Source organism: Sphingobium limneticum (assembly GCF_008710165.1).
GTDB lineage: Bacteria > Pseudomonadota > Alphaproteobacteria > Sphingomonadales > Sphingomonadaceae > Sphingobium > Sphingobium limneticum.
In genome coordinates this window covers 346,028-461,370 of sequence record NZ_VYQA01000001.1, presented here as the reverse complement: position 1 = coordinate 461,370, position 115,343 = coordinate 346,028, and the positions used below count along the sequence as shown (strand labels likewise).

General features: G+C 62.9%; 97 protein-coding genes and 1 pseudogene (2 of these 98 running past the window's edge). 60 read left to right on the top strand and 38 right to left on the bottom strand.

The features are described 5' to 3' along the window. Positions 1-174, top strand: the 3' end of a protein-coding gene (locus tag F4U95_RS01745) for a PilZ domain-containing protein (RefSeq protein WP_120253268.1). It extends 195 nt beyond the left edge of the window; 174 of the gene's 369 nt are visible here — the last part of the coding sequence; its start codon lies beyond the left edge, outside the window; the stop codon is at positions 172-174. 166 nt (positions 175-340) lie between these two features. Here the strand turns inward: F4U95_RS01745 and F4U95_RS01740 are convergent, their stop codons facing one another. After that, entirely contained in the window at positions 341-499 is a 159-nt protein-coding gene (locus F4U95_RS01740) for a YdcH family protein (RefSeq protein WP_082679101.1), read from the bottom strand. A gap of 193 nt (positions 500-692) precedes the next feature. Here F4U95_RS01740 and F4U95_RS01735 point away from each other — a divergent pair, with 193 nt between their 5' ends. The 7 genes from F4U95_RS01735 (at position 693) to F4U95_RS01705 (ending at position 10,692) form a co-directional block, all read left to right on the top strand. Further along, positions 693-872 (top strand): YdcH family protein, encoded by a 180-nt coding sequence (locus F4U95_RS01735; RefSeq protein WP_120253267.1) that lies wholly within the window; start codon positions 693-695, stop codon positions 870-872. A gap of 110 nt (positions 873-982) precedes the next feature. Then, positions 983-1,462 carry a DUF1465 family protein gene (locus F4U95_RS01730; RefSeq protein WP_120253266.1) on the top strand — a complete coding sequence of 160 codons (480 nt, stop codon included), beginning with the start codon at positions 983-985 and terminating at the stop codon, positions 1,460-1,462. Positions 1,463-1,539: 77 nt separating this feature from the next. Next, positions 1,540-3,660 (top strand): BamA/TamA family outer membrane protein, encoded by a 2,121-nt coding sequence (locus F4U95_RS01725; RefSeq protein ID WP_120253265.1) that lies wholly within the window; start codon positions 1,540-1,542, stop codon positions 3,658-3,660. Beyond that, positions 3,660-7,856, top strand: coding sequence for a translocation/assembly module TamB domain-containing protein (locus F4U95_RS01720; RefSeq protein WP_211363286.1), 4,197 nt, complete (start codon positions 3,660-3,662; stop codon positions 7,854-7,856). The genes F4U95_RS01725 and F4U95_RS01720 overlap by 1 nt, the downstream gene beginning before the upstream one ends. A 1-nt stretch (position 7,857) precedes the next feature. Next, the gene (locus F4U95_RS01715; RefSeq protein ID WP_120253264.1) at positions 7,858-9,252 is read left to right on the top strand and encodes an L-serine ammonia-lyase; all 1,395 of its coding nucleotides are present in this window, start codon (positions 7,858-7,860) and stop codon (positions 9,250-9,252) included. Positions 9,253-9,435: 183 nt separating this feature from the next. Beyond that, positions 9,436-10,089, top strand: coding sequence for an outer membrane protein (locus F4U95_RS01710; RefSeq protein WP_120253263.1), 654 nt, complete (start codon positions 9,436-9,438; stop codon positions 10,087-10,089). Positions 10,090-10,275: 186 nt separating this feature from the next. After that, entirely contained in the window at positions 10,276-10,692 is a 417-nt protein-coding gene (locus tag F4U95_RS01705; protein WP_120253262.1) for an acyl-CoA thioesterase, read from the top strand. Between the two features lie 32 nt (positions 10,693-10,724). Here F4U95_RS01705 and F4U95_RS01700 read toward each other — a convergent pair whose 3' ends face one another. Next, complete coding sequence (locus F4U95_RS01700) at positions 10,725-11,411, bottom strand: LysR substrate-binding domain-containing protein (RefSeq protein ID WP_232016318.1); 687 nt, start codon at positions 11,409-11,411, stop codon at positions 10,725-10,727. A gap of 39 nt (positions 11,412-11,450) precedes the next feature. Then, positions 11,451-11,636 (bottom strand): annotated as a pseudogene (locus tag F4U95_RS25500) (LysR family transcriptional regulator); the annotation flags it as partial. Positions 11,637-11,754: 118 nt separating this feature from the next. Between F4U95_RS25500 and F4U95_RS01695 the strand changes: the two are divergent. Next, the gene (locus F4U95_RS01695) at positions 11,755-12,471 is read left to right on the top strand and encodes an SDR family oxidoreductase (protein WP_120253260.1); all 717 of its coding nucleotides are present in this window, start codon (positions 11,755-11,757) and stop codon (positions 12,469-12,471) included. A gap of 150 nt (positions 12,472-12,621) precedes the next feature. Here F4U95_RS01695 and F4U95_RS01690 read toward each other — a convergent pair whose 3' ends face one another. From F4U95_RS01690 to F4U95_RS01675, 4 genes are read right to left on the bottom strand one after another with little or no spacing between them, the layout of a single operon-like run. After that, a complete protein-coding gene (locus F4U95_RS01690) occupies positions 12,622-13,992 on the bottom strand; it encodes an LLM class flavin-dependent oxidoreductase (RefSeq protein WP_120253259.1) in 1,371 nt (456 codons plus the stop codon). A 14-nt stretch (positions 13,993-14,006) separates the two neighbouring features. Then, complete coding sequence (locus F4U95_RS01685) at positions 14,007-16,481, bottom strand: TonB-dependent receptor plug domain-containing protein (protein ID WP_211363927.1); 2,475 nt, start codon at positions 16,479-16,481, stop codon at positions 14,007-14,009. Positions 16,482-16,532: 51 nt separating this feature from the next. Continuing rightward, positions 16,533-17,501: an ABC transporter substrate-binding protein gene (locus tag F4U95_RS01680; protein ID WP_120253258.1), complete on the bottom strand. Its 969-nt coding sequence runs from the start codon at positions 17,499-17,501 to the stop codon at positions 16,533-16,535. Beyond that, positions 17,501-18,346, bottom strand: coding sequence for a class II aldolase/adducin family protein (locus F4U95_RS01675; protein WP_120253257.1), 846 nt, complete (start codon positions 18,344-18,346; stop codon positions 17,501-17,503). The genes F4U95_RS01680 and F4U95_RS01675 overlap by 1 nt, the downstream gene beginning before the upstream one ends. 491 nt (positions 18,347-18,837) lie before the next feature. Between F4U95_RS01675 and F4U95_RS01670 the strand changes: the two genes are divergently transcribed. The 3 genes from F4U95_RS01670 (at position 18,838) to F4U95_RS25025 (ending at position 21,223) form a co-directional block, all read left to right on the top strand. Next, entirely contained in the window at positions 18,838-20,178 is a 1,341-nt protein-coding gene (locus tag F4U95_RS01670) for an LLM class flavin-dependent oxidoreductase (RefSeq protein WP_120253256.1), read from the top strand. A gap of 131 nt (positions 20,179-20,309) precedes the next feature. Continuing rightward, positions 20,310-21,032, top strand: coding sequence for an ABC transporter substrate-binding protein (locus tag F4U95_RS01665; RefSeq protein WP_246171466.1), 723 nt, complete (start codon positions 20,310-20,312; stop codon positions 21,030-21,032). After that, positions 20,915-21,223, top strand: a complete 309-nt coding sequence (locus tag F4U95_RS25025) for a type 2 periplasmic-binding domain-containing protein (RefSeq protein WP_246171467.1) — start codon at positions 20,915-20,917, stop codon at positions 21,221-21,223. The genes F4U95_RS01665 and F4U95_RS25025 overlap by 118 nt, the downstream gene beginning before the upstream one ends. A 204-nt stretch (positions 21,224-21,427) precedes the next feature. Here F4U95_RS25025 and F4U95_RS01660 read toward each other — a convergent pair whose 3' ends face one another. The 4 genes from F4U95_RS01660 to F4U95_RS01645 all read right to left on the bottom strand — a co-directional run bounded on the left by F4U95_RS01660 (position 21,428) and on the right by F4U95_RS01645 (position 25,668). Continuing rightward, positions 21,428-22,819, bottom strand: a complete 1,392-nt coding sequence (locus tag F4U95_RS01660; protein WP_120253255.1) for a YeiH family protein — start codon at positions 22,817-22,819, stop codon at positions 21,428-21,430. Positions 22,820-22,867: 48 nt separating this feature from the next. Further along, positions 22,868-23,515, bottom strand: a complete 648-nt coding sequence (locus tag F4U95_RS01655) for an RBBP9/YdeN family alpha/beta hydrolase (protein WP_150424398.1) — start codon at positions 23,513-23,515, stop codon at positions 22,868-22,870. Between the two features lie 137 nt (positions 23,516-23,652). After that, positions 23,653-25,116, bottom strand: coding sequence for a PepSY-associated TM helix domain-containing protein (locus F4U95_RS01650; protein ID WP_120253253.1), 1,464 nt, complete (start codon positions 25,114-25,116; stop codon positions 23,653-23,655). A gap of 3 nt (positions 25,117-25,119) precedes the next feature. Then, entirely contained in the window at positions 25,120-25,668 is a 549-nt protein-coding gene (locus F4U95_RS01645; protein WP_145986309.1) for a hypothetical protein, read from the bottom strand. A 94-nt stretch (positions 25,669-25,762) separates the two neighbouring features. On the opposite strand from F4U95_RS01645, the gene F4U95_RS01640 reads away from it, so the two are divergent. Next, complete coding sequence (locus tag F4U95_RS01640) at positions 25,763-28,048, top strand: TonB-dependent receptor (RefSeq protein WP_120253251.1); 2,286 nt, start codon at positions 25,763-25,765, stop codon at positions 28,046-28,048. 59 nt (positions 28,049-28,107) lie between these two features. Here the strand turns inward: F4U95_RS01640 and F4U95_RS01635 are convergent, their stop codons facing one another. From F4U95_RS01635 to F4U95_RS01625, 3 genes are all read right to left on the bottom strand, one after another. Next, positions 28,108-29,547: a glucoamylase family protein gene (locus tag F4U95_RS01635; protein WP_246171463.1), complete on the bottom strand. Its 1,440-nt coding sequence runs from the start codon at positions 29,545-29,547 to the stop codon at positions 28,108-28,110. A 108-nt stretch (positions 29,548-29,655) separates the two neighbouring features. Beyond that, positions 29,656-32,631 (bottom strand): TonB-dependent receptor, encoded by a 2,976-nt coding sequence (locus F4U95_RS01630; RefSeq protein WP_120253249.1) that lies wholly within the window; start codon positions 32,629-32,631, stop codon positions 29,656-29,658. Next, on the bottom strand, positions 32,628-33,686 hold the full coding sequence (locus F4U95_RS01625; RefSeq protein WP_120253248.1) for a LacI family DNA-binding transcriptional regulator: 1,059 nt from the start codon (positions 33,684-33,686) through the stop codon (positions 32,628-32,630). Before F4U95_RS01625 ends, F4U95_RS01630 begins: the two co-directional genes overlap by 4 nt. A 146-nt stretch (positions 33,687-33,832) precedes the next feature. Here F4U95_RS01625 and F4U95_RS01620 point away from each other — a divergent pair, with 146 nt between their 5' ends. Next, complete coding sequence (locus F4U95_RS01620) at positions 33,833-36,130, top strand: glycoside hydrolase family 3 N-terminal domain-containing protein (protein WP_120253247.1); 2,298 nt, start codon at positions 33,833-33,835, stop codon at positions 36,128-36,130. Here F4U95_RS01620 and F4U95_RS01615 read toward each other — a convergent pair. The 5 genes from F4U95_RS01615 to F4U95_RS01595 form a co-directional block, all read right to left on the bottom strand. After that, complete coding sequence (locus F4U95_RS01615) at positions 36,091-37,416, bottom strand: MFS transporter (RefSeq protein ID WP_120253246.1); 1,326 nt, start codon at positions 37,414-37,416, stop codon at positions 36,091-36,093. The two genes, F4U95_RS01620 and F4U95_RS01615, sit on opposite strands and share 40 nt — an antisense overlap. A gap of 47 nt (positions 37,417-37,463) precedes the next feature. After that, the gene (locus F4U95_RS01610) at positions 37,464-39,005 is read right to left on the bottom strand and encodes a right-handed parallel beta-helix repeat-containing protein (RefSeq protein ID WP_120253245.1); all 1,542 of its coding nucleotides are present in this window, start codon (positions 39,003-39,005) and stop codon (positions 37,464-37,466) included. Positions 39,006-39,121: 116 nt separating this feature from the next. Next, positions 39,122-41,047: an amidohydrolase gene (locus F4U95_RS01605; protein ID WP_150411808.1), complete on the bottom strand. Its 1,926-nt coding sequence runs from the start codon at positions 41,045-41,047 to the stop codon at positions 39,122-39,124. Next, positions 41,044-41,244 (bottom strand): DUF1427 family protein, encoded by a 201-nt coding sequence (locus F4U95_RS01600; RefSeq protein ID WP_120253244.1) that lies wholly within the window; start codon positions 41,242-41,244, stop codon positions 41,044-41,046. The genes F4U95_RS01605 and F4U95_RS01600 overlap by 4 nt, the downstream gene beginning before the upstream one ends. Positions 41,245-41,307: 63 nt before the next feature. Next, complete coding sequence (locus F4U95_RS01595; RefSeq protein ID WP_120253243.1) at positions 41,308-41,967, bottom strand: hydrolase; 660 nt, start codon at positions 41,965-41,967, stop codon at positions 41,308-41,310. 424 nt (positions 41,968-42,391) lie between these two features. Here F4U95_RS01595 and F4U95_RS01590 point away from each other — a divergent pair, with 424 nt between their 5' ends. From F4U95_RS01590 to F4U95_RS01580, 3 genes are all read left to right on the top strand, one after another. Beyond that, positions 42,392-44,641 (top strand): putative bifunctional diguanylate cyclase/phosphodiesterase, encoded by a 2,250-nt coding sequence (locus tag F4U95_RS01590; protein WP_161600356.1) that lies wholly within the window; start codon positions 42,392-42,394, stop codon positions 44,639-44,641. 79 nt (positions 44,642-44,720) lie between these two features. Beyond that, entirely contained in the window at positions 44,721-46,352 is a 1,632-nt protein-coding gene (locus F4U95_RS01585) for a Na+/H+ antiporter (protein WP_120253240.1), read from the top strand. 161 nt (positions 46,353-46,513) lie between these two features. After that, positions 46,514-48,802 carry a TonB-dependent receptor gene (locus tag F4U95_RS01580; protein WP_120253239.1) on the top strand — a complete coding sequence of 763 codons (2,289 nt, stop codon included), beginning with the start codon at positions 46,514-46,516 and terminating at the stop codon, positions 48,800-48,802. A gap of 44 nt (positions 48,803-48,846) precedes the next feature. On the opposite strand, the gene F4U95_RS01575 is transcribed toward F4U95_RS01580, so the two are convergent. The 14 genes from F4U95_RS01575 to F4U95_RS01510 all read right to left on the bottom strand — a co-directional run bounded on the left by F4U95_RS01575 (position 48,847) and on the right by F4U95_RS01510 (position 61,733). Further along, positions 48,847-49,407 carry a hypothetical protein gene (locus F4U95_RS01575; RefSeq protein ID WP_120253238.1) on the bottom strand — a complete coding sequence of 187 codons (561 nt, stop codon included), beginning with the start codon at positions 49,405-49,407 and terminating at the stop codon, positions 48,847-48,849. Next, positions 49,397-51,088 carry a glycoside hydrolase family protein gene (locus tag F4U95_RS01570; protein ID WP_120253237.1) on the bottom strand — a complete coding sequence of 564 codons (1,692 nt, stop codon included), beginning with the start codon at positions 51,086-51,088 and terminating at the stop codon, positions 49,397-49,399. Before F4U95_RS01570 ends, F4U95_RS01575 begins: the two co-directional genes overlap by 11 nt. A gap of 112 nt (positions 51,089-51,200) precedes the next feature. Next, entirely contained in the window at positions 51,201-51,806 is a 606-nt protein-coding gene (locus F4U95_RS01565) for a hypothetical protein (protein ID WP_120253236.1), read from the bottom strand. Continuing rightward, complete coding sequence (locus F4U95_RS01560) at positions 51,803-52,261, bottom strand: hypothetical protein (RefSeq protein ID WP_120253235.1); 459 nt, start codon at positions 52,259-52,261, stop codon at positions 51,803-51,805. Before F4U95_RS01560 ends, F4U95_RS01565 begins: the two co-directional genes overlap by 4 nt. Then, positions 52,258-53,559, bottom strand: a complete 1,302-nt coding sequence (locus F4U95_RS01555) for a FliI/YscN family ATPase (RefSeq protein WP_120253234.1) — start codon at positions 53,557-53,559, stop codon at positions 52,258-52,260. Before F4U95_RS01555 ends, F4U95_RS01560 begins: the two co-directional genes overlap by 4 nt. After that, positions 53,549-54,154, bottom strand: coding sequence for a FliH/SctL family protein (locus tag F4U95_RS01550; RefSeq protein ID WP_120253233.1), 606 nt, complete (start codon positions 54,152-54,154; stop codon positions 53,549-53,551). Before F4U95_RS01550 ends, F4U95_RS01555 begins: the two co-directional genes overlap by 11 nt. Further along, positions 54,139-54,585: a hypothetical protein gene (locus F4U95_RS01545; protein WP_145986307.1), complete on the bottom strand. Its 447-nt coding sequence runs from the start codon at positions 54,583-54,585 to the stop codon at positions 54,139-54,141. The genes F4U95_RS01550 and F4U95_RS01545 overlap by 16 nt, the downstream gene beginning before the upstream one ends. Beyond that, entirely contained in the window at positions 54,582-55,322 is a 741-nt protein-coding gene (gene sctJ / locus F4U95_RS01540; RefSeq protein ID WP_120253231.1) for a type III secretion system inner membrane ring lipoprotein SctJ, read from the bottom strand. Before sctJ ends, F4U95_RS01545 begins: the two co-directional genes overlap by 4 nt. A 22-nt stretch (positions 55,323-55,344) precedes the next feature. Further along, positions 55,345-55,728 carry a hypothetical protein gene (locus F4U95_RS01535; protein ID WP_120253230.1) on the bottom strand — a complete coding sequence of 128 codons (384 nt, stop codon included), beginning with the start codon at positions 55,726-55,728 and terminating at the stop codon, positions 55,345-55,347. Further along, entirely contained in the window at positions 55,725-56,039 is a 315-nt protein-coding gene (locus F4U95_RS01530) for a hypothetical protein (protein WP_120253229.1), read from the bottom strand. Before F4U95_RS01530 ends, F4U95_RS01535 begins: the two co-directional genes overlap by 4 nt. Positions 56,040-56,062: 23 nt before the next feature. Then, complete coding sequence (locus tag F4U95_RS01525) at positions 56,063-57,217, bottom strand: hypothetical protein (protein WP_120253228.1); 1,155 nt, start codon at positions 57,215-57,217, stop codon at positions 56,063-56,065. Next, positions 57,214-59,043, bottom strand: a complete 1,830-nt coding sequence (gene sctC / locus F4U95_RS01520) for a type III secretion system outer membrane ring subunit SctC (protein WP_120253227.1) — start codon at positions 59,041-59,043, stop codon at positions 57,214-57,216. The genes F4U95_RS01525 and sctC overlap by 4 nt, the downstream gene beginning before the upstream one ends. After that, positions 59,040-61,004, bottom strand: a complete 1,965-nt coding sequence (locus tag F4U95_RS01515; protein ID WP_120253226.1) for a flagellar biosynthesis protein FlhA — start codon at positions 61,002-61,004, stop codon at positions 59,040-59,042. The genes sctC and F4U95_RS01515 overlap by 4 nt, the downstream gene beginning before the upstream one ends. Before the next feature lie 3 nt (positions 61,005-61,007). Continuing rightward, positions 61,008-61,733 (bottom strand): lytic transglycosylase domain-containing protein, encoded by a 726-nt coding sequence (locus F4U95_RS01510; protein ID WP_161600355.1) that lies wholly within the window; start codon positions 61,731-61,733, stop codon positions 61,008-61,010. Positions 61,734-62,290: 557 nt separating this feature from the next. Here F4U95_RS01510 and F4U95_RS01505 point away from each other — a divergent pair. From F4U95_RS01505 to F4U95_RS01470, 8 genes are read left to right on the top strand one after another with little or no spacing between them, the layout of a single operon-like run. Then, complete coding sequence (locus tag F4U95_RS01505) at positions 62,291-63,418, top strand: EscU/YscU/HrcU family type III secretion system export apparatus switch protein (RefSeq protein ID WP_120253224.1); 1,128 nt, start codon at positions 62,291-62,293, stop codon at positions 63,416-63,418. Beyond that, positions 63,415-63,735, top strand: a complete 321-nt coding sequence (fliO, locus tag F4U95_RS01500) for a flagellar biosynthetic protein FliO (protein WP_120253223.1) — start codon at positions 63,415-63,417, stop codon at positions 63,733-63,735. The genes F4U95_RS01505 and fliO overlap by 4 nt, the downstream gene beginning before the upstream one ends. Further along, complete coding sequence (locus tag F4U95_RS01495; RefSeq protein ID WP_120253222.1) at positions 63,732-64,466, top strand: hypothetical protein; 735 nt, start codon at positions 63,732-63,734, stop codon at positions 64,464-64,466. Before fliO ends, F4U95_RS01495 begins: the two co-directional genes overlap by 4 nt. 23 nt (positions 64,467-64,489) lie before the next feature. Beyond that, complete coding sequence (locus F4U95_RS01490; RefSeq protein ID WP_161600354.1) at positions 64,490-64,759, top strand: FliM/FliN family flagellar motor C-terminal domain-containing protein; 270 nt, start codon at positions 64,490-64,492, stop codon at positions 64,757-64,759. 5 nt (positions 64,760-64,764) lie between these two features. After that, on the top strand, positions 64,765-65,415 hold the full coding sequence (gene sctR, locus F4U95_RS01485) for a type III secretion system export apparatus subunit SctR (protein ID WP_120253220.1): 651 nt from the start codon (positions 64,765-64,767) through the stop codon (positions 65,413-65,415). Next, the gene (gene sctS / locus F4U95_RS01480) at positions 65,408-65,677 is read left to right on the top strand and encodes a type III secretion system export apparatus subunit SctS (protein WP_120253219.1); all 270 of its coding nucleotides are present in this window, start codon (positions 65,408-65,410) and stop codon (positions 65,675-65,677) included. The genes sctR and sctS overlap by 8 nt, the downstream gene beginning before the upstream one ends. Positions 65,678-65,687: 10 nt before the next feature. Beyond that, on the top strand, positions 65,688-66,476 hold the full coding sequence (gene sctT / locus F4U95_RS01475; protein WP_120253218.1) for a type III secretion system export apparatus subunit SctT: 789 nt from the start codon (positions 65,688-65,690) through the stop codon (positions 66,474-66,476). Next, entirely contained in the window at positions 66,473-66,820 is a 348-nt protein-coding gene (locus F4U95_RS01470; RefSeq protein WP_120253217.1) for a helix-turn-helix domain-containing protein, read from the top strand. Before sctT ends, F4U95_RS01470 begins: the two co-directional genes overlap by 4 nt. A gap of 106 nt (positions 66,821-66,926) precedes the next feature. On the opposite strand, the gene F4U95_RS01465 is transcribed toward F4U95_RS01470, so the two are convergent. Next, a complete protein-coding gene (locus tag F4U95_RS01465) occupies positions 66,927-67,226 on the bottom strand; it encodes a HigA family addiction module antitoxin (RefSeq protein ID WP_120253216.1) in 300 nt (99 codons plus the stop codon). After that, positions 67,226-67,507, bottom strand: a complete 282-nt coding sequence (locus tag F4U95_RS01460) for a type II toxin-antitoxin system RelE/ParE family toxin (protein ID WP_120253215.1) — start codon at positions 67,505-67,507, stop codon at positions 67,226-67,228. Before F4U95_RS01460 ends, F4U95_RS01465 begins: the two co-directional genes overlap by 1 nt. 230 nt (positions 67,508-67,737) lie before the next feature. On the opposite strand from F4U95_RS01460, the gene F4U95_RS01455 reads away from it, so the two are divergent. The 20 genes from F4U95_RS01455 (at position 67,738) to F4U95_RS01360 (ending at position 91,683) form a co-directional block, all read left to right on the top strand. Then, on the top strand, positions 67,738-68,346 hold the full coding sequence (locus F4U95_RS01455; RefSeq protein WP_120253214.1) for a hypothetical protein: 609 nt from the start codon (positions 67,738-67,740) through the stop codon (positions 68,344-68,346). Between the two features lie 115 nt (positions 68,347-68,461). Next, positions 68,462-68,755: a hypothetical protein gene (locus tag F4U95_RS01450; RefSeq protein WP_120253213.1), complete on the top strand. Its 294-nt coding sequence runs from the start codon at positions 68,462-68,464 to the stop codon at positions 68,753-68,755. A 7-nt stretch (positions 68,756-68,762) separates the two neighbouring features. Beyond that, positions 68,763-69,053, top strand: coding sequence for a hypothetical protein (locus tag F4U95_RS01445; RefSeq protein WP_120253212.1), 291 nt, complete (start codon positions 68,763-68,765; stop codon positions 69,051-69,053). A gap of 130 nt (positions 69,054-69,183) precedes the next feature. After that, on the top strand, positions 69,184-69,687 hold the full coding sequence (locus F4U95_RS01440; RefSeq protein ID WP_120253211.1) for a hypothetical protein: 504 nt from the start codon (positions 69,184-69,186) through the stop codon (positions 69,685-69,687). Between the two features lie 84 nt (positions 69,688-69,771). Beyond that, positions 69,772-70,206 carry a hypothetical protein gene (locus F4U95_RS01435; RefSeq protein ID WP_120253210.1) on the top strand — a complete coding sequence of 145 codons (435 nt, stop codon included), beginning with the start codon at positions 69,772-69,774 and terminating at the stop codon, positions 70,204-70,206. 30 nt (positions 70,207-70,236) lie between these two features. Continuing rightward, a complete protein-coding gene (locus tag F4U95_RS01430; protein WP_120253209.1) occupies positions 70,237-71,127 on the top strand; it encodes a DUF1521 domain-containing protein in 891 nt (296 codons plus the stop codon). A gap of 123 nt (positions 71,128-71,250) precedes the next feature. Further along, on the top strand, positions 71,251-72,405 hold the full coding sequence (locus tag F4U95_RS01425) for a DNA/RNA non-specific endonuclease (RefSeq protein WP_120253208.1): 1,155 nt from the start codon (positions 71,251-71,253) through the stop codon (positions 72,403-72,405). 13 nt (positions 72,406-72,418) lie between these two features. Further along, positions 72,419-72,805, top strand: a complete 387-nt coding sequence (locus F4U95_RS01420) for a hypothetical protein (RefSeq protein ID WP_120253207.1) — start codon at positions 72,419-72,421, stop codon at positions 72,803-72,805. 449 nt (positions 72,806-73,254) lie between these two features. Continuing rightward, on the top strand, positions 73,255-73,917 hold the full coding sequence (locus tag F4U95_RS01415; protein WP_120253206.1) for a hypothetical protein: 663 nt from the start codon (positions 73,255-73,257) through the stop codon (positions 73,915-73,917). Between the two features lie 538 nt (positions 73,918-74,455). Continuing rightward, positions 74,456-75,895 (top strand): hypothetical protein, encoded by a 1,440-nt coding sequence (locus F4U95_RS01410; protein ID WP_120253205.1) that lies wholly within the window; start codon positions 74,456-74,458, stop codon positions 75,893-75,895. 35 nt (positions 75,896-75,930) lie between these two features. Beyond that, positions 75,931-76,317 (top strand): hypothetical protein, encoded by a 387-nt coding sequence (locus tag F4U95_RS01405; protein WP_120253204.1) that lies wholly within the window; start codon positions 75,931-75,933, stop codon positions 76,315-76,317. 85 nt (positions 76,318-76,402) lie between these two features. After that, the gene (locus tag F4U95_RS01400; RefSeq protein ID WP_120253594.1) at positions 76,403-76,603 is read left to right on the top strand and encodes a hypothetical protein; all 201 of its coding nucleotides are present in this window, start codon (positions 76,403-76,405) and stop codon (positions 76,601-76,603) included. 185 nt (positions 76,604-76,788) lie between these two features. Further along, entirely contained in the window at positions 76,789-79,134 is a 2,346-nt protein-coding gene (locus F4U95_RS01395; protein ID WP_172598876.1) for a TonB-dependent receptor, read from the top strand. A 23-nt stretch (positions 79,135-79,157) separates the two neighbouring features. Then, positions 79,158-80,804 carry an alkaline phosphatase D family protein gene (locus F4U95_RS01390; protein ID WP_120253203.1) on the top strand — a complete coding sequence of 549 codons (1,647 nt, stop codon included), beginning with the start codon at positions 79,158-79,160 and terminating at the stop codon, positions 80,802-80,804. Positions 80,805-80,931: 127 nt separating this feature from the next. After that, entirely contained in the window at positions 80,932-82,665 is a 1,734-nt protein-coding gene (locus F4U95_RS01385) for an acyl-CoA dehydrogenase family protein (RefSeq protein WP_120253202.1), read from the top strand. Positions 82,666-83,034: 369 nt separating this feature from the next. Continuing rightward, positions 83,035-85,497, top strand: a complete 2,463-nt coding sequence (locus F4U95_RS01380; protein WP_120253201.1) for a TonB-dependent receptor plug domain-containing protein — start codon at positions 83,035-83,037, stop codon at positions 85,495-85,497. A gap of 25 nt (positions 85,498-85,522) precedes the next feature. Next, positions 85,523-86,746, top strand: coding sequence for an FAD-dependent oxidoreductase (locus F4U95_RS01375; RefSeq protein ID WP_232016308.1), 1,224 nt, complete (start codon positions 85,523-85,525; stop codon positions 86,744-86,746). A 55-nt stretch (positions 86,747-86,801) separates the two neighbouring features. Beyond that, positions 86,802-87,392 (top strand): TetR/AcrR family transcriptional regulator, encoded by a 591-nt coding sequence (locus F4U95_RS01370; RefSeq protein WP_120253200.1) that lies wholly within the window; start codon positions 86,802-86,804, stop codon positions 87,390-87,392. Positions 87,393-87,497: 105 nt separating this feature from the next. After that, positions 87,498-89,057, top strand: coding sequence for a long-chain-fatty-acid--CoA ligase (locus F4U95_RS01365; protein ID WP_232016305.1), 1,560 nt, complete (start codon positions 87,498-87,500; stop codon positions 89,055-89,057). Positions 89,058-89,226: 169 nt separating this feature from the next. Further along, positions 89,227-91,683, top strand: a complete 2,457-nt coding sequence (locus F4U95_RS01360) for a M20/M25/M40 family metallo-hydrolase (protein ID WP_161600353.1) — start codon at positions 89,227-89,229, stop codon at positions 91,681-91,683. A 7-nt stretch (positions 91,684-91,690) separates the two neighbouring features. Here the strand turns inward: F4U95_RS01360 and F4U95_RS01355 are convergent, their stop codons facing one another. Next, positions 91,691-92,743: a Leu/Phe/Val dehydrogenase gene (locus tag F4U95_RS01355; protein WP_150424397.1), complete on the bottom strand. Its 1,053-nt coding sequence runs from the start codon at positions 92,741-92,743 to the stop codon at positions 91,691-91,693. A gap of 125 nt (positions 92,744-92,868) precedes the next feature. On the opposite strand from F4U95_RS01355, the gene F4U95_RS01350 reads away from it, so the two are divergent. After that, complete coding sequence (locus F4U95_RS01350; RefSeq protein ID WP_120253198.1) at positions 92,869-93,330, top strand: Lrp/AsnC family transcriptional regulator; 462 nt, start codon at positions 92,869-92,871, stop codon at positions 93,328-93,330. 38 nt (positions 93,331-93,368) lie between these two features. On the opposite strand, the gene F4U95_RS01345 is transcribed toward F4U95_RS01350, so the two are convergent. Continuing rightward, complete coding sequence (locus F4U95_RS01345; RefSeq protein WP_120253197.1) at positions 93,369-94,514, bottom strand: dipeptidase; 1,146 nt, start codon at positions 94,512-94,514, stop codon at positions 93,369-93,371. Between the two features lie 174 nt (positions 94,515-94,688). Between F4U95_RS01345 and F4U95_RS01340 the strand changes: the two genes are divergently transcribed. The 8 genes from F4U95_RS01340 to F4U95_RS01305 all read left to right on the top strand — a co-directional run bounded on the left by F4U95_RS01340 (position 94,689) and on the right by F4U95_RS01305 (position 107,422). Then, complete coding sequence (locus tag F4U95_RS01340; RefSeq protein WP_161600352.1) at positions 94,689-96,125, top strand: serine hydrolase domain-containing protein; 1,437 nt, start codon at positions 94,689-94,691, stop codon at positions 96,123-96,125. 214 nt (positions 96,126-96,339) lie between these two features. Beyond that, positions 96,340-99,039 (top strand): TonB-dependent receptor plug domain-containing protein, encoded by a 2,700-nt coding sequence (locus tag F4U95_RS01335; RefSeq protein ID WP_161600351.1) that lies wholly within the window; start codon positions 96,340-96,342, stop codon positions 99,037-99,039. 181 nt (positions 99,040-99,220) lie between these two features. Continuing rightward, a complete protein-coding gene (locus F4U95_RS01330) occupies positions 99,221-101,194 on the top strand; it encodes a serine hydrolase domain-containing protein (protein ID WP_120253195.1) in 1,974 nt (657 codons plus the stop codon). Positions 101,195-101,314: 120 nt separating this feature from the next. Continuing rightward, the gene (locus F4U95_RS01325) at positions 101,315-102,328 is read left to right on the top strand and encodes a dipeptide epimerase (protein WP_150411810.1); all 1,014 of its coding nucleotides are present in this window, start codon (positions 101,315-101,317) and stop codon (positions 102,326-102,328) included. 31 nt (positions 102,329-102,359) lie between these two features. After that, positions 102,360-103,634, top strand: coding sequence for a peptide MFS transporter (locus tag F4U95_RS01320; protein WP_246171462.1), 1,275 nt, complete (start codon positions 102,360-102,362; stop codon positions 103,632-103,634). A gap of 58 nt (positions 103,635-103,692) precedes the next feature. Beyond that, positions 103,693-104,736 carry an N-acetyltransferase DgcN family protein gene (locus tag F4U95_RS01315; RefSeq protein WP_120253193.1) on the top strand — a complete coding sequence of 348 codons (1,044 nt, stop codon included), beginning with the start codon at positions 103,693-103,695 and terminating at the stop codon, positions 104,734-104,736. After that, positions 104,733-105,866 (top strand): YkvI family membrane protein, encoded by a 1,134-nt coding sequence (locus tag F4U95_RS01310; protein ID WP_120253192.1) that lies wholly within the window; start codon positions 104,733-104,735, stop codon positions 105,864-105,866. Before F4U95_RS01315 ends, F4U95_RS01310 begins: the two co-directional genes overlap by 4 nt. Further along, positions 105,863-107,422 (top strand): serine hydrolase, encoded by a 1,560-nt coding sequence (locus F4U95_RS01305; protein ID WP_120253191.1) that lies wholly within the window; start codon positions 105,863-105,865, stop codon positions 107,420-107,422. Before F4U95_RS01310 ends, F4U95_RS01305 begins: the two co-directional genes overlap by 4 nt. A gap of 123 nt (positions 107,423-107,545) precedes the next feature. Here F4U95_RS01305 and F4U95_RS01300 read toward each other — a convergent pair whose 3' ends face one another. After that, positions 107,546-108,208, bottom strand: coding sequence for a helix-turn-helix domain-containing protein (locus tag F4U95_RS01300; RefSeq protein WP_120253190.1), 663 nt, complete (start codon positions 108,206-108,208; stop codon positions 107,546-107,548). Positions 108,209-108,567: 359 nt separating this feature from the next. Between F4U95_RS01300 and F4U95_RS01295 the strand changes: the two genes are divergently transcribed. The 6 genes from F4U95_RS01295 to F4U95_RS01270 all read left to right on the top strand — a co-directional run. Further along, entirely contained in the window at positions 108,568-109,212 is a 645-nt protein-coding gene (locus F4U95_RS01295) for a helix-turn-helix domain-containing protein (protein WP_246171461.1), read from the top strand. Between the two features lie 179 nt (positions 109,213-109,391). After that, positions 109,392-111,344, top strand: coding sequence for a serine hydrolase domain-containing protein (locus F4U95_RS01290; RefSeq protein ID WP_232016301.1), 1,953 nt, complete (start codon positions 109,392-109,394; stop codon positions 111,342-111,344). Positions 111,345-111,474: 130 nt separating this feature from the next. Continuing rightward, the gene (locus tag F4U95_RS01285; protein ID WP_246171460.1) at positions 111,475-112,530 is read left to right on the top strand and encodes an N-acetyltransferase DgcN family protein; all 1,056 of its coding nucleotides are present in this window, start codon (positions 111,475-111,477) and stop codon (positions 112,528-112,530) included. Continuing rightward, complete coding sequence (locus F4U95_RS01280; protein WP_120253187.1) at positions 112,527-113,609, top strand: alpha/beta fold hydrolase; 1,083 nt, start codon at positions 112,527-112,529, stop codon at positions 113,607-113,609. The genes F4U95_RS01285 and F4U95_RS01280 overlap by 4 nt, the downstream gene beginning before the upstream one ends. Further along, positions 113,606-115,228, top strand: coding sequence for an N-acyl-D-amino-acid deacylase family protein (locus tag F4U95_RS01275; protein ID WP_211363288.1), 1,623 nt, complete (start codon positions 113,606-113,608; stop codon positions 115,226-115,228). Before F4U95_RS01280 ends, F4U95_RS01275 begins: the two co-directional genes overlap by 4 nt. Before the next feature lie 26 nt (positions 115,229-115,254). Continuing rightward, positions 115,255-115,343: the start of a metal-dependent hydrolase family protein gene (locus tag F4U95_RS01270; RefSeq protein WP_120253185.1), read on the top strand. Its footprint extends 1,207 nt past the window's final position; only the first 89 of its 1,296 coding nucleotides appear in the window; the start codon lies at positions 115,255-115,257; the stop codon falls past the right edge of the window.

The following is a 115,343-nucleotide window of genomic DNA, read 5'->3' as shown; positions in this document are numbered from 1 at the left end:
TTGCGGGGTGTCGGTCAGGTTACCGGTACGGTCGCCTGGTCACGCGAAGAAAAGATCGGTATCGCTTTTGACGAGCCGATCGACCCGCAACTGGCGCGCAAACCTGTTGGCACCGGCGCGCAGAAGATGCCCGATTATTTGCGTGTCCCTCAGCACGGTGCACCCCGCCGCTAACCGCGCGGTTAATCCATCCATGTAATGCGGTCCAGGCTTTGCAGCGTGTGCTTTGCGGCGGCGGAGTCTTTATCGACCTGCGGCCGCCTCACCCCATCAGTTTGAAGGGAGGGCCGACGATCTGCATCGCCCAGCCCTTACCTCCTTTATCGACTGTCGCTGCTTCTCAATGCTGCGCCGCCAACTCTTCCTTCAACCGCAATTTCTGCTTCTTGAGCGAGGCCACGAGGATGGCGTCGGGCATGGGCCGACTCGACTCCGCCTTGATTCGTGCTTCAAGGCCGGCATGCTTGGCTGAAAGGGCTGAGATGTGGCTATTTTCCATGACATTCTCCTTACGGGTGGCGATGGATGATCAAATAAATCATGATTCGCCCCGCTTGTCTCGCGGTGTTTCGTCCTTTGCGACGGGCCGCCCAAAAATTTGCGATGGCCCGCGCCGCCCGCTCGCGTTATCAGGCCTTGTTCGAGCCAAGTAAGAGAAGGGGCAGCAAGGCGTCGTGAGCCGGGAAGACATCATGCGCCGACTGGAACTGCTGCGCGTCGAGCATCGCGATCTCGACAGCGCGATCGCCGCCTTGGTCGATGCCGGCGGTGGCGACCAGATGCAGATCGCGCGCCTCAAGAAGCGCAAGCTCCGTCTGCGTGACGAAATTTCCACGCTGGAAGATGCGCTCGTACCCGACATCATCGCCTGAGCCAGGATTTTTCGGTTAACGCCGCACTAACCGATCATAAATGGGACAAAGGGCTGTTCAGGCCCGGCAATAGGCCTGACAAGGTTGCGAAAATATGGCAGCAACGGGCGATGCAAAACCCTGCTTTCCTTGATCCCGGCCTCCATCGCCGGCTGGTCGACGGACTATATTTGGAAGCCATGGTGATGGCGGATGAAGCGCGCGCCTATTTCGACGGCAGCGCCTCGCTGGACGATGGGGTGGAGGATCCGATGCGCCGGGTCGCCTTCGCGTGCGAATCGTTGAAGGTCACGACCCGGTTGATGCACATCATCGCCTGGTTGCTGAGCCAGCGCGCCTGGCAACGGGGTGAAATCGAGCAGGTCGATCTGACGGATGAGAAATATCGGCTGGGGCGCGCGTCGCATACGGACGTTGATCTTGCCGCCAGCTTTCCCTTTGCCGCCCGCGCGTTGATTGATGCCAGCCAGGAATTATATGAGCGCGTCGCCCGTCTTCAGGAGCGGCTGGATGCGATGAGCAACGCGGCGACGACTGCGCTTGCCAGCCCCGCTCGGGCGCTGCTGGACCGGTTGAACACCGCATTCTGACAATTACCCTATAAATGAAGGCGATTCCCACCTTCTGGGGCTGGCCTTCACGCCCGGTTCTGGTCTAGACCGACCCCATGACCGAAGGTTTGCGGACCCAACGCCGCTTTTCAGGCCGCCCGCATACCGCCCGGCTCCTGCTTGCGCCGCTTCTGCTGGCCGCGCCCGCATCGCTGCGCGCGCAGGAAACGCCGCCATCTGTCTCGACCGACCCCGCCCAGAGCGCCGATCCTGCGCCCAGCCAGGCGCTGGATGCCATGCCCGATATCGGCGTCGATTGGCCGGACATGGGCCAGCCGGACAGCATCACGCCGCTGCCCGATGATCCACTGGAATCACAGGCGACCGTTCCGCCATCTGCCGACCCGACCGCTCCGGCGCAGCCGGCCTCGCCTGTGCTCGCCTTTCCGACCGATGATGCCGATGCGACCGCCGAGCCGGTCGACGGCAATGCCAGCTTCGCCGACGCCAGCGAGGAACGGCGCTATACCGTGCAACTCACTGGCCTGGACGCCATAGCCGACGATCAATTCACCCTGCGCTTCGACGAACTTTCGGTGCTGCGCCAGGGGCAGGGCAAGCCCGCCAACCTGGCTCAGATCAATCGCCGCATGAAGGAAGATGGCGAACTGCTCGACCGCCTGTTGCGGGCGAAGGGCTATTATGCCGCCCGTATCCGCAGCGCGGTGGTCGCGCCGCCGCCCGGCAGCGATCGCCTGTCCGTCACCTTCGATATCGTGCCGGGCACCCAATATCTGCTGGAATCGGTCGATGTCACCGGCCTTGTCGAAACCGCCGGGCAAGAGGCGCGGCTGCGCGCCGCCTTCCCGCCCAAGGCCGGCGATCCGGTCGATGCGGACGCGATCCTGGCGGGTCGCGACGCGCTCAGCACCGCGCTGACCGAAAGCGGCTTCCCCTTCGCCCGGGTCGATGAACCGGAAGTGCGGATCGACCATGAAGAGCGTAAGGGCGATTTGGACATCATCGTCGCGCCGGGCGGATTTCGCCGCTTCGGCGCGATCCGGATGGACGATACGAAGCTGTTCGACGCCCATCATGCGCAGGAAATCGCCCGCTTCGATCCGGGCGATACCTATATGGCATCGGATGTCGAGGATCTGCGCCGCGCGATCGTCGCTACGGGCCTCGTCTCCTCGGTCAGCCTGAAGCCTGTTGATGCTGGCGATGGCGAGCATGTCGATCTGGACGTCGATATGCGCCCCGCGCCGTTACGCACCATTGCCGGCGAACTGGGTTATGGCACGGGCGAAGGTTATCGCGCCGAAGTCAGCTGGCAGCATCGCAACCTCTTCCCGCCCGAAGGCGCGGTGACGTTGCGCGGTGTGCTCGGTACGCAGGAGCAGACGGCGTCCTTCACCTACCGCCGCAACAATTTCCATCGACGCGACAATGTGCTGACCGGGCTTGTATCGATCAGCAATATCCGACGCGACGCCTATGATGCCCGCACCATTAATCTGTCCGGCGCGATAGAGCGGCAGAGCAATATATTGTTCCAGAAGAAATGGGTCTGGCGTTTCGGCGGTGAATTGATCGCATCGGATGAAGCCGACGCCTTCAGCGGCGGTGCTCGCCGTACCTTCCTGATCGCCGCCGTGCCGGTCAGCCTGACCTATGACGGCAGCGACGATCTGCTCAACCCGTCGAAGGGCTTCCGCCTAGGCGCGCGCGTCAGCCCCGAACTCTCCTTCCAGAACACGACCTTCGGCTATGCCCGCGTGCAAGTGGACGGCAGCGTCTATCAGCCGATGAGCGACCGTGTGGTCGTTGCCGCGCGCGCCCGCTTCGGCACCATCTTTGGATCGACGGTCGAACAGATCGCGCCGTCCCGCCGCTTCTATGCCGGCGGCGGCGCATCGGTGCGCGGCTATGGCTATCAGGCGATCGGCCCGCGCTATGGCGATGACAATGATCCGGTCGGCGGCAAGAGCCTCGCCGAATTTTCGCTCGAAAGCCGCATCCGCTTCGGCAATTTCGGCGTCGTGCCCTTTGTCGATGCCGGCAATATCTCCACCAGCTTCCTGCCGCGCTTCCGCGACCTGCGCATCGGTGCGGGCATGGGCCTGCGCTATTACAGCAATTTCGGCCCCATCCGCGTCGATGTGGGCACGCCGCTCAATCCGCAGTCGGGCGATCCCAAGATCGCGGTCTATGTTTCGCTGGGGCAGGCCTTCTGATGGCCGACGACGCAGCGCCTCCGGTCATGCCGCCAACGCCGGCACCTGTGCCGCGCCGCCGCGCCTGGGACGGTCGTTGGCAACGCTGGCTGGCCGGGCTGATCGTCACGATCCTGCTGATCGTCGCGGCGGCGGTGGCGTGGCTGGACACGAGCGGCGGCCATCGCTTCCTCGCCACCCGCATCGCCACCATCAAATCTTCCTCTGGCCTGCGCATTCATGTCGGTGCGATCGAGGGTAGCATCTATCGCAAGGCAGTTCTGCGCGACCTGATCCTGTCCGATCCCAAGGGGAAGTTTCTGGAGGCGCCCCGCGTCGAACTGGACTGGTGGCCCTTTGCCTGGCTCTCCAACCGGCTGGATATCGACCGGCTGGTGATCCCGCACGCGACCCTGCACAAATTGCCCAAGCTGAACCCGACCGAGCGGCGCGGACCGATCCTGCCCAGCTTCGACATCCGGCTGATGCAATTTTCGGTCGGCCAGCTCGATATCACCCCCGGCGTCACCGGCCGGGTGCAGCGCGCCACCATGTCCGGCGACGCGGACATTCGCGGCGGCCGTGCGATTATCGATCTGTCCGCCCGCACGCTGGACGGCAGCGACGCGCTGACCATCGCGCTCGACAGCCGGCCGGACAAGGATCGCTTCGCCCTCGACGTCACCGTCAATGCGCCCAAGACCGGCGTGCTGGCGGCGATGGCAGGCCTGAAGCAGGACGCCAACCTGCGCATCGGCGGCAAGGGCAGCTGGAGCCAATGGGATGGCCGCCTCGCAGCCACGCTCGATGCTGCGCCGGTCGCCGACTTCACTCTCGCCGCCCGCAGCGGCGCCTATTCGGCGCGCGGCACGGTGGAGGGGAACGCGATCGCCGGCAACGGCCTGCTCCGTCGCATCGCCGCGCCGCGCCTGACCGTGCGAGCCGACGGCACGATGGTCGAGCGGGTAATCGACGGCCGCCTCTCGCTCCGGTCCGCCGCTTTGGATATGACCGCCGATGGCGCCATAGACCTGCGCAACAATGCGCTCGACAATATGCGTGTGGACCTGAAGCTGGCCCGGCCCGAAGCGCTGATCAAGACCATGCGCGGCAAGGATATCGCGGCTAAGGTCCGGCTGGATGGAGCCTTCACCGCGCTCGGCTACGAATATCTGCTCACCGCGCGGCAGATCGCCATCGAAAAGGCGATCATCAACGACGTCCGGGCCGAGGGCAAGGGCCGCGCCACCGGCAAGGGGCCGGTGCTGATTCCATTGCGGTTGCGTGCGCGCAGTCTGGACGGGCAGGGCGATCTGGTCGGCGGGATCGTTCGCAATTTCCAGCTGGATGGTGTGCTCCAACTGGACGGCCAGACAATCGTCAGCAATCCCATGCAGTTGCGATCCGACAAGCTGCGCGGCAAGCTGACGGTGATCGCCGATCTGGCGACCGGCCGCTATGATGCGGGTCTGGACGGCGCGATCAACGGACTGTTCATTCGTGGCTTGGGCGTGGTCGATCTGACCTCCAAATTGCGCGCCGTGCCACGCAGCGATGGCGGCTTCGGCCTCAGCGGTAATGCGCTGGCGCGGGTACGGCGGCTGGACAATGATTTCCTGCGGACGCTGGGCGGTGGCCTGCCGACCTTGCGCAGTCGGCTTGAGCTTATGAAGGATGGCCAGTTCGCGCTGTCCGACATGCAACTGACGTCGCCCCTGCTCAATCTGACGGCGCGCGGCATACGCCATCGCGACGGGTCGCTCCATCTGGAAGGTAGCGGCCGGCACGGGCGTTACGGGCCGGTCACGCTGACGCTGGACGGCATGATAGAGCGGCCGACCGTCGACCTGCTGCTCGCCCGGCCGATGGATGCGCTGGGCCTGCGCGATGTGCGGGCGAAGCTGATCCCGGACGCCAATGGCTATAGCTACACCGCCAATGGCGGTTCGACGCTCGGCCCCTTCACCGCTCGGGGCGTGATCCTGCTGCCGCAGGGCGGGCAGGCGGTTGTGCGGGTCGCCAATCTGGCCGTGTCGGGCGTCACCGCCAGCGGCGATATTCGCCCGATCGCCGGCGGGCTCGACGGTCAGCTCAGCGTCATGGGGCCGGTCACCGGCTATATCAATTTCAAGCCGATCGACGCGAACCAGCAGGTCCAGCTGAAGCTGACGGCCAGCGATGCCGCGTTCGAAGGGCCGACGATCATAGAGGTTCGGCGCGGCACGCTGGACGGCACGATCCTGCTCGACCCAACGGGCACCACCGTTACCGCCACGGCGCAGGCGCGGGGCCTACGCGTCGGGGGTGTGCTGCTCGGCCGCTTCGCCGCCAATGCCGAACTGGTCGATGGCAAGGGCAAGATACGCGGCAGCCTGTCGGGCCAGCGCGGTCGCCTGTTCGACCTTCAGGGGGAGGCGCAGGTCGAACCCGACCGCATCCGCCTCACCGCCGCCGGCACGATCGACAAGCGCCCCATTCGCCTGACCCGCGCCGCGCTGCTGACGCGGGCGGAGGATGGCTGGCGTCTGTCGCCCGCCACGATCAGCTATGCCGGCGGATCCCTGCAACTGGCCGGCGAACTGGGTGGAGAATCGACCCATATCGAAGCGCGGATGCAGAAGCTGCCGCTGGCGCTGCTCGACATCGCCTATGATAATCTGGGTCTTGGTGGCATGGCGACCGGGTCGCTCAGCTATGTTCAGCCGCGCGGTGGGTTGCCCACCGGCAAGGCGGAGCTGCGTATCCGGGGCCTGTCCCGCTCCGGCCTCTCGCTCAGCAGTCGACCAGTCGATGTCGGCGTCAATGCCGTGTTGACCGGCGAACGGCTGGCGACCCGCATGGTCTTCGTCGCCGATGGCAAGACGATCGGCCAGGCGCAGGCGCTGCTCAACCCGCTGGGCACGGAAGGGGGACTCGTCACTCGCCTCAACAGCGCGCCCTTCTTCGGCCAGTTGCGCTTCAACGGTACGGCGGACACGCTCTGGCGCCTGACCGGGGTGGAGATCGTCGATATTGCCGGCATGGTCGGCGTGTCTGCGGATATGCGCGGCACGCTGGGCGCGCCGGTCATCACCGGTAATTTCACGACCGACAATGCCGCCATCAACAGCCCCGTCACGGGCATGCGGCTGAAGGGCGTCAAGGCGCGGGGCCGCTTCTCCGGTGCGCAACTGGTCATTTCCAGCTTCGCCGCGACCGCGCAAAATGGCGGCACCGTCAACGGCACCGGCCGCTTCACCTTCAACGGTATTGCCGGGGTCGGCATGGACCTCAGCCTGCAAGCCGACAATGCCGCACTATTGGAGCGGGACGATATCGCCGCAACCGTTACCGGCCCCATCACCCTCAAATCCGACGGTGTGGGCGGCACGATCGGCGGTGACCTGGTCCTCAACAAGAGCCGCTTCACCATGGGCCGCGCCGCCGCCGTGGCGCAGATCCCCGAACTCAAGGTGGTCGAGGTCAACCGGCGCGGCGACGAGATCGAACGTCCTCGCACCAACGTCCCCTGGGCGCTGGCGATCAAGGCGCGGGCGCGCAACCGTCTGACCGTCACCGGCCTCGGCCTTGACAGCGAATGGCGCGCGGACCTGGATATCGGCGGTACCGTCACCAACCCCGCCATTGCGGGCCGGGCGCAACTGGTGCGCGGCGGCTATGAATTTGCCGGCCGTCGCTTCGAGCTGCGCGAAGGCAATATCCAGTTCGACGGCAAGGTACCGGTCAACCCGACGCTGGACATCAGCGCCGAAGCCGATGTGAGTGACCTGAGCGCCACCATCCATGTCGGCGGCACGGGCCTGAAACCCGACATCACCTTCACCAGCGTCCCCGCGCTGCCGCAGGACGAACTGCTTTCGCGCATCCTGTTCGGCACCTCCATCACCAACCTGTCCGCGCCCGAAGCGCTGCAACTCGCCTCTGCCGTCGGATCGTTGCAGGGCAATGGCGGCCTTGATCCGATCAACGCGGTGCGCAAGGCAGCGGGCCTCGACCGGCTGCGCATCATCGCCGCCGACCCGACGCAGGGGCAGGGTACGTCGATCGCGGCTGGCAAATATCTTACCCGCAAAACCTATGTCGAACTGATCACCGACGGTCAGGGCTACAGCGCCACCCGCATGGAATATCAGGTCACGCGCTGGCTATCCCTGCTGGCGGCCATCTCCACCCTCGGGCGCGAAAGCGCCAACGTACGTATTTCCAAGGATTATTGATGTGACGAAGAGCGCGATCGACGCGGCCACCGCGATCAGCGTGATGGACCTGTTCACCATCGGCATCGGCCCGTCCAGTTCGCATACGGTGGGGCCGATGCGCGCCGCGCTGATGTTCATGGACACGCTGCCGCAGACGCCGGTTCGGGTGCAGTGCGAATTGTTCGGATCGCTGGCGCTGACCGGACGGGGCCATGCGACGGATAGCGCCATCCTGCTCGGCCTGTCGGGCTATCGTCCCGAAAGCGTCGATCCCGATGCGATCGGGTCCATCCTGGCGGCGATCCGCACCGATGGCCGCATTCGGGCGGGCAGCGCCGTGGATCACTGGCTGCCGTTCGAGGAAGCGCGTGATCTCCTCTTCCACATGGGTGATTTTCTGGAAGCGCACAGCAACGGCATGCGCTTCACCGCCTGGCTGGACGGGCGTGACGATCCGATCGTACGCGACTATTATTCCATCGGCGGCGGCGCGGTGCTGCCGGGTGTAGTGCCGGTCAGCGATGACGCGCCGCTCGGCCATAATGTCGTCCAGCCCTGGCCCTTCTCCTCCGGCGCGGAAATGCTGGCGCAGGGCGACGTCAGCGGCCTGTCGATCGCGACGCTGGTGCTGCGCAACGAAGGCGCCTGGCGGGTGCAGGCGGAAACCGAAGCCTTCCTGGACAATGTCATCGACGCCATGAGCGCGTCGATCGACCGGGGCCTGATGCAGGAGGGGCTGCTGCCCGGCGGCCTCAAGGTCCGCCGTCGCGCTCGCGCCATTCATCAGCGGCTGCGCTTGCAGCAGGACGCGCTCGGTCCCGCCCAGATTTTCGAATGGGTCAGCCTGTTCGCGCTCGCCGTGAATGAGGAGAATGCGGCCGGCGGTCGCGTCGTCACCGCCCCCACCAACGGCGCGGCGGGCGTCATCCCGGCGGTGCTGCATTATTATCGCCGCTTCGTGCCCGGCGCCGACCGGGACGGAGAGCGTCGCTTCCTGCTGACTGCCGCTGCGATCGGCTTCCTCTACAAGAAGCGCGCTTCCATCTCCGCTGCCGAAATGGGCTGTCAGGGCGAAGTCGGCGTGGCCTGCTCCATGGCCGCTGCCGGTCTTGCCGCCGTCCTGGGGGGCACCAACACGCAAGTCGAAAATGCCGCGGAAATCGGCATGGAACATAATCTCGGCCTCACCTGCGACCCGATCGGCGGCCTCGTGCAGATCCCCTGTATCGAGCGCAACACGATGGGCGCGGTAAAAGCGATCAACGCCGCCTATCTCGCGCTCCAGGGTGACGGGCGCCACATCGTCAGCCTGGACGCGGTGATCGAAACCATGCGCCAGACAGGTGAAGACATGGCCAGCCGCTACAAGGAGACATCGCTGGGCGGATTGGCCGTCAATGTCGTGGAATGTTGAAAATCGTTCCGTCGCTTCATCGTCCGTTCGGCACGGTCGCACGGCGAATGGAGCCAATTTCGTGACATTAATGGCACAGAATCAAGCGTTTATCTGAGGTTCATGAAACAAAGGCGGCCGCTCCCGGCTTGAGCGTCTCACCCCCTGAGAGAGGGGAGAGAATGTTTGAACGGAGTATCTGTTATGCGTAAGTTGATGGTCGCAACCCTCTTGGCCGGCGCCACCGTGGCCACTCCCGCTTTGGCGCAGGATGTCGGCCCGACCTTCACCGGCCCGCGTGTCGAAGCCATCCTTGGCTATGACCGCACGGGTGCTGGCAGCGACGTGGACAATGATAATGGCAATGACGATCAGAAGATCGACGGCCTGCTCTACGGCGTCGGCGCCGGCTATGACGTCAATCTCGGCAGCGCGGTCGTCGGCGTTGAAGGCGAATGGACTAACTCGACCTCCAAGAGCAGCCGCCGCGACTATACCGACCAATTCGGCTTCGGCCGCGTAAAGCAGGGTCGCGACCTCTATGTCGGTGCGCGTGCCGGTATCCTGGCCGATCCCGCCACGCTCGTCTATGTGAAGGGCGGCTATACCAACACGAAGCTGAACGTGTTGGCCGGCAACACCAATGAAAGCACCGACGAGGCCTTCAAGCTGAACGGCTGGCGGATCGGCGCGGGCGTGGAGCGCGCGATCAACGCCAACACCTTCGCCAAGGTCGAATATCGCTATTCCAAATATGAAGATGCCAAGCTGCGCTTCGCAGACGGGGCGACGACCAGCGAATTCGGCATCGACACCGACCGTCATCAGGTGGTCGGCAGCGTCGGCTGGCGCTTCTAAACCGCCAAGATCCGTTCGTTTCGAGCGCAGTCGAGAAACGGGAAGCGCTGTTTTGGCCGCTTCTTGACAGGCTCGCAACGAACGAAGCTGTTGGTAAAAGGGGTCGGTCTTCGGATCGGCCCCTTTTTCCGTTCATCCGCCTATCCCCTCTATCAGTACGCGTGCAGGCCTGTTATTGACATTCATGTGAGTAACGCGATTCCCCACCGCTTCCCGATCGGCATCGATCCGACCGACATCGACTTCATGGGTCATGTCAACAATGCCAGCTACCTGAAATGGGTGCAGGAGGCGGTGCTGGACCATTGGCGCGCGCTGGCCCCATCCGAAGCGGTCGCCCAGCATCTCTGGGTCGCGCTCAAGCATGAAATCACCTATCGCAAGCCTACCTTTCTGGACGACGATGTCATCGCCACCGTGCTGCTGGAAAAGGTCCAGGGCGCCCGCGCTTTCTACGAAACGGTCATCCGCCGTGGCGAGGAAGTACTGGCCGAAGTCAAATCCAGCTGGTGCTGCATCGACGCGAGCAGCCTGCGTCCCGCTCGTCTGACGCGAGAGGTGATCGACCGGTTCTTCGTCGGCGATGGCAACGCGAACGCCTGATGGGCGTCGGTTTTTAGACACGGCGAGGGTTACTAGAGGATCGACGGTGGTGAAAGCGCGCTGACAAGTGCGTCGACCGTCGCACGTACGCGCGGTGTCATGTCTCTCGTTTCCAGCCATATGACATGGATCGGCAATCTGGGCTGTTGCAAATGGGGGAAGATCGAGATGAGCTCTCCGGAGCGCAGCTGATCTGCAACCAGCCAGGCGGGCAGTTGGGCAATCCCCATTCCGGCAACCGTTGCAGAGGCGATGGCGTCGAAACTCGCAAATCGATGCGATCCTCTCACCACGGTCCGTTTGACCGCTCCGTCCCCATCCAGGAATAGCCAGGGATCTTCACGCCCCTCACGCAGATGCGTGATCGCGCGATGATTGCCAAGTTCGTCGGCCTCGGTCGGAATATCCCGGGCCGCACAATAAGATGCCGCAGCGCAGATAAGCAGGTCCTGCTCGCCCAATTTCCTGGCGATCAACCCGCTGCTGTCTGGCAAGTGGCCGATACGAACGGAGAGATCATATCCTTCTTCCGCCAGATCGACGATCCGATTGTCGAAACTGACGTCCAGGTTGAGCAACGGATATCGGTTCGCCAAATCCAGGAGGGCAGGTATCACCCTTTTGCGACCGAACAATTCGGGCAAGTTGATGCGCAGCGTGCCTGACGGCGATGCTTTTCGATCCGCAAGCGCGGCCTCGGCACTGGCCAGTTCGGCCAACGCGCGCAGGCAGCTTTGATAATAAGCACGGCCTTCATCCGTCAGGCTGAGATGCCGGGTGGTCCGGAAGAAAAGTTTTACGCCCAGCCTATATTCCAGCCGCGCGATCGCCTTGCTGACAGCCGATTGGGACAGTCCCAGCCGCTCGGACGCCTTGGCGAAACTGCCGGACTGTTCCGCCTGCACGAAGGCCCGAATACCATTTAGCCGTTCGCTGGAGATCATCGTATTCTCGAAATTATGTCCTGATGATCGGGAATTGATACCCGAAACCAGACGAAATTTCCATGCTATCTGAAGGTCCATATTCCGGGTCAAAACCCGCCTATTTGGAGCCTATGCCATGCCACTTGCAAACAAACGCGCGATCATTATCGGTGGTGGCAGCGGCATCGGCCTGGAGGTAGCGCGCCAGGCGATTGCTCAGGACGCCCATGTGGTGATCGGTGGCCGCAACGAGGCGCGCCTCGCTACAGCGCTCTCCGAACTGGGAAGCTGCGCTAGTGCGCACCCCGTCGATACGTCGGACAAGCCGTCCATCCGCGCCTTTTTCGATCGGGTGGGTGCGTTCGATCACCTCTTCATATCCGCAGCCAGCTACACGCTCGGGCCGATCGACCAGATCAGCGATGAAGACGCCGAAAGCCCGTTTCGCTCGAAATTCTGGGGCCAATATTGGACCGTGCGCGATGCGCTCCCCTATCTCGCGCCTGACGGGTCGATCACGTTGATGGCAGGTGCGGCAGGCGCGCGGCCGATCAAGGGCATTCCAGCCTATGTCGCCTGCAACAGCGCGATCGAGGGGCTGGCGCGCGCATTGGCGGTCGACCTGTCGCCCATCCGCGTGAACTGCATATCGCCAGGCACCATCGACGGCCATTTATGGAGGCAGCGCCCTGCCGAAATCCGTGAAGCAGCCTTTGACAGCTACCGGGACATGTCCGTTGTAGGACGCCCCGGAACCGAAAAGGAAGTGGCTTCAACCGTTCTATTTTTGATGCAGAACGGCTTCGTCACGGGCTCGACCCTGTATCCCGACGGTGGCTTCGTGTTGCGATGATGATCTGCCCGGACCATCTGCGCAGGTCCGGGCATGGCAGAGGCGATGAGAGCAGGGCTACCCTCGCGATCCAGCCGGCTTTGCGATCGGGCATCGATATCCGCCCCCAGCTGCCGGCGTCTGGGGGCCGAACTTGTATGCCCGCGGCTGTTAGCGCCTGATGGCGGGGCTATGGTCGATCCGCGCAGCGGAAAAGCGATTGCGCGGTCGCGCAAGGCCCAGATTGTCCCGCAATGTCGGCCCCTCATAATCGGTGCGAAACAGCCCGCGCCGCTGCAATTCGGGTATGACTTGCTCGACGAACCGGTCCACTGATCCGTGCAGGTCCGGGAACATGATATTGAACCCATCGGCCGCCCCGGCACGGAACCAATGTTCGAAATCGTCCGCAATATCCTGCGCGCTGCCAAAGAGGATACGATGGCCTCCTGCCACCATCTTGCGCAGCAATTGACGAACCGTCGGCTGCTCGCGTCGGATCAGATCTATTACTAATTGCTGTCGGCTTTTATGCGTGTTCGTCACCGGGATGACGGAGGGCAGGACGATCGGTTCGTCCAGATCCAGCGTCCACAGGTCGATGCCGATATTGACGAAATGCGAAATTCCCTTGAGCGTCGATATCGGGTCGAGTAAATCCTGTAATGCCTCATAACGGGCACGGGCGTCCGGCGCGCTGTCGCCGACATAGACGGATACGCCCGGCAATATTCGCACATCCGCGCGTTTGCGCCCATATCTGGCCAGCCGCGCGGTGACGTCTGCGTCGAAAGCCTCCGCCTCTTCGATCGTCTGCGCGGCGGTAAAGATCAGTTCCGCTGTACGCGCGGCCAGTTCGCGGCCGTCGTTGGAGGAGCCGGCTTGGGCGATTACCGGATAGCCTTGCACCGGCCGTGCGGAATTGAGTGGTCCCTGGACCGAAAAATGGGCGCCCTTGTGGTTCAGCAAGTGCATCTTGTCCGGGTTGGACCAGATGCCGTTCGCCTTGTCCTGAACGAACGCATCGTCTTCCCAACTATCCCACAGGCCGGTGATGACGTCGAAAAATTCCTCCGCTCGTTCATAGCGTTTGGCATGAAGCAAATGATCGTCCCGGTTGAAATTTTCGCCGCCGCCCAGCGACGTGACGAGGTTCCAACCGGCACGCCCTTCGCTGAGATGATCGAGCGAGGCGAGCCGCCGGGCGAGCGTATAGGGTTCGTTATAGGTGGTATTGGCGGTGCTGATGAGGCCGATCCGGCGCGTCACCACCGCCAAGGCGGGAAGAAGGGTCAACGGATCCCAGCGCATTCCCTGCGCGCTTCGTGCCAGCGATTTCGGGTCCAGTTCGGGCACGGCAACGCTGTCGTTGAGGAAAATCGCATCGAACAATCCTTCCTCCAATTTCTGCGCTACCCGCGCGTAAGGAGCAAAACTGCGGGATGCGTCTTCGTCCACCTCCGGCAGGCGCCAACTGGCATTGTGCGAGCCATGGCCCGACAGGAAAGCGCCGAGTTTGAGCGTGCCGGAGTGGTGGGCCATGCCTGTTTCTCCTTTTAAAAGCTGAACGACAGGCGGCCATAATAATAGCCGCCGTAAAAGCCGAAGGGGGACTGCGCCGGATAAGGCGGGAAGCCATTTGTATCGGGCAACGTATTTTTGTCCGGATAGGTGTCGAAGAAATTGTTCGCGCCGATTGCGACGTTCACATTCTTCGTCGCCTGGAAGGACAGGTCGATGTCCGCGATCCACTTGGCGCCGTAAAACTGGTCGCTCGCCGCCGCCGTGCCCAGGAAAGCGACCTTGCCATAGCGTGTCTCTCGCAGGTTCAGCTTCAGATTGCCAAGCGCCAGATCCTGCCCAAGGATCAGCTTGGTGCGCGGCAGGTTGCGGTCGATATAGCCCTGCGCTTGCCGATCGAAGAGAGTCAGATTGAGCGCGGCCAGTTCCGCGGGATTGGCGGCAACACTTGTGATCTTGGTCTTGTTGTAATTATAGCCTGCGGTCAGGCGCAACGACTTGTCCACGCCCAATGGCTGGAGATAGTTCAGCACGGCCTCCACGCCGCGCGTGCGGGTGTCGATCGCGTTTGCGAAATAGCGGACCGAATAGTTGGGATCGAACCCGTTGGCGACCAGGATCGCGCTGACCCCCGCACCGGTCAAATAGCCGGTCTGGGCGATGCGATCGTCCAGCTTGATCTGATAAGCATCGACCGACAAGTTGAGGCGCGATCCCAGCTTGTAGGTGAAGCCAGCCGACAGGTTGAAGGATTTCTCCGGCGTCAGTGCCTTTGCGCTCAGCGCGTCGCCGATCGGCGTGCCGGGCCGTACCGATTTGGCGGTGATGAAGGTCTGTACGCCGTTCACCGTGGTATATTGGTTGGATGTCTGCGCGAAGGCCGACTGTGCCAGCGCGGGCGCATGGAAGCCGTTGCTCACAGTGCCTCGGATCGCGAAATTATCGGTAAAGTCGAAACGGGTCGTGAATTTGCCGTTCAGCGTGTCACCCGCGCTGTCGTCATAATGTTCGGCCCGCCCTGCCACCGCGACGAACCATTGGGGGATCGGGTTGAAGCCGATGTCGACATAGGCGGCATAGCTGTTGCGGCTCAGTTTGGCGGCATCCTCGGGCGTCAGTACGATCGCACCCTGCGCGCCGATCGTGGCGTAGCGCCCCGCAAGCGGCGTCCCGGCGGGATAGCGATAGAGGCCATTGGCATAGGAGGCCGGATCCCCTGCAATAGTCTGGAACTGCTCATAGCGATGTTCCGCGCCGAAAGAGATTTTCAGTGGCTCGGCAAGACCGATGTCGACCCCCTTTGAGACATCCACATTGTTCGTCCACTGTTTGAATTTTGCGGTAAAGGTCCAGAACTTGGTGGGGCTTGCGCTGCCCAGCGAGGCGTTCAAACTGTTGGTCGAACCGTTTTTCGACCGGTTTTCGCCATAGGTGCTGGAAATGTCCCAGTTCCAGCCGCCACTTTCCCCTTTGACGCCGCCCAGTGCCTGAAAGTCGCGCTCATCTAGCGTGTAATTGGGCGCATAGCCGTCCGGGAAAATGGACAGCACGGCATTGGTCGAATTGGGCCGGCGGAAATTCTGGCCGATGACGGCCTCTCGGGTGGACCAGGTCGACGAAGAATAGACTGTAGCGCCGGGCGATAAGGGCAACTCGGCATTATACAGGATGGTCAGCGCGCGCAGATCGGGCAGGCCGCCGGTGAAGGCGGTCTTGTCGCGATTTTCGCGCGGGTCCGGTTGGCCGTTGGCGGGATAATAGAAGGCGCCGGTCGCCGGGATAGCGCGTCGGGCATGATTATTGTCCCTGGCATTGGCAGCGATGTTCAGGAAGCCGCCTTCGCCCAGCCTGAAGCCGATATTGCCGCCGGCCTCGATATTGCGACCGTCGCTATTGCCCAGATAGCTGTAGCGCTTGCCCGCGTTCAGGCTGAGCGTCCCGCCCTGCGCATCGTCTTTCAGCACGATGTTGATCACGCCGGCGATCGCGTCCGATCCATATTGCGCGGCCGCGCCGTCGCGCAGCACTTCGATTCGCTTGATCGCGGCGGCGGGGATCAGGTCGATATCGACCGAATTGGCGCCCTGATAGACGCTGCCGGTCGACAGGTTGAGCAATGAACTATTGTGTCGCCGCTTGCCATTCACCAGCACCAGTACATGCGATCCGCCAAGGCCGCGCAGACCCGCAGGTCGCGCCACGCTGTTCCAGGACGATGAACTGACCGTCAGCGAATTGAAGCTGGGCAACAACACGCCCAACGCATCGCGCAGCGAACTATTGGCGCCCAGCGTGGCCAACTGGCTCTCGTCGATCACGTCGATCGGCGCGGGGCTGTCGATAACAGTGGTGGCGCGGCTGCGATTGCCGATGACGACGATGGTTGAATCCGTCTCCGCTTCGGTTGCGGCCGGTGCCCCTTGAGCAATGGCCTGCGATGCTGTCCCCACACCGGCGCTCAGAGCCGACGAGAGCAAAGCGACGCGTAGCATTGTCTTGGTATCGAACATTGAAATTTCCCCCATTTTAACGTTATTCCGTCTTGAATGCCTGACCCGGAATCAGATCAGCCCGGCTTCCCACAATCCCGACATGTCGTATTCGCCGCGCACCAACCCGAATGCGAAAAGGTCGCTGGTCACTTGTTGAAGGCTGGCGATGGCATCGGCCGCCGGCGGCACGATCAGCGCGGGCCGGCTGGCTTCGCGCGCCAGCCGCTCGAACAGGGCCGGCGATTGATCACTCAACTGACCCGACAGCGCGGCCCAGCGCGCGGGGTTATGGCCGATCCATTGCCATGTGGTCTGTTCACGGCGCAGATAATCCCGGATCGCGGCGCGTTTGAGCGGATCGCCCAGCGCGTCGGGATGCGCGGAGATGCAGAAATTGCCCGAATATATGCCTTTGACGTTGGATATGATCCACCGCCCGCCCAGCAGCTTTTCCGTCAGCAGCGCCGATATGCCGCTCGCTACGGTCGCCTCCACATGGCCACGGGTAAAGGCGGCGTTGGCGTCGCTTACCGGCAGGCCCACTGCCTTGACGTCCTTCAACGTCATGCCGTGCGCTTCCAGCAATTTCAGCAGATAATAATAATTGTTGGTGTTGGGCGTGTAGGCGATGGTCCGCCCGCGTAAATCCTCGAACCGGCGCGCGGGTGAGGACTTGCCCACCAACACGCCACTATTGTTCACATCGCCCTGGTGCGTCGCGATCAATTTTATCGGCGTGCCTGACTGGATGGCGAAAGCCGGCGGAATTTCGCTCATATAACTATAATCGAGTTCGCCGGCCGCATAGGCATTGAGCACCAGCGACCCACCCGGCAGATCGACATAGCGAACCTTGTACGGCATGTCCGCCAGGCCTGCGGCGGCCATGAAATTGCCCGCAGTATTCTTGTATCGCCACACGCGCAGGGTAACGTCCGAAAGCCTCTGCGCCTTGGCGGATGGCCTGCACCCGGCAAGCGCCAAGGCACCGGCGCTGGACAGCAGACCGCGCCGCGAAAAGGATGAAGGAGCGGGCATCAATCGAGCAGATCTGGCTCGGCGCGGACGATCTCATCCCAATAGGGCAGGAAGCTGAGCCAGGCCCATGCTTCGCGCTGTTCGTGCGAAGGTGCGCGCTTCGGCGGATCGGTTAATGGTGTCCCCGCTGCGAGGGCAGCCAATTGGACTCGCGCGGCGCTTTCATAGGCGATGAAGCGCCAGGCAGCGGCTTCGACGCTGTCACCGACGGTCCAATGACCATGGTTGCGCCACAGCAGGATGTTGCGATCGCTCAGTTCGCGGGCAAACTGCCCCGCTATCTGTGCCCATGTCTCCGCCTGGCTTTTTCCCTCCGGGCGATCGGGTAAGAAAACGACCTGATCGTCATGGAAAATGGCAACGTCGGCTATGATCGGTTCGATCGGCTGGCCAAAGGCGGACCATGTCTTGGCGTGGAAACTATGCGCATGCACGATTCCCACGACACCGGGCCGCGCGCGCTGGACGGCATGATGATAGGGAATGCCGGACAGGTTTACGGGGCCATCGCCCTCCACCACGCGGCCGTCGCTGTCGATGCGCAGCAGGTCGGATACCCGGATGTGGGAAAAGGGCACACCCACCGGATTGACCCAGAAATGATCCGTATGTTCCGGGTCGCGGGCGCTCAAATGCCCTGCCAGTCCCGGCTCCACGCCATGATGGGCGAGCAGGCGCAGCGATGCGGCGAGTTGCTGCTGGCGATGCAGCCTTTCCTCGCTAAAGGATGCGCGGTTGGTAGGTGCCGCAACGCGCGGCCCATCTCCATCGCGCGCCACGCCATAGATGCGCGGCGCCAGCCTCGACGGCGCGGCACGGCGGATAGCAGGAGATAGATTCGTCATTTACGCCATCAATCCTCAAAACTTGTCGATGGCGATGCATAGGAAGCGGAAGGTGGCGCTGGGAAATGAGAAGCGCAGTTCCCAGCTTTGGAATTTCACATATTATTTGCATCGCTTCAGGATGCGAAAGATCCAATATTCGCTATAATGGCGTGTTTCCTTTTCGTTCAATCACATAGGTCGTCGCCATGATTGATGTTCGACTTCGGTTTCCTCATGTCATTGTCCAGCGTCTCTAAAATCCCGCTTCGGTGCGGGCAGCGGTGCTTGATCGACCAATCCGCTCCATCCCGTTCTTCCTACGAAGAAATGCCGAATATCAGAAGCGTTATAAGTTCTGCTAAATAATCTGGTCACGAACTCATTTGTTGGTGCAAGCGTTGGAGCATAGCGTTCCAATGATCAATCTGCGGCTCCGACGGATCGACAATCATCATGTCGTCACGACGGATATTCAGTGCTGCACCGGTCATTGGAATGGATGAATTTTTATGACAGCCAGTCGACAACTTCACCTCGGCGCTATCTTGAGCGGCGTCGGCACCACGCAAAATGGCTGGCTGCATCCGGATCTGCCTGGCGATGCCAGCGTCAACATTGACTGGTATATCGACAACGCCCGCAAGGCGGAGGCGGCCAAGTTCGACCTCGTCTTCATCGTCGATTCTCCTTACATCACGCCAGATACGGCGCCGCATTTCCTCAACCGCCTGGAACCGCTGACGCTGCTCTCAGCCGTCGCGACCGCAACCAGCAGGATCGGCCTCGCCGGCACCTTGACCACCTCCTATTGGGAACCCTTCAATGTCGCGCGCCAGTTCGCCTCGCTCGACCTGATCAGCCGGGGGCGCGCCGCCTGGAATGTCGTGACTACGGGCCTGGAAGGAGCCGCGCGCAACTATGGCCGTGAGGAGCATTTCGATCACAAGCTACGCTATGCCCGCGCCCGCGAATTTGTCGACGTCGTGCAAGGCTTGTGGGACAGTTATGAGGACGACGCTTTTCCGCGCGACAAGGCCAATGCGGTCTTTCTGGACAAGGGCAAGCAGCATCCGCTCAACCATCAGGGCGCCTTTTTTTCCGTGGCCGGTCCGCTCAACATCCAGCGTTCGCCGCAGGGGCAGCCGGTCATCTTCCAGGCTGGCGAATCCGAACAGGGCAGGGCGCTGGGCGCCGCGATCGCCGAAGGCATCTATGCCAATGCCGAAAGCTTCGATCAGGCGCAGGAATATTATGCGGATGTGAAGCGCCGTGCGACGGCGCTCGGCCGCAACCCCGATCATATTCTGATCCTGCCCGGGCTGATCCCGATCATCGCTGACACAGATGAGGAAGCGCGCGCGATCGAGGAGGAGCAGAATGGCAAGCTGGACCTGAACAAGGCGCTGGTGCAGCTGGGCCGGCCGTTCAACTATCATGATTTTACGCAATATGATCTGGACGCCCCCTTCCCGGACGTCAGCCATCTGTCGCTCAACAGCTATAAGGGCCGGGCCGAACGCATCATTCGCACGGCGCAGCGGGACAATCTGACGCTGCGCGAAACCGCCTGGCGTTTTGCCGCGCGCGCCAACCCCTTCGTGGGTTCGCCCAAAACCGTGGCGGACGAAATCGAGCGCTGGTTTCTGGATGGCGCATCGGACGGGTTCAACCTGCGCGTCACCAATCCGGCGGACTTCGCGATCTTCGTCGACCGCGTGGTGCCGTTGTTGCAGGCACGGGGGCTGTTCCGGACCGAATATGCGCATGACACGCTGCGTGGCCATCTTGGCCTGCCGTTCGTCCAAAACCGCCACGCCCGTGCCGCACCGGCCGCGATCGCAGCCGAATGACGCGGTGATCGCCGGCGTCCGCGCCATCAATCTTTGCAGGCGCTGTCCAATATAAAGGATCATGTGTGACCGATAGACGGCATGACCGCCGAACCTTGCTTGGTGCCGTGGGTGCCGGTCTGGCCTTCACCATGTTGGGTGGCTGCGGTGCTTCGCCCGGTGCTGGCGGGGGGAAGCTGCGTTCGTCGTACAGCAAGGGCGGTTATGAACTCATCCTGCGCACGGCCGGGCTGAAACCAAAAGACTTCGGCGTCGACTACAGCCTCTTCCAGTCTGGGCATCTCGTGATCGAAGCGCTGAACGGCGGTTCGCTGGATTTCGGCACGATGAGCGAAATTCCGCCTGTCTTTGCCGCCGCTTCGTCGATTCAGAGCTTTCGGCAGGTCGCAACCATCGTTGGCGACGTCAATAATCAGGTGATTTTGGTCCCTCGCCATTCGCCCATCCGCGATTTGGCCGATCTTAAAGGGCGCCGCATCGCCTATGTCCGTGCGACGACGTCGCAATATTTCCTCATTCGCATGCTGCAGTCGGTGGGGCTTGGCTGGCAGGATATCCATCCCGTCGCCATGTCGCCTACGGACGGGATGGCCGCCTTTTCCAACGGCGCCATCGACGCCTGGGCCATTTACGGTTTCCAGATCCAGCGGGCGGTCGCAACCCAGGGCGCGCATGTTCTCAAAACCGCGCTGGGCTTCCTGTCGGGCAACTATACGCTTCGGCCCATGTCGATGCGTTGGCCGATCCGGTCAAGGCGGCGCAGGTCGGCGCCTATTTGCAATTGCTCAAACAGGGCTTTGCCTGGAAGGCGAAGAATGAAGAGCGTTTCGCCCAAGCACTGGCGAAAGAAATAGAAGTGCCGCTGTCCTATGTGCTGGACCAGTTACGCAGCGCCAGCCAGCCGACGGACCTGTTGCCGGTGACCAAAGAGGCGGTCGCGTCGCAACAGGCCGTGGCCGACACATTCCATGACGCGGGCTTCCTGCCGCAGAAAATCAAGGTCGGTTCGCTTTGGGACGACCGTTACAACGCGCTTCTAGGGTGAAAGCGTCGCATCGTTGGCGGCCATTCGTCATCCGATCATGATGTTGGCACAGACCATCATCACCGCGAACCGAAGCGTGCGCAGAGGATAAAATGGCGATTCCGACGAATTCGCGCTCGATCAGATCGGGCGCATCCGTAAAATGAACGCATCCTGTGCAAGGGCGATCGGGCGCGACAAGCGCACGAATGGCAGAGATGAAGCTCATTGGCCCAATCGTGCCCAATAATCGCCGAATATATGGACCGACAGGATGAAGCCAAGGATCAGGTTGACGGCGACGCCGATCGCAAAGGCGCCAAATGGCTTTCGGCCGCCGGCTGACAGAGTCGAAAATCGGGTCGTCAGGCCGATACTGAGAAAGCAGAAGATAAAGGCCCAACTGCGCAGATCCTTGATCGGCGCGATCAGGCCGGGCACGGCCACCTTGTTATAGTCTGTCAGGCTGTAGCTGGCGGTCAGGGCCGTGATGAGCGCTGACGCAAGAAAGAAGCCCAGGATGAACTTGGGAAAGCGGCGCCATATCTCTCGCACGTCAGGGTGCGATCCGCTTGTGCGCTCCTCCCACCGCGTCGTCGCGACGATGGCCAGCACCACCGCCCAGATACCGATCCAGACGTCGCGGCCCACGACCTTCATCAGCGTGAAGGCTTGCAGCGCCTGATCGCTCGTGCCCTCTATGCCCGCGACCTTGCCTGCAAAGCCGCCATAGGCCTGCGCTGCCGCAATGCCGGCCGCATCGGCAAATTCCGATGTGCCTATCCACGCGCCTGCGATGCCCGTCGGCAACGACAATGCGCGCGCCACGAAGGGCAGGGCAAAGATCATCACGATCGCCCAGACGATGACGATCGTGATCGTGACCGATGTGTCTTCCTTCTTCGCACCGACAGCGCCTGCGACCGCGATCGCCGCCGACACGCCGCATACGGCGCCGCCCACGCCCAAAGTCGCGGCGAACCGGCGGTCCAGACCGAATTTGACGGCTGCCAGAAAGATGACGCTGAAGGTGACGACGGATACGATCGACGCTTGCAGGATGGCTATCGGACCGGCCAGGGCGATCAGGGAGAAGGGCACGGTCGCGCCCAGCAGGACGATCCCGGTCTTCACGTACAATTCCCCGCGCAAGGCCGATGTCAGCCATGCCGGCAGTCGCACACTATTGGCAATGACAAGGCCGGCAAACAACGCGACCAGCGGCGGTTCCAGATTGTAACGCACCGCCCCTTCCCACTGGCCAAGGACGAATATGCCATAGGCGGCGAGGTAGAGCAGAGAGAAGGCCGGCACGAAGCGGCGCACCTGCTGCCCCAGCGCAACGAGAGTAAGGGAAAAGGCAGCAAGCCAGAACAGGAACTGGGCACCATAGCGCGGCCAGTTTTGCGCCAGATCGGCGATAACCTGCCAGATATCGGACCATTTGGGGGGCAGGACCGCCAGCCATCGCAAACTGCCACCGGCAGAAAAAAGCGCGGCGCTGGCCAGAACGATGGAAAGGCCGATCCAGATGGCCCAGCTATCCTCCTTCCCACCCAAGATGCGCAGGATCTTCGCTGCCCCGCGATCCTGTTCGCCTGTAACCGCCTCAGCCATTGTCCTGCCCCCTCATACCCTTAGTCGGCGTGGATCACCGTCTTGCCATCATGATGGATAGTGCAGCGATCCGTCGCCAATTCCCCGATCCGAAACATATGCGTCCCCCTTGCCATGGCGGGCCGATGCCTGTCCCTTTGCAAGCCGCGTCAGAAGGAACCGCCCGAACGTCCAATCACCCAATCCGGATTGCGCATTGATATGACCCGTTTCGCCCGCATCGGCAAACTGGCTTCCCCATGCCTGCGCCAATTCGCGCGATCGCTCGAACGGCATATAGGGGTCGTTATGGCTGGCGACGAAGATGGAAGGAAAGGGCAACAGTCTTTGCGGCAGCGGTGCGAAGCCGTGCAAACGGCTGTCTGCTGCCCGCGCATCGACTTCGGGCGGAGCCACCAACAAGGCTCCCTGTATCTTGTCGCTCCAGTTCGGGCAGGCCAGAGCGGCCCACCATGCGACGGCATGGCAGCCAAGACTATGTGCCGCGAGCAATATGGGGCCGTCCAATGCATTGATGGTCTGGTCGAGCCGGTTGACCCAACTGTTGCGATGGGGGCGGTCCCAACTGCCCAGGTCGACGCGATGACAGGCCGGGAACAGGGTTTCCCACTGACTTTGCCAATGGCCAGGGCCGCTGTTCATCAATCCGGGGACAGTCAGAATATGGGGTGTTTGGGCATTGCCTGGCCGGCCCATGGCGAAATCTCCTTCAGTCGATCCCTATATCTCAATTGACATGGTAGAGATAAAGCGAGAAAAACTTGCCTGCCGGAGAAAAAGGCTTTCGAGCGGTTCTCATATTTTTGGACCGCCGGCGTGCGCGATCACGGCATTTACCGCACGATGGCTAAAGCGGCCGATCGTTGCTTGATAAAGGCCCTCGTCATGCTGGTCACAATGATCAGGGCCACGCCGACGTCGATGATCAGGATCGCCGGATCGTCCGCGCTGCGCAACGCGGCATGAACGACAAGCGTGGCCGCCGTGGCGATGCCCAGGCTGGTGCGGAAGCGGGCCGTGGTCGATAGCGCAGGCATGGCAAGTGCGGCGGTCCAGCATAGGGTGGTCATGGCCCAGTAGCTGGCAACGGCCGGGACCGGCCCCAGCAGTGTCAGCAGCGCGACCGTCACGATCACCAGCGGCTGGCCCCATATCAGCGCGATCCACAGGCGTTCCAGGCGCGACGTGGCGCGGCCCTGCTCGCGCCGTCTGGCCAGCCACACATTGCCCCCGGTCGCGACGATCAAGGTCAGCCCCATGCCGAGCAGCGCGTAGATGATCTTGAGCGCTATCCCGCCATAGGTGCCGTAATGCAGCGGCGTGATCATGCCATAGATGCGCATACCCGCATTGCCGTCGGTCAGCCCCGCCCGCCATTTGAAACCGCCATCCGCGCTGAACAGAAAGGCTTCGTTCCGTGCCAGATGGCGCGGCGCCGCGACCATGATGCGCACTTGTTGCCCGACGGTGCCAGCATGTTCGATCGCCAATTGAGTCACGGCCGCGCCGGGCGCGCGCCGCTGGATATCGCGCAGCATCCGCGCCACGTCCGGCGGTGGCGCAGCGCGCATATCTATGCCGGCCTGCGGGCCGAGCAACGAAGCGATCGCTTTCTCCTGATCGCCCTTATACGCGACCATGGCCAGAATGATGGTGATAAGGCCGGCCAGGCCGAGCAGCGATCCGGTCAGCGCCACGATCAGATGAAAGGGCAAGGCCCAGACCCCGACGCGATTATGCAGGTCGGCATTGGTCAGCCGCCGCGACCCGCCCCAGCGCAGGCGAAAGGCGTCCTTCAGGATCCGCCGATGCGCCAGCAGGCCTGTGACGATACTGGCGAGCAGGATCGTGCCGAAAATACCGACGATGTAACGGCCGATTGCGCCGGGCAAGGTCAGGTTGAAATGCAGCAATTGCATGAATTCCAGCCAGGGCGTCTCGGCATGCGGCACCAACTGTCCCGTCGCATCGACATTCCAGTCGCGATGATCGCCTTTTTCGTCATAGCCGTAGACGGTCATGCGCGGCAGTTCGTCCGTCGGCATCTGCATATAGATGTCGTGGGCCACGCCCGCTTGTTGCGCCTTTGCCAGCGCGCGGGCGGATATGGCGGCGATATCCGCGTCCGACAGACTGGTGATGGCCGGCGCGTCCGGTCGTTCCCAGATGCTGATCTGATCCACCAGGACCAGGATCGACCCCGTCAGGCACAGGACATAAATGACCGCACCGAACAGGACGCCCAGCAGGCCATGGCCCTCCATGGCGGCGCGGGTCAGACTTTTGGGTATTTGCATGGATCAGGCCGTGATGAAAGTGATGCCGGCGCTGGTCGCCGCCAGGCCAAGGAAGACGCCGACCTGAAGCAGCAGGCGTCGATCGCAGACCGTCCAGGCGATCGCTCCACACCAGAGCGAGGGCATGGCCAGCGCCGCGAGGATGAGGCGCGTCTGCTCCGCCAGCGGTGCGCGGGTGGCGAACAGCACTGCCAGGCCGATGGCGGCGGCAAAGCCGAGCAGCCCCGCCGTCAGCGCGCGCGCGATCCCCCTGCCATAGCGGCGGCGGGGAAGGGGTGGTGCCGTCCGGTCCCGCACGGTCTGGACAGGACGTATCTCGATCCGGGTCAGGATGAAGGCGAAGGCCAGCAAAGCTGCCGTCTCCAGCGCAAGCGCAATACCGATTTCCGCGCCAAAGCCGATGGTCCAGGCACCGGTCGAAAGGCTCCATAAGAGCGCCGCCCCAACACCGGCGCGCCAGTTCAACGCATGGCGCGTCCACGCCCGCCAGCATAGCAATATGCCGGCCAGCGACGCCATCAGCGCCGTGACAATAAGAAGAGCCGCCCCCATTTTTCCAATCCTCCTGTTGCGCCTATATTGCTACTGATATTGACTCGCAACATATATGTTTCTAGGGGGCCCTCATCTTGTGGGGGGATATATTATGCTTTCTCGTTTTCTCGGTTCAGCCTTGCTGCTCGCGGGCACCGCACCTCTGGCCTATTCGCAGACGCCTGCAGCCACCAATCCGGCCGCTTCATCGGCGGACAGTGGCGACATCATCGTCACTGGACAAAAGACCAACCGCACGTTGCAGGAAACCCCGGCCAGCGTCGCAGTTGTCACCAGCGAATCCATCAGCAACCAGAATCTGATCAGTGTCTATGACATATTGGAGCGGACGCCCAATCTGGCGGTGGACGGTAACAAGACGACCTTCTCGATTCGCGGCATCGACGCCTTCAGCGTGTCGGGCGGCGGTGATGGCGCCTTGGCCAGCGTCTATCTGGACGGCGCGGTCATGCCGCGCACGGCGCTCACGGCCGGGCCGCTCGACCTGTACGATATCGCGCAGGTGGAAGTGTTTCGTGGCCCGCAATCGACCGTGCAGGGTCGCAATGCACTGGCCGGCGCGGTCATCATTCGGACCACGGATCCCAGCTATGAATGGACCGGCCGTTTTCGCGCGCTGATGACGGACAAGGATGGGCAGCGCCGCGTCGGCGCCGCCATCGGCGGCCCGCTGGTCGATGGACAGCTGGCTTTCCGCCTGGCCGGCGAAATTGCGCGAGCCGATGGCCTGATCCACAATGTCACGACCCATCGGGACGCCGATCGCCGTGAATCGGAGACGTTGCGGGCCAAGTTGCTGCTCACACCCGATTTCCTGCCAGCTTTGCGCGTCGTCGCAACCTTCATGCATGACCGTCATCAACGCGGCACCTTCTACAGCGAATTCCAGGCGCCCTATGACGGCCGCGACCGGATCGCCACGGAGGATGTGATGGATCGGCAGACGGTGAAGAGCGATATCGGCACGGTGGAAATCGGCTATGATCTGGGCGGCGGCCTCAGTCTCACGTCCGTCACCAATTATAGCGATATCCGCTTCCGCTCGATCGCGGACCCCGATCGGGGTCCGACGCCGGGGCAGACCAGCCGCGTCTACGATCCGGTCAAAACGTTCCAGCAGGAATTGCGGTTCAACATCGACAAAAGCTGGGTTCATGGTCTGATCGGCGGCTATTATCTGCGCGACGACAATCGCGGCTATCAGTTCGAGGCGACGCAGAGCCTAAACCTCACGCGACTGGGCGTGGACCGGCAGTTGCTAGCGATGGGCTTGCCGCAGGCCACCGTCAACGCCGTGCTCAATCTCTATGGCGGCGTGGTTCCGATCCGCAACAGCCTGTCGCAGCCGCGCCTGACTGAAAATTACGCCGGTTTCGCCGACCTGACCTTTCCCGTCACTGATCGCTTCAGGATCAATGCCGGCTTGCGCTACGATCATGAAACGCAGGAACGTGGCGCCACCCAGACCGTCGTGATCGACCGGGCGCTGCCCGATCCTGCCAACCTCTCGATCCCGGCGCTGGCACCGATCATCACGCAACTCAACGCGATATTGCGGGCGACGGCGGCAAACGCCAATAGCGTCGAGCCGGTGCGCCCCGTCACCTATACCGCCTGGCTGCCAAAGATCGGTCTGACCTATGATCTGGCGCAGGACGTATCACTCAGCTTCACCGCCCAGCGCGGCTATCGTGCAGGCGGCGCGGGCCTGAACCAGCAACGTGCGCAAGCCTATGATTTCAATCCGGAATATACGTGGAACTATGAATTTGCGCTGCGGTCCGAATGGTTCGATCGTCGCCTGACGCTTAACGCCAATGCCTATTGGATCGACTGGAAGGATCAGCAGGTGTCGGTCCAGCTGACCCCCGGCGCGGTGTTCGACACACAGGTGGTCAATGCCGGCAAGTCGCGCCTCTACGGTGTCGAAGTGGAGCTCAGCGGTCGGCCGACCCCGACGCTCAACCTCTATGCCGGTGCCGGTTACAGCAATACGAAGTTTCAGGAATTCAACGTCATGATCGGATCATTGTCGGCGGCCGCGCAGGGCAATGAATTTGCCCGTGCGCCGCATTGGACGATATCCGGTGGCGCGACATTCCATCATCCAAACGGTCTGTTCGCCAATCTCAACGCCAATTATCGCAGCGCCTATTATCAGGATACGGTCGATCAGGCGTTTCGTGACATTCCCGGCCGCACGCTGGTCAACGCCAAAATCGGTTGGCAAGGCGAGCATGTCGGCGCCTTCCTGACTGCGACGAATATCTTCGACGTGCAAAAGCCCAGCCAGTTCTTCACCGATTTCGACAGGCGCGTGCGCGGCACATTTATCGAGCCGCGCATATTGGGGCTGAGCTTCGAAGGGCGTTTCTAAAACTGGCGGGGTGATAGTGCCTATCGCAGGCCATCACCCCTTCCGTTGCCAAGTCGTCGTCACCCCAGCCATCCGCCGGTAAAGCCGGCTCGTTGCAGGCCGCGTTTGACATGCGGATTTTTCTTCATCGTGTTCCAGACCAGGCCGGAGCGATAATTTTCGATCATCGCTACGATCGGCCCTTGGTCGATGCCCAGATAATCCTTGTCGACCCAGCCGACGCCCAGGCGAAATTCGCCATGGCGGAAGGGTTGGGCCGGCCGGCGGATGATGGTCGGGTTGAAACTGTCGAGGAAGCCATATTTGTCGTAAAGCTGCTCGCCATAGCGGAAATACATGGCCTGGATGGTCGGCTCGACGATTTCCGGCGCAAAGGGGAGGGAGCCGAGCAGCGCCGTCGGTGCCAGCGTCCCGTCATCCCGTTCGCCGGGTCCGCGCGCGGAATAGCTGTAGAATTCCCGTTCCTTGCCGGCCAGCGTCATCTTGAAATCGCCAGGCCCGTCGCAGGCCGTCAGCCCCCAACAGTCCGCGCCATAGCCGGCCCAGCCGCCCGGATTCTCCATCGCATAGTTGCGTTGGGCATAGGTGGCGCGGCGGCTGTTTTCGAAATAGTCGATGCCCTTGCCGGCCATGTAGCGGTCGCGAATATCCCGGAAATCGACCCAGACATGGCTATATTGATGGCCGAACATCGGCGCGAAATGCAGATGCGGATCGCCCCAGCGCGACGACCAGCTGGTTTCGAACTGGGTGCTCCACACATTCCATGTGTCGTCGCGCAGGGGGAAGGTGGGTGACCCCATGCCCAATATGTATAGGATCATACCCTCATTATAAATTTCCCAGTCCGAGCGGATGAAGCCGCTTTCAGGATGCCAGCCCATGGATACGAACGGCGCACGCGGCGTGATCCAGGTCCATTCCACCGCGCGATAGAGCCTCTCCGCCAGATCGCGGATCTTCACCTCATCGGGATGCAGCGGATCGTCGAACCAGCTTTGCGCGAACAGCACGCCGGCCATCAGCAGTGCCGTGTCGATCGTCGAGAGTTCGGACAGAGCGAAACGATAGCCCTTGGTAGAGCCGAGGAAATGATAGAAGAAGCCGTGATTGCCGCTGACCTGCGTGCGCTTGTCGCCCATCGGCGCGGCGACCAGGAATTGCAGCGTCGTCAACGTCCGCTGCCGCGCTTCGTCACGGCTGATCCAGCCATGGGTGACGCCGATCGGATAAGCGGTCAGCGCAAAGCCGACGGCGGCAATCGACACGAAGGACGGGGTGGGCCAGCGATCGGGCGCCATACCCGTCTTTTCGTCGGTGACTTCCCAGAAATAACGAAAGGCCAGCTTCTGGATATCGTCGATCAGCGGGCTGACCTCTACATCCAGCGCGGGGCGATGGTCCAGCTTGGTCCATCCATCCACCGCGATCGGTCCCGCAGCAACCGGCACCTCCGGCGCGCGCGTGGTGCAACCCGACAATAGCCCGGCCAAACCCATTCCCGCCGTGCCAACGAACGTCCGTCTGTCCAGCAATAGTTTACTCCAGTTGCAGAACCGCAGCGGACCAGACCGTGCAGAACCGGTCCGCTGCGGGATGCGCAGCCATCAGAAGCGATAGCCGACGCGGAATTGAATACGGCGCGGTAGGGTCATCAGATTGGCTGCATAACGGCCATCGGCCGGGTCCAGCGGATCGATGATCTGCCCTGTCGCAGGATTGATGCTGTTGTTGAAGAAGCCGTCGAACCCGCTGAAATTCTTGTTGTTGAAGACGTTGAGCACATCGACGGCGAAATTGACTTGGTCGTTTTTGCCGAAGAGGGGGAAGGTCTTCGCCAGCGTCATGTTCACTTCGCAGAAGGCGAAGACGCCCTTGATGCAATTCTTCTTGGGATAGCGGGCGGTGAAATCATTCAGGCCGGAAGATGCGCCGTTCGTTCCGTCGGTAACGGCATAGGCTTCACCCGAACCCAGGGTGGTCAGGGTCGAGAATTGGAAGCCGAGCGGTAGATCGACGATGCCCGATAGCACCAGGCGATGACGTTCGTCGCCCGGCGAAGCGCGCCAGCCATAGGAATCCGGTGTCGGCGCATCCAGGCTGAACAGGTCGCCGCCATTCTTCTCCGACTTGCTGAGCGTGTAGGCGACGTTCAGCCCCCATCCCGACTGTTTGGTGTAATTTTTGTCGAGCGTGAAATAGAGCGCCTTGTAGCGGGTATCGAGCCCGTCATAGCCGATCAGCACGTTGGAATAGCCCGCCGCGCGGACTGCGGCGAGGGACGTCGCATCGCAGCAGCTGCCGAAACCGCCCCCGTTTCGGGTCGCAAACAGGTTGGTATAGCCGTTTCGCCCGCGCTGATAGGAAGCGGTGAGCGAGGTTTCGAAAATGCCGATGCGCTGGCGCACGCCGAGCGAGAACTGGTCATTGACCGGTGGCTTGGCGTTGTTCTTGACGGCGAACAGTTCGGGCAGGCCAACATCCGGATTGGCATTGACCAGGGCGAGCAGCCCGTCACGGGTCAGGTATGACGAATTCCATGCAACCGTAGGCTGGCCGTCGCGCGGCAGGCCGTCGGCCGAGAAACGGAACAGTCCGATCGGGTTGATCGTACGCGACAGTTCATCGACCGTATTGTTGAAATTGTTGCGGTCATAATAGCGGCCGGCGCCACCGAAGACGACGGTGCTGCGATCCCCCTTCACATCCCAGGAGAAGCCCAGGCGCGGCGCAAAGGCGCCCTTGAACGGGCTGCGGTCATTGCCATCGCTGATATAGTCTTCGGCGTTGAAATAGGATGTCGTCGGCAATGCGCGCAATGCCGCCGCGGCGGCGGCGGGCGTGCGATATTTATTGTTGAACCCGTTGCTTTCATGATCCCAGCGCAGGCCAAGGTTTAGCTGCAATCGCTCGGTAACGTCCCAGTCATCCTGGATGTAGAAACCCAGTTGCGTGTTCGACGACTGGATCAGGCCCGAACCAAGGCCGAGGCGCGCTTCGGCCGGGAAGGCGAAGTTCAGATTATTATTGGGTTCGCGGCGGAAATAATAGCGGGGCTGGATATAGGCCTGATTGTCGAAACTGATATCGGTAAATTCGACACGCGCACCGAACTTGATCGCGTGGCCGCTGAAACCGGTGTAAGTCAGGTCGTTACGGAAATTATAGCTCTGCTGCACTTCGCGCCGCGTCGAATCCTTGCCGCCGAACAGGATCACGCCCTGATAGTCATAGGCGGGCAAGCCGGGATTGATCGCGACCGGGTTGAATGTGTAATTCAGATAGTTGGCGCTGAATTCGTTGACCACGCTGTCGTCGTCATATGTCCATTTGAACTGATAGGTGTCGACCACATTGATCTTGTTTTCGGCATATTCGTAGGAAACATTGTCGCGGAATCCCTGTACGTCGGTTTCTTCACGACGACTGTAGGACAGGTCGAACGTCTGATTTTCGTTCGGCGTCAACGTCAGCTTGCCGAAATAGAAATCGCTTCGGAACGGGCTGACGAACGCGCCTTCGAAATCGGAAATCCGGCGTCCGGAAAATTGTTCGAATTCGTTGATCGCCTCGGGTGAACCGTTCGACTTCACATTGAAGGCGCGATCCTGATCATTGCCTTCATAGGCCATGAAGAAGAACAGCTTGTCCTTGATGATGGGACCGCCCAACGACGCACCATATTGCTTGCGCTCGAATGCGGGCTTGGCGTTGCCGTCGCGCTTGTCGAGATAGCTTTTTTGCGTCAGCGATCGGTCGGTATATTGGCCGAATATCTCGCCATGAAATTCATTGGTGCCCGATTTGGTGATGGCTGTGATCACTGCTGCGCCGGCCTGCTCATATTCGGCCTTGTAATTCTGCGTGATGACACGGAATTCCTGGACGGCGAGCTGGCCGAAGGGATTGCCGCGGCTGTTCTGCTGACCCGCCACGCCGCCTTCGCGCAGCTTGTTCTTCAGGCTGACGCCGTCGATGAAGACATTGACCTGGCTGGCGGGGGAGGCGCCCGACGAAAAGCCTTTATCGGTTTCGGAATCCTTATAGCGGACGCCCGGCGCCAGCGCCGCGAAACTCAGGAAGTTGCGATCGGTCTGCGGCAGAACGCGGATCTGCTCCTGGCTGATATTGGTCGCGATTTCGCTGGTCCGCGTCTCGCGCAGGCGGCTGCCGGTGACGACGATCTGGCTGCCGGCGCCATCGTCGGGCGTGGCGTCTGCCGTGTCGGTCGCAGGCGTACCCAACCGGGCGTCGACCGTGGCGGCCTGGCCCACGCCGACCGCGATATCCTGTTCGAACGTGCCTTTGTCGGAACCGGTTACAGCGATGCGATATGTGCCGGCGCGCACGCCGTTCAGAATGTACGTGCCGTTGGCGCCGCTGGTCGCGGTCTGGGCACGGCTGGTTCCGGTGCTGCTCAGCGTCACGGTCGCGCCGGGCACGGGCGCACCGGCGGAGTCCGTCACCCGGCCACGGATGGAGGCTACCGTCGTCTGCGCGCTGGCTGGCGCGGTCATCACGACGACGCTGCTGAGCGCGGTGGCGCTGGCAAGCAAGAGGCGGATCGCGTTCGTCTTTGTCATGGCATCTGTTCCCCTGTCTTATCCCCGTTCCCTTCGGGGCGGTCGTTACGCTGTTGTTTGTTCGTGCTGTTGCGAACAATGAGGCTGGGATGTCTAAGTTCCGTCTGCGGAACGTTTTCTCCGTCGATCACCGCAGAAAGGCGGTTAACCGCACGCGCACCAAGGTCGGCGATATCGACCGCCATGGTGGTCAGGCCGGGGCTGATGAGGCGCGCCAGCGGAATATTGTCGAAGCCTGCAACGGCAATCTGCCCCGGAACATCGATGCCCATGTCACGCAGCGCAACCAGCGCGCCGATCGCCATCATGTCGTTGGCGGCGAAGATCGCATCGACATCCGTTCGCTGCATCTGCAGGTGCCGAACCGCGAGATGGCCGGATTCCTCATCGAAATTACCGGGCAGAATGACGGGATCCAAACCAGCCGAGATCATCGCCTCGCTATAGCCGCGCGCACGCTCGGCAGCCTCGATATTGCCCTGCGACCCGGCGATATGGACGATGGCACGGCGGCCCGTCGCTACCAGATGCTCGACCATGGTCCGTGCGCCAGCGGCATTGTCGATCCGCAGTTCGGGGCGACCCTGCCGATTTTCGGGGCCATTGAGCAAAATGGCAGGGATGCTGGCGGGCAGGTGCGCGAACAATAGATCGGGGTCGATATGCGGCGCCATGACGATCAGCCCGTCGACCCGCCCGCGCATGTTGCGCAGCGCCTCGATCCCGTCGCCCAGCCCCATGTGCATGTTCGACAGCAGCAGGTGGCGCCCCCGCATCGCAGCCTCCCGCTCCATGCCGCGCAATATTTCGGAGAAGAACTCGCCATGCAGATCGGGCAGCACCACGCCGATGACGCCGGTGCGCGCCAGGCTGAGGTTGCGGGCGCCGGCATGGGGGACATAGTTCAGCTTGCGGGCCGCCGCCTCGACTCGCGCCTTCAATTCCGGGCGCACGTTGGGCAGCCGGTTGAACACGCGCGACACGGACGCAACCGAAGCGCCGGCTTCGCGCGCCACGTCTCTGATCGTTGCCTGTGCGAAGGCCTTGTCGTTCATCCTCTGCCCTTGTCCGTCGCTTTTTTGCCGGCATGGCTTGCCGATCCATCTTGTAACCGGTTACAAGAAACCAAAGGACACTGCAATAGTTTGGCGAACGGTGCAGCATGACATCGGCTACGCCTCGAAAAAATTAGGAGAAAGACATGCAGCCCCGCTCCTCCGTTTCGCGTCGTGCGATCATCCTTGGCGCCGGTGCGGTGGCGGCCTGGGCATCCTCGCCGGCCCGCGCGCTGCTGGCGCAGGCGGGCGATGGCGGCACGGCATCGGCAGATCTGGACGCGCTGATCGCGAAGATGACGGTCGAGGAAAAAGCGGGGCAGGTCACATTGATGGCGGCGGCCTGGGCCGGTGGCGCGGCCAATGCGCTCAATCCGACATCGCCCTCCAAATCCAGTTTCCAGCAGCAATTGGCAGATGTGCGCCGTGGGCGGGTCGGCGGCGTTTTCAACGGCAACGGCGCGGAAATGGCGCGCCAGATGCAACTGGTGGCAACCGGGAAATCCCGCCTGAAAATCCCGCTCATCTTCGCGGCCGATGTCATTCACGGTTTCCGTACCGTCTTCCCCATGCCGCTGGCCGAAGCGGGCAGTTTCGATCCCGCGCTCGCCGAACAGACCGCGCGCATCGCCGCGGTCGAGGCGACGGCGGCCGGTATCGACTGGAATTTCGCGCCGATGGTGGACATCGCCCGCGACCAGCGCTGGGGCCGGGGGATAGAAGGCGCGGGCGAGGATGTGTTGCTTGGCCGAATCATGGCCGATGCGCGGGTGCGCGGTTTTCAGGGGCGTTCCGGCCTGACGGCGGATGACGCCATGGCCGCCTGCGCCAAGCATTTCGCGGCCTATGGGGCGGCCGAAGGCGGGCTTGATTATAATAGTGTGGACGTGTCGGAACGGACGCTGCGCGAAATCTATTTCCCGTCGTTCCAGGCCGCGCTGGATGCGCAGGCGGCAACGGTCATGGCGTCCTTCAACGAATTGTCCGGCGTGCCGGCAACCGCCAATCACTGGCTGTTGACCGATATATTGCGACGGCAGTGGAAGTTCGACGGTCTGGTCGTGTCCGACTATACTGGCGATTTCGAACTGATCGACCATGGCTTTGCCGCCGATGAGCGGGAGGCGGCGAAACTCGCTTTCCTCGCAGGGGTCGACATGTCGATGCAGTCGGGCTTCTACATTCGTCATTTGCCCGATCTGGTGAAGGCCGGGGACGTGCCGGTGGCGCGGCTCGACGAAGCGGTCCGCCGCGTCCTCGCGCTCAAGGCCAAACTTGGCCTGTTCGACGACCCCTTCCGCCGGATCGATCCCAAGCGGGAGAAGCAGAGGGTCCGCACGCCCCAACATCTGGAGGTTGCGCGCGACGCGGCCCGACGGTCGATCGTGCTGCTCAAAAATGAGAAGGATCTGTTGCCGCTGCCGCGATCGGGCAAGCGGATCGCGTTGATCGGCCCCTTCGTACAGGGACAGCGCGAACTGATCGGGCCGTGGAACGTCTATGGTACGGACGCCGATGCCGTCGACCTGTTGAGCGGGATGCGCGCGGTGGCCAGCGATCCGCAATCCATCGTGGCGGTCGACGGGTCGGGCATAGAAAAGCCGATCGCCGGCGGCATAGAGGCGGCCGTGTCGGCCGCGCACAATGCCGACATCGTCATACTCGCGATCGGCGAAAGCCAGAAAATGTCGGGCGAGGCACAATCCCGCACCGACATCACCATTCCTGTGGCCCAGATGGCGCTGGCCGAAGCGGTAGCGCAGACCGGCAAACCGATCGTCGTGCTGCTGCGTCACGGCCGCGCGCTGGCGCTGCATGGCGCGGTGAAGGAGGCGCCTGCCATATTGGCGACCTGGTTCCTGGGATCCATGTCCGGCATGGCCATCGCGGATATCCTGTTCGGCGTGGCCAGCCCCTCGGCCCGGCTGCCCTGCTCCTTTCCCTATGAGAGCGGGCAGGAGCCGCTTTATTATGCGCACAAAAATACCGGCCGCCCCAACCCGCCCGGCCCGCGCCAGGACTATAAGACCCATTATCGCGAGGCGCCCAACGCCGCTCTCTATCCCTTCGGCCACGGCCTGACCTATGGGGAGATCGTCTACACGAAACTCGACATGGGCACTGGTCGCTTGACGGCAGGCGGCGAACTGACGGTGGTGGCCAGTATACGCAACAGCGGCCGGCAGGCGGCGATCGAGGTCGCCCAACTCTATGTGCAGGATATCACGGCCAGCATCACCCGACCGGTGCGCGAGTTGAAGGCATTTCAACGCATCACGCTGAAGCCCGGCGAAACGCAGCAGGTTCGCTTCACGCTAAAGCGCGACGATCTGACCTTTCTGGGACAGGATATGCAGCCGACCGTCGAGCCGGGCAAATTCCGCCTGTGGGTCGCGCCCTCCGCTCAGGCGGAAGGAGTCTCGGACATGTTCGTGCTGGCCTGACCGAGACGCGGACTGCATGCCATGATCGCCGCGCCCATCGCCATGGCGGCCAGCGGCCCGGCGATCATCAGCCAATATATGGCTGCGCGCGCCGTGGCATCGGGCGTCCCGCCCGCATAACCCCAATGGGCATAGGCCAGCCCCAGCAGCAGTGCGGCCAGGCCCAGCCCCATTTTCTGCACCAGCATGAACAGGCTGAAGGCGGTAGCTTCCACGCGAAAGCCGCTGACCCGTTCGCCATAGTCCACGGCCATCGGCAGCATCGCCCAGGCGGCCAGATGAAATCCGCTCATCGCCACCTGCACGACGGCCATGACGATGATCGAAAGAACGACGCCCGGCACGGTGGGCCAGAGGGCGACGCTGGCAAGAGCCAGCATCCCGCCACCCGCTGCCATCAGCCAACCGGCGCGCGCCCCGATCAACATCGCCACCGCCGTCCACAGCGGCACCGCCACGGCCCCGGTCACACCCATGACGGCCAGCGCCTGTTTTCCGGCCACCGGCGCCGACAATATATAGGTGAAATAATAAAGGACGGAATGGCCGATGATCGCCCCGGCCATGGTGACGCACAGGGTCGCCGCACCGAGCATCAGATAGGCGCGGTTATGGGACAGGGCGCGCAAATCCCGGCGAACGGTCCGTGCGGCGGCCTGCGACCGATCGACCGGTAGCTGTTCGGGCACGCGCCACACCACGGCCGCCAGAACGCAGGTCGCCACCAGCCCCAGCAGCAGCGCCGTCCCGCTATAGCCCTCGCCTTGCTCCGGCATGGCAAAGGCAACCGTAACGGCGCCCAACGCCCCGAACGTCATGCGCGATCCCGACATCAGCGTCCGATCCGTCGCATGGCGGCTGACCCGCGTGGACCAGGCCGCATAGGGAAGATTGACCAGCGCATAGACGATACGGAACGCCAGATGCACCGTCAGCACCAGCGCGAAAAGACTATCGCCAGGCAGTGCCGGCTGCACGAATAACAGCATGAACAGCACGGCCAGCGGCGCCGCGCCCCACGCCACGATCTGCCGGTACCGCATGCGCCAGCGATCCGCCGCCAGCCCGATGCCCAGATCCGCCAACCCGTCGGCAAAGGCGCCCGCCACCATGATGATCCCCGCCTTGTCGGGCGTCAGGCCCAACCGGTCGGTGTAGAAAAAGAGCAGATAGAGGCTGACCGTTTGCCAATAGAGATTGAACGCATAGTCGCCCGCGCCAAAGCCGATGGCCCGGACCGGTCGAGCCGCTTGGGCGCGCGGCGGGAGGGGGACGGGATCGGCCATCCCCTCGGTAATAGGCTGCCGCACTCCCTTTGTCAGGACCGCCGTTTTCAGCGGCGCGCTTCGAAAATGGAAATGCGCCGCGATGCTTTCAATTCCACCGTCGATTGCAGTTCGCGCTGCAACATGGTCAGCATCCAGGCGCGATGACGCGCCAGAAAGCCGGGGAAATCGTCCGGCTTGGCCGGGTTGAAGACGGGCACGGCCCAATCGGCATTTTGCTCGACATAGGGGATGACCGGCAGTTTCGCGCCATCATCGGGCAAATCGACATGGCGGCCCAGATAGCTGTTATCCTTGAAACGGATATATTCCACCGGCGTGAAGCCTGCCTGGATCAGATAATCGGGGCCGTTGCGCCCGATCTCGCTACCATAGCGGGCGGTACCGGCGACCTTGAAGATATTATCGGCAAAACGGACATCGCGTGCCCAGCCATCCCAGTTGGTCGCCACGACCATCTGCACATCCATGCCCTTGCCGACATGGACGACATTCTTTTCGACCAGCGCGTCTGACACGTTGCCCGACAGCTGGAAGATGCGGGTTCCGTCGTTGCGGCTGACATTATGGCGGGCGATCGTCCCGCGATTGCCCAGATTATCCTTCTCGTTCCGCTTGGGCGAACAGATAAGGAGGAAGCCGCCGGCATTGTCGTGACTATAATTGTACAGCAGCGTCGTCCGCCGCGAATTGAAATCGGAATCGAAACCCTGCCCGTCATAGCGGGTGCGGGTATAGGCGGCCTCGTTCAACTGGATCAAGCTGTTGTCCGTGCTCCATTGCCAGATGCCGGCGCTGTAACCGGGGGCACGGCTGCCGGCGTAGCGGACGATATTATGCTCGATCAGCGTGCCGTCGGTGCCACGCGGCACGATGCCGTCGCCGCCGACATCCTCGACATAATTGTCGCGAATGACGACCTCTTCGCTTGGAAACCAGTTGCTGAACGTCACCCGGTCGCTGATGCCGGCAATGCCGGACCGATCGACGCGCCACACGATATTCCGTTCGATGATCAGATCGCGAAAGCGTGTCGCCAGTTTCTGCCCGGTCGCGCTGAACACGATGCCGCCATTATCCTTGCGCGCATTGGTGCCGCGCACGTCATGCACATACATGTCGGTGACACGGATACCCCGCGTGACGCCCCGATCCTGCGCGGATATCAGCACGCCATATCGTTGCGCGGGGGTGCTGGCGTCGTTGGTCACTTCCAGTCCGCTGATGGTGACATATTCCGCGTTGACGACAGCGACACCATGAGGGGATATGCCACCCACATCGATGCGCGGGCGCGGGCCAATGCCGGTCGCGGCGACGGTGATCGGCGCATTGGCCTTGCCCGATTTGCTTATGGTCAAGGGTTCCTTCCAGGCCGAACCCGCTGCCAGCAGCAATTGATCGCCCGGCTGCAAAGCTATATCTTTGATCCGCGACAAGGATTTCCATGATTGCGCATCCGACGTGCCGCTGAACCGATCGTCGCCCTTGACCGAATTGAAGTAATAGGTGGTGGCAAAGGCCGCAGATGGGGCGCCGACCGCGTATAGACAGGCTGACAGGGCAAGAGCGCCCCAATATTTAACCAAGGTTCAGACCTTCACATTGCTGCATCATTCGATGCGGCTTTAGCGGCAAGTCGCTGAACGGGAAGTGAAACATATAAATGCCGGTCCCGGTCGATCGACCAGGACCGGCGTTACGATCAGACCGCCCAGCAACCGCAGCCCAACGCCCCCCAGAAGCTCTGGACATCGGCGGCCGGCACATTGGCGCCCAGCGCTGCGGCATGGTCATGGCCATGGACGCCGCAGGATGAGGCGCAACCACAGGCCGATGCCAGTTTCTTTGCGGTTTCATCCTTGCGATAATGGCCGCCAAAGGTCGCTACGGGAGACCAGTCCGGCATCGCCTTGGGCGCAATCGGCGCCAGCGCACCATAATCATCCTCCCCATAGACGATCTTGCCGCCCAGGACGGTCAGGACCGAACGAAGATGGGCGATCTCATCCTCGGGCACGGAAAAATAATCGTCCGACAACAGGGCCAGGTCGGCCAGCTGTCCCTTTTTGATCTGCCCCTTCTTGCCTACCTCGTTGGAAAACCATGTGTTCTTTTCGGTCCACAGGCGCAGCGCGGTTTCGCGGTCCAGCCGGTTGCGCACCGGATAGAGCGTCAGTCCACCGACCGTCTTCGACGTCACCAGCCAACTGAGCGACACCCAGGGATTGTAGCTGGCGACGCGCGTGGCGTCAGTACCGGCGCCCACGGGCAGGCCGGCCGCCATCATCCGCTTGATCGGCGGCGTGGCCTCCGCCGCCTTCGCTCCATAGCGTTCGACGAAATATTCGCCCTGGAAAGCCATGCGATGCTGCACGGCGATGCCGCCGCCAAGAGCCGCGATCCGGTCGATGTTCCGCTCGCTGATCGTTTCGGCATGGTCGAAGAACCAGTTCAGCCCCTGCAAGGGAATGTCGCGATTGACCTTTTCGAACACATCGAGCGCACGGCCGATCGTCTGATCGTAGGTGGCATGCATGCGCCAGGGCCAGCGGCGTTCCGCCAGCAGCCGGATGACCGGTTCCAGATCGCCTTCCATCTCCGGCGGCATATCGGGGCGGGCGACGCGGAAGTCCTCGAAATCGGCAGCGGAGTAGACCAGCATCTCGCCCGCGCCATTATGGCGGTACGTGTCGTCGCCATCGCCGGGCTTCACCTTGGTTGACCAGGTGGCGAAATCCTTCAGCTCTTCCTTGGGCTTTTGCGTGAAGAGATTATAGGCGATGCGCAGCGTCAGCTCGCCATCCTTGTGCAGCTTGTCGATCACCTCGTAATCGTCGGGATAATTCTGAGCGCCGCCGCCTGCGTCGATGACGCTGGTGACGCCCAGCGAATTGAGTTCGCGCATGAAATGCTTGGTCGAATTGAGCTGATATTCCTGCGGGAGCTTGGGGCCCTTGGCCAGAGTCGCATATAGGATCGTCGCATTGGGCTGAGCCAGCAACAGGCCGGTGGGATTGCCCTGCGCATCGCGCACGATCTCGCCACCCGGCGGATTGGGGGTATTCTTGTCATAGCCCACCGCCCGAAGCGCGGCCGCATTCAGCAATGCACGATCGTAGAGATGCAGGATGAAGACCGGCGTATCGGGCGCGGCGGCATTGATCTCCGCGATCGTGGGTAGCCGCTTTTCGGCAAATTGGTGCTCGGTAAAGCCACCGACCACGCGCACCCATTGCGGCGGGGGCGTATTTTCGGCCTGGCGCTTCAGCATGGCCATGGCCTCCGACAGGCTCGGCACGCCTTCCCAGCGCAACTCCATATTATAGTTCAGGCCGCCACGGATGACATGGATGTGGCTGTCGATCAGGCCGGGGATCAGGCGCCGTCCCTTGGCATTGATCGTCTGCGCGTCGGGGCCGGCGGCGGCACGCACCGCCTGTTCGCTGCCCACGGCCAGGAATTTGCCGTCCCGGATCGCCACCGCCTGCGCCACCGGATTTTCCCGGTCCAGCGTCGTGACCTTGGCATTGGTGATGATGAGGTCTTTCTGGCGCATGGCGAAGCTTTCCGAAGCGGTGAGGAGGGCGGTGGTGGCGGCGCTGGCGAGCGCCTGGCGGCGGGTGATCATGCGTCATGCTCCGTAGAAGCGATAGGGGCCGAAGGGGCGAGGATGCGATGAGCGATCGGCAACAATTGCTCGCCCAGCAAGATTCCGGCCAGTCCGATCAGAGCGATGACGGGCGGCGCGGGCGATCGTACACCCATCAGGCTGTAGACGATGCCGACCAGCAAACCGGCGCCGAGCGAAAGGAGATAGGCTTTCATGGGGCTTGTCCTTCGGCAGGGAAGGGGGAGGGGAGCCGCGACGGTGCGGCTCCCCGACGATGTTTAGTGGCCGCCTTCCGACGCATTGAACATGGTCTTGGCATAAGTGATGCCCAGGCCATAGGCGCCGCCCCATTTGCGGGCGATGCCCGTGGTCATGTCGTAGCTGTCGGTTCGTGCCCAGTCGCGTTGCAGTTCGAGCAGATATTGCAGCGCGGTGACCGGCTTGGCGCCGGCGGCGATCATGCGCTCGACGGCGCGTTCATGCGCTTCGTCCGAAATGTCGCCGCTGGCGTCGGTGATGACATAGGCCTCGAAACCCTGTTCGATGGCGGAAAGGACCGGGCCGACGATGCACACGCTGGTCCACAGACCGGCAAAGACGATGCGATCCTTGCCGATGCGGTTCACTTCCTCGATGACGGCGGCGTCTTCCCAGGTGTTCATCGACGTGCGGTCGAGCATCGGCTGATTGTCGAAGGCTTCGGTGATCTCGCTGAACATCGGCCCGGAAAAGCTCTTTTCGGCAACGGTGGTCAGGATGGTGGGGACTTTGAAACCGGCAGCGGCGTTGGATACCAGCGCCGCATTGTTGCGCAGCAGTTCAGGAGCGATCGACTTGGTGGCAAAGGCCATCTGCGACTGAAAATCGATCAGCACCAGCGCATGGTTGGTGGGCGACAGCAGGGCCTTGGCGGGGGTCGGGGTGGCAGTGATGGTCATGGCGAACGTCCTTCCTGAAATTGTCCTGTGCCCGTCCGTTCGGGCTGATGTCGTTCTAGCCATGGCGATAAATATGAAACAGGCGGATAAAACATGTTGAAACGTTCTATATTTTGGAAAAGCTGACTCGCGCAGCCCGATCGGCAAGTCTCCAGCCATGGTGGCTGCCCAACATGACCGGGGCGCGCGAACTTTTCGATCCGGGCCGCTTCACGGTCAACGCGGTTAAGTTATTGCAAACCAATATCTTATAATGACGGTCATGCGCCGGGGCTTCCCTGCTTCTGGCTGGACCGCCATGCCCTCGTCCCACTGCATTTTCGATGCGGCGCGACGAACCGATCGAGTGATTATCTACGTGCAGCCCTTCCCTCTCACGCGCCTGACCGAATGGCTCCTCGATTCGAGGACCAGGGTGCCGGCCGTGATCGCGGATCAGCTGAAGAACGGACTTTTCTCCTCGCTCCCGATCTTCCTGGGCGGCGTGCTCAACGCCACGGCCGTGGCGACGATCGCTGCGTGGCGGCATCCCTCCGGGCCTTTCCTGGGCTGGCTGCTGTTCGAAATCGGCCTGGGTCTGGTGCGGATGACCGTCCTCATCCATGGCAAGAAACGCATGGCGGCCGGCATGACGCCGCCGCGTGGCCTGTCCGCGATCCTGTCCTGTTTCTGGGCCTTGTCGGTCGGGATCGGCACGTCGCTCTGCATCCTGTCGGGCGACTGGATATTGGCGACGATCGCCTGCCTGTCCGCCGCGGCGATGGTATGCGGCATATGTCTGCGCAATTTCGGCACGCCCCGGCTGGCGGCGACGATGGTGTTCCTGGCGCTCGGGCCATGCGCGGTCGCGGGCAGCCTGACCGCCGACCCGGTGCTGCCGGTCATCAGCGTCCAACTGCCGATCTTCATGCTGACCATCTTCTCGGCCTCCTTCGCCTTGCACAAGATGCTCGTGTCCTGGATGACCGCGCTTGCCGATCTGGAGCGCAGCGAGTCCCTCACCGAAACCATTTTGCGTTCCAGCCCCGATCATATGCTGATCCTGGAAGACGATCATCGGATCATCTTCTACAATCAACCGGAAGGCGGGCTGGCGGCGGACACCCTGATCGGGCGTAACTGGCTTTACGAAATGGCGGAAGAAGATCGTCCGGCGGCACAAAGGGCGCTGGATCAGGCCAGGGCCAATCAGCCCGCCACCCTGATCCTCAGCCTGATGCCGGACACGGCCCTTGCGCCGGAACTGAGGAAGCCGCGCTGGTTCGATATCGCGATCAACAAGACGTCCGATGCCTCGGGCCGGTTGATCGTCGTCGCCCGCGACATCACCCATCAAAAGAAGTCGGAGGAAAAGGCCGTCTGGATGGCGCAGCATGATGCGCTGACCGGCCTGCCCAATCGCGCCCTGCTGCAGGATCATCTGGACGAGACATTGGCCAATGTCGGGCGGGATATGGAAGCGGCGATGCTCATCATCGACGTCGACAATTTCAAGACCATCAACGACAGCGTCGGCCATGACGGCGGCGACGCGCTACTCTGCGCCTTTGCCGAGCGGCTCCGCGCGGCCGTGGGGGAGGGCGATCTGGTCGCCCGCACCGGTGGCGACGAATTTGCGCTGGTCATCGCTGCCAGCTCCGTCGAGACGGTGGAGCAGGTCGCGCAGAATATCTATGATCAGCTCCGCACGCCGATCGACCATGGCGGGCGCCTGCTGGAATGCAGCGCCAGTATCGGCGCCAGTTTCATTCCGCGCGACGGCCGCACCCGCTCGGAAATCATGAAAGCCGCCGACATCGCCCTCTATGCCGCCAAGACCGGCGGCCGGGCGCGGCTGCGCATCTTCGAACCGGGCATGATGGTCGAGGTCGAACGGCATCAAACGATGATCGCGCTGGCTCGCCAGGCTTTGACCCACGATACGATCGTGCCCCATTATCAGCCCAAGGTCCGGTTGCGCACGTCGCAAGTCACCGGTTTTGAAGCGCTGCTGCGCTGGCGCGATCATGAAGGACAGTTGCGCACGCCCGACATGGTCCGCGCGGCCTTCGACGATCCGGCGCTCGGCTCGCTACTGAGTGAGCGCATGCTGCAAAAGGTGCTGGACGATATTCAGAACTGGACGCGCATCGGTCTGGCGTTCGGCAATGTCGCGATCAATGTCGCGGGGGCCGATTTCCGTCAGGGCGGCTTTGCCGACAAGGTCATTCGCAGCCTGAACGCGCGACAATTGCCGCCTTCCTGCATCCAGATCGAAGTCACGGAAAATGTCTTCCTGGGCCACGGTGCCGGCGATGTGGAACGCGAATTGCGCGCGCTCAGCGACCATGGCATCCGCATCGCGCTCGACGATTTCGGCACCGGCTATGCGTCGCTCTCGCATCTGACGCAATTCCCGGTCGACCTGCTCAAGATCGACCGCTCCTTCATCCAGCGTATCGGCACCAGCACGGATGCGGAGGCGATCACCTCCACCGTCGTCAATCTGGGCCATTGCCTGGGCCTGGAAATCGTCGCCGAAGGCATAGAGACGGCAGCACAGGAATCCTATCTGCGCGATATCAATTGCGACGTGGGGCAGGGCTTCCTCTATGCCCGCGCCATGCCGGCCGAAGCGGTGCCCGCCTGCCTGGCCCAATCCGAAACCGCCGGTCAGATTGCAAAGGCCGGCTAAGTTATTCGGCCTTTCGGGGTTGCCCCACGCGTCCTTCAACCTCTAGGGTTCTTCCCACATCCAAAATGGGAGGATTGGTTTGGAGACAGTTTCGATCGTGCTTTTCCTGCTGCTGGCCGTGGTCGTCAGCGGGGCGATATCCCGAATTCTGCCTTTCTCCATACCCACGCCGCTGGTGCAGATCCTGCTCGGCGCGATCATCGGCCTTTCGACCTCGCACCGTGTCGATCTGGACCCGGAACTCTTCCTCTTTCTCTTCCTGCCGCCGCTCCTCTTCCTCGATGGTTGGCGCATCCCCAAGGATGAACTGCTCAAGGACGTCTCGACCGTGGTCGAACTGGCGCTGGGGCTTGTCCTCCTTACTGTCGTCGGCATGGGCTTCTTCATCCACTGGATGATCCCTGCCATGCCGCTTGCGGTCGCCTTCGCGCTCGCGGCGGTCGTGTCGCCGACCGATCCGATCGCCGTGTCCGCCATTGCCGCGCGCGTGCCCATTCCCAAGCGGATGATGCACATATTGGAAGGGGAATCACTGCTCAACGACGCGTCGGGCCTCGTCTGCCTGCGCTTCGCCGTCGCGGCCGCCCTGACCGGCACCTTTTCCGCGGGCGCGGCGACGCTCAACTTCCTGTGGGTCGCGGGCGCTGGCCTTGTGATCGGCGTCGTCGTCACGCTTGCGGTCACCCGTGCCAAGGCGTTCGTCACGAAACGCTGGGGGGAAGATACCGGGTCGCAGATTCTCGTCAGCCTGCTCATCCCCTTCGGCTCCTACATGCTGGCCGAACATATCCATGCCTCGGGCATCTTGGCGGCGGTCGCGGCCGGCGTCACCATGACCTTCGCGGAAATCTCGCGTCAGACCATGGCGACCACCCGGATGCGCCGCAATTCCGTCTGGGACATGATCCAGTTCACATTGAACGGCATCATCTTCGTGCTGCTGGGCGAACAATTGCCCGGCATCCTGGAGGGCGCACATCAGACGGTGGCACTGACCGGCCATGTTTCGCCCTGGTGGCTGGCCATCTACACCATCGCCATCGTCGCTGGCCTCGCCTTGCTCCGCTTCGCCTGGGTGTGGGCTTCGCTCCACCTCACCATCCTGCGCAAGACGCAGCGGACGGGCGAGATGCAAAGCCCCGAATGGCGCCTCGTCGCGGCGACCTCCTTTGCCGGCGTGCGCGGCGCGATCACCCTTGCCGGTGTGCTGACCCTGCCGTTGGCTCTCAATGACGGCACCCCTTTTCCCGCCCGCGATCTGGCGATCTTCCTGGCGGCAGGCGTGATTGTCGTCTCCCTCATCCTCGCCAGCATCGCGCTGCCCTTCCTGCTCAAGGGCCTGACCATGCCGCCCGAACCATCGAAGCAGGCGGAAGAGGATAGCGCGCGTATCGTGGCGGCCCATGCCGCGATCCAGGCGATCGAGCGGCACCAGCATGCTTTGGCCGAGGATCGTGGCGAGGCGGATCTCTACGCCACCGCCGGCGCCCGCGTGATGGATCTCTATCGCGAACGGATCGAGGGGCTGAGCGGCCATCAGGCTGACGAGGCGCGCGCGGGCAGCCGCCTGGCCAGCGAATTCGCGCTGGTCGGGGTCAAGGCCGAACGCGCCACGCTGGCCCAACTGATCCGCGACCGGCTGGTCAGCGGCGGCACCGCGCGCAAGCTGACGCGCGAACTGGACCTGGCAGAGGCCCGCTACCGGGGCTGAGCGATGCTGTGGGGCTGTGGCGCGATTGCCACAGCCAGCCACTTTGCGATCAGTCGTCGCGGCCAAGCAACATTATGTCACAATAAAGACATGATCGAACCCTAGCGGCCGCGCCCATGGGGGCCATGAGCCTTTGCCAAATAAGATTACGGGGAACGACTTTGTCCAAGACCATCTTCACCCGGTCGGCACTGATGCTGACCGCTGCGCTCGGCGCTCTGACGACGGCGCATGTCGCCTATGCGCAGGAAGCCGCCGGCGCCGACCAGCTGGACGAAATCGTCGTCACGGCCGAGCGTCGCTCGGAAAATCTCCAGAAGGTGCCGGTTTCGGTCGGCGTCGTGCAGGGCGATGCGCTGCGCAACCTGACTGCCGGCGGCGGCGACATTCTGGAACTCGCGGCCCGCGTGCCCGGCCTCTACGCCGAAACCACCACCGGCCGCATCTTCCCGCGCTTCTACATTCGCGGCCTCGGCAATATCGACTTCTATCTCGGCGCGTCGCAGCCGGTGTCGATCATCCAGGACGATGTCGTGCTGGAGCATGTCGTGCTGAAGTCGAACCCGGTGTTCGACGTCAATCAGGTCGAAGTGCTGCGCGGCCCGCAGGGTTCGCTGTTCGGTCGCAACACCACGGCGGGTATCATCAAGTTCGACACCATCCGTCCTTCGATGGACTGGCAGGGTCGCGCTCAGGCCAGCTACGGCAGCTATAATACCGTCACTTTCGACGGCGGCATCGGCGGCCCGATCGTCGCGGACAAGCTCGCCTTCCGTGTCTCGGCTCTCTACCAGCACCGCGACGACTGGGTCGACAACACCTACACCGGCCCCAGCGCAGACGGCACTATGTCCCCCAAGAAGGACGCGATGGGCGGCTATAATGAGAAGGACGTGCGCCTTCAGCTGCTGATGACGCCGACCGAAAATGTCTCGATGCTGACCAGCGTCCACGCCCGCGACTATGACGGCACCTCGACCATCTTCCACCGCGCCGGCCTGACCAAGGGCAGCAACAGCGTGGCGGGCGAACCGCGCAGCAAGATCGCGCTCGACGAAGCGATGAACAACCCGCAGGCCTACAAGACCTACGGCGCGTCGGAAAATATCGCGATCGACATGGGTCCGGTCACGCTGACCTCCATCACCGCCTATGAAACCACCAGCGGCTACAGCCGTGGCGACACCGATGGCGGCGCAGGCGCCGATTATCCGGTCGGTGGCGTGGCGAACGGCTTTGGCCAGAGCCAGGGCAATGTCCGCGATCTCGACCAGCTTAGCCAGGAAGTCCGCCTTGCCAGCAATGGCGACAGCGCCTTCAAATGGCAGGTTGGCGGCATGTATTTCGACAGCCGCGACACCACCGACTTCTACCAGCGCGCCTATTTCCTGACGACGGCTGCGCGTAACCCCAACAACTGGGTGCGCCTGCGCAACAAGAATGAAAGCTGGGGCCTGTTCGGCCAGGCCAGCTATGAAGTCGTCCCCGGCTTCACCATCACCGCCGGCGGCCGCTACACCAAGGACACGAAGGAAACCCGTCTGGTCCGCGCGACCGCCAATGCGGCGGGCGTCTCCACCTATGCCGGCCGTCGCTATGTCAAGCTGACCGGCAAGGAGCCGAGCTGGGACGTCAGCGCCCTCTATGAAGTCAGCCCCGAAGTCAGCCTCTATGCCCGCGTCGCGCGCGGCTTCCGTGGCCCGACCATCCAGGGTCGCTCGGCCGTCTTCAACAGCGACTTCACCACGGCGGATTCGGAAACGATCATGTCGTACGAAGGCGGCATCAAGACCAGCCTGCTGGGCAACCGCCTGCGCTTCAACCTGTCGGGCTTCGCCTGGAAGGTGAAGGACATTCAGCTGAACGGCAACGACGTGAACGGCAATGGCGTCCTGTTCAACGCGGAAGCGGCCAAGGCCTATGGTCTGGAAGCGGACCTCGAAGCCCGTCCGTTCGAGAATTTCACCCTGTCCGCCGGCCTCAGCCTGCTGCACAGCGAAATCGATGACAAGAATGTCTATGCGCAGGTCTGCACGCTGAACGGCGTGGTGGTCTGCACGGTGGGAGATCCGACCGTCACCAACGCGCGGGGCGTCTTCGCCCAGATCGACGGTAACCCGCTGCCCAACGCGCCCAAGTACACCGCCAACATCGCGGCCCGCTACGACGTGCCGCTGGGTAATGGCGGCAAGCTGTTTGCGGCGACCGACTGGAACATTCAGGGCTACACCAACTTCGTCCTCTACAAGACGAAGGAGTTCTACTCGAAGGGCGACTTCGAGGGTGGCCTGAAGATCGGCTACACCGCGCCGGACGGCAAATATGAGATCGCCGCCTTCGCCCGCAACATCACGGGTGAAAAGAATATGAAGGGCGTGATCGAAAATTACATGGCGCCGGTGTTCAACGAACCCCGCATCATCGGCCTGTCCTTGAGCGGCAAGCTGTAACGATCGGAACAGGGGGCGCGGCCGATATCGGTTCGCGCCCCTTTTTACATTTTCTGCAAGAGCAGCATCGCCCCATCATACCAGCTCATGGCGATGCGACCGTCCGGCGCCGGCAGGATGATCGCCCCGCCGGCCGCTTCCGGCCCCCATTGGCCGTCGTCACATTCCACCGCGTGCGGATCGGGCCGATCGATATGCAGCGCCTTCGTCTGCGCGGCGAACTGCTGCCCGTATTCCTGCGCTGCCGCACCGGTCTGCCGCGCGGTAACCGGGCCATCGCACTGATCGGACAATGTGGCGCCCGCCGCCGCCTTGCCCTTCACCCAGCTGAGCCGCTCCGCTGCAATATCGAGCAACTGGCCCATATAGGCCGGATCGTCCTGCGCCAGCGCCTGCACGCCGCTCTCCGCTACGGCAACGCCCACCACTTTCCACTGCCCTGCCAGCGCCGCGAAATCGATCCGCGACGCCGCCGGGTCCAGCGGCGCGGCCGCGTTCGTCACAGGGGCAGGGCGCGCGGCATTGGCCTGCTCGTTCGCACTGGACGAGCCGCCGCTACAGGCCGCAAGCGTCAGCGCCAGGAGGATCGAGTGTCTAGCGTGCATTGACCAGAACGTAGCTGAACGCCTGCTGCCCGCCAAGCGCGGCCACGAAATCGTTGAACTGCGCCTTGGGCAGCGTCTGGCAACCTGCCGACCATGTATTGGTCGCGCCGCCCTGATGGATCAACATGCTGGTGCCCGCACCCTTGCTGTCGATCCGGTTGGCGTCGGCAGCGGTGAAGCGCCCATCCTGATTGGTATCCCGCTCCGCCACCTGCGTCTGCGTCGCGCGGAAGAAGGTGTTGCCCAGGAAATTGCCGGCTTGCTGGGTGTAGCGGATCGTCCCCGCCTGCAACCGGCCCAGATCCATCTTCCCGTCGCCATTCATGTCGGTGTGCGATCCGCGCGAGGCTTTGGGACCGTCCCAGCCATATTGGCCCGACGGCTCGGTATTGCCGTCGAAGACCTTCGCCTGATAGCGGCCGGCATCATCCTTCCACACCACGGCGATCTGGTCGTCATAAACGCCCTTGCCGCCATTGGCGCCGGTATCCGTGTCGGTGCGCAGCGCGACCACCACCTTCTTGCCTGCCGCCAGATCGGCCTTGGCCTGCGCATCGCCTTTCGTCGCGATCGTCGCGGCCAGCGCGTCGGGGCTGGTGCCGGTAGGGGCTACTGCCGACTTGTCTTCCACCGCCTTGGCCGGCTTCGCGAGCGTAGCGCCCGGCATATTGAACACTGCCACTTCATCGGCGCGGCGGTTGATCAGGCCCTGCGATACCTGGCCTTCCGACTTGTTCCACCATGTCATCGCCTCGGCCGCGCCCTTGGCATCGCCGGCGTTCAGCCGGGCCAGCGCGGTCGATCCGGCAAAGCCATCCTTCCCCGTGCCGATATTATAGGCAAGGCTGGTCATCGCATCGAACTGGTTCTGGGTGACCGGCACCTTGATCAGGTCGCGTACCTTGGCCGCATAGGGTTCGACGGTCTGGCGCAGCAGCGCCTTTTCCTGTGTCGCAGAGAGCGAGATCAGCCCCTTGTTCGCAGCGGCGAAATCGCGCGCCGCGCTGCCGGTTAACCCAGCGCCTTCGCCCGCCTTGCGCGCGGCGGCCGGATCGACGCCGATCGCGGTCAGATCCCGCTCGATCGTGGCGGCGTCCCGCCCCTTCATGTCATAGCCCGGCCCCAGCGTCACGCCGCTGCCGGCCTTGGGCCAGTGCAGATGGTTGCTGACGCCCGACTGCGCTTCGTGATTGTAGATGAAATCCATGCCCTTCTGCGACAGGCCCGACGCGGATGTGGTCGCAGTCGCGGCAGCGGCATCAGTCGGCTTGGCCTGCGTGGTGACCTGCGGTTGCAGCCGCCCGGTCTTCACTGCGCCCAGCTTCAATTCCTGCCCGATCGCCAGCTTGTTCGGATCGGCCAGATGATTGAGTTGCGCCAGCCCCTCGACGCTATGCCCGGTCTTCGCTGCGATAGCTCCCAACGTGTCGCCCTTGCGCACCGTATAGTTTTGAGAGGTGACGGGAGGCGTCTCGCGCGTTTGCTCCGGCACCTGCGGGGAAGCAAAGCGGTCCAGCACCGACGGACTCGCCAGCAGCTTGTCGAAGTCGGAGACGATCCCCTCCAGCCCCAGCGTTTCCGCCAACGAACCAAGCCCCTCCTGTATCTCCTTGCCCAGCGTATCGAGCCAGTTGCCGTTGCCGCTATTGCCATTGGTGGCTGTGTCGATCGTGCCGGCCATGCCGCTTCTCCTGCGCGTCCCTTGATAAGTGAGGAGACTAGGCCTGTGGCGCTGGCGAGGCCCTAAGCGATCCGACTAGGAAGCTGAGCGATGCGATTAGGAGAGCGTCTGCCTAGATCCGATCCACCCTCGCCGCGATCCCGCGCGCGCGCAGGCGGGCCTGCAATTCCTTCATCGTCTCCTGCTCGCCATCGCCGCGCTGGCCAAGGTCGATACTGACCGACAGGCTGCTACCCTGGCTGTCGATCACCACTTGATCCGCGCGCCACTGGTCGCCGGGCAGGGCCAGATGCGACTGAGCCGAAGGCGCAAGGCCGGCATCGAGCCGGGCGACGAGCGCTGCAAATTGTCCGGCATCAGGAGCCGGCGCGGCGTTGGGCAGAGTCGGCATCGCTACATCCTGCGCAACGGCAGGCGGCGCTGCGTTGGCCCCGCTTCGACCATCCGACCCACTGGCCCCATCCTGACCCTTGCCGGCCGGCCGTTCGCGGAAGGGCAGGGGGACCAACGGTGACTGGGCCGGGAGTGGCGCTGGCTGCGCCCCATCCTCGGCCGTCTTCTGCGGCTTGGCCGATGCCGTGCGAGCATCCTTGCCCTTGCGCGCCAATGCATCGCGAAAGCGATCGACCGCCTCGCTGTCGGGTTGCTTCTGCGGCATTGGCCGATCGGCGGATTGCAGGCTGCCCGGTTGCATAGCCGTCTGGATCGGCGCGGTCATGCCAGCGCCACCTTTGGCACGGGTCGGACATCCTCCTCTGCACGCCGGCCGATCTGCCGCTTCCATTGCCGCACGGCGCGTTCCAGTTCGCCAAGAATGGCGTCATGCCGCGCCTGCGCCCGCAGCCATTCGCGTTTCAGCCGATCGGCCAGCATTCGCGCCTCCTCCAGCCCAGCGCGAGCCTGCGCTCGCAGCTGCCGCGCGGCCTCCGCCTTCGCCTGCGTCGCATGGGCATGCAGCCGCACCAGCGGATCGCAGGGCAGTTTCGCCTGCTGCGCCACCGCCTGCTCGCAGGTGGAGAGGGCATGGGAGCAGGCTCGCTCCGCTTCACTCTCCTGCACCTCCGCCTCGACCAGTTGCGCCCGCGCCTGCGCCACCTCCCGCTCGCATCGGTCCAGGTCGCGGCGGCGCAGGCGCAATATGGTCTTCAGCCCGTCGATTACATTGTCGCTCATGCTTCAAATCCCCTCAACAAGGTGCGGGTCATCACCATCGGCACCGCCTCATGGGTCGGCTGCCGTAAAAACCCGTCCAGTTCGTCGCGCCGGGCGATGGCGCGGTCGGCCAGCGCATCCTGGCCGGGCTTGTAATCGCCCACCTGCAACAGCAGCTCGATCTCGTTCAGCTTCGCCAGCATCGCGCGGAAGGACAAAGCGGCGCGCCGTTCGCCATCCCCGACCAACTGCCCCATCAAGCGGCTCTGGCTCACAAGCACGTCAATCGCCGGATAATGGCCGCGCGCCGCCAGCTTGCGCGACAATATGACATGCCCGTCGAGCAAGGACCGCACTTCTTCGCCGACCGGATCATCTTCTTCATCCTCCAGCAGGACGGTATAGATGCCGGTAATCGCGCCATGGGCGTCGCAGCCCGTTCGCTCGAACAGCCGCGGCAGTTCGGCAAAGACGGAGGGCGGAAAACCGCGCCGCACCGGTGGCTCGCCCGATGCCAGCCCTATCTCGCGCAGCGCACGGGCAAAGCGCGTCACCGAATCCATGAGCAGAAGGACATGCTTGCCCTCCGCCCGAAATCCCTCGGCGATAGCGGTGGCGGCATGGGCCGCGCGCGCGCGTTCCAGCGCCGGACGATCGGATGTGGAGGCGATGACCACGGAGCGCGCCAATCCTTCCTCGCCCAGATTATCCTCGATAAATTCACGCACCTCGCGCCCGCGCTCGCCGATCAGGGCGATGACGATGACATCCGCCTGCGCCTGCCGCGCCAACGTACCCAGCAGCGTCGATTTGCCGCCTCCCGCCGCCGCGAACACGCCGATGCGTTGCCCCCGGCCCAGCGGCAGCAGCCCGTCGATCGCGCGCACGCCGGTTTCGACCTGCGTGTCGATCCGCTGCCGCTCCATCGGATTGGGCGCAGCGGCGTAGAGGGGCTGGGTCGCCGATGCATCGACCGGCGGCAGGCTGTCGAGCGGCTGCAACCGCGCGTCCAGCACCCGCCCTAGCAACGCACTGGACACCGGCACCCGATCCTCGCCGACGCGCACGGTGACTTCAGTCTCGCCCGACAGCCCGCGCAGATCGCCCAGCGGCGCCAATATGGCCTCATGCTCGGACAGTCCGACCACCTCGGCCAGCAACGTGTGGCGCCCGGCAGGACTGGACAATTCGCAGATATCACCGATCCGCACGCTGACGCCGCTCACCCGGATCGCCGTGCCGATCGCGCCGCGCACCCGTCCGCGCTGTTCGAAAGCGGGACCGGCGGCCAGCGTCTCGAAGAGCGCATCAGTCCGCATCGATCAGCTCCCAACGGCGGGCGAAGGACTGCATCTGCACGTCCAGATCGGCTACGATACGACCATCCGGCGCGGTCAGCCGGCACTGGTCGTCGGCCAGCCCGTCCTGCATCCGCACCGCCACCTCGATCGCGCTCGGCCGATCGGTAAAGGCCCGTTCGACATGGGGCATCATGGCTTCGGACACTTCGATCAACACGGGACCACGCGACCCCAGCGCCTCGACCGCGCGCTGGGCGATGGCGGCTATCCGCTCCTCATCGGCCAGCGCGCCGACCATCTGCCGCAGCGCCGCCAGCGCCAGTGCCGCCACATCCTCGTCTCGTCGTGCACGATCAGCCTCTACCTGATCGGTCAGCGCGGCGATGGCTGCGGCAAAGGCGGCCCGCCCGGCCTCCGCACCCGATGCGCGCCCTTCCGCCGCAGCAATCGCCTGCACCTGCGCCAGCGCTTCGGCCTGCCGATCGTGCAGCAACCGTATATCGGCCAGCAACGTTGCCGCCTCCTCCACGGGCGCCCGTTCGGACCCGCGCAGCCAGGGCCGATCGCTCGCCAGCAGGCTCAACCCATCGGCATGGATCAGATGGAAGGCCATGCGTCTGCCTCCCTGAGCAATATTTCGGCCGCGCCCAGTCGCCCGGCGGCCTCCTCATCCGCCTCCGCCGCGACCAGCAGCCTTTGCGCGTCGACACCCATCCGATCGATAGCGGGCAACGGATCGCGCCCACCCTCGGCGAAAGTCATCACGCGCTCCAGCACATCGGCCCCGACCAGATCGGCATAGCCGCGCAACTTTGCCCCCTCGATCGTGCGGGACAGGGCGGATTGGCCCGCGATCAGCAGCGCCACCATGCCCGCCGTCTCGCGCCCATCTGCATCCAGCACCGGCCAGCGTGGCATGGCATGGAGCGCAGCGAAACTCGGCCGCGCCGCGTCGTGCGCCAGAAACCGCTCTCCGCGCGATCGCGACCAGCCACCGCGCGCCGCCAGCCGGCCCATTTCCGCTCTCGCCGCCGCACCGCTCATGAAGGCTGCTCGCCCTGAGTGGGTACCACCGGCAACCGCGCCGTTCGCCGCCGCCAGAACAGAGCGACCAGTCCGCCTATGCCGACCAGCCCCAGCAGGATACGGCTGGCCCAGCCATCGAAACTGGCGGTCAGGATCGACTGCTCGGGCGGCGGGGCGGCCTGGCTCGGCACCATCACCACCGATACCTTGTCGACCGCCAACCCTTCGATACTGTTCGTCACCAGTGACTTGATCGCCCCGGTCTGACCGCGCAGGTCGAAGCCCGGCTGATATTTGACGAAGACGGCCGCCGATGCGGGCTTCACCTGATCCGACAGCGGATCGGCCTGCGGCATGGCAAGGTGGACGCGGGCCTGCACCACCCCGTCAATCTCGCTTACCGTATGGCTCAATTCCTGGCTCAGGCCATAGATCAGCCGCGCCCGCTCTTCGGTGGGGGAGGACACCAGCCCCTTCTTTTCGAACAGGCTGCCCAGATTGGCGAAATCCTCGCGCGGCAGGCCCTTGGCCCGCAGCAACTGGATCGCTTTGGAAAAATTGTCGCGATCGACCGCGACGGCCCACTGCCCATCCTTGTCGGCGGATTTGCTCGCGTCGATATGCGCGTCGCGCAGCGCGGCGATCATGTCGTTGGCCTGGGCTTCCTTCAGATGCCCGTAGATTTCCTGGCTCCCGCACCCCGCCAGCGCAAGCGCGGCGAGAAGCGGGAGGGCGGCTTTTCCGATCGCGTGCATCGGCCTTCCTCCCTCTCCTGTATCAGCCCTGCTGACGGAACAGCTGTTGCACGCCATCCGCGCTGCGGTTGGCGATGTTGGACGTCAGCTGGCAATGGAACATGAATTCCTGGCATCGCATGGTCAGCTGGACGATCTCGCCCGGCGTCATTTCGCCGCCATTGCTCTGCGCCGTCCGGGCATAGTCAGCGACCGACTTGGCCTCGCCATTCACCTTGTCCAGCGCACCCAGCATTTCGCGCATGGCCGGCGCCATATCCTTGCCGCCCATATGCTCGCTGGCTGCGGCCTTGAGCGATGCGGTGAAGTCGGCGGCGGCATCCTGTCCAACCTGCTGGGGCATGGCCGGCGCCAGCTCGACCATGCGAGCCGGCGCCGCCTGCATGGCAAGCGCTTCCACGCTCATTGCTTGCGCGCCATGGTTTCCAGCGCCTTGGACACGCTGTCGATCGAACTGTGCGAGCTGTTGGCCAGGAAGCTCATCTTCATGGATTCCGCCGTCAATTGGGTGATCTGCGACGGATTGTCGCCGCCCGAATTGGCCACGATGTCGGAGCGCTGCTCGATCGCAGCCGCCTGCGTGTCGAGCGCCTTGCCCCAGGCGGAGGCAAAGGCTTCGAACCAGTTGGCCGGGCTGTCATCCTGCCGCATGCGACCACCGGTCAACGGCGTGGCGGCGATGCTGCTCAGGTCGGCGTTGGATATGCTGTTGCTCATCTCATTTTCTCCTTCGTTCAGCTTCAGGGGGTGATCTGTTCGACGCGACCATCCTTTTCGAAAGTCACGCCTTCCGGCGCGACGGCCAGCAGCTTGTGTCCGGTCGGCAGGGTCGATCCGGGGAACCAGCGGGAACCGTCTGCGGTCAGGATATGCGGCGGGTCGGTGACGATCGTCGCCAGCCCCGCGCCGCTCTGGGTGAAAAAGGCCTGCAAGGGGCTGGCGTCCAGACTGTCGTCCACCTTGAAGCCCACCGCGCTCACCGCCGGCAGATCCTTCTTCAGCTCCGCGCTCAATTCCTGCTGCTTGTCTTGCGGCATATAGCCGGCACTCACCACCAGCGCCCCCGGTTGCGCCGGCGTGACGCGCGCGGCGACGCCCTTGGTCTGGAGCAGGTCGGTGGCGGCATCGGCTAGCGCCGGGCCAGTCTGCGCATCCACGATCACGCCCTCGCCGCTTTGCACTGCCAATGCGCGGAGCCGGCCCAGCTCATCCTCGTCCCGCACCACGCCGGTCACCGCCAGCGATCCGTCCGGCGCGCTATTCACCTTCACCGCCGGGAATCCGGCCTGCCGCACCTCCCGCTGCAATGCGGTCCGGTCGCCTTTGCCGCCGCTCACCAGCGTGCCGAGCGGTTGCGCGGCCGCCACGCCGAGCAGGCAGACGCAGCCCGCCGCCACGGCCAGTCGCGCGCTGTGCCGGTCGATCCGGCCCAGATGCTCGCGCCCCATGTCCAGCAACCGGTCGACGATGCGCGGCGCCTGTAATGGCCCGACGGCGCTCCCCACCGGCATGTCGGCGATCGCGCCGGCATCCGCCCAGCGTGCCGAAACCGGCGCACCATGGGCGACCAGATATTCGCCGATCCGGATGGGCAGATAGGCCGGCAGCACCGCCTGCTCCCCCGCCGTCAATGTGCGGCCGAGCAGTTCGACCTGCCCCTGCAACACCCGCAATTGCGCCGCATCGGGCGTCAGGCTCATCTCCACCGCGCAATCGCGCGTCCCCGCGCCGCGCAGCACCACATCATTGCCCAGCCCATGGCCGATGCTCAGCCTCTCGCGCCCATCGAGCGGGAAGGCCTTGCCCGACAGCCGGCCCGACAGGATTTTCAGCACCCGCCGGCTCACGGCGGCCGTGCGCGGATTGTCGATCATGGACAGGGTGGCGGCGGTCATTCCAATACCTCCCGATGATTGTTAGCCTGCGGCACGCGGGTCACGGCCCCCAATTTGGTCGGCTCGGCACCCGGCGCCCCGGACGCTACACCGGGCATCTCCATCCGGTTGATGCGCGGCGAAATCAGGAACAGCCGCTCGATATGCTGGCGCTTCTTGGTCCGGGTCTTGAACAATTCGCCCACGATCGGAATTTGCCCCAGCACAGGAATCGCGCTTTCCGCGTCGGCATCCGCATTGACGGTCAACCCGCCCAGCAGCAGGCTTTCGCCCTCGGCGATCAGCGCCTGCGTATCGACGCTGGCTCGCTCCACCACCGGAATGCGATCGACCGTGCCGTCCAGCAGCGACCCGTCCTCGACATGCACGACCATGCGAATACGCGGTTGTCCGCCATCGACCAGTACATGCGGATTGACGCGCAGCACCGTGCCGGCGGTCACGTTGAACAGGTCGACCTGCCGGTCGCCGGCCACTCGAACGTAGAAGGTGCGGGTCCGGTCGAACACCGCCTCCACATTGGACAGCGTCATCAGCTGCGGCCGCGACACGACCTTGGCCGCGCCCTTTTCCTCCAGCGCATTGATGCGGAACAGCAATTCGTTGCTCGCCCCGATCGCGCCGGACAGGGACAGGCCACGATTGGCCTGGCCAGTGCCGGAAATCAGCGCGTCGGTCAGCGGATTGCCGGTCCGCCGCACCACGTCGCCGCCGAACAGCGCGCCCCAGTCGCCACTATTGAAGCGCCAATTGATGCCCAGTTCGCGCAACTTGTCGACATTGATGTCGATGATCGTCGCTTCCAGTTCCACCACCTGCGGCGCGACGTCCAGCGACCGGACCAACCCTTCATAGGCGGGCATATTTTCCGGCCGGTCGCGGATGATGACGGCGTTCAGCGACGGATCGACCGTGATGCGCGGCCCGCTCCGTGGCGGCGCCTCGACCACGATCTGGTTGGCGCCGTTGCCGCCGGGCAGGCCCAGATAATCCTCGTCATCATTGTCATAGGGGGTGGATTGGGAATCCCCCGGACGAACGCTGTCCAGCCCCCGGCCCATCAGGCGCGGGGCGGATTGCCGCACCTTCTGCTCGCCATAGGAGCCGGTGACGCTGCCGATCGGCTGCCCGTCACCCATGATCCGCGACACGGTGGTCGCCACGCCCGGCACGCGCACCGACCGGTCGCCGCTATTCATCGTCGTATCGTCGGCGCGCGCATAGCGCAGGTAGAAGACCCGCAGTTCATAAGGCTCGATCCCGCCCGGCGTCATCGGCGCCTGCTGCACCATGCCGGGCGCGATCGCCACCGATCCGGGCTGTTGCCGCACGGCGGTGCGGGGCAGGGCGGATGCGATCTGCTGCACCTGATCCAGGAAGCGCGGCACGCCGGTCGCCATCACCGCCTCGGCCGACGTGATACGCACCCGGTTGGTGGCGTCCCCCAGTTGCCCGCGCGATACCGCGCCTGACAGGTCGGCGGCGCGGCCCGACGCGACCGTCATCGTCCGGCTCTGCACGTCATTGGCGTTGTAGACGGTGACGACGGCCCCGTCATAATAAGCGATCAGGTTGAACGCGCTCGACACCTGCCGCCAGATGTCGGCGGGATGGCCCGAAAAACGGCCGTTGATCTTGCCCGTGACCGTCCCCGCCACCGCAACCCGCAGACCGGACGCGGCAAAGAACTGGTTCAGGAAATCGGTCGCCGGCTGGTCGCGCGCGGACAGGCTGACCTTCTTGTCGCCAAAGGGCGGCTCGGCCGCCTGTACCGGGATACAGGCCAGCGCGATCGCGGCGGCGCAGCTTGCAAGGACGTGCTTCATGCCGCCGCCTCCATCTGTTCTTCGATCGCATCGGGCGTCCGGTCCAGTGTGCCGACCACGTCCAGCGGCAGCGCCGGCGTCAGCTCGTTGTAGCAAAGGATCGGCAGGCCGAAGAGGTCGCCCGCCGTCAGCTGGCGCAGCGGTCGGCGCAGATCATAAGCGGTTACGACCGCGCGCGCGCCGCATTTGGTCGCCTCGCTACGTATCATGCCGATCAGCGTGCGCGCCTGATCGGGCGCCATGGCGAGGTGCTGCACCCCTTCCACCGCTTGCAAACTTTCGCGGAAGAACCGCTCCAGCCGCCCGCCTACCACCATCACCGGCAGGCGATTGTCCGCCATGTGCGGCGCAGTGATGTAGCGGCGCAGTGCCACGCGGGTCCGGTCGGCGATCGGCACGGCATTGCGTTCCGATTGACCGATCTCGGCAATGGCTTCCAGTACGTCGCGCATGTTCCGCAAACACACCTCCTCTTCTGCAAGCAGTCTCAAAATCTCGGCGATCCGCGGGCTGGACACCGCGCGCACCACTTCCTTGACCAGGTCGGGATAATCGGCGCCGATGCGGTTCAGCATCGCGGTGGTTTCCTGAAGGCCCAGGAACCGGCCGGCATGGCGACGCAGCAGCACATCGACCGCCGCCGCCATCACCTCCTCCAGCGGGCGCTCGTCATCGGCCACGCCCGATCCGACCGGCGCTTCATAGGCGAACAAGGCCCAACGTCCGGCCTCGCCCTCCGGCAGCAGCCTTGTGGTCATCTCGCCTGTCGGCATGGGCAGGCCCAGCCGCGCCTGCACGCCCTCGATCGTGGTGACGAAACGCGCGCGCAGCTCTTCGGCCCGCTCGGCGTCCAAACCCGGCGCGGCAATTTCCAGCACCAGCGGGCGCACCGGACGCGGCGCAGCGGGGGCCGCCTGCAGCGTCTCGGGCAATGGCTTTTCGCTCGTGTCGAACCGCGCGGTCTTGCCCAATATCCATGCCTTGGATGCGGGATGCTGCCATGCCGCCGCGCTGCCCAATGCCAGTGCGATGCCGATGAACACGGCCGCCGGGAAACCGGGGATCAGCGCCATCAGCACGCACAGGATCGCGGCGGGCACCAGCACTTTGGGCTTGCTGCCGATCTGATGCGCGATCGCGGGGCCAAGGCTGCCGTCGCGGCTCTCATCCGTGGTGCGCGTCACCAGCAGGCCGGCGGCCATGGCGCTGAACAGCGCCGGGATCTGCGCGACCAACCCATCGCCGATGGTCAGGATCGAAAAGACCTGCATCGCCTCGCCGGCATCCATGCCATGGCTGAAGACGCCGACGGCCAGCCCCCCGATCAGGTTGACCAGAACGATGACGATGGAGGCGATGGCATCGCCCTTCACGAACTTCATCGCGCCGTCCAGGCTGCCGTGCAGCTTGCTCTCCATCTCCAGCGTGCGCCGTTTCTCGCGCGCTTCGTCCTTGCCCATCAGGCCGGACCGCAAATCGCTGTCGATCGACAATTGCTTGCCGGGCATCGCGTCCAGGCTGAAGCGCGCGGCGACTTCCGCGACCCGCTCGGCGCCCTTGGAAATGACGATGAACTGCACGATGGTGATGATCAGGAAGACGACCAGCCCGACGATCAGATTGCCGCCCGCCACCATCTGGCCGAATTGCTGGATGATATGGCCACCCTCTGCGGTGGTCAAAATCATGCGCGTCGTCGCGATCGACAGCGACAGACGAAACAAAGTCGTCAGCAATAATACCGTGGGAAAGGTCGAGAAGTCGAGCGGCTTGGATATGTGCAAAGTCGACAAGAGCAACAGCAGCCCGATCGCGATATTGGTCGCGACCAGCATGTCGATGACCAAAGTCGGCAGCGGCAGGATCAGCAGCGCGACGATCGCCACGACGCCGACGATCAGCATCAGGTCGGCGGGGCGGATGGCGCCGCGCGGGATGCGGGACAGGATGGAGCTTGCCATCGGTCAGCGCCCCGGCGTGCCGCGCAGCGCGGCATAGCGGCCCATCACCTTGACGACATAATCCTGCGTCTCGCGATAGGGCGGGATGGCATTGCCATATTTGGCCACCGCCCCTTCGCCGGCATTATAGGCCGCCAGAATCAGGTTGAAATCCTTGCCATATCGGCCCTGCAACGACTTGAGCAGCCGCGCGCCGGTATCGATATTGGTGGCGGGGTCGTAGAGCGCCGTCGTCGCCACGCCGAAGCGCGCGCCGGTGCCGGGCATGATCTGCATCAGTCCGCGCGCACCGGCATGCGACAGTGCCTGCGGTTTATAGGTGGATTCCTGCCCGATGATCGCATGCAGGAACAGCGGATCGATGCGGTGCGCACGGGCGCTCGCCAGGATATGGGCGTCGAAGTCGGCGTTGACCCGACCCAGCCGGATCGGCCGATCCAGCATCGCGCTGATCCGCTCGGTTCCCGGCGGCGGCTCGACCAGCCGCTCTTCGCTGCGAACACCCCGGCGCTTGCGCGCCTTGGCCGCCTTTTCTTCCTTCACGCCGATGATGCGCGCCACATTGGGCTGGGCACGGATCGGCGCCTTGGGCGCGATCACGATCCGCGCGGCACAACCCTGCAACGCCATATAATGGCTCGCGCTGGCGTCGTCGGCGACGCGCAGCGTGTCGTTGAGCGGACACGACTTGAAGTCGATATCCCGCCAACTCGTGCCCTCTCCCGCCAAGGCAGGAGAAGCGACAGTAAAAGCTACGAATATTACCGGAATCCGTAGCGCTATGTGCGAACATATACGCATGGTGACGATCTCCCATCTGGTGACGTCCACACACCAAATTCTCGATTCGTCTTCAGCAGTAAAAAATTAAGTAATAACGGATGTTTACTTGATAGTCTGACAGCGCTGTATCGCTATCGAACGGCCGCTTTGTTGCGCTGTGTTGCAGCTATGGCCACAACTAGGAGACGGGCTGTTGCCATGGGGCGGTGAATGGAGCCAAAAGTAAAATTCTTATGGAACCGTGACATAAGCGTCACTTGAATGTGACGATATGAAGTAGATCCGTGTCGCTGGCGTAACATCGCTCTGTGCAAACGTTTCATCCCGATTCCGAAGCGAAGGGTTGACGAAGCGGCAGTTGTTCTGGACTTTTACTTCCGTCCACACACGCAGTTCGTGTTCTGTGCTTGCCCGTATCACATGGTAATTATCGGCACAGTTTCAATCACTTCCGGCCGAAAAATGCAGGCCGTTCAACCGGCCGCAATTTGTGTGGAGCAGTCATGGCCGACAAGAATGACGGCGGCGACAAGACCGAAAAACCGACCCCCAAGCGTCTGCGCGATGCGCGGCGCAAGGGCGATGTCGCCAAATCGAAGGATGTCGGTCCCGCCGTCGGCATGATCCTCTGGTTCCTGTTGCTGCTCTTCGCTGCCGGTTATGCGGGCGGGCAGATCATGGTCTTGATGACCGACACGGTCGGCACCGCGACGACCATGCCCTTCGAATCCGCTGCGCCCGTGCTGGGCTGGGCTGCCTTCGCCGTGCTGGTGTCGGCCAGCCTGCTGATCCTGGGACCGGCTTCGATCATCGGTGTGCTCGCCGAATTTCTGCAAATCGGTGCATTGGTGACGACTGAAAAGCTCAAGCCCTCGCTCGACAAGCTCAATCCCGTGGAAGGTTTCAAGAAGATGTTCGCGCTCGACAATCTGGTCGAGCTGCTGAAGACCGTGATCAAGGCGAGCCTGATCCTCACCATTGCCATCATCATCCTGTGGCGCTCGGCCGATGGCTTCATCAGCCTCATCCAGACCGCCGGTTGGTCCCCGGTCGAGCGGCACGGCGAAAAGGTCGCGGGCGCCATGCTGTCGCTGATGCGATCGCTGACGATACAGCTCTTCGCCTGGACCTGCGCCATCTTCCTGCTCGTCGCCGCCGTCGATCGCTTCTGGCAGCAGCATCGCTTCATCAAGAAGCTGCGCATGAGCCGCCGCGACATCAAGCAGGAGCATAAGGATAATGAGGGCGACCCGATGCTGCGCGCCCAGCGCCGGCAATTGCATGAGGAATGGGCGAACCAGAATGCCATCGGCGCGGCCGGCGGCGCGAACGTGCTGCTGACCAATCCGACCCATCTCGCCATCGCGCTCGAATATGATCCCGCAAATACCCCCGTGCCGATGATCGCGGCGAAGGGGGAGGGGCCGCTGGCCGCCGCCATGCGGGGTGAGGCGGAGCGGATGGGCGTGCCCATCGTCCGCAATATCGGCCTCGCCCGCGCGGTCTGGGCGGAAAGCGAGGTCGGTGGCCCGATCCCGCGCGCCCATTTCGATGCGATCGCCGAAATCATCCTGTGGGCGAAACGCGCCCGCGACGGACTGGAAACCGCAATCCGGGAGGATGCTGAATGAATGCCGGAACCTTCTTTCTCAGCCTGCTGGCGGTCGTCCTGGCGCTGGCGGTGGTGCTGGGCCTGGCCTGGGTCGCGATCCGTCTGCTGCGCCGTTGGAACGATCATGTCCAGGGCGGCGGCGGGGAGGGCAATGATCCGCCGATCCGCTTCCTGCGCGCCATGGCCGTGGGCCAGCGCGAACGCCTCACCTTGGTGGAGGTGCGCGGCGAAGTGATGCTGGTCGGCGTCACCGCCGGTGGTATCAGCCTGCTCGCGCGCTGGCCGGACGGGCCAGTGCCCGACACCGCCCCCACACCGGGCCGGATCTTCCCATGATGGCATTCGACAAGCCCCGTTTCCGGGCCCTGTCCGTGGAAGAAGCGCATCTGCGCCACGCCCTGCTCGCCGCCCTCAACGGCCGCCGGATAGGGCGCGCATTGTTGTGCGCTCATATCCCCAACCCACCAACCTCCGTTCGCCCTGAGCCTGTCGAAGGGCTGCCCTTGTCTTTGGATACCCAAAGCAACACCCAGATACACTCAGTTCCGACCAATAACGATTGGTTCCGCTGCGCCGAAGATCTCGCCTTCCGCCTCCATCGCCTAGACGGCCACCCCGTCCGCACCGACGCGACGGATGGCCCCGCCATGGCCACGCTGCTCGACGCCGCCAACCCGCTGCTCTGCGAGATTGAGGCGGCGCTTGGCCTGACCCTCGACCCGACCGACATCGGCAAGCGCCCGTCCGCCGCGACCCTCACCGCCCACATCACCCTGAACGACGGCCCGTTGCCGGTCGCGGCCATGGACCTCGCTCTGTCCCCCGACACGCCGATCCTCCCCGTGCCCGCACCCTTCGCGCCGGCGCTCCTCGGCCACATCCCGCTCCCCGCCCGCATCCTGATCGACGGCCCGCGCCTGTCACCCACCGATGCCGCCGCGCTCGCGCCGGGCGACCTGCTGCTGATCGGCGCTGCGCCGCTGATGGCGGGCGTCGGTCTGCCCGGCGCCCCGGTCGTGCCCGGCCGCATCCTGCCGGCAGAGCGGCTCTTCCGGCCCATGTCATGATATCCACAAGAGAGGACGAAGCCATGCAGATCCATGCCGACGCCCCGACGCCCGACAGCGGCTTCGCGCCAGACTCCTTCGCAGTGCAACTCCGTTTCGAACTGGATCAGGCCGACATTCCGCTCGCCCGGCTCCAGGCCTTGCAGGAAGGCGGCATCCTCCCGCTCCAGGACCGCGACGGCACGCTCGCCGTCCGTATCCTCGCCGGCACACGCGCCATTGCCACCGGCCAGATCGTGTCGGTCGGCGACAGCTATGCCGTCCTGATCGAGTCCGTCCTCAAGGAGGGCTGAAACCCATGGATGTATCCGCCTTCACCCCCGGCAGCGCGCTCGTCGTCGTCGTCCTCATCGCGCTCGCGCCGTTCTTCGCGGTCATGGTGACCAGTTTCACCAAGATCGTCGTCGTCCTATCGCTGCTGCGCAATGCGCTCGGCCTGCAACAGGTGCCCCCAAATGTCGTGCTGAACGGCATGGCGCTCGTCCTGTCGGTATATGTCATGTACCCGACCATGCAGCAGATGGCGACGGCGTCGGGTCAGCAGGCGGTGCCGACCCAGACCTCGGAAATCTTCTCCGCCGCCGACCGCGCGAAGGAGCCGCTACGCGCCTTCCTCATCAAGCATAGCGCCGCAGACGAACGCGCCTTCTTCCTGCGCACGCAGCAGCGTGTCGCCAAACAGTCCGGCACCGCCGCCGCCAGCGCCACCGACTTCATCGTCGTCGTCCCCGCCTTCGTCGTGCGCGAACTGACCGTGGCCTTCCAGATCGGCTTCCTCATCTTCCTGCCCTTTCTGGTGATCGACCTGGTGATATCCAACATATTGCTGGCGATGGGCATGATGATGTTGTCCCCCGTCACCATATCCCTGCCGTTCAAGATCCTGTTGTTCGTGCTGGTCGACGGCTGGGTGAAGCTGTCTCACGGATTGGTGCTCAGCTATGTCTGACGCCATCATCCGCATGACGATCGATGCGCTGTGGCTGGTTCTCTTGCTGTCCGCGCCGCCCATCGTCGCGGCCTCGGCCGTCGGCCTGCTGGTGGCGCTGGTGCAGGCGGCGACGCAGCTTCAGGAACAGACGCTGCAATATACGCTCAAATTCTTCGCGATCGTCGCGACGCTGTTCCTCACCGCTTCGCTGCTGGCCGGCAGTCTGTACCAATATGGCAATACTATCTTCACCGAATTTCCCGCGATGGTACGCCAATGATGGGTGCGCCATGATGCAGGGCGTACCCGGCTGGACGGGCGAACTGATCCTGGTCGGCATTGCGTCGGCCCGCTTCGGCTTCGCCTTCATCATGATCCCGCTCTTTGGCAAGGATACGATCCCCGCGACCGTGCGCAACGGCATCATCCTCACCTTCGGCGGTATCGCCTTCGCGCTCCAGCCCAATTTCATGGTGCAGAATATCGGCACCTTCGGCTGGGCGGCGATGCTTCTGCGCGAAGCGGGTATCGGCGTCGCCATCGGCTTCTTCTTCGGCACCATCCTCTGGGCGATGCAGGCGGCGGGCGAGATCGTCGATGCAAAGGTCGGCGCGACCATCGGCCAGCTGATCGATCCCAATAGCGGCGGACAGGTATCGCTCACCGGCGCGCTGATGGAACGGCTCGCCCATGTCCTGTTCGCGGCGTCGGGTGGCATCTTGCTGCTGGTCGCGACCATCATGGAAAGCTTCGCCGTCTGGCCGATCGCGCAAAGCTGGCCGCGGCTCGACCCGCACAGCATGATCCTGTTCGAAGGCGAATTTGGCCGGCTGATGGCGCTTGCCCTCATCTTCGCCGCGCCGATCCTCGTCATGCTCTATGTCGTGGACGCCGCGCTCGGCCTGCTCAACCGCTTCGCCCAGCAATTGAACGTCTTCTCCCTCTCGCTCTCGATCAAGAGCTGGGCGGCCAGCGCCCTGCTGCTCATCCTGGTGCCGTTGCTGGCACAGGCGGTCATCATGGACCTGTCGACGCGGCAGGATGTGGTCCGCTCGGTAGCCAGGGCTTTCGCCCGATGACCGCCGATCAGGAAGAGGAAGCCCGCCTGCGCGAATTGATGCGCCTGCTGCGACAGGCGGACGCGCGCGCGGGCGAAGAGGATGTGCCGCTCGGCGAATATCGCATCCCCCGCTCGCGCGTGCCCGAACGGCATCTGACCGGCATCGGCGCGCTGACGAAGACGGAGGTGGCAGTGATGCGCTTCCTGGGCTGGGGCCGCGCCAATGCCGACATCGCGACGCTTCTGGTCATCAGCGAAAATACGGTGCGCGTCCACCTCAACAATATGTGCCGGAAACTGGAACTGGACGGCGTGCGAGAATTGAATGCACTGGCCGGCCTGCTGTTTCATCCGCTCACTTAGAGCATTTTGAAGTCAGATGGCACAGCTGACGGCTCGCAAAATGCGGAAAAAAAGAGTCTTAGAGCATGATCCGATTCAATCCAATCGGATCATGCTCTAAGAAGCGTCAGGCCGCAACCAGCCGCTTCACGTCGATCGCATCTTCATGCATGCGCGCCTGCGCGATGTCATAAGCAGCCTGCATCCGCAGCAGCGTGTCGGCCTGTACGCCGAACGCCTTCTCGAACCGGATCGCCATGTCGGCGGACAATTTCGCATGGCCGTTGAGCAGGCCGCTCAAAGCCTGCCGCGACACGCCGAAATGCTGTGCGAGCGCTTTGATATTCATGCCATGCGGTTCGACCAGCTGGCGCCGAAGCCAGGGGCCGGGATGTACATGCAGGGACGGGTGAATCCTGATCGCCATCAATGATAATCCTCCAGATCCAGATCCGCGACGGTGGTTGCATCGACCAGCGTGAATGTCAGGCGCCAATTACGGGTGACTGTCATCGCATAGCGGCCCTTTCGATCCCCGGTAAGTGGATGGAAACCGAAATTGGGCGGCACGGCAAGTTCATCCACGCTGGATGCTGCGGCCATGAACGCGATCATGTCGGCAATGCGTTCGGGCTCGATCACGCCCTTTGCTTTGCCCGTCTCCACGAAGCGTCGCAGCGCCTTATGCGAGATGCTGGCTATATCCATGTGTCAAGCGATGACTGACACAGGATTGTTGGCGCGTCAAGTCATGGTTGACACATGGCTGCGCTGGCGACGCGTACCTAATCGGATCGCTTATGCCCCTAGTCGGATCGGGGAGGGCGGACGGCGGGCGGACCCGGCATACAGGATGGCGACGACGGCGATGACGCTCCGGGAGGGGCAGCGCCGATCGGGGGCCTCCCGGCCAAATATTGCTGAAAAGGAGATATGAGATGTTCGGTATCGGCGGTTTCAATCCCGTTTCCCTCCTCGCCACGGCCGCTTTGGGTCCGCTTGGCGGCATTGTCGCCCAACTCGCCCAGCAGGTCGTGTCGCAGCTCGGCCAGCAGCTGGTGGGCCAGCTTGGCCAGCAGCTGGGCCTGTCGCAGGGCATCATCCAGGACGCGCAGCAGAATTTCACCGACCAGCTGACCGGTTTCCAGGGCGGCTCGGCCACCGACGCGAATGACGCCATTTCGCAGCTGGGCGAAACGCTCGGTGCCTCGCCGACGGAAATCGGTCAGGCCCAGAATGACTTCCAGAATGCCATAGACGACATTCTGAGCAACATCGCCGGCGGCGACGATGTGAAGGATGCCCGCGCCGGCGGCACCGGCAAGGCGGCCGGCTGGCTGATGGCCATGGCGAAGGAACTGGGTGGCAAGATGGACAGCATGGCCAAGGATATCGAAAAGCTGTCGAAGAAGGCCGATGGCAAGAATCCGGGCGCATCGACCGAATTCACCGCCATGTCGCAGCAGTTCGGCATCCTGTCGAACGCCGCTGCCACCGGGCTCAAGGCGATCGGCGAAGCCATGTCCAACATGGCGCGCAAGCAGTAATCCTGCCGCATTTACCGCACGGTTCGGGGGCTGGCGCATTGGCGCTGGCCCCCGGCTGCGTTACGGCGAAACGGAAGCCGCACGACGCTCCGTCAAACTGGAAAAGGATGATGTGATGACGAAAATGGCCATATTCCTCGCGACCGCTTCTGCTTTCTGGTCCGTCCCCGCTTCGGCTCAGCTGGACTCCATGTCCTGGGGCGACGCTTCCGCCAGCCTTGGCCAGACTCAGGTGATGAGCGAAGTCATCAACGAGCAGGCACGATCGGGTGGCCGCACCAGCGCCGTCTCCTCCAAACAGCGCGCCCAGGCGACTTGCGCTCAGCGGGATTCGCTCAAGGCCAAGCATGGCGCCAACGATCCGCGCATCCAGCAGCTCTACAAACTCTGCGCCAAGCAAGGCTATTGACCCGCCCATGCTGCGCCTGATCCTCGCGTTCGGCGCCCTCATCTTCCCGATCGGGGCGGTGGCGCAGGATGTCGCGCCCGTCATCACCCCCGGTCAGGTGGCCGAAGGGCAATATTACCGCTCCCGCATGGGCACGCAGGCCAAGGCGAAATCCGGCGCCACCCGCGCCCGTCCGCCTGTCACCCGCGCCCGCCAGCAGCAGATATGTGCCAGTCGCGCGTTATTTCGCGAGAAAATGGGCGCCAGCGATCCGCAAGTGCTGAAACTGGATTCGCTCTGCGCCAAGGCCGGCTTCTGATCCGGTCGAAGGCCACTTGCGCATCCCCCTAATCGTTCCGACTATATCGCTAGTCTAATCGCGGACTGAACCTCCGGCGCCCGGCGGGTAGCATCATCCGACCCCGTGAAATGCGGCAAGGAGGACAGCCATGCTCGAATCGATCCTGTCGGACGTCGCCAATCTGCGCTGGCACCTGCCGTTGCGCACCCCGCAGGACAGCCGGAACGAGGCGAACTGGAACGCCGCCGAATCCGGCGCGGTGCGCGACATGCTGACCGGCACGCCGTTGGTCTTTCCGCGCATCGCTCATGTCTATCTGGTGCAGGGCGGCGCGGTCGCCGACACCGAAGGTGGGGCGGAACAAAGCTTCTCGCCCTCGACCGAGCCGAGCTTCGATATCGGCGGCGGCTATGCGCTGCGTTTCGACAGCGCGCGCGGCATCATCGCCCTGACCCATGATGGCGGCGAAGTCCCGCTCTGGGGCGAAGGCGGGATCGCCGCTCATGCCGGCTTTCAGCTTCCGGACGGCACGCGCATCGCGATCGACGCGGCGGCCGCCGCCGATCATCCCGACGGTGTGACGCCTGCCCGCATCACGATCGAAAGCAGCACCGGCGGCACCACGATCCTGTCCGCTAGTCGATCCGACTAGCCCCCTAATCGGATCGCGGAGCGCGCTGCACCCGCCGATCTGCTCTTATGATCATACAAGACATCGCAACGGACGGACGCCATCATGACCATCGACCCCAGCATCAGCAGCGCCGGCCCGATCGGCGCCATCGCCGCCGCCGGTGATGGCGCGCGGGGTGCTGGCCCGGTCGATGCGATCCGCGCCATCGCGACCAATGTCGTATCCGGCGTCGCCGCCAGTTTCGGCCTGCTCCCGGTCAATGCGCCGGGGCAGGGCGACGTCTACGGCCTGCGCGCCGCATCCGACGCGTTGGGAACCGCCCTTGGCGGATCGGCCGCCGATCAGGGTGCGCTGACCCGCGCGGTCGAGGATTTCGCGAGCGCCGTCGCCACCGACATGGCGGCCTATGCCGACGGTCGCACACTCACCCTGGTGGACGGCGCCCTTGCCGCTTCCACCCTGGCAAACGCCGGCGACATCGCCGGCATCATCGACGGGCTGGACCAGGCGCGTGTCGCGCTGGAGGGCGCCCGGTAAACTCCGCTTTGGAAGAGGAAGGGAACGGTCATGACGACGATCATCAACAATAACACGTTCAACCTGAACTTCGCCGTCAACAATAATTTCGGCAGCAACGCCGCGGCCGCTCTTGGCGGCGGTTTCTCCACCCAGCTCGCCGCCGGCCTCGTCGCCAGCTATTTCCAGCCTCTCTTCGCCAGCGCCTTCGCCTCGGCCACGCTGCCGATGCTGCTCAACTTTCAGGGCGGCCAGGTGCAGCAGGGACCGGACGGTACGTCCAGTTTTGCCGCGACCGAAGGCGCCAGCTGGACCGCCTCGCTCCAGAATGAGAGCGAGGGGCAGATCGACCTTGGCGACGGCTATCGCCTCGAACTGGACGAGCGCAATTCGGAAATCCGCCTTTATAACGACAATACGGGCGAAACCACGCGCATCTGGGGCGACCCGCATGTCGATATCGATGGCAAGCACAGTTTCGATTTCTGGGGCAAGACGACCTTCCAGCTGGAAAACGGCACGAAGATCACCATCGACACCGAACAATATGCGGCCAACCCCAATGAATATGTCGCCAGCCAGCTGACCATTACCAAGGGCGATCAGGCGATCGTTGTCGACGGCATCAGCCAGAATGACATTGGCGACCTGTCCATCACTCAGTCGAACGACGGCTATGCGCTGGACGCGGCCAAGGGTGACGGCTTCGTGTTGCAGGAAAATGCCACCGGCGCCGGCTGGCGCTCGGAACTGACCGGCGACATCGCGACTCAGGTGGATCTGAACGCCACCCGCGTCGGCGCCGCTTATGGTCCGGGCAGCGACACGCCCAGCCTCGGCGAAATCAGCGATCAGCTCAGCAGCTTCCTGCTGGTGGGCATCGCCAGTTCCATTCTCGCAGCGACGCTGGACGGCGGCAACAACAACTACCGCCGGGCCTGACGTCGCCGGGGCGGCCGCTCCCCGCTTATTCCCCCGGCCGCCCCGACCCCATTCATCAGAGCAAGGCTCCAGCCGACCCCTATCGGCGCGCCTTGCACTCCACGAGGTATCGAGGGTGTAATCATGGGTACGCAAGCTGCTGACAGCATAGGCCAGAGCCAGGCGGGCACAGGCTCGAACACGTCCACTTCGGCCGACGTCGCGACCGGCATGGTAAGAGAGCATCGGACCGCTGGCACCCTCGATACAACCGCGCTGGCCGCGGATGTTCAGGCGCGCACGACGGCCGATCCGCAGGCGCGGGCAGACCTGAGCGCCCAGGTCGAGGCGCAATTGTCGCCGGTGGAACAGGGCCAGTTCAGCGCTGCGCTGCACGTCGCGAACGACAATGGCGGCACGCAGCCAGCATCGGAAGAAGGCATCGGCTCTTTCTTCGACGGTTTGGTGAAGGGCGACTTCAGCGACAATGATAGCTGGTCCGCCACCGCCGGTCAGGTGATCGGTGGTTTCATCCCGGTCGTCGGCCAGATCGGCGATGCCCGCGACACCATATCCGCGATCGGCGGCGTGATAGAGGGCAAGGACGGCGCCTGGGGCAATCTCGGCCTCACCGCACTGGGCTGGGTGCCCGGCCTGGGCGACGTGGCCAAGGGCGCGATCCGTGGCGGCGAAAAGGCGCTCGACGCCGGCACCGACGTCGCGCAGCAGGCCACCCGCCATGCCGACGATGTCGCCGACGGCGCAGGCGATGTCACTAGACAGGCGGACGAGCTGGCCGGTGCCGTCAGGACCGCAAAAGTCGGCCAGAACGAAGTCCGCTGGACCGCCGATGCGCAAGGCCGTCCGGTCCATGCGGAAGCCACGCTCAAGGAAGTGCATGACGGCGCCCCCCGTTCCAGCGCCGAGCAGACGGCGCAGAGCCAGACCGGCAAGTCCGGCAATGAAGGGGATCAGGGCGGTCACATTATCGGCCACCGCTTCATGCCCGATCAGGGCGTCAAGAACATGTTCCCGCAGGCCGGCCAGTTCAACAACAGCGCCTATCGCACCATGGAAAATGAATGGGCCGACTGGGTCAGGGCCGGGGCGGAGGTCCGCATCAATGTCGACCTGAAAGATTATCAGGGCGTCCGGCCCGACACCGTCAATGTCAGCTACGACATTTATGACAAGGGCGGCGACCTGATCTATCAGGGCGGTGAGCGGTTCAAGAACGAAGCCGGACAGGTCTTTGACCGCATGCCCAAGGCTGATATCGAAGCCTTGCTCAACCAGTAAAGGACTGCCCCGCATGGGATTCGACCAGGCGCTTGCCGACAGGACGCTCAACGAGCTTGGCCAGCAGATCATCGCCGACCCGCGCTATGCCGGGCAGGACTGGCAGGGGATTGCCGTGGTGGTGCAGGTACAGCCGCGCCAGCGCCTGTTCGGCTATGTCTACCGCCCCGACGGCAGTTGGACGGCGGGCATGCCCGACATGGACGCCACCATCGACAAGGCGCTCGCTTTGTCGAAGGCGATGCAACTGGACGGCAAGGACGCCTGGAAAACCTGCCTGATCCAGATCGCCCGCCCCGGTCCGCAGCTCAAAGCCGACTTCGAATATGAAGACGGCGCCCGCTGGAACATCACGCCAGCGAACCTGAAAGCGCAGGTCGAGCAATTGCGCCCACGCTGAACGGCGCCTGCCACGCCCCTCCCGACACCAGGCGACGAGCCTCAAGCGCGCAGGGCACCTTATCTGCGCCTGAAAACGGCCAAAACCGGACTTATCATGCTCCTTCCCACTTACCCAATAGCCGTCACCCCAGCGAAGGCTGGGGTCTCAGGCGACAATAGAAGGACGCTGGCCGTCTTGCGCTTATCCGTCAATGCAGCGTGGGGCTGCCTGAGATCCTAGCCTTCGCTGGGATGACGGTTGAAGATCAAAGAAAGGGACAAGTCCGCTACCGACCATTTTCTGACATACGAGGCCTTTTCGGACGAACTCAGAAGCAGCCGTTCATAGCTGCCACCCCAGATTGAACGTCCCATAGGCTGATTATGTTCGGTGACATATTGAGCATCGATTATAACATGATTTTTCAATGGAATAATTCGGTAAGAGTATAAAGCTACAGTCGATCTATGACCGGTTTCGCCATTTTTCTCGGGATTATTTTGATCCTGTTGACGCCACTTATTTTAATTGGCGCACTTTTGGTTTTGCTCCGTAGGAAATTCCGTGCCACGCAACACGAAGACCGCGCGAAGCGAATAGCGATAGTTTTGGCCGGTATAGCGGTCATAGCGTCGCCTTATCTGACATTCAAAGCCTACGAACTCCACTTTGTTCTAGCGAGGGTTCCAAGCCCTTTGCATGTCGCGTGGATCGAATATCGCCTAGAAGACTCGTTCGGTGGGATTGGCATGCCGGGAGACAACGAAACGGGCTTTGTTGTCTATCGTCTTACTGAGGGCACTGCTGAGTGGGCGCGCAGTAAGGGATCGCGTCTGGGTGAGGCGTTACCGGGCGGAAGAACGAGTTGGCATGCCACGCCGGTTGACGAAACCGGGTCACGAAACCGCTGGCACCATTATGACAGCGAAGCAGAACGACATCGCCACCCAGTCACTATTCGAGAATACCTCGATACGTATGGATTTTCCATCCCGGTTGAGACGGGGCGAGATGATGAGGCCAATCGCGCAATTCGGGAGGCAGGATCGTTCTATTCATATGGGCGTGGCGGCAGTGTAACTATTGTCGATCCCGCGCGAGGAAAGGTTTATTTTGCTTACGCCGGATAGTCCGCTTTCGCATATTGAGGTGTTGAAACCTGCCGTTCCGCTTCCCACCCCTCTTCGTCATTCCAGCGCAGGCGGGAACCCATCTCCTGACCTCGCCCCAGGCATTACGCCGAGGCAATGGATCCCCGCCTTCGCGCCGCTGGCCGCGCAGCAAGGATAAGCCCGCCAAAAACCTTCCAAAATAGGGTTTCCTCTGATCTATCCTGTCGGATGACACCGACACTCCCTTCCGCCGACCGCATCTTTTCAGCCAATCACCTGTCGCGGCCCGGTCGCTGTGCGGTCGCGCTATCGTCGCGTCCCTGTGACCTGCCTGTGGCCCCACCGTCGCGTTGGTGGCGCGCCAGTGGCGCTTGCATAACGCGTCGCGAGAGCCTCGCGAACGCTTCGCCCCTGAAAAAGGCCGACGACACTGTGAACTTCGCTCGTCGCGCCGCTGTGACCCTAATCATATCGACTAGGCCCCTAGTCGAAACGGGGAGGGGCTTTTCCGTCCCGATCGGCGACAATCGTGGCCGCAGAACAAGGAGCGCCCGCCATGACCGATCCCGTCGGCGATGCCGTCAGCCATATTCATGACAAGCTCGACACGTCGGGCTGGTTCAACACCGTCACCAATGGCGAGACGAAGGATATCGTCGGCACGCTGACCGCGCTCCCCGCCGATCAGGCGGATCAGACGATCGACCGGCTCCAGCAGTCGGGCGACCTGGATCGCGTTGCCGATGAAGTGATGGATGGCGACTGGTTCGGCAATGGTGGCCTGTCGGGCGACGAGCGCCGCGCCTTCCTGTCCGACATGGCGGGCAAGCTGGATGGCGACAGCCTCGCCGCCCTGTCGGATGCCTTCGCCCGCGCCGACAATGGCGGCTTCGATTCCGTCACCGAACTGGGCGATGCCGTCGCCACCCATGCTGCACCACAAACCAAGGTCGACTATATCGCCGCGATGAAAGGCGGGGTCGATGACGCCAGCCAGTCCAGCTATGGCCTGGGCTATAGTGGCACCCAATTGCAGGATGCGGAAGCGACCGCGGTGGGCGACGTCCTCGCCTCGCTGCGCGGGAGTTATGCGGAGGCGGGCTTCAATGCCATCGGTGACAAGCTGTCTGATGTGCTGACCTCCGCGTTGGACGGCCAGATGACCACCATCGCCAGCCAAGCCGGCGCCACGAACAGTATCACCTGGAACGCCGACAGCTATGAAGCGATCATGGGCGCGGCCGCCAGCATGGGCAATGCGGACCTGAAAGCGCAAATCTTCGACGCCGGCGTGCACACGATGCGGGAAGTACGCGACACCAATAATGTCTTCGGAGGCCTGACCGTGCTGGGCAAGGATGACGCTATGCGCCAGATGGCCAACGGCCTCACCGCCATCATCGACAGCGACACGACCGGCGTCATGGACGAACTGACCTTCAACCAGTCGACCATGGATGGCTCCAGCTTCGCCGCCTATGCAAAGGAAATGCTGAACCAGAATCGCGAGGGCGAACTCGGTCAGCAAATGGGCCGGCTTCAGGTCGGCAATGACAGCAGCGAAAACCCCGTCGAGCGGCTGAACGCGGTTGAAACCGTCCCCGGCACGACGCAGGAACGGCGCGCCAATGCGGGCGCACTCGGCTATTTCGTCGGCGGCGTCTATGCCGCGACGCAGGCCCGGTCGCAGGATGTGGCCGAGCAGCGCGAGACGGTGACGGCCATCCTCAAATCCGCGCTCACCGTGGTGGACAAGGTCGCCTCGCTGGGCGGTCCGACGGGCCGTGTGATCGCGGGCGGCGCAGCCGTGGGCAAGGAATGGATGCAGATCGCGGTCAAAAATGCTATCGCCGACGAAGGGAGCGCGGCCGGCATTCGGCTGGAACGCGCCGCCCTGCCGGTCAACGCGCAGACGGGAGAATTGGGCGTGGGCGACAATGTGGCGAGCGCGTTCGAGGATCGTCTGGCCTCCGTGACCCGGACCGCCCAGCCCTGACCGCGCGCGGCCTTCTTGCCATTATCGCGTCGGCCATGCTCGTCACTGGCGGATGTAGCGGTGCGGAAGAGGAGGGGGGCTTTCCCCTAGTTCCCGCGGGTCTGCGCGACAGTGCCGAAATCCCGCTCGGCGACGCTGCCAATGCCCGCATGACCCGCGCCGCTACCATGGTTCGCGATCGCATCGAACCGGCATGGGGCCGTCTCGACAACCGACTCTATCTGCTCCCGACCGACCGCTGTCAGGGTTTCGTCGAAGAATTGCGCGGTAGCATCCCGGTCGGCTGGCAAAACTACCTTCTCGACCAGAAGCCGACCGACGCGAAGCTGGTCGGCTTCAACAAGGGCAAGCGGATCGTCATCTATCTCTGGTTGACCGGCGTCAGCCGCGACGGCTGCGCACTCAACATCCTGCACAATTGAGCGGGCTGGCGGCATGGCAGAAATCTGTGGAAACCCCGCATGAACGATGGACGACACGCTATGCCGGCCGCTAACCGCCCGTTTCATGAGCATAATCGCAACCATCATGAACTCCACCACGGGCCAGCCCATTCAGAAAATGACCTTCGGCCGCATGCCCAAGCCGTGGGCGACCTTCCATCTGGAAAATGGCGAACGGGTCACGGCCGACCGCGTCAACGTAGGCAAGCCCGCGCCCGGCAAGTTCGTGGCCCCGGTCGAAGTCTGGGTCACGCCCAAGGGCTGACGCTACGGTTTCCATGTTTCCGCCCTCGGCCGCCTAGACCCGCAAGATGCCGGACGGCGGTCGGGGCCTCTCTTCCATGACATTGAAATATTTGAACTTTCATCGACCTGTCATCTGACAGCCGCCAACAGGTCACATCTGTTGTGCAGCGGCGTCCCCATATAGTTCAATAGGGGGTTCGCCACATGACACGCCGTATCCAGTTGCTTGCCATTCTGCTCGCCAGCAGCGCCGCCGTCCCGGCCATTGCCCAGACCGCCGCACCTGATGATGGCGATATTGTCGGCGCCGGCGAACAGATCATCGTCACCGCGCAAAAGATCGAACAGCGCGCGATGGATGTGCCGATCACCATCTCGGCGATCAGCGGCAAGCGGATGGAAGAAATCGGCGTGTCCGATCTCGACGAGCTGTCCAACTATATCCCCGGCCTCAATATCCAGGAACAGAGCGCCAACAATCCCGGCATCGTCATTCGCGGCATCACATCGGACAGCGGATCGGCCCAGCAGGCGCCGCGCGTCACCCTCTATTATAACGGCGTCGATATCTCGCGCTCGCGTGGCTCCTATCAGGATATCTACGACATGGAGCGGATCGAGGTGATCAAGGGGCCGCAGGCAACCTTGTTCGGCACCGCCTCGGCCGTCGGCGCGATCAGCATGATCTCCGCCCGGCCCAAGCCCGGCTTCTCCGCCGAATTGAATGCCGGTTACGGCAATTATGAGTCCAAACTGCTCAGCGGCTTCATTAATGGCGGGTCGGACAAGGTTGCCGGCCGCATCGCCTTCGCCTGGAAGAAGCGCGACGGTTACGTCAAGAATCTGTCCGCGACGCAGGACGATCTTTATGCCCGCGATCAGCTCGGCGTGCGCGGCTCGCTGCGCCTGAAGCCGACCGAAAGCTTCACCGCCGACCTCATCCTGACCTACGACCGCCAGCGCAATTCGGGCACGCCTTTCATTTCGCGCGCGCTGCCGACGTCGGAAGGGCCGGGCAATCCCTTCGGTTCGGCGAACCTGAGCGGCTCGCCTTTGTCGGGATCGGTTCTGCGTGGCGACAAGCTTGGCCTGCATCGTGACGTCTATGACGCCAACCTGACCTTCTCTTGGGACATCATGGACGATTGGACGCTGACCATGGTCAACGGCTATCGCAAGTTCGACAGTAACGAAGTGTTCGACGCGGACGGTTCGGCGGCCTGGTATCTGGAATTCGGTGAAGAGGCAAAGGGCTGGCAGGTCAGCCACGAAACCCGCTTCTCCTATGCTGGCGATCATTTCCGTGGGTCGTTCGGCTGGAACGGCTTCCGTGAAAAGAACCATCAGCGGGTGCCCTTCTCGTCCGAAGAAGGGACTTTCATCCAATGTCTGACCCGCGCTCTTCCCGGTCTTGGCTGTATCAATGCAGCCGGGGTGGTAACGGCGGCGCAGGCGACCGCGCTGATCACTGGTGGCGCGCTGACGCAGATTCCTTACAGCTCGGTCTTTGAAAATCGCGGCAAGAACGATAGCTATTCGATGTTTGCGGATGGCACCTGGATTGCCAGTCCTTCGCTGGAATTGACGGCCGGTATCCGTGCCCTCATCGAAAAACGTCGTTCGGGTTATGTTACCAACGTGCCCGTGCCGCGCCTGCCCTCGCTGCTGCCCGCTGCCCTGCGGGCGCAATTGCTGGCGGCGGTGCCGTCGCTGGCAACCTCGCTCGTCCCCGGCCAGGTCAACACCGGCGGTCGCGTGCTACACACGCAGGGCAGCTTCGCCGCTTTCCTGCCGCGCTTCAACATCCTCTATCGCTTCTCGCCGGCACTGAACGGTTTCGCCACCGTGTCGAAGGGGCGCCGCTCGCCGACCGTCAATCTGGATGCGGCTCCCGGCGGCGCGGCGCGTATCAGCCAGATCGCGGAGGAAAATGTCTGGAATTATGAAGTCGGTCTGAAGGGCAATAGCGGCATCTTCTCCGGGTCGCTGGGCGTCTACTATCAGAAATATGATAATTTCCAGGTCAGCGTTGTCGGCAGCGATGGCGTCGCCCGCACGATGAGCGCCGGCACGGCCAGCAACCTCGGCGTCGAAGCGGAAGTCATGGTCCAGCCGACCAACTGGCTCAACATCTTCGCCAATGGCGGCTATATCGACGGCGGCATCGACGACAAGGCGGCCAATGGCCGTTTCGCTGGCGACCAGTTCCGCCTTCAGCCCAAATTCCAGGCAGCGGCCGGCTTCACCATCGACGCGCCGATCGGCAACGGCATGCGCGTCTTTGCGACGCCCAGCGTCACCTATCGGAGCAAAATCTACTTCGAAGTGCCCAACACCGAAGCCATCAGCCAGGATGGCGTAACGCTGGTCAACCTGCGCGCCGGCGTCGGCTTTGTCGATGGACAATATGAAATTTCCGGCTTCATGCGCAACGCGACGAACAAAAATTACCTGCTCGACGCAGGCAATACCGGCGGCGCCTTTGGCATCCCAACCTACATCCCGGCAGAACCGCGCTTCTACGGCGTGCAACTGACCGGCCGCTTCTAACTCGGACAAGGAAGGAGACAGTCATGAGCTTCACCATCGACCGCCGCCTGCTCATCAAGGCCAGCATGTTGGGCCTGAGCGCTTTGTCCATCCCCGGTGCCGCCGCCATCCTGTCGGGTCGCGGCTTCACCCATGGCGTCGCCAGCGGTGAGCCGGGCGCGACGTCCGTGCTGCTCTGGACCCGCTATGTCGGGTCCGGCGACACCAAGCTGCGCGCCGAAGTCGCCACCGACGCGGCCTTTACCAAGGTCGTTTCCGGCGGCGAAGTCACGGCCCGTGCCGACGCCGACCACACCGCCAAGATCACCGTCACCGGCCTTCAGCCCGACGCATGGTATTTCTACCGTTTCATCGCGCCTGATGGCCGCATCAGCCGCCTTGGCCGTACCCGCACCCTGCCGCAGGGTGACGTGTCACGCTTCGGCATCGGCCTTTTCTCCTGCTCCAACATGCCTTTCGGCTTCTTCAACGCCTATGGCCATGCCGCCGCCCGCAACGATATCGACCTGGTCATCCATTGCGGCGACTATCTCTACGAATATGATCGCGGCCATTACCCCAGCCTGGAAGAAACCGTGCCCGGCCGCGTCATCGAACCGGCGAACGAGATGGTGACGCTGGCCGACTATCGCCTGCGTTACGCCTCCTACCGGCTCGATCCCGATCTTCAGGCGCTGCACGCCGCCTTCCCGATGATCGCCCAGTGGGACGATCATGAACTGGCCAACGACGCCTATAAGGACGGCGCCGAAAACCATCAGCCGGACAAGGAAGGCGAATGGTCGGTGCGCAAGGCGGCCGCGCAGAAGGTCTATCGCGAGTGGATGCCCGTATCCGATGCGAACTATGACAGTTTCCAGATCGGCACGCTGGCAACCATATTCCGTCCTGAAACCCGCATCACCGCGCGCAACAAGCAGTTGAGCGTCGGCGAAGCGGTCGCCGGCCGCGGCGATCTGGGCAAGGCGCTGGCCGAGTTTCGCGACGGTGCCTGGAGCGCGCAGGACCGCACCCTGATGGGCGCGGATCAGGAAAAATGGCTCTATGACGGCTTCGCCTCATCGAAGAAGGCCGGCACCGCCTGGCAGATCCTCGCGCAGCAGGTGATTATGGGCTATGGTCGTTTCCCGACCAACGCCGCTGACTGGGTGCCCGCCAACGCCCCCGGAATCGTCCGCAAGACGCTGGCCGGTGCGGTCGCCGCGTCGCAGGCCGGCCTGCCCTATAATATGGACAGTTGGGACGGCTATCCGGCCGCCCGCAACCGTCTCTATGATGCGGCACTGGCGGCGGACGCGGACCTGGTCGTCCTGTCGGGCGACAGCCACAATGCCTGGGGCTATAATCTGGGCGAACGCGGACCGGGGCAGGGCGGCGTCAAGGATCGGGTCGGCGTGGAATTTGCCGGCCACGCCGTTACCTCGCCCGGCTTCGAAACCTATGCCAAGGGTGTGCCGCCAGCGGACATCGCCCGCGCCTTGCGCGCGGTCAATCCCGGCATGGCTTTCTGCGACGCCAGCCAGCGCGGTTATGTCTCGCTGGAGGTCACGCCGCAGCAGGTCGCCGGCTCCTGGCATTTCATGCAGGATATCCGCACCCGTACGACGGCGCTTTCCGGCTCCCACCGGATGACCGTTCAGCGCGGCGCGAAGCTGTTGCAGGACGCCTGACCTGTCGAGACACTTCGTCATCTCGACATGGCGAAGTGTCTCGATCGCGCTTGTCTGGCAGATTGCTTATATTTGACTGTAACAGATGTTTGGTATAAATCGGCTCTGCCAAAATGGGAGAGGCCCGATGTACAGCTATATTCCGCCGATCGACGATTATCGCTTTCTGCTGGGCGAAGTGCTGGGCTTCGATACGGCGATGGCGGACATAGGCAAGGATGTCGACGCGGATCTCGCGGCTGCGGTTCTGGAAGAGGCCGGACGCATGTGTGCCGATCGCCTGCACCCGATCAACCGCGAAGGGGACGAACAGGGTAGCCAGTTGGTGGATGGCGCGGTGCGCACGCCCCATGGCTTTGCCGAGGCCTGGCGTGATTTCGCGCAGGCCGGTTGGGCATCCCTCTCCGCAGACCCGGCCTATGGTGGTCAGGGGCTACCCTTCATCCTGCAACTCTGGTTCGACGAGATGATGGCCGCGACCAACCTGTCTTTCGGCCTGTTTCCCGGCCTGACGCGCGGCGCGTGCGAAGCGATCATGGCCCATGCCGACGGCGCGCTGAAAGCCACTTATCTGCCGCCCATGATCAGTGGCGAATGGACCGGCGCCATGGCCCTGACCGAGAGCGGGGCAGGCACGGACCTTGCCTTGCTCAAGACCAAGGCGGTGCCGTGTGGCGATGGTCGCTATGCCATCACTGGCCAGAAGATTTTTATCTCGTCGGGCGACCATGATTTCGGCGGCAATATCGTCCATCTCGTGCTGGCGCGCCTGCCTGATGCCCCGGCTGGTGTGAAGGGGATCAGCCTGTTTCTGGTGCCCAAATTCCTGCCTGATGATCAGGGCGCGTTTACCGTCCGCAACGCCATGTCGGTTGGGGCATTGGAAAAGAAGATGGGGATTCATGCCCAGCCAACCTGCGTCATGAACTATGACGAAGCGACCGGATGGCTGGTCGGAGCACCGAACAAGGGCCTGGCCGCCATGTTCACGATGATGAACGCGGAACGGTTGATGGTGGGTGTTCAGGGTCTTGGCATCGCCGGGGCCGCCTATATTCAGGCTGCGGGCTACGCCAAGGAACGGTTGCAGGGGCGCAGTGCCGATGGCACTCGCGGGCCGGTTGCGATCATCGACCATGCCGATGTCCGTCGCATGCTGCTCAACATTCGCGCCTTTGTGGAGGCCGGTCGTGCCTTGGGCGGCTGGACGGCACTGCAACTCGATCGCGCCCATCATCATCCCGATCCGGCGGAGCGTATCAGGGCGGATGCGCTGGTCGCGCTGCTCACACCGGTGGTGAAGGCCGCCTTCACGGACTTCGGCTTCGAAAGCGCGGTGCAGGCGCAGCAGGTCTTCGGCGGTCACGGCTATATTCGCGAATGGGGGATGGAACAATTTGTCCGCGACGCCCGGATCGCGCAGATTTATGAAGGCACCAACGGCGTGCAGGCCATGGATCTGGTCGGCCGCAAACTGTCCTTGGGGGACGGTGCCGTGGTCGAGGGCTTTTTCGATCTGGTCCAGGCGGATCTGGAAGCTGCCAAAGGCACTGTGATTGCTGACGCCAGCCTGACGGCGCTCGCCTTGCTGCGATCGACGACGACATCGCTACGGGGTGCGGGCGTGGATGCAGCGGGCGCGGCGGCGGTCGATTATCTCCGCTTCTTCGCGCTGGTGTCGATGGGTTGGATGTGGAGCCGCATGGCCGCTGCGGCGCAGGAAGACAGTCCGCTCCACCAATCCAAGCGTGCCGTCGCCACCTTCTTCGCCAACCGGATGCTACCGCAGGCGGATGGCCTTGCCGCCAGCATCGCGGCCGGCGAAGGGTCGATCATGGCGCTGGATGCCGACGCCTTCTGACGACATGGTCGCCGCGAACCGCATCGCATCTTCCCGTCTATGAGATTTGACCCGTTCGCATTTGAAAAACTCCGTCATGGCTGGGTCAGGCATGCGATCATGAGCCATGCTCATAGAAATAAAGAGCTCTGTCGGTAAAATTCCCAATATTACCCATTTTCCTATTTGTAAATCTGAACGAATATCGCTCAATGTAATATGAATATTCAAAATAATAAACTGCGCTTTCCTGTCGCATAGAATAACTATTGCACGAAATTCTCCATCTATTTCCTAGCCATGCGGGACCGCTCTCACTGGACAGCGGTCATCTATAAAGCAGAGGCGCCGTAACGACGGTCGTTCCTGTTTTCTGCAGGGGGAATGCAAATGGTCCGCATATATTGGCACAAGATTTCGGGCGCATCGCTGCTCGCGCTGGCCGTCGCTTCGCCGGCCTGGGCGCAGGAACAAAGCGCCGAACTGGCACCGCAAGCCGCGTCGGCGGGGGATGCGGACACGATCATCGTGACCGGTACGCGCAAGACCGGCCTGCGCGCGGCCGACAGCCCCGCGCCGATCGAGGTGATCGATGCAGGCGCGCTCCAACGTTCCGGCAAGCCTGACGTCATCAGCGGCCTCGTCGCCTCCGTCCCCTCCTTCACGTCGCAGGCGTTTGGCGGCGACATGGGCAATCTCAAACTGTCCGCCCGCCTGCGCGGCCTCAGCCCCAATCACGCGCTGATCCTGGTCAACGGCAAGCGTCGCCACGGCACCTCCAGCATCACGGTCAGTTCGACCGGCGGCTATGGCGGCGCGGCATCGGCGGATCTCAGCCTGATCCCGGCAGAATCGATCGATCATGTCGAAGTGCTGCTGGATGGCGCGGCGGCGCAATATGGTACGGACGCGATCGCCGGCGTGATCAACATCTTCCTCAAGAACGCGCATCAGGGCGGGTCGATCAGCGGTACGACCGGCGCCTATGGCAAGGGGGACGGGTTCACCTATGGCGGGGCCGCCAATATCGGTTTCGGCAACGACCGTGCCTTCATCAACCTGACGGCCGAAGCGCGCCATCATGGCTATAGCGACCGGGGCGGCCCCGACCGGCGTTTCTACACGGCAGGCAATCTCGCCAATCCGGCGCTGCCCTTGATCCCAGGCTATCCATACACGAACAAGATCTATGGCGATGCCAAATATGATCTGCTGCTGCTATCCTATAACGCCGAGGCACAGTTGGGCGATGTCGCGACGGCTTATTCCTTCGGCAGCTATGGCTATCGCGACGGGGATTCCCGCCAGCAATATCGTTTCCCCAGTATAGCGCCCAGCCTCTGGCCACAGGGCTTTACCCCATCCATCGTCGCCAAGGAAAAAGACTGGTCCTTCACCGGTGGCCTGCGCGGCGATGTGGGCGACTGGAGCTGGGATCTGGCGAGTACATGGGGCCGCAACCAGATCGATATCTATGTATTGAACTCGGCCAATCCCTCGCTGATCGCTGATACCGGCACCAGCCCACGGGATTTCTACAACGGTACCTTCACTGCGACGCAGTGGACCAATAATCTGGATATCCGCCGCAGCTTCGACATCGGTCTGGCGGCCCCGGTCACCTTTGCCATCGGCGGCGAATATCGGCGCGATATTTATGAAATCGAACCGGGTGACGAGGCATCTCGCTACAAGGCAGGGGTACAGGCATTCCCAGGTTTCAATGTCACCGATGCGGGCCGTCATAGCCGCCATAATATCGCGGGCTATGTCGATTTCGCCGTCTCGCCTGTCGAGCGATTGCAACTCGACCTGGCTGGCCGGTATGAGGACTATAGCGACTTCGGCGACGCGTTGATCGGCAAATTCACGGGCCGCTATGATTTCTCGGATGGCTTTGCCCTGCGTGGTACGGTCAGCACCGGCTTCCGCGCCCCGACCCTGCTGGAACAATATTATTCGGCCACGGTGGTTAGCCCGACGACGGCGTCCGTCCGCCTGCCCCCGGACAAGGCGGCGGCCAAGCTGCTCGGCATCGAACCGTTGAAGGCGGAGCGGTCGACCAATCTCAGCCTCGGCGCGGTCTTCCGCCCGGCGCCCGCCTTGCAGGTCACGCTCGACGCCTATCAGATCCGCATCAGGGACCGGATCGTGGCGACCGGGTCGATCTACGGCCTGCGCAACCGGGTTTTGCTGTCGCAAGCGGTGACGGACGCGATCATCGCCAACGGCAATGTCCTGGGCACGGATTCGCTGACATCGACCGCCATCACCACCGCCGTCAATGGCGCCACCACCCGCACGCGTGGGCTGGAACTGGTGGCCAACTACAGCAGCAATCTGGGCGATCTGGGCACGGCAGACTGGAGCCTTGGCCTCAACTATAACAAGACCAAGGTGCAAAAGATCGCAGCGCCCTCCACCATCGTCGCGGCGTCGGGCCAGACCTATCTCGACCTCAACGCCATTTCCTTCCTGGAAACCGCAGCGCCCCGCTTCAAGGCGAATTTCGGTGTGTTGTGGAAGGTCGACAAATGGTCCTTCAACCTGCGCGAGACGCTTTATGGCAAGTCGTCCGTCCTCATCGATGGCGGATCGACCGGCGATTATCGTCGTAACAGCATAGGAACCAAAGGCATCACCGATCTGGAGATAGGCTATAATGTCACGCCGACTTTCACCATTGCGGTCGGCGCGAACAATCTGTTCGACGTCTATCCGGACAAGATCGATCCGGTGACCTACGCGGCGCAGATCGCCAGTGGCAGTCCGGCGGTGCCCGAAACCCTGTCGCATGGCGCATTTGGTATCAACGGCGGCTATTATTATGCGCGGGCCCGCCTGAACTTCTGACGATGCAACGGGGGGAACGCAGCCGATGATGAATGAAAGCAGTCGCCGGACCCTCCTGGCCAGCCTTGCGGCGCTGGGCGGCGCGGGTCTGGTCGCGGGCTGCGCTTCCCCCGGCAAAAGCCTTGTCGGCGGCACGCTGGCCGGCCGCCGACGCTATGATCCGCTCGATCCCTTTCCGGTCATCCGGGCACAGGCTGATCGTATCTTTCGCGTCACCACCTGTCTGCGCCCGTTCCGTGCCGCCGGGCCGCGCCTCGACACGGAACGGGTGGGCGACCATCTGGTCGTCCACAATTATGGCCATGGCGGCAGCGGCTGGTCCCTTTCCTGGGGATCGAGCAGCATCGCGGTCCAAAAGGCGCTGTCGGGTGGCGATCGCGACATCGGCGTGATCGGTGCCGGTGCGCTGGGCATGACCTCTGCGCTGTTGGCGCAGCGCGCGGGCGCCCGCGTCACCATCTACGCGCGCGATCGGCCACCCCATGTCCGCTCGTCGCGCGCGACCGGCACCTGGTCGCCGGCATCGCGCGTCGCGTTGGAACAGGGGTTGCCTGTCGATTTTGCCGGCCGGTGGGAGGATATGTGCCGCACATCCTTCAGCCATTTCCAATCCTATCTCGGCCTGGCCGGGACACCGGTGGAATGGACCGACCGCTATGCCCTGTCCGATATTCCTTTCCACGAAGCGCATGCGTTGCGGGACCGGGCCGGCAGTCCGGGCTTCGTCGACTATCATGACCGGGTGCGCGATCTTACACCCGCTCCGGTCGATCTGCCGGCCGGCACGCACCCCTTTCCCACGCCCTTCGTCCGCCGATCCGAATCTTTGCAATTCAACATTGCCAGCCTATCGGATCGTCTGACGAACGAGTTTCTGGCCGCTGGCGGCCGCTTCGAGCAGGCGGAATTCCACGCGCCTTACGATCTTGCCCGCCTCCCGCAAAAGACGCTGATCAATGCGACCGGCTATGGCGCCCGCGCTCTATGGCGGGATGAGAGCATCGTCCCGGTCCGGGGCCAGCTGGCCTGGCTTATCCCGCAACCCGAACTGCAATTCGGCATCAGCTATCGCGACGTCGGCCTTCTGTCGCGGCGCGATGGCATCATCGTCCAGTCGAGCGGGGTCAACGACTTTGCCGGCTATAACGACCCCAATGAACAGCCCGATCGCGCGGAGGCCGAGGCCGCCGTGCGGGTCATTGCGGCGTTGATGGACCGTATCGTCGCGCCGGGGCGGACGGCCGCCTGACAGGTCTGTCTGCCGGGGCTTCGCGGCCATAGGGAGATATGATAGCGCGGCGTGGATGACAAAGCGCAGCCCAGCACATGGATTACCCGACGAAGGGTCGGGCCGTCGCCGCCAGATATTGGAGATTGCCGCCCAGCTCTTTGCCAGAAAGGGGTACCGCGGAACCTCCATGCGCGACATTGGCGAACAGGCCGGTGTGCTGGGTGGCTCGCTCTATCATCATATCAAGTCGAAAGAGGCGCTGTTCGTCGAGCTGCATGACAGCGCGCTTGATGCCGCGGAGGAGCGGGTAGCGGTCGCAGTGGCCACACAGCAAGATCCCTGGGCGCGATTGCAGGCCGCTTGCACGACCTTGCTCGACATTCAACTCGCGCCGGACTCGCTGACCATGCCGATGATGAATGACTTCCGGGAGGTGCCCGGTCCGGTGCGTGAACAGCTTGTCGCGCGCCGCGACCGGTTCGAAAATCTGTTCCGGGGTCTGGTAGATGCGCTTGCCCTGCCGCCAAATCTGGATCGGTCGATCTATCGGAACCTGCTATTGTCGCAACTGAACACCGTGGCCGACTGGTATGGTCCGGGGCGCCTTTCGCCGGCCGATATCGCGGCCCAAATCGTCGCGATCTTCCGGCACGATAATGATTGAACCTGGATAGGCGGACGACCGCGTTCCACGCCGGTCGGCATGGGCTATGGTACATGGCGCCGATCTCTGCTTCATTGGCGCGTCTGACCCAATGGAGGCAATCCGTTGAACGCGCCCAGAATACTCTCGACCACCGGTTCGGAAGCCTATGGCTATCCGTTGCTGATTCGCCATTTGCTCGTCAATGTCGCCGACCAAAGCGACGCGGAGATTGTCAGCGGCGACCTGCGGTTCAGCTACCGCGACTTTGTCGATCGGGTGACGCGGCTGGCTGGCCTGCTGGCGGCGCGCGGGGTGCGTGCGGGCGATACCGTCGCGGTGATGGACTGGGACAGCCACCGCTATCTGGAATGTTATTTCGCCATCCCGATGATGGGTGCCATTCTTCAGACGGTCAACGTCCGCTTGTCCCCCGCGCAAATCGACTTCACCTTGCGTCAATCGGGTGCAGCCTTCCTTCTGCATCATGCCGACTTCACGCATTTGTGCGACCAATTATTGCCGGGGCTGCCGCAGATCGGCGGCGTGATCGTCATGGAAGGGGCGGCGGACGAGGACGGATATGAGGCCCTGATCGCCGCAACTTCGCCCGATTTTGCCTTCGCCGATTTTGACGAAAATGCTATCGCTACCACCTTCCACACCACCGGCACCACCGGCGATCCTAAGCAGGTCTTCTTCAGCCATCGTCAGCTCGTTCTTCACGCCATCACGCTGGCGGCGACGCTGGCCAACCAGCCGGACGGGCAGGGGTTGCGCCGCACCAACGTTTATATGCCGATGACGCCCATGTTCCATGTCCACGCATGGGGCATGCCCTATGCAGCGACGATGCTGGGCGTGAAGCAGGTCTATCCCGGCCGTTATGACCCTGCGACTCTGCTCGCGCTCAAGCAGCGCGAAGATGTCGACTTTTCCCATTGCGTACCGACCATCCTGCGCATGCTGCTGGATGCAGCGCGCGGGGAAAGGCTGGCGCCCTGGACCTTTGTAATCGGCGGCGCTCCCCTGCCTCTCGCGCTGGCGCAGGAAGCGGCTGCCGCGGGCATCACCACGCTGGTCGGTTATGGCATGTCGGAAACCGGACCGATCATCACATTGGCGCGCAGCGCGCCGGAAGATATTGCCGGCCGCTGCCGTGCCGGCTTCCCCGCTCTGCTGGTACAGGCGCGGATCGACACGGCCCATGGCGGCGAACTGTTGTTGCGCGCGCCTTGGCTGACGCAGGGCTATGCGACGCAGGCGGACAGCGATGCGTTATGGGCTGGTGGGTGGATGCATACCGGAGATGTGGGTGCGGTCGATCCGGACGGCGCGCTGCGCATCGTGGACAGGCTGAAGGATATCATCAAAACCGGGGGAGAATGGGTTTCTTCGGTCGATCTTGAAGATTTGCTCGTCGCCCAGCCCGGCATCGCCGAAGCGGCCGTTATCGGCATCCCGGACACCAAATGGGGTGAACGGCCGGCGGCCTTTCTGGTCGCCAGTCAGGGAGCCCAGCCGCCCGATCCGGATCAGCTATGCGCCGCTCTGGAACACCATGTCACATCGGGGCGGATCAGCCGCTATGCCATCCCCGAACGGCTGCTCATGGTCGACGCATTGCCGCGTACGAGTGTCGGCAAGATCGACAAGAAGGCGCTGCGCCTGCTTCTGGCCGAATGAGGTGATGGCAGGCTGAATCGACGGCGCACGTCCGGTCGATGGGCCGATACCCGTTCCTTTGGCGCTCGCAAAGTCTTTGGCTCTGCGGCGACAGCCAGAAACGATGAAAATCGACCGTCACCGATTTTCAGTATTTGATCTTTTTCTGCAAATAAGACAAAAAATATCCATGCAGAAAAATGGCTCCGGCGAAAATCCGACTTACCTGTCCAACTCGCTGTCGCGCTGGATCCTGGTGCTGATCTTCATCGGGGCAGGCATCGCTTTGGGATTATTGGCCAATCGCCTGCCGGACCGGGTCCCGGACGATGCGCCCGCAACCGCTTTTTCCGCACAACGGGCGATGCGCGATGTCCATGCCATCGCCGCCCGGCCGCACCCGACCGGATCACCGGAGATTGAGGAAACGCGCCGCTATCTGATGGCGCGGATGACCGCTCTGGGGCTCGATCCGCAGATGCGAACCCAGGATGCCGTTTCCGCCCGTCGCTACACGAAGGAAATCGCCCCCGCCGGTCGTATGCGCAATATCGTGGGCGTCTATCGTGGAACTGCCCCTGCATTACCGGCCATATTGGTCATGGCTCATTATGACACGGCGCCCCTCTCGCCCGGTGCGGGAGATGATACGTCCGGCGTCGCCGCCGCGCTGGAGATCGCCCGCGCGCTCAGGGCGGCCGGGCCGCTGCGCCGCTCGGTCGTCTTTCTCTTTACCGATGGAGAGGAAGCCGGCCTGATCGGCGCTTCCGCCTTCTTCGCCGCCGATCCCTTGCGCCACGGGATCGGACTGGTCCTCAACCTGGAGGCGCGGGGCGACAGTGGCAAGGCGCTGATGTTCCAAACCAGCACCGGAAATGCTCGGCTGATCGACACCTATAGCCGCACCATAAAGTCACCTGCCGCAGACTCGCTCATGGCGACCATTTACAAACGCATGCCCAACGACACCGACCTGACGGTGGCGCTGGACAAGGGGCTGGCCGGCATGAACTTCGCCTTTGTCGGGCATCAGGTCGCCTATCACACGGCGCTCTCGACCCCGGACCGGCTGAATGTCGCCAGTCTTCAGCATATGGGCGACCAGCTGTTGCCCCTGGTGCGCAGCTTCGGTGAAGCCGACAGCCTCGATCAACAGAATGACGATTCTATCTTTACCGACCTCTTCGGCCTCTTCCTGATCGTCTATCCGCCTTGGGTGGGCTGGCTGCTGGCCTTCATCGCGGCCGGTGCGACCTTCAGCATGACCGGCATCGCCCTTGTCCGTCGCCGTATCGGCTGGCGCAACATGTTGGCTGGGGCAGGCGGATTGCTTGCGATATTGCTCGGCATCGCGACTCTGTTGATGCTGGCGATCCGCCTGGCCGCCCTGATCGTGCGCGATGTCTCGTCCCCCTATGCGCTGATCGGCCAGTTCGACTGGCTGCTGCCGGCTACGCTGCTGCTCGGCCTTGGCACGGGGGCGCTGCTGCTGGGAACCGCGGTCAGAGGGCAGCCAAAACCTGTGGCGCTGTTTCTGCTGGTCGCCGGTCTGGCCGCCGCGCTGCTGGGCACTTTCAGCGCGATCCCGCTGGCCCTCGCCATCGTGGCGGCCTTGCTGCTCTGGGCCGCCATGGGGCGCCCTCAGCCACTGGCAGGGTGGTTCGCTGGCGCGATGACCCTTATCGCCCTGCTGGCGTTGGTCATGCAGATATTGCTGCCCAACGGTGCGCATATGCTGGTCTGGCCGCTGCTCCTGTTGGCCGCGCCCCTGGCTCTGCTGCTCTTCGCTCCGGAGCGGGCTGCGCGCCCGGTGGGGCTGGCCATCCTGACCCTGCCCGCCTTGTTGATCGCCGGGCTGACGGCACGATCGGGCTATGACTTTTTTCTGATGATGGGCGCCTCGCTACCGGCGGTCGCGACGCCCTTCCTTCTGCTTACGCTGCTGGCGCTCGCGCCCTTGCTCTGGTCCCTGCGTCGTCTCCAGACCGTCGGCATGATCATTTGCGCTCTGGGCCTTGGCCTCTTCATCGCAGCCGCGATTTTCGCGCGTACGCCGACCGCCGACAATCCGGACATGGTGGAGGCCTTCTATATTGCCGATCTCGACAAGGGGCGCGGGGACTGGGTCAGCGCGAAGTTGGACCGAGCCGGTTGGGTGCATCGCGCTCTGACGCAGGATGGCGGCACCGCGAAGAAGGGGTCGATCGCTCCGATCTCGAAGGAGGATCATTGGATCGCCCCAGCCAAAACTGCGACATTCAACCGGCCGCAATTGCTCCTGACGGCCGGCGGCGCGGGCAATGCCTATCGTCTTACGCTTCAGGCCGCCAATCGGAACGGTGGTCGCTTCATGCGGCTCTATCTCAAACCTTCGGTCGAACTGCGCAACATCCGCATCATGGATCAGGTTGCACCCGGCACGTTGAAGGCGGGAGACTGGACGCCCGTTACCTTTCACGCCAGTGGTGCCGACACCGTCCGCCTGACCATGGATGCGGCCGGCAAGGGCCGGGTAGAGGTGCAAATGATCGAACTGGTCGATCAATGGCCACGGGGCAGCAAGGTCATTCCCCTGCCGCCCCACAGCATCGCTTATCGTCGGTCCGGCAACAGCCTGATTATGGCCCGCACCACGCTCGCGTGGTGAGAGCGGATCAGGCAGCCTGTCGGTTGGCTGCTGCGATGGTCCGTTCGGCTATCTCGTCCGCCACCCATGCCGCCGAACGGCCCTCGCGTCGGGCCAGATCCAATATTTCGCCCACTCGCGGCCCGATCTGATCGACGCGCGCCGCCACGCTCGCCCGATCCTCGCCCAGATATTCGGCCGATACGCTGATGATGCCACCTGCATTGACGACATAGTCGGGCGCGTAGGCGATACCCCGTTCCAGCATCAGATCGGCCACCTCAGGCCTCGCCAATTGGTTGTTCGCTGCGCCACAGACCAGCCTGGCCTTCATCCCGGCCACGCTCTGCGCCGTCAGCGCGCCGCCCAGCGCGCAAGGCGCGAACACGTCTGCCTCCACCGCCATGATCTCCTCCACATCCACGACCGTGGCATTCAGCACAGCGCCCAGTGCATTACGGCGGCGCGGGTCGATATCGGCGATGATCAATCGCGCACCGGCATCGGCCAATTGCCGGCACAGGCTGGCCCCGACATTGCCGGTACCCTGCACCGCGACGGTCAGGTCGGATAATTCGGCGCCCAGCGTCAATCGTGCGGCAGTCCGCATGGATTCAAACACGCCCAGTGCCGTCCATGGCGATGGATCGCCACCCGCCTGATCGCCCATGATCTCCAGCCCGGCGACATGGCGCGTCATGGTGGAAACTTCGCGCATGTCGGCCACGCTGGTGCCGACATCTTCCGCCGTGACATAAAGGCCGTCCAGTTCTGCGACGGCGCGGCCGAAGGCGCGGAACAGGGCGGCACGATCGAACGTACCGCTGGGCCGGCGCAGCACCGCCTTGGCGCCGCCGAAGGGCAGGCCGGCCAGCGCATTTTTGTAACTCATGCCTTCGGCCAGTCGGCAGGCATCGTCGAATGCGGCTTCCAGGTCGGGATAATCCCAAAAGCGGCATCCGCCTGCGCCGGGCCCCAATTCCGTGGAGTGGATCGCGATCACGCCGTCCAGGCCGCTTTCGGGATCGAGCAACCGCACCGATTGCATAGGCGGGTTCTGGCGGGCGAGACGGGAAACCATGATCTTCTCCTTGGGAATGTCCATTTCTTATCGTCGCTCGATGGAGAAGAATCTTGCCTGATTTTTCGCTTATTTCGCATGAAATGAGAATGATCTATTCTCAAATATGCGTTATATAGGATAATATGATCGAACTCGACAATTTCGAGCGGAAGATTCTCCGCGAGTTGCAACGCGACGCCAGCCAGACCACGGCAGAGATTGCGGAGAAGGTTGGATTGACGCCATCGCCTTGCTGGCGCCGCATCGACCGCCTGGAACGGGAGGGTTTGATCCGCAAGCGGGTGGCATTGATTGACCGGCGCAAGGTGGGCCTCAATGCGCAAGTCTTTGCACAGGTGAAACTCAACGCCCATGGCCGCGCCAATCTGGATGAATTCAGCGCTGCCATCCGCGGCTTTCCCGAAGTGCTGGAGGCCTATGTGCTGATGGGGACGATGGATTTCATGCTGCGCATCGTCGCGAAGGATATCGAGGCTTATGAGCGCTTCTTCTTCGAGCGACTGAGCAAATTATCCGGCGTTCAGGAAATCAACTCGACCGTGGCCCTGTCGGAAATCAAGGCGACCAATGAACTGCCGATCTGAAAAGATGGCGGCGGTCATTGCGCCGCCGCCATAGAATGTCATTTCCAGGTCGCGCCCAAAAGTCGGCGGAAATTGCCGCCCAGCACTGCCCGGATATTATCGTTCGAATAATTGCGCCGCACCATTTCCTCGACCAGATTATATATTTTCAACGGATCGTCGAACCCATCCGTGTCGATCTTTTCGCGGAATGCATAGCTGCCTTTATAGCCGGCCTTCAGCTTGGCATAGGCGGTCGGCTCCATGTCGTCATAACCATAGATATCGGCGTCCGACCCTATTCCGACCTTGTCGATGCCGATCAGCTTGGCGACATGATCGACCTGATCCACCAGATTGGCGATCGTCGTGGGCTCCTGCGCGGTCAGGAAGTTGCGCACGCCGGTAATGCCCATCACGCCGCCCTTGGCGCCTAGCGCCTTGATGGCCTCGTCGGTCTTGGTGCGCGGATGATTGTTGAGCGCGCGGCAATTGCTGTGCGTGATCGCGATTGGCCCGCTGGCCATGGCGATGGCATCCAGCGTGGTCTTGTCGCCGCAATGGGATACATCGACCAGCATGCCGATCTTGTTCATTTCCGCGACGATCGCGACGCCATAGTCGGACAGGCCGCCGTCGATCCTGTCGGTGCAGCCCGACCCGATCCGGTTCTGACTGTTATAGGTCAGCTGCGACACGCGCTGGCCCAACTGATAGAAGGTTTTCACGTCCTCGATCGCGTCGAAATGGTCGCTATTCTGCAGCCCCATGATCACTGCCATCCGGCCATCTGTTTTGGCGCGATCTAGGTCGCTACCCAATCCCACGCCCTGAAACAGATGCGGGTTGCGCGCGACGAACCCGGTCCATGCCAGTAGCCATTGCAACGTTTCTGCCTTTGCATCCGGCCCGCCGATGCCGATGCTGTTATGGAAGGCTGTGATGCCGCTCTTGCGGAAATCGGCCGCCCAAGCCTCGCTTACCGGTTCGGCATAGACTTGTGGACGGAAATCCAGGGTCAGCGGCCCCAGCATGTCGATAATGAGCGATTCCTTCACCAGATCGGTCACGCGTTTGGAATAGCGACGCTGCGAAGCGGCATGCGCTTGATACAGGCCGCCATTGATCATCGGAAAGGCAAACGCCGTTGCCGTGATGGCGCCGGTCATCGCCTGTCGCCGCGAAACACCCTTTTTGTTGTCCATGTCTCACTCCCTCTTCTTCCGGATTGGAAAAGAGTTTGCCGAGAAGGATTGGTCCTGTATAGACAAATAATATCTAAAACGAGAATATCAGAGGGATTGGGCATGCTGCATTGCGACCAAGACGGCCGGCGTCGATGGAAATGGGCTTTGGGATGCGGGGCCGCCATTTTTTTGATGGCCCCGACCGTCCCCTCCGCGCTGGCAAAATCTGTCGCGACGACTGCCTCTGCCTCGATCGACCGGGGTAAGCTGGCTGTCCTGCCCGATTTCATCGACGGCATTCTGGCGCAACAGATTGCGCAGCGCGAAGTGGCCGGTGCGGTGGTCACGATCGTCCATCGCGGCAAAGTGGTAATGACGCGCGGCTATGGCTTTGCCGATGTGGACAAGGGCCTTGCCGTCGATGGCCAGCATACTCTGTTTCGCCCGGGATCGGTGTCGAAGCTCTTCACCTGGGTCGCGCTGATGCAGCAGGTGGAGGCCGGCAAGGTCGATCTGGATGCCGACGTAAACCATTATCTCGATTATGAAATTCCGCCATTTCAAGACAAGCCGATCCGGGTTCGTGACCTGTTTGCTCATGCCGTAGGTATGAGCGATCTTTCCTATGCGGAAGGAGAATGGGAGAAGGAAGAAACCTATCAATCCTTCCTCAAGACCCACATTCCGCAACGCCTCTGGGCGCCGGGCGGCGAGATTTCCTACTCCAACTATGGCGCGTCGCTCGCTGGCTATATTGTCGAGCGCGTGTCGGGGGAGGCCTTCCCGGACTATGTCGAACGCCATATCTTCCAGCCGCTCGGGATGATGGCCACCACCTTTCGCGAACCGCTGACAGGGGAAAAGGCGGCGCATATGGCGCTGGGCTATGCGTTGGTCGATGGCCGATTTACGCCAAAACCCTATGAGCGTTATGACAAGATCATGCCGGCCGGCTCGGCAGCATCGACCGCCCCGGATATGGCGCGTTTCATGCTGGCCATGCTCGGCAACGGTGCCTTCAATGGCGCACGCATATTGAAGCCGGATTCGGTGCATTTTCTGGAAAGCAATTCGATCGCCAATGCACCGGGTTTGCCGGGCATGGCGCATGGCTTCATGGTCGCGCGCGAAGCTGGGCCAAGGCTGGTCGGTCATGGTGGCAACACCATGGACTTCCACAGCTATTTGCTGCTCGCGCCTGAAGCGGAATTCGGTTTCTTCGTGTCAATGACTGGTGGGCAGGGTAGCTATGGCGCTCGCACGGAACTGAGCGATGCAGTCATCGGCCGTCTCTTCCCCCAAGCGCCGGCAGCCCGCTGGACGCAGGCGGGTGCCAAGCCGCCGGTCGGAGCCTATCGCGTCAATCGCCGCGATTACAACAAGCCGGCCGATCCGGCGGGCGACCTGAAGGTGTCCATTCAGGGCGAGCATGGCTTGCTGGTCGAAGGGCAGGGGCGCAAAAGCTATTGGGAGCAGATCGGGCCGGCGCTCTATGAGCAGGTGACCGGTGCACGGATCGGTGGTCCCTATGACAGGTTGCTGTTTTACGGCGCGCCGGGCGATCCGCGCATGTCCTTCGGCGCGCAACCACATGTCACCTATCATCTGGTGTCTCCTTCCAGGAAATGACCGACCCACGTGCCGCCGATCAAATCCGATCGGCGGCATTAATTTTCTGATATGACAATTTTATCTCATTTAGGATTGAACTGTCCTTATATTAATGTTCTTATCCTCCTTAGTTGAATCGGAGGAAGCAGTTTCGTCAGGCGGAAAATAAGCGAAGTCTAAGCGGACGGCCTTGGCGATCTGCGCCCTTCGATGGGTGCAAAGGGGTATGAGCATGAAGTCCAACCATTTGTTGTGGCTTGCGGGCACCGCGTTGGCGGGGATCGCAGGCATGTCACCCGCCATGGCGCAGCAGCCGGCGGAACAAGCCGCAGAATCCGAAATCATCGTCACCGGGTCACGCATCCAACGGCAAGGTTTCGATGCGCCCACGCCCACTACGGTTTTGGGGGTGGAACAATTGCAGCAGGGCGACCGGCCCAGCCTTGCCCAGGCCCTGAACGACATTCCGCAATTCCGGCCCACCGCCACCCCGGAAACCACCACCGGCAACACCACGGCTGCTGCGTCGCCTGCCGACTTGCGCGGCCTGACCGCCGTGCGCACACTCACCTTGCTCAACGGCCATCGCTTTACCGGCAGCGCCGATCTCAACAGCGTCCCGCAAAATCTGATCAAGCGGGTCGATGTCGTGACCGGCGGTGCGTCGGCCGCCTGGGGGTCCGGTGCGGTCGCCGGGGTGGTCAACGTCATCCTCGACGATGAACTGACCGGCTGGAAGATGGGCGCCAACACCGGCATATCCTCGCGCGGCGACGGCTATCGCTTCGGCGGCGACATCGCCTGGGGCACGAACTTCGCGGGCGATCGCGGCCACATCATGGTCGGCGGCGAATATCTCAAGAGCAAGGGCGCCTTCGACCGTGAGGCTCGGCCGAACCTGAATGCCGGCCTGTTCCAGCGCGCCGATGGTCAACACGTCCTGACGCCAGACGTCAACTATACCATCCTCAATCGCGGCGGTTCGATCCTCAGCACTTCTGCGGTGCCCTATAATCTCGTCTTCAATCCGGACGGATCGGTCGGCCCACTTCCCTTGGGTAGCGAAACCTTCGGCCAGCAGACGGTCGGGGGCGGTGGTCAGAGCATCTATGATTATCTCTCGGTCAGTACGCCCTATGAGCGGACCAATCTCTTCGCTCGCGTCAGTTACGACCTTACCGACAATCTGAAGATCTGGGCCGAAGGCAGCTATAACCGCATGGCCGGCGACTTCAGCTTTTTCCCGGAAACGCCGATTTCGGTGATCCAGCAGGATAATGCCTTCCTGACCGCGACGGCCAGGTCGCAACTGGCAGCAGCCGGCGTCACCGGTCCGTTCATCCTGGGCCGCATTCTGGACGATGTCGGACCGGACGGTATGTTGCGGTTCAACTATGCGCGCCGCAATCTGGAAGGGGCGATTGGTCTGGACGGCAGCTTCGGCGATGGCTGGAGCTACAAGGTCTATTATGACCATGGCGAATTGCGGAACCGCCAGACGCTGGGCAACCAACGCATCGCTGCTCGCTTCAACAGGGCGATCGACGCGGTGCTGGTCAATGGCAGCCCTGTCTGTCGCGTCAATGCGGACGCCAGCACCACCAATAATGATGCGGCCTGTGTGCCGATCGACATATTGGGCAATGGCAAGATCAGCGAGGCGGGCCGCGCCTATGCCTTTGGCGACGCGTCCTCCACCAGCACAACCAAGCTGGACGCGGCGGGTTTCAGCATCAGCGGTCAGCCCTTCGCGACCTGGGCCGGGCCGGTCGATATCGCGGTGGGCGGTGATTTCCGCTGGGAAGAATTCGTCACCAACTCGGTCGATGCCTTGTCGGCAGCACGCGCCTTTGCCACGCTGAATTATGCACCCACCAATGGTGGTTTCAATGTGAAGGAATTCTTCGCCGAGGTCGCCGTGCCGCTGCTCGATGTGGCGGATACGGCCAAGCTGGAAATCAATGGCGCCGCTCGCTATTCCGACTACAGCACCAGCGGCGGCATCTGGTCATGGAAGACCGGCGGCACGCTACGACTGGTCAACGACCTGTTGCTGCGGGCGGTCTATTCGCGTGACATCCGATCGCCCAGCATCAACGAATATTATCTGGGCCGGGCCACCAACATCGGCAATATGCAGGATCCGTTCCGCAACAATTCGGTGGCACTCAATGTGTTCAGCTACACCGGCGGCAACACGGCGCTGGACCCGGAAGTGTCGCACACATTGACGCTGGGCGGCTCTTATTCGCCGCGCTTCGTGCCAGGGCTGCGCTTGTCGCTCGATTTCTACAAGATCAAGATCGACGGGGTGATCGTCACACTGGCGCCGCAGGATGTGCTCAATCTCTGCGCTGCGCAGAACCCCAGCGACAATCTGTGCGGCGGCCTGATCGAGCGCGATGCCAATGGCGGCCTCGTCTCGGTGCTGCGGACCTATCGTAACCTGGCCCAATACAAGACCAAGGGCCTGGATATTGAAGCCGCCTATCAGGTGCCGGTGGGGGCAGGGCGCGTCACCGTCCGTTCGCTGGCAACGCATGTCATGGAATTGCTGATCGACGACGGCGTCACCACGACCGATCGGGCCGGCATCGTCGGCGGCGACACGCTCTTTTCCACGCCCAAATGGCGCGTCACGACCTCTGTTGGTTATGACGACCAGCATTTCGGTGCAGATCTGCGCGTTCGTCATGTCAGCGGCGGCCAATATACCTATGTTCCCGGTCCCAACCGTCAGTTGCCGCTCAATAATGACATTAGCGGCCGTACCTATGTCGACCTCGCCGTCCGCTTCAAGGTCGGGGCCTTCACTCTCTATGGCAACGTCAACAATCTGTTCGATCGTGACCCGCCGATGTCGCAATATACCAATGCGAATTACGATGTGATCGGCCGCTATTTCTCCGGCGGCGTGAAGTTGAACTTCTGATCGCCAGGCGGCGACCCGGACGGCGGCATGCCCCTTGCCTGTCGTCGTCCGGCCTATGGGATGAGAGGATCTGACGATGTGTCTTGCACATCCATCTTTTCGAACAGGTGATCCGCAGATCGCGGGTGCGACCATGACGGGACAATCTGCCAAACGGATAAACAGGGAAGGGCGCAGCATCATGCGATGGATGAAATATCTGGCTGCCGGCGCGTTGGCGCTGGCCGGCGGCGTTACCGTGGCGCAACAGGCACCGGTCGATGCGCCTTCGCTGCTGCCACAGTCGGCCGCCAAATCCGGCGGGGCATTGCCACTGCCGTCCGCCGTCGACGGACAGCATGCACTGACCAAACAGGATGCTGACGCCTGGCTCGACGGCTTCCTGCCCTATGCGCTGGCACGGGGCGATGTTGCCGGCGCAGTCGTCGTGATCGTCAAGGATGGGCAGGTGCTGACCCAGCGCGGTTTCGGCTATGCCGACGTCGCCGCACGCAAGCCGGTCGATCCGGCCACCACGCTTTTCCGTCCCGGTTCGGTGTCGAAACTCTACACCTGGACCGCCGTGATGCAACAGGTGGAGGCGGGCAAGCTGAACCTAGACGCCGACGTGAATCGATATCTGGACTTCAAGATCCCACCTTTTGAAGGCAAGCCGATCACGCTGCGCAACATCATGACGCATACTGCCGGGTTCGAGGAAGCGGGCCGCGACCTGATCGGCAAGAGCGACAATATCCCGACATTGGAAGCCGCGCTGAAGCGCTGGACGCCGCATCGCGTCTATGCGCCCGGATCGACCCCGGCCTATTCCAACTATGCCACCGCGCTTGCCGGCTATATCGTACAGCGGGTCAGCGGCATGCCGTTCGACGATTATATCGAGCGTAATATCTTCCAGCGGCTCGGCATGAAATATGCCAGCTTCCGCCAGCCGCTCCCCGCTGCGCTCCAGCCGCATATGGCCACCGGCTATCAGCTGGGATCGGGCGAGGGCAAGCCGTTCGAAATCGTATCGGTCGCGCCGGCTGGCAGTTCCTCGATCAGCGGCGCCGACATGGCCAAGTTCATGATCGCGCACCTCAACAATGGCGGACCTTTGCTGAAGCCCGAAACGGCCAAGCTGATGCATTCGCCCGCCAATGAGCCGTTGCCCGGCCTCAATCACATGATGCTCGGCTTTTATGAGGAGAAGATCAACGGCCTCAGCGCCATCGCCCATGGCGGCGACACACGCTGGTTCCATTCCGATCTGACGCTCTTTCCGAGCAAGAATGTCGGCATCTATATCTCGCTGAACAGCATGGGGAAGGAAGGCGCGGTCAGCCCGATCCGCAACACATTCTTCAAGCAGTTCGCCGACCGTTATTTCCCCGCGCCCCATCCTGCACCCAAGGAGCTGGCGAGCGCCAAGGCCCATGCGGCACAGGTGGCGGGCACCTATGCGTCTAGCCGCGCACCGGTCGAGAATTGGGCGGCGATGATGGGCTTCCTCAGCCAGATGGAGGTCGGCACGGACAAGGATGGCAAGCTTTCGGTGCCTGCCTTCAAGACCATCGGCGGCGCGCCGCGCAAATGGGTCGAGGTTGCGCCCTATGTCTGGCAGTCGACCGAAGATGGCGACCAGTTTGCGGCCCGCGTCGAAAATGGCAAGGTCACGCGTGTCTTCTACGGACCGGTGGCGCCGATCATGGTCTGGGATCCCGTGCCCTGGTACAAGGACACCGCCTGGTTGAAGCCGCTGGCGATCGCGGCGCTCGCCATCCTTGCCCTGACCGCGCTCGCCTGGCCCGCAGGCGCCATCAACCGCAAGCGTTATGGCGCGAAACTGGACTTGGTAGGGCGTGATCTGACGCTGCATCGCGTCGTCCCGGCCTGCGCCTGGGCTGTGCTGGCGCTGTTAGGCAGTTGGGTAGCGGTGGTGACCATAGCAAGCGACTATGTCACCTCGGCCGGCCTGATCTGGTTCAACCAGATTGTGGGGCTGCTGCTCTTCTTCGGCTTCGTCGGTCTGGCGGGCTGGGCCGCATATTTGGCCTTCAGGACCAAGCGGGGTTGGTTCGGCAAATTGTGGAGCGTGCTGCTGCTGGCCGCCACCATCGTCATGCTCTGGGTGGCACTCGCCTTCCACCTCATCAGCTTCGGCGCCAACTGGTAACAAGGAAGGCGCCGGGGGCACGCCCCGGCGCCTTGCGCGCTTCCGACAATCCACTGCTTTCGCTCGCCCCTCTGGGCGGGTCCGGGCGACTTGCGCCCGATCGATCCAGGAGTTTTCATCTTGACCACCGCTCTGACCCTCGACGTGAAGGCCCAACGGCTCGACTTCAAGGCGCCATTTCGCATTTCAGGCTATGTCTTCGAAGGACTGGACTGCGTGGTGGCAACCCTGTCGGACGGCACCCATAGCGGGCGCGGCGAAGGGGATGGCGTCTATTATCTGGACGACCGTCAGCCGCACATGCTGGCCGAGCTTGAGCGGACCCGCGCCGCAATCGAGGCCGGACCGACACGGGAGGAATTGCGCTCCATCCTGCCCGCTGGAGGCGCGCGCAATGCGGTCGATGCAGCCCTTTGGGAACTGGAGGCGAAGCGGAGCGGCAAACCGGTCTGGGAGTTGGCCGGACTGGAAGCACCAAAGCCGGTCGTCACCACCTTCACGCTTGGCGCCGATGATCCGGCGAAGATGGCGCAGGCGGCTGTCGTCTTCGGCCCGGTCCGCGCGATCAAGGTCAAACTGACCGGCGACCTGGATCTCGACATTGCCCGCGTCGCCGCAATCCGCGCCGCGCGGCCCGATGTGTGGCTCGGCGTAGACGCCAATCAGGGTTTCGCGATCAACGAGTTGGACAGTCTGGTGGCGGCGATGCTGACCGCCAAAGTCTCCCTGATCGAACAGCCGCTCGCGCGGGGGCGGGAGGCCGATCTGGACGGCTATCGTTCGCCCATCCCGCTGGCGGCGGACGAAAGCGCGTTGACGTTGGAGGATGTGCCGGGGCTGGTCGGCCGGTTCGATGTGGTGAATATCAAGCTCGACAAATGCGGCGGCCTGACTGAGGGGCTGCTGATTGCGCAGGCCGCGAAGGCCGCCGGGCTGGGCGTCATGGTGGGCAATATGGGCGGCTCCACGCTCAGCATGGCGCCCAGCTTTCTGCTGGGGCAACTTTGCGACATCTGCGATCTGGACGGCCCGATCTTCCTGAGCGCCGACCACGATCCTGCGATCCGCTACGAAGATGGCATGGCCTGGTGCGACGAGCGCATGTGGGGCCGGGAAAGCCCGGACGCGGTATGACCGTCCGCGGGATATTCGACCAGTGAATGGCGTGCGGGCAGAGCGTAGCTGGTTCGGCCAGCCACCGGGGCTGACCATCTTGTTCCTCACCAACATGTGGGAGCAATTTTCCTATTTCGGCATGCGGGCGCTGCTCGTCTATTATATGACCCGGCAGTTGATGCTGGGGCAGGGGCAGGCGTCCTTCGTCTATGGTGCCTATACCGCTTGCGCTTATTTCACGCCGATCGTCGGCGGGGTGGTCGCGGACCGATGGCTGGGCAAGCGTCGCGCTGTCACGATCGGCGCGTCCATCATGGCAGCAGGGCACTTCATGATGGCGTTCGAACCGCTTTTTTACGTTGCGCTCGCCACCATCGCATTGGGCAACGGGCTGTTCCTGCCCAGCCTGCCGAGCCAGATCAACGATCTCTACGCACCGGGTGATCCGCGGCGCGGCTGGGCCTATAATGTCTATTATGTCGGCATCAATATCGGCGGTTTCCTGGCGCCTTTGATCTGCGGCACGCTGGGCGAGGTCTATGGCTGGCATTATGGTTTCGGTGCAGCCGGGATCGGCATGTTCGCGGGGCTGACCATCTATCTGTTGGGGCACAGGCATTTGCCTGTCGAGCACACCGCATCCGCTATCGTCGATGATGGGCGGGCATCGCCGCCAGCGAATAATCGCCAGCTCTGGCTGGTGCTGGCGGCGGTAGGCCTGTGCGTCACCATCTTTCGTGGCGCCTATGAGCAAGTGGGCAATACGGTGGCGCTCTGGGCGGGCAGTGGCGTGGATCGCGGCCTTGGCAGCGTCACCATCCCCATGACCTGGTTTCAGTCGCTCAATCCGCTCCTCGTCATGCTGCTGACCCCACCCTTGCTGGCGCTTTGGCAGCGGCGGGCGAATGCGGGACGCGACACAGCGCCAGCACGCCGCATGGCGCAAGGCGCGCTGCTGGTCGGACTTGCCTATGTCCTGCTCGCGCTGGTCGCATGGCAGGCGGGGGAGGGGCAAGCGGGCTGGTTGTGGCTGGCGCTTTTCTTTCTGATCTTCACGATCGGCGAACTCTTCATCCTCCCATCGGGTCTGGGCCTGTTCGCGCGCCTCGCTCCACCGCGCCTGGGCGCGACGACGGTGGCGGCCTGGTATCTCACCATTTTCGCCGGCAGCCTGAGCGCCGGGCTGGTGGGCACGCTGTGGAGCCATATGACGCATGGCAGCTATTTTGCACTGCTGGCGATGCTTGCCGCCTTGGCTGCCGTACTTCTCCGGCTACTCGACCCGGCCATTCGTCGCATCGACCGTAATAACAATGACAAATAGGTTGATTATTCTCCAATTGAGATCATTCTGTCCTTATCAGCAAAAATGGAAATGAGAGATGACGATGCAATCCGGCAGGTTTGACTTGGGTACGCTGATCCTGCCTCGCCCCTATCTTCTGTTTCTGGGTGACGCGACCGAGCGCGGTTTTGCCAAGACCGCGTTGGGTCTGGCCGATTGGGCGCCGGACCTGTGCATCGGTGAATATGGCTTGCCCGGTTGCACCGTAACCGCGGGGCTACCGCGTCTCACTCCGGCAGAAGCCAGGGAAAAGGGCGCACGCGCGCTCGTGATCGGCGTAGCCAATGTCGGCGGCGTCATTCCCGATCAATGGATGGATGCCTTGGTCGACGCGCTGGAACAGGGCTTCGATCTGGTCAGCGGCATGCACGCCAAATTGGTCAGCTTCCCGCGCCTTGCACAGGTCGCGGCGCAGACCGGACGCCAATTGATCGACATACGTACGCCGCCGCAAGGCATCCCGATCGCGACCGGGCGCAAGCGTAGTGGCAAGCGGTTGCTGACCGTGGGCACCGACTGTGCACTGGGCAAGAAATATACGGCGCTCGCCATTGCCGATGCTTTCAAGGCGCGCGGCATCGACGCCGATTTCCGCGCCAGCGGCCAGACCGGCATCATGATTGCGGGATCGGGCATGCCGATGGATTGCGTCATATCCGATTTCCTTGCCGGCGCAGCCGAGATATTAAGCCCGGATGCGCCACCGGAGCATTGGGATGTGATCGAAGGGCAGGGATCGTTATTTCACCCTGCTTATGCGACCGTGTCGCTGGGCCTGTTGCATGGCAGCCAGCCGGACGTTTTCGTCGTCTGTCATGAGGTCGGCCGGACGCAGATATTGGGCGTCAACGGCTACACCCTGCCCTCCATTCCGCAGGTGATTGAACAGACTATCGCCATGGGCCGCCTAACCAATTCGGCGATCCGCTGCGCTGGTATCAGTCTCAATAGCTCTTCGCTGGACGATGCCGCCGCTACGGTCGAGATCGAACGGCTATCGGCGGAACTGGGCTATCCGGTCGCCGACCCGATCCGCCGAGGCCCCGCCTTCGACCGGCTGCTGGACGCCTGCCTTTCATGAGCGGCGCGGGGGGAGAGAAGGGGGCAAGCTGGTTCCAGCGTTTTCTCCTGCCCGGCTTCGCGCTGAAGGCGGTCATCATCGGCGGCGGCTATGCCACCGGGCGCGAACTGGCGGAATTCTTCCTGCCGAGCGGTCCCTGGGATGGCCTTGCCGGCATGATCCTGGCGATGCTGATCTGGAGCGTTGTCGCCGCCGTCACCTTTCTCTTCGCCCGCATGGTCGGCGCGCGCGACTATCGCAGTTTTTTCGAAGCGTTGCTGGGCCGGGCCTGGTTCATCTTCGAAATCGGCTATCTGCTCTTCATCATCCTGATCCTGGCCGTTTTCGGCGCGGCGGCAGGCGCGATTGCGCAGGCTGCGTTCGGCGCCGCGCCGATCGTCGGTACGCTGGCATTGATGGCGGGCATCGGTCTGTTTGCCACCTTCGGCAATGCCTCGGTCGAGCAGCTGTTCAAATGGGTGTCGTTCCTGCTCTACGGCGTCTATGCGCTGTTTCTGATCCTGGCGCTGACCGGTTTCGGTGACCGGATCGGGCAGGGTTTCGCGGTGCCAGCGTCCGCCGATGGCTGGGCTCTGGGCGGCCTCACCTATGCCGGTTACAATATCATCGGCGCGGTCGTGATCCTGCCTGTCTTGCGGCACATGCGGTCGGATCGCGACGCGCTGGTGGCGGGATTGATCGCCGGGCCGCTCGCCATGGCACCGGCCATCGCCTTCTTCATCTGCATGATCGCCTTCTATCCCGGCATCGCGCAGGAAATACTGCCATCCGATTTTCTGCTCGGGCAGCTTGGGAGTCCGACTTTCCATCTGCTCTTCCAGCTGATGATCTTCGCCGCGCTGCTGGAAAGCGGCACCGGGGCGGTCCATGCCGTCAATGAACGCATCGCCAAGGCCTGGCATATCCGGCGCGGCGCGGTGCTGGGCAATCCGGCGCGGCTGGGCATCGCGCTCTTCATTCTGACGGGTTGCATGCTGGTGGCCGATCGGGTCGGCCTCGTCGCTTTGATCGCTACGGGCTATCGCGCGCTCGCCTATATTTTCCTGACGGTTTACGTCCTGCCGCTGCTGACCATCGGCCTTGTCCGGCTGGCCAAGCGGCGACCTGCATATCAAGCGGAGGTCGCATGAAACAGTTTTTGATCGCCCTCGCTCTGACCTCCACATCGGTCTACGCCGCGCCACCTGTCGATTTCGACACGCGCGTCGAGGCGCTGCGCAACGCCGTGGGCGTGCCGGGCGTAGGCATAGCCATTGTGGAAAAGGGCCAGACGGTGCTCGCCAAAGGCTATGGCGTCAAACGTCTGGGGGGAAACGATCCGGTGACGCCGCATACGCTGTTCGCCACCGGATCGACCGGCAAGGCGGTGACGGCGGCGGCGCTCGCAACCTTGGTGGATCAGGGGAAGATCGACTGGGACGACAAGGTGATCGATCGTCTGCCCGGCTTCCAGATGTGGGACAGCTGGGTCACGCGCGAAATGACGATCCGCGACCTGCTGGTCCATCGGTCCGGTCTGGGTCTGGGCGCGGGCGACCTGCTGTTCGTGCCGCGGAGCAACCTGTCGCGCGCGGAAGCCGTGCGGAGACTGCGCTATATCAAGCCCGCTACCAGCTTCCGCAGCGACTATGCCTATGACAATATCCTCTACATGGTCGCAGGTCAGCTGATCGAGACGGTTACGGGCCAGACATGGGAAGCCTATGTGAAGGACGATGTCTTCAAGGTCGCCGGCATGACGGACTCGGTCAGCGACGATCCCGACCGTTTCGCCAATCCCGATCGCGCCCAGCCCCATGCGCGCATGAATGGCGGTCTACGCGGCGCCGGCGATCAGGAGGTGCTGGACGAACGCGATGGCCTGGCCCGCAACGCGGCGCCGGCTGGTGGCCTTGCGGTCAGTCCGGTCGATATGGGCAAATGGCTGGCGCTGCAACTGGCGCAGGGCAAGCTACCAAGCGGCGGCCAGCTATATGGTTCGGCGCAGGCGCAGCAGATGTGGCGCCCGGCCACGCTGATGCCGATCGCACCCAAGCCGCCCGAGCTGGCGCTGACCCAGCCTAAATTCCTCAGCTATGCGCTGGGCTGGCATGTGCAGGATTATCGTGGTGCGAAGATCCTGCAACATGGCGGCGCGGTCTTCGGCTTCCAGACCATGGTCGTGCTGATGCCCGAACAGGATGTCGGTTTCGCGGTCGAGATCAACAGCGAGGATGGCGAACTGGTGCAGGGCCTCGTCTACGAATTGCTGGATCATTATCTGGGCCTGCCGTCGCAGGACTGGCCGGCCCGGTTCCGGGCTTTCAAGGCGAAGAGGGTTGCAGATGGCTTGGCCGCGTTCAAGGCGAAGGGGGCCGCCTCGGCTAAATCCAACCCCTCGCTGCCGCTGGCCCGCTATGCCGGCACCTATCGCGATCCCTGGTATGGCGACATCGTCGTGGGTCAGGACAGGCAGGGCCTGACCATCGACTTCCGCTCTACCCCGCGCATGGGTGGGCGGTTGAGCCATTTCCAATATGACAGCTTTTTGACCCGCTTCGACGACAAGACGATCGAGCCGGCCTATGTCAGCTTCGGTCTGGATGCCGATGGAAAGGTGGAGCGCGTGACGATGAAGCCGGCCTCACCCATCGCAGACTTCAGCTACGACTATCAGGACCTGCTCTTCACCCCGGTCAAACCCTGACGGCAATGACTTTTCGATCCTCGTCACCCCGGGCGTGATCCGGGGGGGGGGCAGCATCTTGTCTCCACCGATTGAAGAAAGCGGGATCCCGGATCAAGTCCGGGATGACCAGTGTGCAGCGCCTCAACCCTTGCGTGGCGCGCGCTTCTTGACCTCGTTCTGGGTCACATGATGGTGCGCGTCATGCATCAGGTTGGACAGATCCTCTTCCGCGCTGGACATGACGCCGATGGTCAGCGTTTCCTTGAAGCCGGGTGCGCAGACATAGGCATGGCCCATGCCTGAATCGATATAGATGGACTCGCCGGCTTTCAGTTCGATCGGATCATAAAATTCGGTGTGGACGATGATGGCGCCTTCCACCACATAGATGAATTCTTCGCCCGAATGGCGCACCAGCTGGCCGAATTCCTCGATCGTCTGGGCATGGATGCGGGTCACGACCGGAACCATGCGCTTCTGCCGCAATTCGGTGCAGAGATAATAATATTCATAATTGGACGTATCGACGCGCACGGCGCTGTCGATCGTCCCGACGCTGCGCCGGCCCATGATGGCGGTCGGCGAACTGGATTCCGATTGAACGAACAGATCGGCGATGCTGATGTTCAGCCGTTCGCTCAACTGCACCAGCTTGTCATATGTCAGGGACAGCCGGTCATGCTCCACCTTGGACAAAGTGGACACCGGTATGCCGCAACGCTGGCTCATTTCTTTCAGCGTCCACCCATTGCGGGTCCGCAGGTCCGTAATCACCGCGCCCAGGGTCCGTCGACCGCCTGCCATTCAACTCGCTCCTGTATTACCCTGCACGAACGGACCTTGTCTGCCCTGTTCGAAAACCCCGCCATAATTTAGCATCGCCCGTCCGGGATGCGCAATGCGCTCCCATAGGGGCTTTGCTCCGGCCCGACCTGTTGCAAAGGCCCTGCGGCCTGTGCCGGCGAAGGCCTTCTCATCAAACTCGCTTTGCATGCACGCGATCCCTTTTCCATCGAAAATATGTCCTGATAGGAGAATTTCCTTTGCAAAACGGCTCGTCGCGGCACGCGGCCATTTTCGGATGGAAGACAAAATGGAAAGTCCGTGCTAATTCAGAAAACCGCGTCCATCCGTCGGGCGTGAGCAGGGAGTAAATGGAACGGATGGCAGCCACCCCCAAGCCTGGCGTCGATCATGGTCCCGGCGCGTTCCTGCGCGAATTTCGCACCGCGCATGGCCTCACCCTGGCCGCGGCGAGCCGAAAGACCGGCCTGCCCGTCTCGACCCTGTCCAAGGTGGAGACGGGTAAAATGTCCCTCAGCTATGAGAAGCTGGTGAAGGTCAGCAGCGGCCTCGGCATCGATATTACCCAGCTTTTCTCGGGCGCCGCCTCCACCGCGCCGGTGGCGCAAATGCCCACGGGCCGCCGTAGCATTACGCTGGCAGGGGAGGGGCCGACGATCCGCACGGCCGCCTATCATTACAGTTATCCTTCCGCCGATCTGCTCAACAAGCAATTGAATCCCATGATCCTGGAGGTCGGCGCCCGGTCGATCGTCGAATTTGGCGAGTTGATGCGTCATCCGGGTGAGGAATATGCCTTCGTCATTGAAGGGCAATGCGAATTTCATAGCGATATCTATGCCCCATCGCTGCTGAAGACAGGCGATTCCATCTATTTCGACGCATCCATGGGCCATGCCTATGTTGCGGTGGGGAATGGGCCCTGCCGTATCCTGTGCGTCTGTTCGGCCAAGGACGCCGAACTCAAATCGACCTTGAATTCGATCGCCTTGGGCCACTCATAACTATCTATATTTAGGTCATTTTTCATTTATATCGGCGTTAGATGGCGCCCATCCCTTGTCTATTGACAATTCGACACAATAATTATCATATTAGAAAATATTTCCATATTGGAAATTTATCCTATGATATAGCGGTCGGGGAGAGGGGTGGCATGCGGACATTGTGCAAAGGGATCGTTTTGGTCCTTCTGGCTTGGATGGGGCAGGCGATCGCCCAACCCTCCGTCGCCCGACCGCTCGCCGTCCTGCAGGAGGCAGCCTCCGGACCCTACACGAAGTCCGCGCCGCACAGACTCGATAAGGCCGATGTCGATGCCTGGCTGGACGGCTTCATGCCCTATGCGCTGCAACGCGGGGATGCCGCCGGCGCTGTCGTCGTCGTGGTCAAGGATGGGCAAATCCTGACCCAGCGCGGCTTTGGCTATGCGGATGTCGCAACCCGCCGCCCGGTCGACCCGGAGAGGACGCTGTTCCGTCAGGCTTCCATCTCGAAGCTCATTACCTGGACCGCCGTCATGCAAATGGTGGAGGAAGGGAAGATCGACCTCGACCGGGACGTGAACGCTTATCTGGATTTCAAAATTCCCGACCGCTTCGGCAAGCCGGTCACGATGCGCAACCTCATGACCCATCGTGGCGGTTTCGAGGAAGTGCAGCGCGGCCTCAACAGCTACGACATCAAGGATATTCCGGCGCTCGACGTCGCGTTGAAGCGGCAGATTCCGGCGCGCATTTTCCCGCCCGGCGCGACGCCGGCCTATTCCAACTATGGCACGACGCTGGCCGCCTATATCGTCCAGCGCGTGTCGGGCGAGGCTTTCGATATCTATGCCCAGCGACATATCTTTGCGCCGGCCGGGATGCGCTACTCCAGCCTCAGCCAGCGCTTGCCGGCCAGCCTTCAGGCGGTGATGGCCAGCGGTTATGGCCGGGGATCGGGCAAGCCCACCCCGCTCGAATTGAACAGCTTCTGGCCCGCAGGCGGCATGAGCGCATCCGGCGCCGACATGGGCCGTTTCATGATCGCGCATCTGGCGGAGCGCGGCGTGCTGTTGCGGCCGGACACGGCGCATCTGATGCACGACACGATCCTGAAGTCGATCCCCGCGCTCAACGGCATGGCGCTCGGCTTTTACGAGCAGAATATCAATGGCCGCCGCGCGCTCTCCCATGCTGGCGACACGCTGACCTTCCACAGCCAGCTCTGGCTGCTGCCAAATGAGAAGGTCGGCATCTACATGTCGATGAATGCGGCGGGCACGGACAAGCTGTCCGGCGCGATCCGCAGTCATATGTTCGATGCCTTTGCCGACCGCTATTTCCCCGCCGATCATAAGGAGGATGGCCGGGTCGATGACGCGACCGCCCGTGCGCATGCGCGCATGATGGTCGGTACCTATAACAAGACGCGCCGGTTGGAGACGAGTTTCCTCAAAGCGATGGAAGTTGTGGGCGGCCAGATCAGCGTCGGGCTGGACGCGAAGGGCGGCCTGCTGCTCAAGGCGGCGCCGGCGCTGGGGGGCGCACCGCGCAACTGGATCGAGGTCGCGCCCTTCGTCTGGCACGCTGCCGATGGGCATATGCGCCTCGCCGCACAGGTGGAAAATGGTAAGGTGGTGCGCTTCGGCCTCGACAGTTCCTCACCCTATATGCTGTTTGAGCCGGTACCCTGGTATCTGTCCGCCCGCTGGATCAGCCCCGCGTTGCTCGTCAGTCTTGGCACGCTGACCCTCACTTTCCTGTCATGGCCAATCATTGCGTTGCTGCGCCGCCGTTACGCTGCTCAGCCCGTGCAGAGTGTCGCGATATGGCGCGCCTATCGCTTGTCGCGAGCCTTTGCCGGATTGGCGGTGGGCGTCATGGTCTGCTGGCTATTGTTCGTCAGCAAGCTGGTCAGCGATTTTTCGTCCATGAACGGTGAACTCGACTGGGCGCTCGTCACGCTACAGGTAACGACGCCGGTGGCCCTGGGCGGCCTTCTGGGCGCGGGGCTGTGGTACGCGCTGCTCAGTTGGCGGCGTGCCGGCATGCGCTTTGCGAAAGTCTGGAGCCTCCTTCTGGTCGCCGACGCGACGCTGCTGCTGTGGGTCGGCATCGCCTTTCACCTGATCGGATTTGGATTAAATTTCTAATTAGAGAATTATTGGCTTGAAATTCTCTTTATGGAGAAATACTGTTGCGCCACATCAACGGTACAGGGCATGGACGGGAGTCGCGATGGACGCGCCCTTCATGCCCGACTCCCATCGACAGGTGAGACAGGTGTTTCTTCAGACAATCGACCATGCCGCCGACGCGCAAGCGCCCCTCCAGTCGCTGCCCCAGCCCTATCTGCTGTTCCTGGGCGACACGGTGGAGGAAGGCTTTGCCAAGACCGCCTTTGGCCTGCGTGACTGGGCGCCAGACAAATGCACGGGCGAATATGCGCTGGTGGGTGCGGCCGTCAGCACCGGCCTGCCGGCGATGACCCCGCAAGAGGCACAGCGGGCAGGTGCCCGATCGCTATTGATCGGTGTCGCCAATAGCGGCGGCGTTCTGGCCGACAATTGGTTGCCGGCCCTGGTCGAGGCGTTGGAGGCGGGGCTGGATATTGTCAGCGGCCTGCACATGCGTCTGTCGGAATCGCCGGTCCTGGCGGCGACGGCGGAGCGTCTTGGCCGCCGGTTGATCGACGTGCGCCATCCGCCCCGCGACATCCAGGTCGGCACCGGGCGCAAGCGGAGCGGCAAGCGGTTGCTGACCGTCGGCACCGATTGCGCGCTGGGCAAGAAATATACGGCGCTCGCCGTCGCGCGCGCCTTTGCCGATCGCGGCGTTTCCACCGATTTCCGCGCCACCGGCCAAACCGGCATCATGATCGCGGGCGGTGGCGTGCCGATGGACGCTGTCGTCTCCGATTTCGAGGCTGGCGCGGCTGAAATGCTTAGCCCCGATGCCGCGCCCGACCATTGGGATGTGATCGAGGGACAAGGTTCGCTCTTCCATCCTGCCTATGCGGCGGTATCCATGGGCCTGCTGCATGGCAGCCAGCCCGATTGCATCATCGTCTGCCACCACCCCGGCCGAACGGAAATGCTGGGTACGCCCGGCTATGCCCTCCCGAGCGTGGAGGAGGTGATCGATCTCAATCTGCGTATCGGATCGCGCACCAATGCCGCCATTCGTTGCGCCGGCCTGTCCTTCAACACTGCGCATCTGAGCGCGGAGCAGGCGCATGCGCTGATGGAGGCCGAAAGCCAGCGGCTGGGCCTGCCCGTGGCCGATCCGATCCGGGGCGGAGCCGCTTTCGACCGGCTGATCGACCGCTGCCTCGCATGACGATATCGGCGCCCGTCCGGCCCGGCATGGGTAAGCGCATAAGGCGATGGGCCGCGCGTATCCTGCTTGGCCTGCTGGCGCTGATCCTGCTGCTGGTCGTGGCCGGCGCGCTTTACGAAGTCTGGGGTCGTTATAACGCCAGTCGCCTCTATCCGCCGCCAGGTCGATTGGTCGATATTGGCGGGCGCCGCATCCATATCGACTGCCGCGGTACGGGATCGCCGACCGTCATCCTGGAATCCGGCCTGGGATCGGGCGGATCGGTGGACTGGGCGCGGGTGCATGATGCACTGGCGCGTCACACCCGCACCTGCGCCTATGACCGCGCCGGTATCATGTGGAGCGATCCCAAGCCCGGCCCGCAAAATGCCGCTGCCGTGGCGGACGATCTTCACGCCACGCTCGCCGCCGTGGGCATCAGCGGCCCGCTGGTGCTGGTGGGCCATTCGATCGGTGGCCCCTACACCCGTGTCTATACCGGCCGCTATGGCGATCAGGTCGCGGGACTGGTGATGGTCGATGCCTCCCATCCCGATCAGGTGGCGCGCTTGCGCCAAGTGGTGAAGGCCAATGTCGATCCGGGCAAGGTCGTTGATATCGTCCGCATCGCGAACGCCCTGTCCTGGACGGGCCTTGTCCGCCTCATGACGAACGGCCAGATGCCCAACCTGCCAACCGAAGCGGGCGCCAAGATCGGCGCTTATACCAGCCATTCGATCGGCGGCGCACTCAGCGAATTGCAGGGCTTCGATCGCACCATGGATCAGGCGCGCATCGTGCGTAGCTTTGGCGATCGCCCGTTGATCGTGCTGACTGCCATGGCGCCCTATACGCCTGCGCAGTTGAAGAGCCTGGAGCTATCGCCACAGGATGGCGCGCGGATGAAGCAGGTCTGGAAGTCGCTGCAGGCCGAAATGGCCGCCATGTCGACCCATGGCAGTCAGCAGACCGTGCCGGATTCCGGCCATTATATTCAGATCGACCGGCCCGATATCGTGATCGCGGCGGTCGATCGGGTCGTCGATGCCGTGCGCGCCCGGCAAGCGCCGCGGTCAGGTCGCAACATAGGGGAGAAATGAAGATGAAGCGTGCCTTGCTCTGTAGCGCCATGGCGCTGTTGCTCGTAGCCAATGCGCCTGCCGCCGATTATGACGTCGTCATCCGGGGCGGGCGGGTGCTGGACGGCGCCGGCAACCCGTGGGTTCGCGCCGATGTCGCAATCAAGGGCGGGCGCGTCGTGCAAGTCGGGCAGGTGGCCGGCCATGGCGCGAAGGAAATCGACGCAAAGGGCCGTTACGTCTCCCCCGGATTCATCGACATGATGGATCAGTCGGGCGGCGTGCTGCTGAAGAACGGCGCGGCGGAAAACAAGCTGCGCATGGGCGTCACCACCGTTATCGCGGGGGAAGGCGGCACCCCGGTCGAGGCGGCGCAGATCCCCTCCTATTTCGCTCAGCTTGAGAAGCAGGGCATTTCCGTCAATTTCGGCAGCTATTATTCCACCACGCAAGCGCGGATGAAGGCGATGGGCGACGGCGCCGGCAACCCGACGCCGGCGCAAATGGACATCATGCGCAAGGAAGTGCGTACTGCCATGGAGGCGGGCGCATTCGGCGTAACCAGCGCGCTCATCTATCCGCCGAGCAGCTTTGCCACCACCGCCGATCTCATCTCCATGGCGAAAGTGTCGGCCCAATGCGGCGGCTTTTACGCCACCCATATGCGCGACGAGAGCGGTGATCTGGTAAAGGCGGTCAACGAAGCGATCGAGATCGGCGAGACATCGGGCGCGAAGGTCGAAATCTTCCATCTGAAGGCCGCCTTCGCGCCGGGCTGGGGCAAGCTGATGCCCGAAGCGATCGCGGCGGTGAACGCGGCCCGTGCGCGCGGGGTCGATGTCGCGGCGGACCTTTATCCCTATACCGCCGGCGGTACCGGGCTGGAGATCATCGCCCCCAGCTGGGTCTGGGCCGATGGCGTGCAAAAGGGGATCGAGCGGCTGAAAGATCCCAAACTGCGCGAGCGGATGAAGAAGGAAGTCGCCGCTGGCTCCATGCCTGGCTGGTCGAACCTCGTGCAGGCATCGGGCGGTTTCGGCAATGTCATCCTAGCCAATGGTTTCAGCCAGAAATATGCGCCCTATCATGGTCAGAGCCTGGAGAAGATCGGCGCCGCGCTGAAGCGTGATCCGGCCGATGTGGCCTGGGACATCTTGCTGGAGGGGCTGCCCAACCGGTCCGTCGCCCTCTATTTCATGATGAATGAAGGCGATATCGAAACCGCCTTGCATCAGCCCTGGGTCAGCATCGGCAGCGATGCCGCCGCGTCGGAGAAGTTCGGCGAGATGGACGCGCTCGGCCTGCCGCACCCGCGCGCCTATGGCACGTTCCCGCGCATCATCGCCGAATATGTGAAGCGCCGCCCGGTCCTGTCGCTGGAGGATGCGGTGCGCAAGATGACCGGCTGGCCCGCCCAGCGCATGGGCCTCACCGATCGCGGCCTGATCCGCGACGGGATGCGTGCCGACATCGTGATCTTCGATCTCGAAAGGCTGGACGACGTCGCCAGTTGGGCCAAGCCGACGGCGGCGCCGACCGGGATCGACACGGTGCTTGTGAACGGCGTCGTGACGATCGAGGATGGCAAGCATAGCGGCGCGAAGGCCGGCGCCGTGCTGCGACACGGCTGCGGCGGCTGAGACGCAAACGGAACAGGGAGGATGAGATGAAGCGGATTTTATGGACGGCGCTGGCGACCAGCATGTTGGCGACGCCGGCGCTGGCGCAGGACAACCCCTTGGCCGAGCGTACTTA

Bases quoted from the DNA above. Each gene is read 5' to 3' on its own strand.
- F4U95_RS01740 (WP_082679101.1), bottom strand. From the start codon at position 499: ATGGAAAATAGCCACATCTCAGCCCTTTCAGCCAAGCATGCCGGCCTT.
- F4U95_RS01735 (WP_120253267.1), top strand. From the start codon at position 693: ATGCGCCGACTGGAACTGCTGCGCGTCGAGCATCGCGATCTCGACAGC.
- F4U95_RS01730 (WP_120253266.1), top strand. From the start codon at position 983: ATGCAAAACCCTGCTTTCCTTGATCCCGGCCTCCATCGCCGGCTGGTC.
- F4U95_RS01725 (WP_120253265.1), top strand. From the start codon at position 1,540: ATGACCGAAGGTTTGCGGACCCAACGCCGCTTTTCAGGCCGCCCGCAT.
- F4U95_RS01720 (WP_211363286.1), top strand. From the start codon at position 3,660: ATGGCCGACGACGCAGCGCCTCCGGTCATGCCGCCAACGCCGGCACCT.
- F4U95_RS01710 (WP_120253263.1), top strand. From the start codon at position 9,436: ATGCGTAAGTTGATGGTCGCAACCCTCTTGGCCGGCGCCACCGTGGCC.
- F4U95_RS01695 (WP_120253260.1), top strand. From the start codon at position 11,755: ATGCCACTTGCAAACAAACGCGCGATCATTATCGGTGGTGGCAGCGGC.
- F4U95_RS01690 (WP_120253259.1), bottom strand. From the start codon at position 13,992: ATGGCCCACCACTCCGGCACGCTCAAACTCGGCGCTTTCCTGTCGGGC.
- F4U95_RS01685 (WP_211363927.1), bottom strand. From the start codon at position 16,481: ATGTTCGATACCAAGACAATGCTACGCGTCGCTTTGCTCTCGTCGGCT.
- F4U95_RS01680 (WP_120253258.1), bottom strand. From the start codon at position 17,501: ATGCCCGCTCCTTCATCCTTTTCGCGGCGCGGTCTGCTGTCCAGCGCC.
- F4U95_RS01675 (WP_120253257.1), bottom strand. From the start codon at position 18,346: ATGACGAATCTATCTCCTGCTATCCGCCGTGCCGCGCCGTCGAGGCTG.
- F4U95_RS01670 (WP_120253256.1), top strand. From the start codon at position 18,838: ATGACAGCCAGTCGACAACTTCACCTCGGCGCTATCTTGAGCGGCGTC.
- F4U95_RS01665 (WP_246171466.1), top strand. From the start codon at position 20,310: ATGTTGGGTGGCTGCGGTGCTTCGCCCGGTGCTGGCGGGGGGAAGCTG.
- F4U95_RS01660 (WP_120253255.1), bottom strand. From the start codon at position 22,819: ATGGCTGAGGCGGTTACAGGCGAACAGGATCGCGGGGCAGCGAAGATC.
- F4U95_RS01655 (WP_150424398.1), bottom strand. From the start codon at position 23,515: ATGGGCCGGCCAGGCAATGCCCAAACACCCCATATTCTGACTGTCCCC.
- F4U95_RS01650 (WP_120253253.1), bottom strand. From the start codon at position 25,116: ATGCAAATACCCAAAAGTCTGACCCGCGCCGCCATGGAGGGCCATGGC.
- F4U95_RS01645 (WP_145986309.1), bottom strand. From the start codon at position 25,668: ATGGGGGCGGCTCTTCTTATTGTCACGGCGCTGATGGCGTCGCTGGCC.
- F4U95_RS01640 (WP_120253251.1), top strand. From the start codon at position 25,763: ATGCTTTCTCGTTTTCTCGGTTCAGCCTTGCTGCTCGCGGGCACCGCA.
- F4U95_RS01635 (WP_246171463.1), bottom strand. From the start codon at position 29,547: ATGGGTTTGGCCGGGCTATTGTCGGGTTGCACCACGCGCGCGCCGGAG.
- F4U95_RS01630 (WP_120253249.1), bottom strand. From the start codon at position 32,631: ATGACAAAGACGAACGCGATCCGCCTCTTGCTTGCCAGCGCCACCGCG.
- F4U95_RS01625 (WP_120253248.1), bottom strand. From the start codon at position 33,686: ATGAACGACAAGGCCTTCGCACAGGCAACGATCAGAGACGTGGCGCGC.
- F4U95_RS01620 (WP_120253247.1), top strand. From the start codon at position 33,833: ATGCAGCCCCGCTCCTCCGTTTCGCGTCGTGCGATCATCCTTGGCGCC.
- F4U95_RS01615 (WP_120253246.1), bottom strand. From the start codon at position 37,416: ATGGCCGATCCCGTCCCCCTCCCGCCGCGCGCCCAAGCGGCTCGACCG.
- F4U95_RS01605 (WP_150411808.1), bottom strand. From the start codon at position 41,047: ATGATCACCCGCCGCCAGGCGCTCGCCAGCGCCGCCACCACCGCCCTC.
- F4U95_RS01600 (WP_120253244.1), bottom strand. From the start codon at position 41,244: ATGAAAGCCTATCTCCTTTCGCTCGGCGCCGGTTTGCTGGTCGGCATC.
- F4U95_RS01595 (WP_120253243.1), bottom strand. From the start codon at position 41,967: ATGACCATCACTGCCACCCCGACCCCCGCCAAGGCCCTGCTGTCGCCC.
- F4U95_RS01575 (WP_120253238.1), bottom strand. From the start codon at position 49,407: ATGCACGCTAGACACTCGATCCTCCTGGCGCTGACGCTTGCGGCCTGT.
- F4U95_RS01570 (WP_120253237.1), bottom strand. From the start codon at position 51,088: ATGGCCGGCACGATCGACACAGCCACCAATGGCAATAGCGGCAACGGC.
- F4U95_RS01565 (WP_120253236.1), bottom strand. From the start codon at position 51,806: ATGACCGCGCCGATCCAGACGGCTATGCAACCGGGCAGCCTGCAATCC.
- F4U95_RS01560 (WP_120253235.1), bottom strand. From the start codon at position 52,261: ATGAGCGACAATGTAATCGACGGGCTGAAGACCATATTGCGCCTGCGC.
- F4U95_RS01555 (WP_120253234.1), bottom strand. From the start codon at position 53,559: ATGCGGACTGATGCGCTCTTCGAGACGCTGGCCGCCGGTCCCGCTTTC.
- F4U95_RS01550 (WP_120253233.1), bottom strand. From the start codon at position 54,154: ATGGCCTTCCATCTGATCCATGCCGATGGGTTGAGCCTGCTGGCGAGC.
- F4U95_RS01545 (WP_145986307.1), bottom strand. From the start codon at position 54,585: ATGAGCGGTGCGGCGGCGAGAGCGGAAATGGGCCGGCTGGCGGCGCGC.
- sctJ (WP_120253231.1), bottom strand. From the start codon at position 55,322: ATGCACGCGATCGGAAAAGCCGCCCTCCCGCTTCTCGCCGCGCTTGCG.
- F4U95_RS01535 (WP_120253230.1), bottom strand. From the start codon at position 55,728: ATGAGCGTGGAAGCGCTTGCCATGCAGGCGGCGCCGGCTCGCATGGTC.
- F4U95_RS01530 (WP_120253229.1), bottom strand. From the start codon at position 56,039: ATGAGCAACAGCATATCCAACGCCGACCTGAGCAGCATCGCCGCCACG.
- F4U95_RS01525 (WP_120253228.1), bottom strand. From the start codon at position 57,217: ATGACCGCCGCCACCCTGTCCATGATCGACAATCCGCGCACGGCCGCC.
- sctC (WP_120253227.1), bottom strand. From the start codon at position 59,043: ATGAAGCACGTCCTTGCAAGCTGCGCCGCCGCGATCGCGCTGGCCTGT.
- F4U95_RS01515 (WP_120253226.1), bottom strand. From the start codon at position 61,004: ATGGCAAGCTCCATCCTGTCCCGCATCCCGCGCGGCGCCATCCGCCCC.
- F4U95_RS01505 (WP_120253224.1), top strand. From the start codon at position 62,291: ATGGCCGACAAGAATGACGGCGGCGACAAGACCGAAAAACCGACCCCC.
- fliO (WP_120253223.1), top strand. From the start codon at position 63,415: ATGAATGCCGGAACCTTCTTTCTCAGCCTGCTGGCGGTCGTCCTGGCG.
- F4U95_RS01495 (WP_120253222.1), top strand. From the start codon at position 63,732: ATGATGGCATTCGACAAGCCCCGTTTCCGGGCCCTGTCCGTGGAAGAA.
- F4U95_RS01490 (WP_161600354.1), top strand. From the start codon at position 64,490: ATGCAGATCCATGCCGACGCCCCGACGCCCGACAGCGGCTTCGCGCCA.
- sctR (WP_120253220.1), top strand. From the start codon at position 64,765: ATGGATGTATCCGCCTTCACCCCCGGCAGCGCGCTCGTCGTCGTCGTC.
- sctS (WP_120253219.1), top strand. From the start codon at position 65,408: ATGTCTGACGCCATCATCCGCATGACGATCGATGCGCTGTGGCTGGTT.
- sctT (WP_120253218.1), top strand. From the start codon at position 65,688: ATGATGCAGGGCGTACCCGGCTGGACGGGCGAACTGATCCTGGTCGGC.
- F4U95_RS01470 (WP_120253217.1), top strand. From the start codon at position 66,473: ATGACCGCCGATCAGGAAGAGGAAGCCCGCCTGCGCGAATTGATGCGC.
- F4U95_RS01465 (WP_120253216.1), bottom strand. From the start codon at position 67,226: ATGGCGATCAGGATTCACCCGTCCCTGCATGTACATCCCGGCCCCTGG.
- F4U95_RS01460 (WP_120253215.1), bottom strand. From the start codon at position 67,507: ATGGATATAGCCAGCATCTCGCATAAGGCGCTGCGACGCTTCGTGGAG.
- F4U95_RS01455 (WP_120253214.1), top strand. From the start codon at position 67,738: ATGTTCGGTATCGGCGGTTTCAATCCCGTTTCCCTCCTCGCCACGGCC.
- F4U95_RS01450 (WP_120253213.1), top strand. From the start codon at position 68,462: ATGACGAAAATGGCCATATTCCTCGCGACCGCTTCTGCTTTCTGGTCC.
- F4U95_RS01445 (WP_120253212.1), top strand. From the start codon at position 68,763: ATGCTGCGCCTGATCCTCGCGTTCGGCGCCCTCATCTTCCCGATCGGG.
- F4U95_RS01440 (WP_120253211.1), top strand. From the start codon at position 69,184: ATGCTCGAATCGATCCTGTCGGACGTCGCCAATCTGCGCTGGCACCTG.
- F4U95_RS01435 (WP_120253210.1), top strand. From the start codon at position 69,772: ATGACCATCGACCCCAGCATCAGCAGCGCCGGCCCGATCGGCGCCATC.
- F4U95_RS01430 (WP_120253209.1), top strand. From the start codon at position 70,237: ATGACGACGATCATCAACAATAACACGTTCAACCTGAACTTCGCCGTC.
- F4U95_RS01425 (WP_120253208.1), top strand. From the start codon at position 71,251: ATGGGTACGCAAGCTGCTGACAGCATAGGCCAGAGCCAGGCGGGCACA.
- F4U95_RS01420 (WP_120253207.1), top strand. From the start codon at position 72,419: ATGGGATTCGACCAGGCGCTTGCCGACAGGACGCTCAACGAGCTTGGC.
- F4U95_RS01415 (WP_120253206.1), top strand. From the start codon at position 73,255: ATGACCGGTTTCGCCATTTTTCTCGGGATTATTTTGATCCTGTTGACG.
- F4U95_RS01410 (WP_120253205.1), top strand. From the start codon at position 74,456: ATGACCGATCCCGTCGGCGATGCCGTCAGCCATATTCATGACAAGCTC.
- F4U95_RS01405 (WP_120253204.1), top strand. From the start codon at position 75,931: ATGCTCGTCACTGGCGGATGTAGCGGTGCGGAAGAGGAGGGGGGCTTT.
- F4U95_RS01400 (WP_120253594.1), top strand. From the start codon at position 76,403: ATGAGCATAATCGCAACCATCATGAACTCCACCACGGGCCAGCCCATT.
- F4U95_RS01395 (WP_172598876.1), top strand. From the start codon at position 76,789: ATGACACGCCGTATCCAGTTGCTTGCCATTCTGCTCGCCAGCAGCGCC.
- F4U95_RS01390 (WP_120253203.1), top strand. From the start codon at position 79,158: ATGAGCTTCACCATCGACCGCCGCCTGCTCATCAAGGCCAGCATGTTG.
- F4U95_RS01385 (WP_120253202.1), top strand. From the start codon at position 80,932: ATGTACAGCTATATTCCGCCGATCGACGATTATCGCTTTCTGCTGGGC.
- F4U95_RS01380 (WP_120253201.1), top strand. From the start codon at position 83,035: ATGGTCCGCATATATTGGCACAAGATTTCGGGCGCATCGCTGCTCGCG.
- F4U95_RS01375 (WP_232016308.1), top strand. From the start codon at position 85,523: ATGATGAATGAAAGCAGTCGCCGGACCCTCCTGGCCAGCCTTGCGGCG.
- F4U95_RS01370 (WP_120253200.1), top strand. From the start codon at position 86,802: ATGACAAAGCGCAGCCCAGCACATGGATTACCCGACGAAGGGTCGGGC.
- F4U95_RS01360 (WP_161600353.1), top strand. From the start codon at position 89,227: ATGCAGAAAAATGGCTCCGGCGAAAATCCGACTTACCTGTCCAACTCG.
- F4U95_RS01355 (WP_150424397.1), bottom strand. From the start codon at position 92,743: ATGGTTTCCCGTCTCGCCCGCCAGAACCCGCCTATGCAATCGGTGCGG.
- F4U95_RS01350 (WP_120253198.1), top strand. From the start codon at position 92,869: ATGATCGAACTCGACAATTTCGAGCGGAAGATTCTCCGCGAGTTGCAA.
- F4U95_RS01345 (WP_120253197.1), bottom strand. From the start codon at position 94,514: ATGGACAACAAAAAGGGTGTTTCGCGGCGACAGGCGATGACCGGCGCC.
- F4U95_RS01340 (WP_161600352.1), top strand. From the start codon at position 94,689: ATGGCCCCGACCGTCCCCTCCGCGCTGGCAAAATCTGTCGCGACGACT.
- F4U95_RS01335 (WP_161600351.1), top strand. From the start codon at position 96,340: ATGAAGTCCAACCATTTGTTGTGGCTTGCGGGCACCGCGTTGGCGGGG.
- F4U95_RS01330 (WP_120253195.1), top strand. From the start codon at position 99,221: ATGCGATGGATGAAATATCTGGCTGCCGGCGCGTTGGCGCTGGCCGGC.
- F4U95_RS01315 (WP_120253193.1), top strand. From the start codon at position 103,693: ATGACGATGCAATCCGGCAGGTTTGACTTGGGTACGCTGATCCTGCCT.
- F4U95_RS01310 (WP_120253192.1), top strand. From the start codon at position 104,733: ATGAGCGGCGCGGGGGGAGAGAAGGGGGCAAGCTGGTTCCAGCGTTTT.
- F4U95_RS01305 (WP_120253191.1), top strand. From the start codon at position 105,863: ATGAAACAGTTTTTGATCGCCCTCGCTCTGACCTCCACATCGGTCTAC.
- F4U95_RS01300 (WP_120253190.1), bottom strand. From the start codon at position 108,208: ATGGCAGGCGGTCGACGGACCCTGGGCGCGGTGATTACGGACCTGCGG.
- F4U95_RS01295 (WP_246171461.1), top strand. From the start codon at position 108,568: ATGGCAGCCACCCCCAAGCCTGGCGTCGATCATGGTCCCGGCGCGTTC.
- F4U95_RS01280 (WP_120253187.1), top strand. From the start codon at position 112,527: ATGACGATATCGGCGCCCGTCCGGCCCGGCATGGGTAAGCGCATAAGG.
- F4U95_RS01275 (WP_211363288.1), top strand. From the start codon at position 113,606: ATGAAGATGAAGCGTGCCTTGCTCTGTAGCGCCATGGCGCTGTTGCTC.